Origin of the sequence: Micromonospora sp. DT15 (assembly GCF_049841475.1) — a bacterium.
GTDB lineage: Bacteria > Actinomycetota > Actinomycetes > Mycobacteriales > Micromonosporaceae > Micromonospora.
Genome location: NZ_JBNCKJ010000008.1, coordinates 243509 through 358268, shown reverse-complemented (window position 1 = coordinate 358268; position 114760 = coordinate 243509). Strand labels below are relative to the sequence as shown.

Sequence of the window (114760 nt, the reverse complement as noted above, 5' to 3'; positions counted from 1 at the left end):
GGATGGTCACCGGCTCGAAGTCGGTGAGGAACGTGGCGCAGCACAGGTCCCGACCGCAGGAGCCGATGCCGCCCTGCACCCGCGCTGAGTCGCGGGCGGAAAGCTGACGCAGCTCCACCCGACAGTGCAGGGTCGCGCCCAGGTCGCGGACGAGGGACCGGAAGTCCACCCGGTGCGGGGCGGTGAAGTAGACGGTGCTGCGCTCACCGCCGCTCTCGGCGGAGCCGAGCACATGGTCGACCGCCACCACCTTCATCGGCAGGCCGTGCGAGCGGATCAGCCGTTTCGCGGCCACCTTGGCCTCGGCCTTGCGGCGACGCAACGCCTCGTCCCGGCGGAGGTCGTCGTCGCCGGCCAACCCGACCAGGCGGGGGAAGCCGTCGGTTTCCTCGGTCACCCACTGCGCGGCCCACACGCACTCCGCCACCTCGGGCCCGTCATCGGTGGGCACCAGCACCCGGTCGCCCACCTGCGGACGCAACTCGCCCGGGTCGAGGTAGTAGAGCCGCCCGTACCGGTTGAAGCTGACCGCGCAGAGCATGCCCATCCCCCCACCCTACGACGGGTCACGGCGCAAGGCGCACCGGCCGGCTACGCCCCGCTGCCATTCATGACCGTCGACTCGACCTATTGCCTGGCGTCCCGTCGTGCCGTTGCTGCTCGCCCGGACGGTTGAATCCGGGGCCGGGCAGGAGACAAGACGTGCCTCGGCGGCGTTGAGTGGAGGCATACCTGCGGGGGGTGCAGGGGGAAGACCACGGCGTCGCCGTGGGCGACGGCTTCAGGTCAGGCGCCCGCGAGCGACGCCGTGGCCTGTCCGAGGCAGAACGGTCATGGCCGGAGGCCGAGAGGCGGGCGACGCGACCACGGCCGGAGGGCCGAACGGCGGGGCGACGCGACCACGGCCGGAGGGCCGGGCTCAGCTACCAGCCGACCCGGGTGGGCTGGTCGTAGTGGGGACGCCCGTCCGTTGGCGGACGCCACGCGGTCTCGGCCAGGCTCGGCCCCCACTGACGCAGCAGCGTCTCCGCACCGTCGTACGCGACGCAGAGCACCGCCAGCACCCGTGCGGCGATCTCGGCGGCGTCGGCCACACCGGGCCCGACGGGCCCGGGGCGGGTCGACGCACCGGCGGCGGTGGCGGCGACCACGGCGACCGCTTCGGCCGAGCGCAGCACGTCGGCCAATGTGCGGGCCAGCGCGAGTCGGCTGCCCTCCACCCAGTCGGCGAGGGCGTCGGCGTAACCGGCGGTGGATTCGAGTCGCCCGACCAGGCTGTCCGGCCCCTCGTCGAGGTGGCGCAGCAGCGCGGCCCGCTGTTGCCCGTACGCCGTGGCGGCCGGACCGGACCAGAGCACCGGGTCGGTGAGCGCGGCGGAGACGTCGTCGTACCCCCGGACGAGCCGGCGCACCGCGTGGCCGGCGCTGGCGAGCGGCACGGGGTGCAGGTCGAGGAAGCCGCGGACCGCGTCGCCCGGCAGCACCTGCATGCGGCGCAGCAGCGGCCAGACCCGGTGCCCCTCGGGGACACCGGCCGCGATCAGTCTGTCCACCCGGCGGAGCAGGTCGAGGCCGGGCTCGGCGAGCCGGTCCAGCGCGTCCATCACGGTTCCCCGGTGAGCCGGCGGCGGGCCGCCCGGTCGACCTCGGCGTAGCGGTCGGCGGCCTCCCGCACGGCAGCCGCGGCGGCGGCCAGTCGACCGGCCGCAGCGCGGGCCTCCCGGGCCCGGTCGTCGGTGGCGTTGGTCCACTGCCGGTGCAGCGCCCGACCGATCTCGCCCGGGCGGCCCGGTGCGTCGGCGCCGAACGCGGCCTGGGCCGGATCGCTGGCGGTGACGGTGTGCGAAACGACTGTGAGCGTGGCGCTCGCCTCGTCCAGTCGGGCGGAGAGCGCGCGCAGTGTGTCCATCTCAGGCCCCCGCGAGCGGTCGGTAGGCGGCGAACGTCTCGTTGTGCAGCTTTTCCCGGGCCCATTCGGCGGCGTCGGCCGCCGCGGTGACCGCAGCCTGCACGGAACCGGCAACGTCGCGCGGGCTGCGGCTGTGCAGCGGCCCGAGGAACCGGACGTCGGTGATGCGTCCACCGGCGGTGACCACCACCTCGACCAGGCCGTCCGGCGAGCGGACGGTCACTTCGACGGTCGACACCGCCTGGTCGAACTCGGCCTGGAGGGACTCGATCCGGCGGTAGCGTCGCACCGCTTCCTCGATCCAGGCCTCGTCGATCTCCCCCCGCGGCATCGGCCGACTCCTCCCGGGTGATTCATCACTCAGTGTGGTGCCACCGTCACCACGGCACAGGGACCGTACCGCACCGCAATCGGGCCTGTCGATGCCTGTGGACAACGGCCGGGAAGTGCGGGTCAGCCCTTCCAGAGGGCGAGCATCATCGCCTCGACCGCGATCCGCGGCTTGACGTTCGCCTCGATCGCGGCACGGCAGGCGAGCACGGCCTCCAGCCGGCGCAGCGCCCCGTCGGCGTCCCACTTCTGCGCGCCAGCACCGGCGAGCGCGGCCGTGTCGGTGTGCACCGGGGCGACGGGTGCGCGCAGCGCCATGGTGAGCGCGTCCCGGTAGAAGCCCGCGAGGTCGACCAGCGCCCGGTCCAGTGCGTCCCGCTGGGCCCGGGTGGCCCGGGACTTCTGCCGCTTCTCCAGCTCCTTGAGCTGCCCGGCAGCGCCTCGCAGGGCGCCGGCCGCGCCCCGGCCGGTGCCGCCCGCGCCGAGCGCGGTCTCCAGTGCCGCCCGCTCGGTCGTGTCGGCCTCGGTGACCGACGCCTCAGCCTCGGCCTCGGCGGCCTCGATGAGTGCGGACGCCGCGTCGAACGCCGCGCCGACACCGGTCAACCGGCGGGGCACCGCGAGCACCGCCTCGCGTCGTTTGCGGGCCTCCGGGTCGCGGGCCAGTCGGCGGGCCCGACCCACGTGACCCTGCGCGGCCGACGCCGCCCACTGCGCCACGTCGGGCGCGATGCCGTCCCGACGAACCAGCACCTCGGCCACCGCGGCGGCCGGCGGCTGCCGCAGGGGTACGACCCGGCAGCGCGACCGGATGGTCACCGAGATGTCGTCCGGGTGGGTGGACGGGGCGCAGAGCAGGAAGACCGTGCGCGGCGGTGGTTCCTCGATCGCCTTGAGCAGCGCGTTGCCGGCGGCCTCGGTGAGCCGGTCGGCGTCCTCGATGACCACCACCTGCCAGCGCCCGCCGGACGGGGTGCTGGCCGCGCGGAGCACCAGGGCGCGCATCTCGCCGACGCCGATGGAGAGCCCTTCCGGCACCACCATCCGCACGTCGGCGTTGGTGGCACCCATTGTGGTGTGGCAGCCGGGGCACTCACCGCAGCCGGTGCCGTGCACGCACTGGAGTGCGGCGGCGAACGCGCGTGCGGCGACCGAGCGGCCGGAACCGGGAGGCCCTGTGAAGATCCAGGCGTGCGTCATCCCGGCGGACGGGTCCACGGCGGTCCCCGCCTCGTCGGCTGCGGACTCGTCACCGCCGGTCGGGCCGGCGGTGACCAACGCGGCTGCGCCAGCACGCAGGACGGCGGCGGCCGCCGCTGCGGCGCGCCGCAGCTCGACCACCGCCTCGTCCTGGCCGACCAGGTCGGCGAAGACGTCCGGCATCAGGTCTTGTGCTCCATCGTCACCAGCTCCGCGTCGGATAACTCAGGTTGCACCGAGGTGTCCGGGCCCTGCGCCGGTCGCGGGTGCACGATGCCACCCGGCTTGCCGAGCATCTCCTCGACCCGCCGGACCACCAGCCCGGTGATCTCGTCGGCCGGCCGGGACGCGTCGAGCACCAGGTAGCGCTTCGGGTCGGCGGCGGCGAGGTCGAGGAACGCGTACCGGACGCGCTCGTGGAAGGCGACCGACTCGGCCTCCAGCCGGTCGGTGCCGGTGTTGCGCGAGGCCACCCGGGACAGACCGGTGCGCGGTTCGACGTCCAGCAGCACCACCAGGTCGGGCTTGAGCCCACCGGTGGCCCAGGAGGAGAGCCAGGAGACCTCGTCGACGGGCAGTGTCCGGCCGGCGCCCTGGTACGCCAGGGACGAGTCGACGTACCGGTCACTGATCACCACACCGCCCCGAACCAGCGCGGGCCGGACGACGGTGGCCACGTGGTGCGCCCGGTCGGCGGCGTAGAGCAGCGCCTCGGCCCGGGGGGAGGGCGCGTCGTCGCCGGAGGTGTCCAGCACCAGCGACCGGATTCGCCGGCCGACGCCGGTGGCCCCCGGCTCGCGGGTGAGCACCACCTCTCGACCGTGACCGCGCAGCCGCTCGGAGAGCGCGGTGAGCTGGGTGGACTTTCCCGCGCCCTCGCCGCCCTCGAAGACCACGAAGAGCCCGGCGGAGACGAACGGCTCGGCGGGCATCAGCGGACGGCCCCGGATGGAGCCCCACAGGTCGGCGAGGACCGGGACGCCCTTCTTGTCGTCCATCTGGCCGAACGCGCTGATCCCGGCGAAGATGCCGGCAGCACCGGCGGCGAGCAGCAGCAGTCGGGTGGAGGAGACGGAGATGCCGAGGTCGGCGATCTCCAGCTTGCGCGAGCCACCGACGCCGACCAACACGCTGCTCAGCCCGATGGCCAGGATCAGCACCAGTCGGGTGCCGATCTGCACCACCGCGAAGACCCGGCCGCGCACCTCGTCGGCCACTTCCCCGCCCAGCAGCGTGGTGCCGGCCAGGAAGGCCATCCCGGCACCGGCGCCGACCAGCACCGCGCCGACGATCGCCATGGACAGGTGAATGGCGAAGGCGAGGGTCATCACCGCGGCGCTGGCCAGCACGATGCTCATGCCGAACCAGCGACGCCGGGACATCTCCTTGACGACCATCGGGCCGAGCCCGATGCCGAGCGCCAGGCCGACGAAGATCGCGCCGAAGAGCAGCGAGAACGCGGCATCACCGGCGCCCAGTGAGTTGGCGAAGAACTTGGCGGTACCGACCACGATGCCGCCGCCGGCGAACGCGCCGAAGATGCCCAGCACCAGGCCGCGGACGAGCGGGGTCTGGCCGATGTACTTCCAGCCCTCGGAGAACTGCCGGAACATGCTCTGCTCGGCACGCTCCGCCTCGCCGCGCTGCGCCTCGCTGATCTCCTTGATCCCGAACGCCACCACCAGTGCGGTGGCGAGCCGGGAGAAGGCGTTGAACCAGAGTGCGAGCTGGGCCGGCTCGGCCCAGGAGGGCAGGTCGCCGCCGACGGCACCACGGACGCCACGGTCGAGCACGGCGAGGCCGATGGCGGCGGCGACCGGGGTGAGGCCGTAGGTGGTGATCAGGGTGAGCTGGTTGGCCGCTTCCAGCCGGGCCCGCGGGATCAGGTTCGGGACCGCGGCCTCCTTGGCCGGGATCCAGAGCAGGGTGAGCGACTCGATCAGGAAGGTGGCGATCAGCGCCCAGCCGACCACCAGGCCGCCCGCGGCCCCGCTGAGGGCGTAGAGCGGAATGGACGCGAAGAGCACGAAGCGCAGCAGGTCGCAGATCACCATCGTCCAGCGCCGGTCGAACCGGTCGGCGAAGACGCCGGCCACCGGGCCGAGCACCAGCGCGGGCAGCAGCCGGATCGCGGTGACCCCGCCGAACGCGGCACCCTGGGCGGTGCTGCCCTGCACCTGCGAGGCGGCGAAGAGGGCGGTGGCCAGCAGGCCGAGCCAGTCACCGAAGGAGGCCGCGCCGAGCACGATCCAGAGCCGGCGGAACGGCCGGATGCGCAGCACGGACCGGATCGCGGCATAACCGGACGGATCGACCTGACCGGAGCTGGACTGGTTGGCGGCGTTGCCCGACTGGTCACCCGAGCGCGACACGCCGGGCGACTCGCCGCTGTTCTGGCTTTCGATGGCCGTACCTCCACGTGCCGGCCCATCGCTGGGCACCTCCGGTGCAACACTCTAGACCCGGTGGGGGCCACCCCCCGGGCGACATTCTCCTGCTCGCTGAGCCTAGGCCGCCGGAGCTACCGACCGCAGCCCGGACGTACGCGAGGGTATTTCGCATTTTCCGTCAGACAGTTAGCGTGCACACGTGGCCATCGAAAGCGACAAACTTCGCGAGCGCCTGGATCGGGCGACTGCCCACCTCGACCCCCCGTACGCGGTGGTCGACCTCACCGCCTTCGACGCCAATTCGGCCGCCCTGGCCGACCGCGCAGCGGGAAAACCGGTCCGGCTCGCCAGCAAGTCGGTCCGCAGCCGGGAATTGATCAGTCGAGCCCTCGCCCGGCCCGACTGGCAGGGCGTGATGGCCTTCACACTGCCCGAGGCGATCTGGTTGGTCCGCGCCGGCGCCAGCGACGACGTGCTGGTCGCGTACCCGAGCGCCGACCGGGCCGCCCTCGCCGAGCTGGGCGCCGACCAGACACTCGCCGCGGCGATCACCCTGATGATCGACAGCGCCGGCCAACTCGACCTCATCGACGCCATCAAGGCCCCGGGGCAGCGCGCCCAGCTACGGCTCTGCCTGGATCTGGATGCCTCCTGGCGACCAGTACGCGGGGTGCACGTCGGCGTCCGCCGCTCACCGGTGCACAGCGCCCGGGCTGCCGGCGCGCTCGCCGCAGCCGTCGCCCATCGGCCCGGCTTCCGGCTGGTCGGGCTGATGTCGTACGAGGCGCAGATCGCCGGCCTGGGTGACGCGCCGCCGGGCAAAACGCTGCTAGCGGGCGCGATCAGGCTGGCCCAGCGCGGGTCGTACCGCGAGTTGCTGGCCCGCCGTGGCGCGGCGGTCGCCGCGGTACGCGAGCACGCCGACCTGGAATTCGTCAACGGCGGCGGCACCGGCAGCATGGCCGCGACCAGCGCCGATCCCGCGGTAACCGAGATCACCGCGGGATCGGGCCTGTACGGGCCGACGCTGTTCGACGCGTACCGCGCCTGGCGGCCCACCCCGGCGGCGTTCTTCGCCTGCGCTGTGGTCCGCCGACCGACGCCGGAGCTGGCGACGGTGCTCGGCGGCGGCTGGATCGCCTCCGGCCCGGCCGCCGACAGTCGACTGCCCCGGCCGTGGCTACCGGCAGGGCTGAAGCTGGTCGGCACCGAGGGCGCCGGCGAGGTGCAGACTCCGCTGTCCGGAGCGGCGGCAGCCGGGCTGCGCGTCGGCGACCGGGTGTGGTTCCGGCACGCCAAGGCGGGTGAGCTGTGTGAACGGGTCAACGAGCTGCACCTGATCGAGGGCGACACGGTCGTGGCGACCGTCCCCACCTACCGGGGTGAGGGGCAGGCCTTCCTTTGAGATCGGGCAACCGCCCCCACCGCCGGCCGGGGCCGGCGCCCCACGCCGACTCAGGCGGGTTGGGGCGCCTCGGCCTGCTTGCCGACTGCGGACCTGCCGTTGTCCGGGCCGTCGACCTGGCGGTGCAGGTACTCCCGGATCAACGCCTTCGCCTCCAGCAGCACCCGCTCGTCACCGTCGGACTTCCGACGGAACGCGAGCTTGATCAGCGCGTCCGCCGCCTCGACGGCGATCTCCAGCACGAAGCGCAGCTTGGGCACGTCGGTGAGCCCGAAACGCTCGGTGAGCACCCGGGCCAACTGGTCGGCGATCACGCCGTTGTTGTCCCGCTGCTCGTCGAGCAGGTGCAGGTCGACCACGTCGCCGAAGTGCAGGGTACGGAAGCCGGGGACGGTGCGGTGCATCGTGATGTACTCGTCGATGCCCGCGTCGACGCCGTCCCACCAGTGGGTCATCTCGTCGGAGGCGAACCGCTCGTCGAGGCGCTGGAGGTAGGACTCCATGGTCCGCAGGGTCAACGCCTGCACGATGGCTCGCTTGTCCGGAAAGAACTGGTAGACCGACCCGATCGCCACCTCGGCCCGCTCGGCGAGCAGGGTGGTGGTCAGCCCTTCGTACCCCACCTCGTCGACGAGTTCGGCGCAGGCATCCAACATGCGCTGTACCCGCGCGACACTTCGACCTTGCACCGGTACGCGGCGCAGCGGCCCGGTCGTGGCGGCTGGTGTGGACACTCTGCGCCACCCCCCTTCGACGGATGAACATATCTCCACGTCACGAGTCCGTGACTACCGGTACAACGAGCGGATCGCAATTGCGGTATTTACCAGCTAGAACGTTCCTGATATGAAGTCAGTTCATATTCATGAATGAGGAGCGCGCATGGTCCGCACCGCACCGCTCGGGGCTGGATGGTCCAACTGGGCCGGGAACCAGCGTGGCAGCGCCAGCGCGATCCTGCGCCCCGGCTCGCCGACCGACGTCGTAGAAGCCGTCAGATCTGCCGCCGACGACGGCGGTCGGATCCGGGTGGCGGGCAGCGGCCACTCGTTCACCGCCGTCGCGCTCGCCGACGACCGTCGGATGAACCTGTCCGACCTGGACACCACCGTCAGCGTGGACGTCGCACACCGACTGGTCACCGTGCCGGCGGGCATGACCCTGCACACGCTCAACGGCCTGCTCGCCCGCCACGGCCTCGCGCTGCCCAACCTCGGCGACATCGACGCGCAGACCGTCGCCGGGGCGATCTCCACCGGCACCCACGGCACCGGAGCCGGCTACGGGTGCCTCTCCACCTTCGTCGAGGCGATCACACTGGTCACCGGCACCGGCGAGGTTCTGCGCTGCTCCGCCGACGAGCATCCCGACGTCCTCGCTGCCGCCCGGGTGTCGCTCGGCGCGCTCGGCGTTCTCGTCGAGGTGACCCTGCGTTGCGTGGACGCCTTCGTCCTGCGCGCCCACGAACGACCGGCCGAACTGGCCGACGTGCTCGGCGAACTACCCGAGCTGATCGGCCGACACGACCACGTCGAGTTCTACTGGTTCCCGTACACGTCCCGGGTCCAGGTCAAGGCCAACGACCGGGTACCCGCCAACGACCGGCCGCTGTCCCGCTGGCGCGGCTGGTTGGACGACGAATTCCTGCCCAACCGGGTCTTCGCCGGCGCCTGCCGACTCGGCCGGGCCGTGCCCGCGCTGGCCCCGGGGATCAGCGCGGTGTCCGCCCGCGCCCTCACCGAACGGCAGTACACCGGACGCTCCGACCGGGTCTTCTGCACGTCGCGCCGGGTCCGCTTCGTGGAGATGGAGTACGGCCTGCCCCGGGAGGCGTTGCCCGAGGCGCTCGCCGCGCTCCAGCGGATCGTGGACGGCCTGCCGTTCAAGGTGCTCTTTCCGGTGGAGGTGCGATTCACCGCCGCCGACGACATCTGGCTGTCGCACGGCTACGGCCGGGACAACGCCTACATCGCCGTGCACCAGTACGTCGGCATGCCGTACGAGCCGTACTTCCGGGCCTTCGAGCAGGTGGCTGCCGGGCTGGGCGGTCGCCCGCACTGGGGCAAGTTGCACTACCGCGACGCCGCCTCGCTGGCCACCGCGTACCCCCGATTCGCGGACTTCCAGGCCGTCCGCGACCGGCTCGACCCCCACCGCGTCTTCACCAACCCCCACCTGACGCACGTCCTCGGGGTCTGACGGCTCGCGTCGGACCGACGCGTGACGATCAGGTGACCCGAGGCGTGGTCAGTCGGTGTTGGAGGCGGCCTTGCGCGGGGCGGCCTTCTTCGCCGGAGCCTTCTTCGCCGCCGTCGCCTTGGCAGTGGTGGTCTTCTTCGCGGCCGTGGACTTGCTGGCGGCGGCCGTCTTCTTGGTGGCCGTCGCCTTCTTCGCGGGCGCCTTCTTCGCCGCCGCCTTCTTCCGCGGCGCCGGACCCTTGGCCCGCTTCTCGGCCAGCATTTCGGACGCTTCCTCGATGGTCAGCGCCTCCGGCGTCTGCCCGCGCCGCAGCGACGCGTTGAACTCCCCGTCGGTCACGTACGGACCGAACCGGCCGTCCTTGATCACCATCGGCTTCTCGGTCGCCGGGTCCACGCCCATCTCGCGCAGCGGCGGCGCCGCGGCTCGCCGTCCACGGGCCTTCGGGGCGGCCAGCAGAGCCAGCGCCTCGTCCAGACCGACGGTGAACATCTGGTCCTCGGACTCCAGCGAACGGAACTCCTCGCCCCGCTTGACGTACGGGCCGTAGCGACCGTTGTTCGCGAAGATCTCGACGCCGTCCGGCGCGACACCGATCAGCCGGGGAAGGCTGAGCAGCTTGAGCGCCTCCTCCAGAGTCAGCGAGTCCGGGGTCTGCGTACGCAGCAGCGACGACTTGCGCTCGCCGCTGGACACGTACGGGCCGAACCGGCCGGACTTGAGCACGATCGGCTCGCCGGTGCCGGGGTCGTCGCCGAGCTTGCGCTCGCCGCTGCCGCCCAGGAACAGCTCGTGCACCTTCTCCGGGGTCAGCTCGTCCGGGGCCAGGCCCTCGGGGATCGGCGCCCGGTCACCCTGGGTGCCGCCCTCCTCGCCCTCACCGGAAGCCGCGGCCGGTGCCGGCTGCTCGCCGCCGGGCAGCTCCCGTTGCAGGTACGGCCCGTAGCGGCCGACCCGCACGACGACCTCGCGGCCGTCGTCGTCGGTGAAGAGCGGGATGGAGTTGACGCTGCGGGCGTCGATGTCGTTGAGGTTCTCGGTGACCAGCTTCTTGAGCCCGCCGGAACGAGCGATGTCCTGGTCGCCGGCACCGTTGGCGCTGCCGAAGTAGAACGCCGTGAGGAAGTCGACCGCCGCGTGGTCACCGCCGGCGATCTCGTCCAGCTCGTTCTCCATGGTGGCGGTGAAGTCGTAGTCGATCAGGCGGGGGTAGTGCCGCTCCATCAGCCCGATCACCGCGAAGGCCAGGAAGGTCGGGATCATCGCCTGGCCGCGCTTGGTGACGTACCCCCGGTCCTGGATCGTCTGCATGATCGACGCGTAGGTGGACGGGCGGCCGATGCCCAGCTCTTCCAGGGCCTTGACCAGCGACGCTTCGGTGTAGCGCGACGGCGGCTGGGTGTGGTGGCCCTGCGCGGCCAGCTCGTCGGCGGTCAGCCGCTGGTCCTTGACCAGGGTGGGCAGCCGACGCTCGGCGTCCTCGGCCTCGGCGTTCTCGTCGTCGCTCGACTCGACGTAGGCGCGCAGGAAGCCCGGGTCGGTGATGGTCTTGCCGGTCGCGCCGAAGTCGGCTTCCTCCTGCGAGGTGGAGACCGCCCGGATGCGCACCGACACGCTGGAGCCGACCGCGTCGGTCATCTGCGAGGCGATGGTGCGCCGCCAGATCAGCTCGTAGAGCTTGAACTCCTCGGCGGACAGCTCCTTGGCCACCTCGCCCGGGGTACGGAAGTTGTCCCCCGCCGGGCGGATCGCCTCGTGCGCCTCCTGCGCGTTCTTCACCTTGCCGGTGTAGCGGCGCGGCTCCGGCGGAACGCTGCGCTCGCCGTACAGCTCGACAATCTGTCGGCGGGCCGCCGAGATGGCGGTCTCCGACAGGTTGACCGAGTCGGTACGCATATAGGTGATGTAGCCGTTCTCGTACAGGCGCTGCGCGGTGCGCATCGTCTGCTGCGAGGACAGGCGCAGCTTGCGGGCCGCCTCCTGCTGGAGGGTCGAGGTGATGAACGGCGCGTACGGGCGACGGCGGTAGGGCTTCTCCTCCACCCGGGTGACGGTGAACGGCCGCCCCTCCAGTCGGGCCGCGAGACCCCGGGCGCCGCTCTCGTCGAGGTGCACGACGCCGGCGCCGGCCCGGACGCGACCGGTGGTCGGCTCGAAGTCCTTACCGGTGGCGATCCGGTCGCCGTTGAGAGCGATCAGGGTGGCGTTGAACGCACGCGGGCCCTCACCGGCGTTGGCCACCGCGAGGCTGGCCAGGATGTCCCAGTATTCGGCGGTGCGGAAGGCCATCCGCTGCCGTTCCCGCTCGACCACGATGCGGGTCGCCACGGACTGCACCCGGCCCGCCGAGAGCCGTGGCATGACCTTCTTCCACAGCACCGGGGAGACCTCGTAGCCGTACAGGCGGTCGAGGATCCGGCGCGCCTCCTGGGCGTCCACCAGATCGCGGTCGATCTCCCGGGGGTTGGCCACCGCCGCCTGGATTGCCGGCTTGGTGATCTCGTGGAAGACCATCCGCTTGACCGGGACCTTGGGCTTGAGCGTCTCGACCAGGTGCCAGGCGATGGCCTCGCCCTCACGGTCCTCATCCGTCGCCAGGAAGATCTCGTCGACTTCCTTTGCCAGCTTCACCAGCTTGCTGATCTGCTGCTTGCGGTCGGCGGAGACGACGTAGAGCGCCTGGAAGCCGTTGTCGACGTCCACCCCGAGACGGGCCCAGGGCTCCTTCTTGTGCTTGGCCGGCACATCGGCGGCGTTGCGCGGCAGGTCGCGGACGTGACCGAAGCTGGCCTCCACGACGTACCCCGGGCCGAGGTAGCCCGAGATCGTCTTGGCCTTCGCCGGTGACTCGACGATGACCAGACGGGTGGTTCCAGCGTTGCTCGGCACGTCTCTCCCCGACCTCACTCCTGCTCGTGGCCTGCTGGCGCCCGGACAGCGACCGCTTTCGACCCCGCCGTCGCACCGGCGGTCCGGATGTCCAACGTAACGCGCCGCCCGCGTTTCGGGTTTCGCGGGCCGCAAACCGCTTCGACGCGGCTGTCGACGCCACTCCGCCGCGCTCGGCACTGCCGGACGGCGCCACCGTACACCGTGGGTAGGGCTCGAAGCGGGTCACTGTGACGATGGCGGGCCCACGACCCGCCCGTTTTCCGCCTGGATCGACCCGCCGTCTGTCCGGCACCAGACACCCGGACACACCGTCTCAAGCCGCCGCCCAACCGCGTCGATCATGGACTTATGGTGGGCGTTTTGGCCCCGGACGAGCAATACGTCCCCCACCACAACTCCATGATCGACGCGATGAGGGGTGGATTAGGTTGGCCAGGCTTCGGGTGGTGTCGCGGGCGGCGGCCCGCCGACCAGCTCGGCGAGCCGCGCCAACCGGCGACGGCCGGTGATCCGGTACGCCGGGCCACCCTCACCCGGGCCGAGCAGCGCCCCGGCCAGCCCCGCCGAGGCGAGCGCCACGCCGATCGGCTCCCAACACTCCTGGTCGTCGACGCCCAGGCGCAACAGGAAGCAGTCCGGAGGCTCCGGCGTCCCGGCAGCGGCGAGCCACAGCCGCAACCGCCGACCGGTCAGGTGGAACGCGGCCGGCGGACGCTTCGTCGTACCGTGCAGCCAGGCGGCCGCCAGCGGCTTCAAGATCCGGGTGTACGACGTACGAACGGCGTGTCGCGCGCCCTCGGTCGGCTCCCAGCTCGCCGCCAGCCCACGCGACGCCAGCTCGGCGACGAGCACGTGCACCCGCCAGGCGGCGTCCACCTGCACCGAGAGCCGGGCGGTGCCGCCCATCCGGACCACCTCGGCCGGCCCGGCGAGCAGCCCGGCCAGGTCGGCGACTGTCGGTTCGGCCGCATCCGCGCCGAAGAAGACAAGTTGCCGGCCCGCGTCGTCCGTCTGGGGCGGGCCGTTCCGAACCGGGCCGTCCGGCGACGAGCGGTCCTGCGACGCGCCGCCACGGCGTCGCCCGGGAGTGGGCGTGTCGGACTCGGGCGCGGGGAACAGCGCCGGAGGCGGCTGTGCCTTCCCGGTGTCACCGAGCCCGCTCAGCGACACTCCGGCACCTCGTCGAATGCCTGTTTCAACTCCTCGGAGTTGAGCTTGCTGGTGTCCAGCGCGCCGGCGTCGTACTCCTTGTTGAGGGTCTCCACGGCGGCCCGCACGCCGTCGTAGAAGGCCGTCGGCTCGCCGGTGCCCAGGCCGTCGATGGTGTCCCGGGCACGGCCGTACGCGTCCCGCATCTTCCCCAGGGAGCTGCGGAAACCCGCGGAGATGGCCTCGCCGTTCTCCGCCTCCGGGATGCCCGCCTTCTCGACCTTGCTGCGCGCGGCCTCGCTGGCCTGCTCCGCCCCGTCGAAGAGCCGCACCAGGTTCTCCTTGGCCTGCGCCGGCGTGGTCTGCGCGGTCATCTGCTCGTCGGTGCTGCTGGTCAACTTGTTGATCTCGGAGCGCCACGGGGTGAGGGCGCCACAGACCGAGGCCGCCCAGGCCCGTGGGCTGGGGCCGCCGCCGCAGCCGGCCAGAACGACGATCGTGGCCAGGACCACCGTGAGCTTTCCGGCGGCAGACGCCCGGCACGTACGCATGCGTTGCAGCGTACGGCCTTTGGCCAGGTGTGGCATCGGGCCGGACGGCCGGGGTCCCCGGTCGACAAGCCACGTCGACCGGGGACCCCGGGCCGTTCCTGGATCAGGCGTTGACCGTCTCCGGGCGGTGGTCGGTGCTGCCCGCGCCGGTGTTGCCGTCGGCGTCCGAGTCGGACATCGCGATGCCCTTGCGCTTGCTGAACACCACCGACGCCACGATGATCAGCGTCGCGACCAGCGCGATGCCGACCCGCAGGCCGACGTTGCGGTCGTCGCCGACGCTCCAGGCCACCACGGCGGGCGCGATCAGCAGCGAGACCAGGTTCATCACCTTGATCAGCGGGTTGATCGCCGGGCCGGCGGTGTCCTTGAACGGGTCGCCGACGGTGTCGCCGATGACAGTGGCGGAGTGCGCCTCGGAGCCCTTGCCCCCGTACGCGCCGTCCTCGACCAGCTTCTTGGCGTTGTCCCAGGCCCCACCGGAGTTGGACAGGAACACCGCCATCAGGGTGCCGGCACCGATCGCACCGGCCAGGTACGCCGCGAGCGCGCCGGGCCCGAGGCCGAAGCCGACAGCGATCGGCGCCAGGATGGCGAGCAGGCCGGGGGTCATCAGCTCGCGCTGCGCGTCCCGGGTGCAGATGTCGACGACCTTGCCGTACTCCGGGCGCTGGGTGCCGTCCATGATGCCGGGCAGCTCACGGAACTGCCGGCGGACCTCCATCACCACGGCACCGGCGGAGCGGGACACCGCGTTGATGGCCAACCCGGAGAAGAGGAAGACCACCGCCGCGCCGATGATCAGGCCGACCAGGTTGCGCGGGTTCGCCACGTTCAGCGAGTTGAGGATCTCCGTACCGACGTCGCCCACGCCGGCGTCCTCGTACGCGCTGCGGAGCGAGTCGGTGTAGGAGCCGAACAGCGCGGTCGCCGCGAGGACCGCCGTGGCGATCGCGATGCCCTTGGTGATCGCCTTGGTGGTGTTGCCGACGGCGTCCAGTTCGGTGAGCGTGCGAGCGCCGTGCTCGTCGAGGTCACCGGACATCTCGGCGATGCCCTGGGCGTTGTCGGAGATCGGCCCGAAGGTGTCCATCGCGACGATGACGCCGACAGTGGTGAGCAGGCCGGTGCCGGCCAGCGCCACCGCGAACAGCGACAGCGTGATGGAGCTGCCGCCGAGGAGGAACGCCCCGAAGACGCCGGCGCCGATCAGGAGCGCCGAGTAGACCGCCGATTCCAGACCGATGCTGATGCCGGCCAGGATGACGGTTGCGGCACCGGTCTGCGAGCTCTTGCCGATGTCCTGCACCGGTCGCCGGTTGGTCTCGGTGAAGTAGCCGGTCAGCGCCTGGATCGCGGCGGCCAGCACGATGCCGATCACGACCGCGCCGATGGCGACCAGCCGGGGGTTGCCAGGCGCGTCGGTGAGCCCGCTGTCGAACTCGCCGAACGTCGCCGGCAGGTACGCGAAGGCGGCAACAGCCACCAGCACCGCGGAGAGCACAGCCGACAGGTAGAAGGCCCGGTTGATCGCGGTCAGGGCGTTGCGGTCGGTCGCACGCAGCCGGGTGATGAAGACGCCGACGATCGCGATCAGCACGCCGATGGTGGAGATGATCAGCGGGAAGACCAGGCCCTCCTCGCCGAACGCGGCGCGGCCGAGGATCAGCGCGGCGACCAGCGTGACCGCGTACGACTCGAACAGGTCGGCGGCCATGCCGGCGCAGTCACCGACGTTGTCGCCCACGTTGTCGGCGATGGTGGCGGCGTTGCGCGGGTCGTCCTCGGGGATGCCCTGCTCGACCTTGCCGACCAGGTCGGCGCCGACGTCGGCGGCCTTGGTGAAGATGCCGCCACCGACCCGCATGAACATCGCGAGCAGTGCGGCGCCGAAGCCGAAGCCCTCCAGCACTGTCGGCGCGTCACCCCGGTAGATCAGAACGACGAGCGCGGCACCGAAGAGGCCGAGGCCGACGGTGAAGAAGCCGACGACACCGCCGGTCCGGAACGCGATCTTCATGGCCGCCTCGCGGCCGCCTGCCCGCTCCCTCGCGGCGGCGGCCACCCGCAGGTTGGCTCTGGTGGCCAGCCACATGCCGGCACCGCCGATGAACGCGCTGAACAGGGCGCCCACCACGAAGAAGAGTGACCGGCCGAGCTTCACCGCGAGCTCGCTGCCGTCGGTGTCGTGCACCGGAAGCAGGAAGAGCAGCACGACGGCGATGACCACGAAGATCGCCAGGGTGCGGAACTGTCGGAGCAGGTAGGCCGAGGCGCCCTCCTGGACGGCCCCCGAGATCTCCTGCATTTTCTCGGTGCCCTTACCAGCGGCCAGCACCGTTTTCGTCAGGGCGGCAGCGAAACCAAGTGCCACCAGCGCGACAACCGCGGCGATGACGACGTAGGTGACATTGCTTCCGGTAAGGGAAAGCCCGCCGCCGTCGGCGGCCAAGGTCTCGGACATCTGTGTCCTCCTGTTACCGAACAATCGCGCCGGTGAGTGGAGACGCACTGACCGACGCCTGGATGCGGACTCGCAAGCGCGCGCCAACCCACCAGCGGACCAGCGATGAACACCCATACCCGCTGGCTGCGGGATAGGTCACTTGCTGACAACCCGGGTACTGTAGCCCTCCACAGTGTTGGAGGTCACACCCAGGTGGCACCGTGTCGCGATGATCTTCGTCGCTGTGTTATGAAACGAAATCTGATATAGGGCCCGATCCATGCAAAGAAGGCCGCATCCCCAGCAGGGGACGCGGCCTACGCAGCGGAACTGGTCAGCGGCCGACCGGCCACACCATCCGCACCTCGGTGCCGATGCCCTCGTCGACCGGGCGCACCTGGAGGTCCTCGACGAAACCGGCGAGCAGCGCGAAGCCGACGCCGGTGGTGAGCGCCTCATCGGTCAGCGACTCGTTGGCCAGCTCGTCCGGCGGCAGCGCGGTCAGACCGATACCCGCCTCGATCGGCGCCCGGTCCACCACCCGCACGGCGTACGAGCCACCGTCGGACATCTCGACCAGCACCGGGTCGGCCAGGCCGTACTGCCGGTGCAGGGCCACCGCGCGGGTGCACGCCTCACCGATGGCCAGGCGCACCTCGTCCAGCAGGTCCTCCCGCACCCCGGCCCGCCGGGCAACGGCGACGCCGACCAGGCGGGCGGTGCGCACGTGCACCGGAGCGGGCGAAAAGGAGAGCTTGACTGTCGCCATCACGCGTCGGCGCCCGCCGAGTCGGCGCTGACCGCCGCGTCGACCGTCGGATGCAGCGGAAACACCTGGTCCAGCGCGGTGATCCGGAAGATCTTGAGCAGCGGCTCCTTGTCGCAGACCAGCGCGAACGAACCGCTGGCCGAGCGGAGCCGCTTGAGCGCGCCGACCAGCACGCCCAGCCCGGTCGAGTCGAGGAAGTCCACCCGACCGAGGTCCACCACCACGTGACGGGCGCCACCGTCGATCAGTTCGAGGAGTCGCTCACGGAGCCGGGGCGCGGTGTAGACGTCCACCTCACCACCGACCTCGAGCACCGTGTGCTCGCCCACGGTGCGGGTCGCCAGTGACAGCTCCATCGGTCCTCCTCGCCAGAGCCGTAAACTCTCGTGGGCATCTAACCACTACCGCCGGGGCGGCCTGCGGACGCCAGCGGAGGCTTCCCCTTACCCCGGTGTCCGACTTTTCATCTCCGAACACCAGTGCGAGAGTGCAGGGCGTGACCTCCAACGACTTCAGCTCCGCGCGCGGCACGCCGCGCCACGACCTGGAGTCGTCGTCCGCGGCCACCGTATCCGCTGCTCCCGGCACCGGGCCAGCGCCCGCCGACCTGCTGCGCCGGCTACGCGCCCGAGGCGCCGCCGACCCGGTCACCCACGTCGAGCGGGTGCCGGCCCGCGCCGGGGTGCCCGCGCCGTGGCCGTCGTGGGCACCGGCGGAGTTGCGCGCGGCGTTCACCCGACGCGGCGTGGTCGCGCCGTGGCAGCACCAGGCCGAGGCTGCCAACCTGGCGTACGAAGGCCAGCACGTCGTCGTCGCCACCGGCACCGCGTCCGGCAAGTCACTGGCGTACCAACTGCCCGCCCTGGCCACCCTGCTCGCCGACCCCCGGGCCACGGTGCTCTACCTGGCACCGACCAAGGCCCTCGCCGCGGACCAGTTGCGCGCCGTCTCCGCGCTGGAGCTGGAAGGGGTACGCCCCGCCTGCTACGACGGGGACACTCCGCGCACCGAGCGGGAGTGGATCCGGCGGCACTCCCGGTTCGTGCTGACCAACCCGGACATGCTGCACCACGGCATCCTGCCCGGGCACGCCCAGTGGTCCGGCTTCCTGCGCCGACTCGCGTACGTGGTGATCGACGAGTGCCACACGTACCGGGGCGTGTTCGGCTCGCACGTCGCGCACGTGCTGCGTCGGCTGCGCCGGCAGTGCGCCCGGTTCGGGGCCACCCCGGTGTTCGTGCTCGCCTCGGCGACGTCCGGTGACCCGGCCACCGCGGCGGGGCGTCTGACCGGGCTGCCGGTGACGGCGGTCACCGAGGACGCCTCCCCCCGCGGCGGAGTCACCTTCGCGCTCTGGGAACCGCCGCTGCTGCCACCCGACTCGTCGGCCTCGACCCCGGTGCCGCCGCAGGCGACGGGCGAACACGACGAGCTCCACCAGGTCCGCCGGTCGGCGCTGCGCGAGACCGCGGACCTGCTCGCCGACACGGTCGCCGAGGGGGTGCGCACCCTCGCCTTCGTCCGCTCCCGCAAGGGCGCCGAGGTGGTGGCCACCAACGCGCGTCGAGCGCTGGACGACGCGGTTCCAGGGCTCGGCGACCGGGTGGCCGCCTACCGGGGCGGCTACCTGCGGGAGGAGCGGCGCGAGCTGGAACGGGCGCTGCTGCACGGCGACCTACTCGGCCTGGCCTCCACCAACGCGCTGGAGCTGGGCGTGGACCTGGTCGGGCTCGACGCGGTGCTGATCTGCGGCTACCCGGGCACCCGGGCGTCGCTGTGGCAGCAGGCGGGCCGCGCCGGGCGTTCCGGGCAGGAGGCCCTCGCGGTGCTGGTGGCCCGGGACGACCCTCTGGACACCTACCTGGTGCACCACCCGGAGGCGATCTTCGGCGCTCCGGTGGAGGCGACGGTGCTCGACCCGGCCAACCCGTACGTGCTGGCACCGCAGCTGGCCTGCGCCGCGGTGGAGGCGCCGCTCACACCCGCCGACCTGGCGCTCTTCGGCGAGGGGGCGAAGGAGGCGGTCGACGAGCTGGTCGCGGCGGGGGCGCTGCGGCAGCGGCCCACCGGTTGGTACTGGCGGCACCGCGAGCGGCCAGAGGTGGACCTGCGCGGCGAGGGCGGCGCCCCGGTCGCGGTGGTGGAGTCGTCGACCGGCCGGCTGCTCGGCACTGTCGACGGCGGCTCGTCGCACTTTCTGCTGCATTCCGGCGCGGTCTACCTGCACCAGGGCGTCTCGTACGTGGTCGACCATCTGGACCTGGCCGACGGTTGCGCGCTGGTACGCGCCGAGGAACCGGACTGGTCCACTCACGCCCGCGACGTCACCGACCTGTCGGTGGTGTCGGTGCGCTCCTACGTGGACGCCGGCCCGGTGGGCATGTTCCTCGGTGAGGTGGATGTGACCAGTCAGGTGGTGTCGTACCAGCGGCGGCGGATCGCCACCGGCGAGGTGATCGACACCCGGCCGCTGGACCTGCCCGCCCGGGAGCTTCGCACGGTGGCGGTCTGGTTCACCCTGTCACCGCAGTCGTTGGCCCTCGCCGGGGTCCAGCCGGCCGACGTGCCGGGTGCGCTGCACGCCGCCGAACACGCCGCGATCGGCCTGCTGCCGCTGATGGCCACCTGCGACCGGTGGGACATCGGCGGGCTCTCCACCGCCCTGCACCCCGACACCGAGGCGCCGACCGTCTTCGTCTACGACGGGCATCCGGGTGGCGCCGGGTTCGCCGAGCGGGCGTACGGGACGGCGGCGGCGTGGCTGCGGGCCACCCGGGACGCGATCGCGGAGTGCGGCTGTGAGGCCGGTTGCCCGTCCTGCGTGCAGTCACCGAAATGCGGCAACGGCAACAACCCCCTCTCCAAACCGGACGCGATCCGGGTGCTCGACGTGGTGTTGGCGAACCTGCCGGACTGAGCGGCTTGCATGAATCGGCCTGGCACGGGGCACAATGGTGTGGGAGCGCTTCCATCGATGCCCATGTTGCCGACCGCCCCCGTGCCCGAGGAGAAGCCGTGGCCGACACCATCGCCGAAACCGTCGACCTGCTCTACACCATCGACCAGGACAATCTCACCCTCGACCAGCAGATCGCGCTGGGGTCGGCACTGGCCGCCCTGGCCCAGGCGGAACGGCTGGAACAGATCAACGAGCGGCTGCGCGGCATCCACCAGGTGCTGAACACCGCGGCGCTGCGGGCCGCGAACTCCGTCGACAGTCGCTGACGTCCTTCGGAGTGGTCCTGCCCGGGCACCAGTGACCACTCCGTGCTGGGTAGTCGTCCGACGACCTCGACGGCTACCCAGCAGCAGCTGAACAAGGGCGGCAGGGACGCGACGGTTGTCGGGCTGTGCGAGACTCCGGCGCACCAACCCCGGAGGAGTACACATGCAGCTCGACAACTTGCAGGGCCAGCACCAGTTCCACATCCGCCAGCGACTGCGCATGATGGTCAACCAGTACGAGGTCCGGGCGGTCGCCCCCGACGGCACCGAAGGTGAGCTGCTGGCGTTCGCGCAGCAGAAGCGGCTCGCCTTCAAGGAGCAGGTGACCATCTACACGGATGACTCCAAGCAGCAGCCTCTGCTCGGCTTCAAGGCCCGCCAGCGCATCGACCTCGGCGCCACGTACGACGTCACCGACGCGGCCGGCAACCCGATCGGGCTGTTCCGCAAGGACTTCGCCCAGTCGCTGCTGCGCTCCACCTGGCACGTCGAGCAGGCCGGTCTGCCGCAGGTGACGGGCCAGGAGCGGAGCATGCCGGTGGCACTGCTGCGTCGATTCGTCGACTCGCTGTCCTGGCTGCCGTACCACTTCGACTTCACCGCAGGCGGTCAGCCGGTCTTCACTGTGGTCAAGAAGTGGGGCCTGCGCGACAAGTACGTCGTCGAGGTGCAGAACCCGCAGATCGACCGTCGCCTGGTCATCGCGATGGCCGTCGCCCTCGACGCGCTCCAGGCCCGCTGACACACCCGGCCCGGGCCACGGCAGCGCGGCGACCCTCCACGGTCGCCGTAGCGGCCACCCAATCCTCGGCGGCCGGCCGGGACCTGGACCTCAACCAGTCCCGGCCGGCGGGCCGCGGCACCTGACCCCCTGCCCCCGGATGTGGTCCGCTCCCCCTTTGGAGCTGATGTCGTAAACGCATCACGCCCGGCGTCGTAAACGATTCAGCTCCGTAGCGCTCACCAGTCCCGAGTGCCTTGGCAATCCGGCAAGCCACAGGCCAGCCCTCCTCGCGCTACGTCTGGCACTGCGGCGATGGTGAGCAGAGACGCCGCCGGTCAGGCGGGCAACCACCCGGCTCAACCACGTACCGGGCCGGCGCGGGCGCTCGCCGCAGCCACCCGGGTCAGGCCGGGTAGTGGCGTGAACGCCACCTCGACCGTCACCAGCACGTCCATCCCGTCGAGGCGACAGCCGACCAGCCGGCCGTCGTTGCGACCGGCGAGGTCGGATGCGGACGCGCACGCCGCGGCGTCGCCGTCGAGCACCCGCGCCGCCCCGGCCAGCGCGCCGAGGTCGGCAGCTACCGCCGCCCGCTGGCTCGCCATTCCGGCGGCGACGATGGCGGCGCCGAACGTCCCGAACACCACGAAGACGAGCCCCATCGCCAGCAGCAGGACCGTAGCGCCACCTCGCTGCCGGTCCGGCCGGCCGTCAACGTGCTCCCCGGAAGCCGGTGGGTGACCGGCGCGGGGTGACTGATCCCTTCGCACTACCAACTCCCCTCGTGAGCGCCCGGTTCGACGGCGGCGACTGCGGTGGCGACCACGGTGATCCGCGGTAGCCGGCCGCCCAACGTCCGGACGGGTGCCCGTACCGTCGCCCGCACCCGGTCGCCGTCGACGGACACGGAAACCGCCGCGCCCGGCGGCGCCGCGCTGTCACCCGCCGCGCCGCCGTCCGCGCCCCGGGCGGCGGCGAGCGCAGCCTCCCGGGCCGCGTGCAGGCAACCCGCCTGTGCGCTGACGGCGTTGACAGCGGTCAGGCCGGCCAGCAGGAGCAGGAGCAGCGCCGGCAGGCCGGCCGCCAGTTCGGCGGTGAAGGACCCCCGGTCCCCGCCAACGGTCCGCGAAAGGACGCGAAGTCTCCGCCCGCCGCGTGCCGCCGGCCCGGGAACGCTCGAACCTGGATCGCGGCCGGCCTGCCGGCGCTCGATCACTTCAGTGCCCGGTCGATGACGGCGGTCAGTGCCGACTGGACGTTGCCGGAGGTCAGCACCTTCAACAGGATCCCGGCGAAGGCGACCGCGGCGAGGGTGCCCACGGCGTACTCGGCCGTGTTCATTCCGGCATCGCCGCGCAGGCGGGCGATGAGTTTGCGCATGACTGTTTCCCTTCTCGATGGGTCAGAGCACGTCGCCGAGAACGGCGACGATCACCGGCACGAGTCCGGCGAGAATGAAGGCCGGCAGGAAGCAGAGCCCCAGCGGCAGGACGATGAGCACACCCGCCCGGCGGGCCGATGCCTCGGCAGCGGTGGCCCGGTCGGCGCGCAGGTCGTCGGCGAGCCGGGTCAGTGCGCCGGCCAGGGCGGCACCACTGTTTGCCGACCGCAACGCCGCTGCGGTCAGGCGCTCCGCGCCGGGCACTCCGTCCAGCGCGGACCATGCCTCTGCTGGGCCACCACCGAGCAGCAGCGTGCGGCCGACCCGGGCCAGCCGGCCGGCGAGCGGCCCGTCCAGTGCCTCGGCGACGGCCAGTACCGAGCGATCCACCGGGGCGCCCGCCCGCATCGCCGCGGCCAGCAGATCGGCGGCGAGCGGTAGGTCGGCGGCCTCCTGCTGCCGCCGCCGACGCACAGCGGGCGACTCGATCCGCCGCATCAGGACGTCGAGCAGGAACGCGGCAGGGATAGCGCCGAGCAACCCGAGCCAGCCCTCGACGACGATGGCCACGGCCAGCCCAGCCAGCACCGCCACGAGCCGGATCACGTCCGGTCGCCGCCTGGCTGGGCCTTGGGCGGTCATCCAGCCCGCCCCGGTGCCGCGCCCAGCCGTTCCGCCCAGAGGAGGCCCACTACCTGAAGGGCGACCGCGACAACCGCGCTGGCGCCGCCGACAGTGCTGTGCAGGAGCACCGCCATGGGGTCGACGCCGATGCCGTACCCCAGCCCGATCCCGCCAACCGGCAGGGCCGCCAGTAGCCAGGCAGTGGCCCGGGCACCGGCTGCCTGGGCCGCCGCTGCGGCCAGACCCCGGTCGGTCGCCCGTGCGTCCGCCTCGATCCGCTCCAGAAGCTCCGCCAGCGGCGCACCGGTCCCGTCGGCCAAGCGCACCGCCGCCGAGGCCAGCTGACGTAGGCGGCTCCCCCCGTCACTCCCGACGGCCGTGACGTCGAGCACGTGTGGGACGGGCAGGCCGGCCCGCAGGTCCGCCGCGAGGCCGCAGAGCTGGTCCAGCCCACGTCGTCTGTCCCGCTCGGCGCTCCGGTTCACTCGCCAACGCAGCGCGGCGCGCACGGCCAGCGTGCCGTACCCGGCCATCGCGACCGCAGCCACCGGACCGCCGACCACGGCACCCACCCCGCCGCCAAGCAGACCGACCACCGGCAGCACGCGGGTCGTCGATCGCGAGATGCGCACCGACGGAGGCGTACCCGGCCTTCTCCCGGTCGCGCCGACGCGCCCGTGGGCGCGGCAATCGACGATCGCGCACCCGTCGGACGCCGCCTCGGCGGACGCGCCGCCTCGACAGCCGGTGTCCAGGTCGCCGTGCCCGTCTGCGGTTGCCGGGCCGGAGACGTCGTTCCGACCGGCCGTGTCCACGCCGCTGACACCGATCGTGATCGTGGCCGCCGACGCGCCCGGCTGCCGTTCGGCGTCGAGCATCGCGGGGGCCACCCCCGGGCGGGCGGTGCCGGTCGGGCGCCGGAGATCCCGCCGGGCCGGTGGGCGCGTCGGCCCCTCCGGACGTGTGAACCCGTCTGCCGCTCCCGGCCACCTCGGGCTGCGGGTGACGTCCCGGTCGGGCCAGCCGAGTGCCGTCCGTCTTTCGTTGGCACCCACGGTGGCACCCGACTCGCCCGCGATGCCGACCGGATGACCCGTGGTCGGAGCAGCTCCGGTGCCGTCGACCGGCCCGTCCGGCGTACGACCGAGTTCCCTGATCCACTGCACCAGGGCGTCATCCGGATCAACACGGCCGGACATCCGCTCCGGTGCCAGCACGCGACGGCGACGGGACCGAATGCTCCGCACGGGCCACGCCACCAGGGCAGCGGAGACAAGGAGCAGCGCCGCAACCAGCATCGTCTCGGCGGTCATGCCGGACCCGCCGATCCGGGCCATGGTTCGCTGAGGATGGGTGGCACCGCCACCCCGCGCTCCCGCAGCAGCGCCCCGAGGGCACGGGCGGCGAGCCCGAGCCCGCTGCCGCGCACCCAGGCGGGCACCACCGTCACCATGCGTTCGGGCCCCTCGGGCAGCAGCAGGCAGACCGACTCCAGGACGCGACCCCGGTCGCCGCGTCGTACCTGGAACAGCACCTGCAACGCGGCGGCCACCTGGGCGTGCAGCGCGGCGCGAGGCAGCCCACCCAACATGCCGAGGGCCTCCAACCGGGCCGGCACGTCCGACGGTGTGTTGGCGTGCAGGGTGCCCGCGCCCCCGTCATGGCCGGTGTTGAGCGCGGCCAGCAGGTCGACCACCTCACCGCCCCGGCACTCCCCGACGACCAGCCGGTCCGGGCGCATCCGCAACGCCTGCCGGACCAGGTCCGCCAGGCTGACCACGCCCGTCCCCTCCACATTGGCGGTACGTGCCTGGAGCCCCACCACGTGCGGATGCCCCGGACGCAGCTCGGCGGCGTCCTCCACCAGCACGATCCGTTCGGTGGCCGGCACCATCCCCAGCAGGGTGTTGAGCAGGGTCGTCTTGCCCGACCCGGTGCCCCCGGTCACCAGGTACGCCAGTCGGGCCGCCACAACTGCGGCGAGCAGTGGTGCCAGCGGTCGCGGCACGGTCCCCTGGCGCACCAACTCGTCGAGGGTGAACGGCCGATGCCGGAAGGTCCGCAGCGAGAGGTAGGGACCTTCGGTCGCCACCGGCGGCAGCACGGCGTGCAGTCGGGTGCCGTCAGGTAGCCGCGCGTCCGCGTACGGGGAGCCGTCGTCGAGCCGCCGCCCCGCGCTGGCGATCAGCCGCTGCGCCAATCGACGGACGTCCTCCACCGAGCCCACCGGGACGGCGACCTGGTGCAACCCCGACCCGCGGTCGACCCAGACCCGGACGCCGTTGACGAGGACGTCGGTGACCTCCGGGTCGGCGAGCAGCGGCGCCAACGGCCCGGCGCCGACCAGGTCGTCGCGCACCCGGTCGGCGATCCGCAGCATGGCGGTGTCGCCGAGCACTGCGGCGGCGGGTTCGGCCCGTACCGCGGAGACGATGGCCGCCGCGGTGACCGGGGTGGCGGCGGCGGCGATCCGCTGCCGTACCCGGGCGGCGAGCGTGCCGTCCTCCGGCCCGGCGGTCACGCCGCACCCGCAGCCGGCGCGCCGGTGAGGTCGGTGACGATCCGTTGGCAGAGCACGGCGAGTGGGCCCTTGCCCCCGGCGGCCGGCGCCTCGCCCCGTTCCAGCCGACGGCAGAGCTCCGGCTCGGGGCGCAGCGTGCCGGCCAGGGGGAGGCCCAGCGCTCGTGCCACCTCGGACGCCCGCAACCGCCCGGGTGCGGGGCCGCGCACCACCACCGAGAGTGCAGCGCAGTGCGGGGCGGCCGCGGCCACCACCCGAGTGGCCGCCGCGGTGGCACGCAACTCGGCCGGCACGACGACGAACGCCTGGTCGGCGGCTTGCAGCGCCACCACAGCCGCATCGTCCAACTGTCGGGGCAGGTCGATCACCACGAAGTCGCGCCCACGCCGGGCCGCGTCGACTGTCGCCGCCATCGCCGTCACCGGCAGCGGCAGCATCTCGCCGCGGTCCCAGGAGAGCACCACGAGGTCACCCCGGCTGGGCAGGGCCTGCACCAGCGCCGGGGCGTCCACCCGACCGTCTGCGCTGGTGAGCGACGGCCAGCGCAGGCCTTCCAACTGCTCCCAGCCCAGCACGAGGTCGAGGCCACCACCGAGCGGGTCGGCGTCGACCAGGAGGGTGCGCAACCGGGCCCGGGCAGCGGTCACCGCCAGACCACCGGCGAACACACTCGCGCCCGCCCCACCCCGACCACCGAGGACCGCGACGACACGGGCGCCGACGCCGGCCGGACGATCCGGATGATGTTCGGCGAACCGATCCACCAACCACGGCTCTGCGGCCGGCAGCGTGGCGACATGCTCGGCCCCGATCAGCTCGGCGATCTGCCAGCCAGGGTCGAGCTGACCAGCCCGGCCGAGCAGCACCAGCCGAGGGCGCTGCGGCAACCGGGCGCGCAGGCAGGCCTGCGCCTGGTCGGCGCCGAGCAGCACCAGGGGCGCGGGAAGCCATCGGGTGCGGGCAGCCGCTGGGTCGCGGGCGAGTTCCACCTCCGTGCCGCCGACGGCGGCGAGCCGGAGCACATCGTCGAGCAGGTCGTCGTCGCCGGTGACGACCAGCGGGAGCCGGCGGATCGGCGGAACCGTGGTACGGGGTGGCATCGCGGCCTCCAGCGGTCGGGCTCTGGTATGCCGCCGACAGTGCTCGGAATCCACCCCACGAGCCGTCCCGATGTCGTCGCCTGTGGACAACCTGGTGGCCTGTGGAAAACCGCCGCCGAGACAGTTGATCTGCTACGGGCGCGGGCATCGCCGCAGCTACGGGCGCTACGGGGAAAACAGCGAGGCCGCTCCCGGAAAGAGCGGCCCCGCAGGTCGCGGTCAGCCGACCCGGTCGGTCCAGCCGGCATCGAGGATCACCTGGTACGAGCTGATCCGCACCGGCGACAGCGTCAACCGCTCATCGGCGAGCAGTTCGCCCGTCGTCGGATCGAAGACCAGAAGAGATTGCGCGTCGTGTTCGCGGTCGTCGAAGGTGACGGCGACCCCGGTCCGACCGGCACGGTCCGTGACCTGCCCCCGCCAGCGGAAGCCGGGCACGTCGGCGAGGACCCGCAGGACCGCCGCTCGGGTCGCACGCGGCACGACGTACCGGCCGTAGAGTGCGCTGACCTGCTTGCTCGCCGCCCCTGCGCCGTATTCGACCTTCAGCAGCTCCCGTAGCTCGGTCGGGACGGCCGACGGCGGCCTGAGTTCCTGCGGCGGCAGCGGGATCATGGTCGGAGCAGGGGTGCCCTCGACCGCCGGACGCGAATCGAAGGCTCGCTGCCAGTAGTCCCGGGACTCCTGGTCGGGGTACTGCGGCTCCAACTGGGTGTTGATCTGACTGCCGGTCCCGTCTGCGGCCTGCCAGACCTTGGAGGCCCCGGCGAAGGCGACATGGTGGCGACCGTCGGCGGAGGTCATCACCGGATCGCCCCACACCTTCGTGTGGTGATACATGTAGCGGCCGCGCTGGTGGTCGTACGCCGCATCTTTGATCTTGTCGGCCAGCATGCGCAGCTGCGGGCCGGCGGCCGGCGGATCCGCGTCGAACTGGTACGCGACCGGCACGAGCACCAACCCCGCCGCGTTTCCAGGCCCGCCCGGGGCCTCCGGTGCGCGCCTGCCGAGCGGCTGGAGCACCGCCACGGCACCGGCCGCGACCGCCAGCGTCCCGGCCGTCAGGACCAGCCGGCGGGTCGGGTGTACGCGACGACGCCCGGCGACCGTCTCGGTAGCGCTGGCGCGGTCGATGAGCTCGCGCGCCGAGACCGGCGGTGGCCCGACGGCGGCGTTGCGGGCCGGGTCGGCCGGGCCGAGAAGAGTACGGGTTCGCTCTGCTCCGAACATCACAGATCCTCTCGAAGGGTCGCCAACACCGGTCGACGCCCGGTCTGCGCAGGCCGGGCCGACATCGCTTCGGCAAGGCGACGGCGGGCGCGATGCAGGCGCACTGCGGCGGTCGCCCCCGTGCAACCGAGAACCTTGGCCGCCTCGGCCACCGTCAGCTCCTCCCAGCCGACCAGCCGGAGAATCTCCTGGTCGAGATCGTTGAGGTCGGCCAGCGCGGTCCAGATGTCGGCGACCCCGACGTTCGTGTCGGCACCCGACGATCCGGCCAGTCGCTCAAGGTCGACATCGGTGATCGGGAGGAGGTCAGGTGCGCCGCGTCGCGACCGCCACTGGTTCGCCAGAAGGCGTCGGGCCACCCCGTACAGCCAGGGCAGGCTGCGCTCCGGCACCTCGGCGCGACGACGCCAGGCGACGACGAAGACCTCCTGGGCAAGCTCCGCCGAGGCATCCCGGTCAGCGAGCCGACGCAGGCCGTACCGAACTATGTGCTCGTACTCGGCGGCGTAGAGACTGGTGAACCAGCCCTCGTCCCGCTTCTTCGGTGGACCCACCCGAACCCCCATTGCCTCGGCGACTCTCACAATGGCTTGTGTCGCTGAGGGCCCAGGGATTACCGCGCCGCCTGGGGCGAGTGCCGCCCACCGGTGACGAAGGACGCGGTCAGTCGTCGATCGCCTGGTAGGCGGTGGTCCAGAAGTCGTGCCACATCGGCAGCCGCTGGTCGCCCGCGTGTGCCCGCTGCATGAACACGATCGCCGTCAGGTCCTCGGCGGGGTCGTTGTACCAGGCCGTGCCGTAGAAGCCAGGCCATCCGTAGCTGCCGACCGAGGGCCCGAGGTGTGTGCGGCGGGTCCGGACCGACATTCCAAAACCCCAGCCGATGGCGTCGAAGTAGCCGGGCCAGAACCCGGAGACGGCCTTCTGGGTCGCGGTCAGGTGGTCGCTCGTCATCAGCGTCACCGCAGGCCGCGACAGCACCCGCTCGCCGCCGTGGACACCTCCGGCAAGCAGCGCCGAGGCGAAGGCGAGGTAGTCCCTGGCGGTCGAGACGAGCCCGCCGCCACCGGACTCGAACAGGCGCGGTCGACTGAACCGCCCGTCGGGACCGTCCTCGACAACCGGCTCGCCGGTGGCGGCGTTGTCCTGCTCGTACGCCGTAGCGAACCGGCCGATGCTCTCGCTACCCACGTTGAAGGCGGTGTCGACCATCCCCAGTGGCTTGCAGACCCGCGCACGGATCGCATCCCCGAAGGACATGCCGGTGGCCCGGGCGATGAGCACGCCGGTCACGTTGGCGGCGGTGTCGTACATCCAGCGCTCACCCGGCTGGTGGACGAGCGGAAGGTCACCGAGCTGGCGGATCCACGCGTCCGGCGACTGATATTCGAGTGCGTCCAACGCGTCGGCGATCGGCACCGTGCCCGGCTCGGCAGGGACCATGCCGGTGCCAAGGGTGCCGTCCAGGACGTCCCGCAGCGTTATCGGGCGTTCCGCCGGGACGGTGTCGTCCAGCGGACCGTGGGGATCGACGAGCACTGTCATGCCCGCCAACTCCGGGAGAAGATCGTCGACCGGGTCGTCGAGGCGGAGCGTGCAGTCCTCGACGAGGGTCATCGCACACGCGGCGACGATCGGCTTCGACATCGAGCCCAGGCGACAGATCGTGTCGGCCGCCATCGGCGTCTGCGACCCGGGACCCTCGAACGCGAGCTGACCCGTCGCTTCGATGTGCACCTCACCGTGCCGGGCGAGGACGACCACCATGCCCGGGACGAAGCGGGACTCGACGTGGTGCTCAAGAAACCCCCGCACCCGGGCCAGCCGTTTCGACGAGAAGCCACCAGCAGCCACGCGTTCCTCCTCAGCTCGTCCCGCTGGGAAATTACACGCCAGACGGCGGTCGCACGGCCCGTGACGACGCGGGGGTGGAGGCCCGACCGAGCAGCAGGCCCCGCTTCCAGGGCACGAGCGAGCCTCATGGTGCCGAGTGGTGTCGGGTGGAGCGCTTCCAGCAGAAAGGGACGACCCCCGTCGGGGGGAGACGGGGGTCGTCGGAGGTTCGGCTCCGGGGGGGTCGAGCCGAACCACTCAGCGGTCACGGGGGGTGCAACCGCTGAGGGTCTGCCTGTTTCGGGGATGTGAAAGCTCGTCGTACGGACAAGTCTGCCTGAGCGGGCCCGTCACGTCGAGTGGTGCTGCCTCCACTCACTGCGAAAATCTCCTCGCAGAGTGTGAGCGTGATCACGCGGAGCGGAGAGCCCGCAGGTCTGAGGGGTGGCATGACCCCGGGCACCCGCCGACGATAGACCATCCGGCTAGACTTTCGCGCCGTGGGCCGAAGTGCCGCTTTCTTCGATCTGGACAAGACCGTCATCGCCAAGTCGAGCGCCCTGGCGTTCGGTCGGCCGTTCTACCGGGATGGGCTGATCACCCGGCGGGACGTGGTCAAGTCGGCGTACGCGCAGCTGATGTTCCGGCTGGGCGGCACCGACGAGCAGACCATGGCCCGAACACGGGACTACCTGGCTGCGCTCTGCAAGGGCTGGCAGGTGGAGCAGGTCCGCCAGATCGTCGCGGAGACGCTGCACGAGCTGATCAACCCCTACGTGTACGCCGAGGCCGCCGCCCTGATCGTGGAGCACCAGGCGGCTGGGCGGGACGTGGTGCTGGTGTCGGCGTCCGGCGAGGAGATGGTCCGGCCGATCGGTGAGCTGCTCGGCGTCACCGACGTGATCGCGACCCGGATGACGGTGGAGGACGGCCGGTACAGCGGCGAGGTCGAGTTCTACGCGGCGGGGCCGAGCAAGGTCGAGGCGGTCACCGAGTTGGCCGCCGCCCGGGACTACGACCTGGCTGATTCGTACGCCTATTCCGACTCGTACAGCGATCGCCCGTTGTTGGAGTGCGTGGGCCACCCGAGTGTGGTCAACCCGGACCGGCAGCTGCGCAAGCTGGCCTCGGAGAACGCGTGGCCGGTGCTGGAGTTCCGCCATCCGATCCCGCTGGGCCGGCGGTGGCGGGAACGGCCCGCTGTCCCGGTGGCCGCGGCGGCTCTGGGGGTCGGGGTGGGTGTGGCCATCGGCATCGCCTGGTATGGCCGCCACCGCCGAACCCGAGCCGCCACCACCGCCTGACACCACCCGTCCAACTGCTCAGGCGGCGGCGAGGATCTCGTCTCCGATGGCGGTGAGCTGGTCGGCGGCGACCTCGACGGCGGCCATGTAGTGCCGTAGCCAGGAGCGCAGCCCGTCGGGGGTGCCGGTGGCGAAGGCACCAGCCGCGCCGACGTACTCGGGCTCCCGCTCGCGGTGCCCGACGTCGACGGCGAGCAGGCCACGCGGGTCGAGGCCACTGGCGAGCAGCACCAGTCGGGCCGCTCCCCGGGCCACCACGCCGGACGGCCCGGCGAACGGGCGCAGGTTCAACAACTCCCCGTGTACGACAGCGGCGAGCACCAACGGGGAGACCTTCGTGCCGCCGGCGACGAGGCCGGCCAGCCCGTCCAGTCGGGTGGCGACCACCGGGTCGGCGACCGGGCGGCCCAGCTCGGCCTCCGTCACCAGGTCCCGTGCGGCGAGCACGTGCAGTTTCGCGAGCGCCTGGCGGGGCGCCTTCGGCCACAGCTCGCTCAGGCCCGGCAGCGCTCCGGCGACCCGCAGCGCCCCCTGGAGCACCGGGTCGGTGACGGTGCCGGCCCGGACCGCCTCACGCTCGTGCCCGGCCCCCTCGAGGGCCGCGCTGGCGACAGCGGAGCGCAGGCTGACCTCGGCGGCGACCTGTCCGCCGTGCCGGCGCAGCGCCCGGTGCCCGAGCGCCTGGTCGAAACGCGCGCGGGCCTGATCGACGGCGGCGGCGATGTCGGCGAGCGCGAGCAACGGGGCGAGCGGGTCGGTGGTCACCCCGCCACGCTAACGACCCGGCCCGGCGCGGCGGGCCGCACCCGCCTCCAACGCGACAGGGACCACCCTCCCGGCGCGGCGCGTGGGGGCACCACGCGTTCCATGAATCCGGGGTGTCCGCCAGGCCCAGACAGCGCGTTTTCAAAGAACCCGTGTTGATCAAGGCGCTTCGCGCCGCGCCCACCCACGGCGCCCTTGCCGGGCCGCACGGCCGGGGACGGGCCGCCGGGCGCGCCCCGGGGGCCGCTCGGCGCGAGGCAGTGGGCAGCCGTGGCCGGTCGCAGGCCCCGCGACTACCCTCGTGCCATCGAGACCCAGGTCACCCCGAGGATGAGGAGTCACGGCATGAGCGAGGCATTGGCCAATCTGCTGAACGAGACGCGCCAGTTCCCCCCGCCGGCCGAACTCGCCGCGCACGCCAACGTCACCATCGACGCGTACGCCGAGGCTGAGGCCGACCGGCTGGCCTTCTGGGCGAAGCAGGCCGATCGGCTGGCCTGGTCGAAGAAGTGGGATGAGGTGCTCGACTGGTCGAACCCGCCGTTCGCCAAGTGGTTCGTGGGTGGGCAGCTCAACGTCGCGTACAACTGCCTGGACCGGCACGTCGAGGCGGGCCGGGGCGACAAGGTCGCGATCCACTGGGAGGGCGAGCCGGGAGACACCCGCACCATCACGTACGCGGACCTGCACGAGCTGACCTGCCGGGCGGCGAACGCGCTCACCGACCTGGGGGTGACAGCCGGCGACCGGGTGGCGATCTACCTGCCGATGATCCCGGAGGCGGCGGTGGCGATGTTGGCGTGCGCCCGGATCGGCGCCGCGCACAGTGTGGTCTTCGGTGGCTTCTCGGCCGACTCGTTGAGCAACCGGATCCAGGACGCCAGCGCCAAGGTGGTGATCACCGCGGACGGTGGTTACCGGCGGGGCAAGCCGTCGGCATTGAAGCCCACTGTGGACGAGGCAGTGGCGAACTCCCCGTCGGTGGAGCACGTGCTCGTGGTCCGCCGCACCGGCGAGGACGTGGCCTGGACCGAGAAGGACCACTGGTGGCACGAGACGGTGGAGACCGCGTCGGCCGAGCACACCGCGCAGCCGTTCGACGCCGAGCACCCGCTGTTCATCCTCTACACAAGTGGCACCACGGCCCGCCCGAAGGGCATCCTGCACACCACCGGCGGCTACCTCACCCAGGCGTCGTACACCACGCACGCGGTGTTCGACCTGAAGCCGGAGACGGACGTCTACTGGTGCACGGCCGACATCGGCTGGGTCACCGGGCACTCCTACATCGTGTACGGCCCGCTCTCCAACGGCGCCACCCAGGTGATGTACGAGGGGACCCCGGACACGCCGCACAAGGGCCGGTTCTGGGAGATCGTCGACAAGTACGGGGTGAGCATCCTCTACACCGCTCCCACCCTGATCCGGACGATGATGAAGTGGGGCGACGACCTCCCGGCGGGCTTCGACCTGTCGTCGCTGCGCCTGTTGGGCAGCGTCGGCGAGCCGATCAACCCGGAGGCGTGGATGTGGTACCGGGAGCACATCGGCCGGGGCGAGCTGCCGGTGGTGGACACCTGGTGGCAGACCGAGACGGGCGCCATCATGATCTCGCCGTTGCCGGGGGTGACCGCGGCCAAGCCGGGCTCGGCGATGACGCCGCTGCCGGGCATCGTGGCCGACGTGGTGGACGACCAGGGCCAGTCGGTGCCGAACGGTGGTGGCGGCTACCTGGTGCTGCGCGAGCCGTGGCCGTCGATGCTGCGCACCATCTGGGGTGACGACGACCGGTTCATCGACACGTACTGGTCGCGTTTCCAGGGCATGTACTTCGCCGGCGACGGTGCGAAGAAGGACGACGACGGGCACATCTGGCTGCTCGGCCGGGTGGACGACGTGATGTTGGTGTCCGGGCACAACATCTCGACGACCGAGGTGGAGTCGGCGTTGGTGTCGCACCCGTCGGTGGCCGAGGCGGCGGTCGTCGGCGCGACCGACCCGACCACCGGTCAGGCGATCGTCGCGTTCGCCATCCCGCGGGGCAGCACCGACATCGCCGGCGAGGCGGGTGAGCAGCTCATCGCCGACCTGCGCAACCACGTGTCGAAGACGCTCGGCCCGATCGCCAAGCCGCGGCAGATCATGCTGGTGCCGGAGCTGCCGAAGACCCGCTCCGGCAAGATCATGCGACGGTTGCTGCGGGACGTGGCGGAGAACCGCTCGCTGGGCGACGTGACGACGTTGCAGGACTCCTCGGTGATGGACCTGATCTCCTCGGGGATGAGCGGTACGAAGTCCGACGAGGACTGACGGTAGGCGTACTCATTGGAGGGTGGCGGTCCGTTCGGGCCGCCACCCTCTGCCATGTCTTACGGATGCGGTCCGCGCCGCCCTGCCGGTGTCACATCGGTCGGTCGGGGGAGTCGGGAAAAGCTGAACGGGCACAGGCGTCGGCCACCACTGTCCTTTCGGCCGGTTGTGCTTTAGGTTCACGCAGGTTGGCAGAGTTCGACAGACATCGCTTCGATGGTCGGCAACCCCAACGTCCTCCTCCCCATGCCCGAGAAACGGAGCGGCATGAACCACAAACCGCAGTCCAGGGCGCGGCGACGACTACTCGTCGCACTGCCCGTCATCGCCCTCGCGGCCACGTCACTGACCGTGAGTGGCAGTGCGGCAGCCCAGCCGTCGTCCGGCACCCCCCAGGCGGTGATCGGCGCGGACGAGCACTACATCAACTACGCCGAGCCCGAGGTGCAGCCGGACACCACCGGCCGTGAGGTGAAGGGCAAGGGTGGCATCTACACCCCTGCCGCGGAATCCGCGCGCGCGTTCGACCAGAAGCACGCCCGGGGCAACCCGGTGACCGCACGGCAGCTGGCCAAGGACGAGGCCAAGTCGCTGAAGACGGGTCAGAACCCCCGCAAGTTCAAGAAGGCCCCGACCACCCAGACGGCGAAGCTGCTGACGCTGCTGGTGGAGTTCAACGACAAGGCCAACGACGACTTCACGAACGTCATGGTCCCCAAGACGGTGTTCGAGGACCGCACCTGCGTCCCCGGCACGGTCCAGAACGGCCCGAAGCACAACAAGATCGCGGACCCGGCGCGCCTGCCCCACGAGGACAACAACTCGATGTGGGTGCCGGACTTCTCGCCGCAGCACTACAACAAGATGCTCTACAGCAAGAAGGGCATCACCGAGCGGGTCCGTACGGACCTGAAGGGCCCGGACGGCAAGAAGGGCATCGACCTGTCCGGTCGCACGATGCACAACATGTACCTGGAGATGTCCAAGAACGCGTACACGGTGGACGGGCAGGCCAGCCCGTGGATCACCGTGCCGCACTCGGAGGGCTGGTACGCGGCCAACCGCTGCTTCCAGGACGAGACCGGCGCGTGGGTTCCCGGCCGTGAGCAGTCGATGAACGGCCACCCGGACAACCCGGCCGGCGCGGGCCGCCTGGCGACCGACGCGATCGACGCGCTCGTCGCGAAGGACCCGAACTTCCCGTGGGCCGACTACGACATCGAGGACCAGGCCGACCGCGACGGTGACGGCAACGTCTTCGAGCCGGACGGCGTGATCGACCACCTCGTGCTGGTGCACGCCGGCCAGGGCAAGTCCCGTGGCGGCGGCGATCAGGGCGTGTACGCGGTGTGGGCGCACTCCTCCACTGTCGCCGGTGGCTACACCATCCCGGGCACCAACCTGAAGGCGTCGAACTACATCGTGCAGCCGGAAGACGCCGGCGTCGGTGTCTTCGCCCACGAGTTCGGCCACGACCTGGGTCTGCCGGACCTCTACGATACGTCCGGCAACGCCGACTCCGACGTGGACTTCTGGGACCTGATGGCCTCGGGCTCGCACTCCGGTGAGATCTTCCAGGCGCTGCCCACGCACATGGGCATCTGGGACAAGTGGGTGCTCGGTTGGGCCGACCCGCTGACCATCCGCCCCGGGTCGAACCCGCGCGAGGTCAAGCTCGGCCAGACGTCGCGCACCCCGATCGACTCCGAGGACGGCATCAAGGTCGACCTGCCGGACAAGGTGACGACGCTGGCGACCCCGCACAGCGGCACGAAGATGTGGCACAGCAACAACGACCAGGAGTGGGCCGACGTCAAGCTGAGCCGCTCGGTCGACGTTCCGGCAGCCGCCGACTCGAAGTTCTGGATGTGGAACAACTACATCATCGAGGAGGACTGGGACTACGGCTTCGTCGAGCTCTCCACCGACGGCGGTACGACCTGGACCGAGCAGAAGGTGTACGACGAGGGCGGCACGGTGGTCACCACGCCGGACGGCTACCCGGACCCGAACGGCCGGATGAACGACTTCGGCGGCAAGAAGTACGGCCTCACCGGCAGCACCGACGGCTGGCGGCACGACTACGTCGACCTGTCGGCGTACGCCGGGACGACGGTTCAGGTGCGGCTGCGTCTGGCCACCGACGAGGCGTTCGAGGAGCGCAACTGGTTCGTTGACGACTTCTCGGTCACCGGCGGCGGCGCCACCACCTGGAGTGACGACGTCGAGGGCGGCGCCAACGGCTGGACGGCCACCGGCGGCACCTTCGTCGACACCACCGGCGCGGGCTGGAAGGTCTCCAGCGGCACCGAGGTGCACGCCCAGTACTACCTGGCGGAGTGGCGTAACTTCGACGGCTTCGACAAGGGCCTGCAGTACGCCTACGACACCATCTACTCGCACGAGGCGTGGAAGGTCGACCGGATCTCCTACAACGCTCCGGGCATGCTGGTGTGGTACCGGGACACCGCGCTCGGCGACGTCAACCACGTCACCGGGCAGATGACCGCGCTGCCCAGCTACGGCGCGAAGGGCGGCCTGCTCATCGTCGACTCGCACTTCGACCCGCTGCGCCGTACCGGCGAGGCGGCGGTGAAGGACCCGTCGGTGACCGACAACCTGCCCAGCCGCCCGCAGTCGTCGAACGCTGCGTTCACGCTGAACCGGACGTACCCGTTCACCGAGTGCCTGGAGGCGGCCGACGAGCCGTACAGCGCGTACTGCACGAAGTTCAAGGGGCTGCCGCCGGTGAAGGCGTTCACCGACGCCAAGGGCTGGTACCCGGGCATCGAGATGCGCGACGGTGCTGCCTACGCCCGCGACAACGACGCGTCGGTGGTCCTGCCGTCGCGTAACAACGCGCCTTACACCACCCGGGTCACCAACCCGGACGGCAGCCCTGCGCCGGAGTTCTACGGCGTGACCCTGGGCGGTGGCGCGATCGTGCTGGGTACCGGCAACCCGGGCGACGCCGGCGTGAACTACGGCGTCTCGCTGACGATCAAGAAGGCTGCCGGGGACAACTCGTCGGCCCAGATCTACGTGACCCCGGCAAAGAAGTAACTGTTTCACTGCTCGACAACTGACTGTGGGGCCGGTGGCGGAGACGCTGCCGGCCCCACTGTCTTGCGTGTGGTCAGATCGATCGAGAAATGTCGTTGTATACGGTCGCGGCCGCACCAGCGCTGCTCAGCGCGGCTGATGAACCGGCGGGGTGTGACGGTGAAAAGCATTCCCAACAAAATCTTGCAACAAATCGACGCGTTCGTCTTCCCACCTGTCCCGCCAGTAACTATGTTCACCAATGGTCCCACTAGTGGGATCGATCTCCCACCGGCCCCGTACCCCCGTTGGGCCGGTTCCCTCACACCGGAGGTACCACGTGCGCAAAGTCGCAGTGGGTCTGCTCGGGCTCTCACTGACGGCGACAGGCCTGGCTTTCGGCCCGTCCGCCTCGGCGGCGCCTCAGCCCAAACTGCCGGCAGCAGCACCGGCCGCTGCCGAACCGCAGGCACTGCAGGATGAGCTCCCCGACAAGCTCGAGGAGAAGCGCCGCGCGCTGCGTCAGCAGGGTCTCAGCGACGTGCTGAGCGGTCGCAGCAAGCCGATCGAGCGCAACGGAAGCACGGTTGTCAAGGTCGGCGAGGTCGGCAAGGCGGGCGGAGCGGGTGCCAACGCCCGCGCGCGTGCCGGCGCCGGCACGCAGTCCAGGGATCAGTACGTCGAGCTCAAGCGTGAGCGGACCGACAAGATCTTCGTGATCCTGGCCGAGTTCGGTGACGAGCGGCACCCGTCCTACCCGGACAAGGACATGAACCCGGATGTCGCCGGTCCGGCGACGTTCGATGGGCCGCTGCACAACAAGATTCCCGAGCCCAACCGGGCCGTGGACAACTCCACCATCTGGCAGCCGGACTTCAGCCCGGACCACTTCCGCCAGCTCTACTTCGGCACCAACCCGGGCGACGAGTCGCTCAAGCAGTACTACGAGGCGCAGTCCTCGGGTCGCTACACCGTCGAGGGTGAGGTGACCGACTGGGTCAAGGTCCGGTACAACGAGGCCCGTTACGGCCGCTCCGACGACCCGAAGGCCGACGACGACCCGACCGGCGACCCCGCCGTCTGCGCCGACAACGTCTGCCCGAACACCTGGAACCTGATCCGCGACGCCGCCACCCAGTGGGTCGCCGACCAGAAGGCCAAGGGCCGGACGGACGCGCAGATCGCCACCGAGATGAAGTCCTTCGACCAGTGGGACCGCTTCGACTACGACGGTGACGGCGACTTCAACGAGTCGGACGGCTACATCGACCACTTCCAGATCGTCCACTCCGGCGGCGACCAGGCCGACGGTGACCCGCAGCAGGGTGAGGACGCGATCTGGAGCCACCGTTGGTCGGCGTTCAACAGCTCGCCCGTGGGCCCGCCGAACTTCCCGATCGGCGGCACCCAGATCGGCAACACCGGCGTCTGGATCCGCGACTACACGATCCAGCCGGAAAACGGCGGTCGTAGCGTCTTCTACCACGAGTACGGCCACGACCTGGGCCTGCCGGACGACTACGGCCCGGCGGACAACAGCAACGAGCACTGGACCCTGATGGCCCAGAGCAGGCTCGGCGCCAAGAACGACGTCGGCATCGGCGACCGGGGCGGCGACCTCGGCGCATGGAACAAGTTCCAGCTCGGTTGGCTCGACTACGAGGTGGTCGTGGCGGGGCAGAAGCGCACGATGGAGCTTGGCCCGCAGGAATACAACTCGAAGAAGGCACAGGCCGTCGTTGTCGTGCTTCCGAAGCGGGAGTACACCTTCAACTACGGCGCGCCGTTCGAGGGCTCGAAGCAGTACTTCTCCGGTAACAAGGACAACCTCGACGGCACCATGACGAGGACGTTCGACCTCACCGGTAAGTCCGCGGCGGCGCTGTCGCTCAAGGGCAAGTACAGCATCGAGGAGACCTACGACTACCTCTACTTCGAGGCGTCGACGGACGGCGGTCAGACCTGGGCCGACCTGGACGGCACGGTCAACGGCCAGCCAATCGGCGTCGACGGAGCCGGCCGCCCGGCTCTCGACGGCAGCAGCAACGGCGCGTGGGCCGACATCAACATCCCGCTGAACTCGCTGGCCGGCAAGGTGGCGCAGGTCCGCCTGCACTACGTCACCGACGGTGGGGTCTCCGAGGGCGGCTTCTTCGGTGACGCGATCACCGTGACCGCCGACGGTCAGACCGTGCTCAGCGACGGTGCCGAGACCGACGCCGGTTGGGCGCTCGACGAGTGGGAGGTCGTCGGTGCCACCTACACCGACGAGTTCGACAACTTCTACATCGCCGGCAACCGGTCGTACGTCTCGTACGACAAGTACCTGAAGACCGGCCCGTACTTCTTCGGCTACGCGAACACCCGCCCGGACTGGGTGGACCACTACGCGTACCAGGAGGGCCTGCTCATCTCGTACTGGAACACCCGCTGGGACGACAACAACACCGCCCCGGCGTCGCCGACCAACCCGGGTGGTCACCCGGGTGAGGGTCGCAACCTGTACATCGACGCGCACCCGCGCCCGATCTACAACCTGACGGGGGCTCCGTGGCGGGCCCGCGTCCAGATGTACGACGCACCGTTCAGCCTGAACAAGGCGGACTCGTTCACCCTGCACCTCAACAGCCAGCCGCAGTACATCCGTGGCCAGGCCGCTGAGCCGCTGTTCGACGACACCAAGAAGTACTTCTACGAGGAGCTGCCGAACCACGGCGTCAAGCTCCCCGCTACCGGTGTCAAGATCAAGGTTCTGGAGCAGGACGGCACCTCGATGAAGATCCGGGTCAGCTGACCACTGATCCCGCACCAACAGCGACGCCCGGGCAGGTCATCTGCCCGGGCGTCGCGCTTTGTGCGCCACCCTCCCGGATGACCCGGACCCTGTTTCCGGGGACGGCCGAGCCAACTCCCCCGGGCCCGATCCGGGGCAACCCGGGGCTTTCCCCTGTTCAACGTGACCGCCAGGGTCGCCTGCGGCAACCGGGTCCTAGGCTGTCTGCCATGACCGACCAGCGCGGCGGGGCCGTCGACGAGTCCTGTGTCCTCACCGAGGGGCCGTGGACGCACCGTTTCGTCGGCGCCAACGGCAGCCGGTTCCACGTGGTCGAGGGCGGCACCGGGCCGATGGTGCTCTTCCTGCACGGCTTCCCGGAGCACTGGTGGGCCTGGCACCAGATGCTGCCGGCGATCGCCGACGCCGGCTTCCGGGCGGTCGCCGTCGACCTGCGCGGCTACGGGGCGAGCGACAAACCACCCCGGGGGTACGACGGCTACACCCTCGCCGCCGACATCGCCGGACTGATCCGCGCGCTCGGTGAACGGTCCGCGACGATCGTCGGCAGCGGCCTCGGTGGCATGGTGGCCTGGACGGTGGCCTCGTTCCACCCGTCCCTGGTCCGCCGGCTCGTCGTGCTGGGGGCACCGCACCCGCTGCGACTGCGCGCCGCCATCTTCGCCGACCCGCGCGGGCAGTTCACCGCTTCCACTCCGGCGTTGAAGTTCCAGCTACCCCGCTACGAGCACGTCCTGACCCGCGACGGCGCCGCGGCCGTCGGCGAGATCATGCGCCGCTGGGGCGGCCCACAGTGGGTCGCCGGGCCGGACTTCGAGGCGTACGCCGAGCGGTGCCGGGAGGCGATGTGCATCCCGCAGGCCGCGTTCTGCGCGCTGGAGGGTTACCGCTGGGCATTCCGCTCGCTGCTGCGACTGCACGGCTACCGGTTCGTCCGCCTGATGCAGAAGCCGCTGTCCACCCCGACCCTGCAACTGCACGGCGCCCTGGACACCGCTTCCCTGCCCCGCACCGCGCTGGGTTCCGGCCGATACGTCGTGGCCCCCTACGAGTGGCGGTTGCTCGACGGTGTGGGGCACTTCCCGCACCTGGAGGCGCCGGAGCTGGTGCTCGGTGAAATTCTGCGATGGGCGAAGACCTGACCGGTCAGACCCGCTGCTCCCGCAGGTCGGTGACCTCGGCGGCCGGCGCCCAACCCTGGTAGACGCCGAAGTCGAAGACCTCCAGCCGCATCGCCTCGGCCACCGGCCAGCGACCACCCGTGTACTCCACCCGCAGCCAGGCGTCGTGCTCGCCGAGCACTATGAACGGCTGCCCCTGCCAGGTGCAGGTGGTCCGCACGTACGCCAGATCCTCGATCTCGCTCGCCGGCAGCACCCGGACGTAGCGGCCCGCGCGGACCTCCTCGAAGCCCTCACCCGGCTCGGGCTGGTAGAGGCGGATGTCGTCGCCGTCCGGGCTGGCCTGGTATTCCCGGCCCTGCCAACGGGCCACGTAGCCGTCGCGCATCACGCCTCCCCGACCCGTCGCCAGGTGACCGAGTCGGTGTCCAGCTCGGCGACCACCCGCTCGCTGCCGTCCGCGCCGATGCGCCAGAGTTGGGCGCCGTGCGGCAGCCGTGCGCTGTCCACCTTGAACTCCGCCACCACGTCGCTGCTCTCACCCGGGGCGAAGCCGTTGCCCCGGAACGGCGGACGTTCGATGACCCAGCCCTCCATGGCCCGCATCGCCGGCTCGTTCTGACCGCCGTACGGGATGCGGTAGAGGCTCGGTCGGTGCGCCGGCCAGCGCAGCACGTAGATCTCCTCGGCGTCCTGGGCGAACGGCGAGCCGGGGTAGCTCAGGCCCAGCGCCTCGTGCAACTGAGCCGGTGTGGTCAGGTGGGACAGCTCGCCGGCCCGGTGCACGAACCCGGACACCCGGTCGTACCCGCGATCCAGGTAGTACGCGAGTTGGCTGGGGGCGATCGCCTTCTGCATGACCGTCGGCCGGGTCGGGTCGACCGCTGCGGGGGCGTACCGGGGACGGGCGGCGGGTTCGGCCACGGCCGGCGCTTCCACCTGGTCCACTTCCAGGTCGTCCCCGAGCCCCACCTCGGCGGCCCAGTTGGCCAACGCGACGATCTGCTCGCCGGGCAACTTGGCACCCACCGGCGTGCCCGGGTTGACGGCGAACGACCAGTCCTCGTCGGGCCAGCGCCGGATCAGTTGGGCGAACTTCACCCGGACCGTGTCGATGTCTCCCTCGACATGGTCGGCGAGGCGCTCCGACGACGTGTAGACCACCACGTACGTCTCGCCGTCGAGCTGCCCGGTACGCCAGACGAAGCCGGGATCCCCGGGGCGGCTTCCCCGCGCCGAGTCCGGTGCCGCCGGCAGCAGCACCCGAGCCAGCAGCAGGGTGGACAGGAACGTGTCGGTGCTGCCCGAGCCGGCGGCATTGAGCAGGTCTTCCTCGACCGTGTTCGCCGGCTCGAACTCGACCGGCGGCGGCTCGTCGGCAGGCGGGTAGGGGCCGTCAGCCGCGGTCATGCTCTCGCCGCCGGCCGGGCTTCCCGACGAGCCCCCGCTGTCGGAGCGATCGTCACTGAGCGGGGCGTCGGCCCCCAGGTTGCCCAGGCCATCGCCGACAGCGCCGGACTCCGCCGGAATCACGGGCTGCGGGACGGACGGGCTCGGAGCGGGCTGGTCGGGGCTGAAGGACGGGGGTGCGAACGGACCGGGGCTGGCGAACGGCGGCGGGGCGGCCTCAGCGGGGCTGGGGGACGCCGTGAACAGGCCCGGACCGGAAGACGCCGGGCCGAACGGCGGTGGCGCGGCGGCCTCGGTGGGGCTGGGCGACGACGGACCGAACAGGCCCGGACCGGGGGGCGTCGAGCCGAACGGCGGCGGGGCGGCCTCGGCAGGGCTGGGCCGCCGGGGCGCGTCGACCGGCGAGATGCTCTCGACCGGGTCGGTGAGGTCGCGGGACTCGATGATGGTGCCCTCGATGACGATGGGCGTGAAGCCTCGGCGCGGCGCAGGCGGGGCGGAGACCGGTTCCGCGACGGACACCGGCAGATCCTCGGCCGGCTCGAACCTGCCCGGCCGGTCCTGGGGAATCGCCTGCGTCTCCTCCGCCGATGGCCGACCGAGCCCACCGGTCGGGCGAGGCTCGCCGGTCACCCGGAACGCGCGGGTGGGCTCCTCGGCCAGCGGGTTGTGCCGGCGCGGCGGCAGCGGTTGGGTGATTTCCTCGCCGGACGGCGGCGCGTCCATCCCGCGAGGCGCGCCGAGGCCGCCCTCCGGCCGTCGTACCGGCTGAGTGGCGGCCGGGTCCGCCGCCATCGGAAAGGCCCGCGTCGCTGTCTCGTCGGCCGGCGCATCGGCTGGGCGGCGGCGAGGGAAGGGCTGACTGCCTCGACCGAACCGGGTCGGCGGGGCCGCCCGGTCACCGGGGCGTCCCCCGCTCGCGGCCGGGTCGCGGGCCGGAGTGGGGTCGAAGAAGGAGCGCCGAGGCGCGGCCTGGGGGCCACCGTTGCCGTTGGCCGGGGCGGGGCCGTCGACGTCGCCCGGCCGGGTCGCTGCCGGCCAGCCCGCACCCGGCCCAGCCTGGTCGGTGGTGGGGCCGGCGGTAGCCAACGGGGTGAACCGGGACGGCCGGCCGGTGCGGGGCAGTGCTCCGACGCCTGGGGCGGGCCGAGGCGGTTCGGTCGGGTGCCGCTGACCGGCGGCGGGCAGGTCCTCCTCGCCAGGTCGGCGCGGCGGCTCAGCAGAGGCGGGTGGCCGGGGCGCCGGACCCGGCACCGGCGGGGCACCCACTCGAGGGCCCGGGCTCCGCGCGGGCCTTCGGGGTGCGAGCGGAGCGCTCTCGGGCGCGGACGGGGCCACCCCCGTCACGGGAGGTGATCCAGCGGCTGTGGCGGTGTCCCGCGGTGGCGCGCCGGGCCGGGTGCGGGCCAGGGTCTCGGCCCGCTCCAGGCGAGCGCGGGCACCCATGGCACGGCCGGGCAGCCGCACGTCACCTCGGGACAACTGCGACACGAACCAGGCCGGCAGGTAACCCTCGACCGGCAGACCCGGATTGACGGCGAGCCACCACTCGTGGTTGGGCCAGCTGGCCGCGAGGTCGGCGAAGGGGATGCGTCGGTTGCTGCCGGCGTGATCGCCGAGGCAGGCTCGCAGTGCGGCGGCGGAGGTGAAGGCCAGGACGTGGGTCCGGCCGCCGGTGGTCCAGGTGCCCCACCCGGCAGGTGGCTGGCCGGGCTGCGTCGGCGCGGAGACCGGCAGCAGCACATCAGTGCGGGACAGGAGCCGGAAGTAGAGCTCCTGGTCGTTCGCGCGCAGAGCGTCGCGCATCGCCACCTCGGCCTCCGTGGCCGGTTCCCATGCGGTCACGGCCACCTCCCCTTCCGAGAACAGGCCACAGGTATCGCGTACAACCTACAAGGTGGTACCAAGATCACAATGGCTGGCCGGCGGCGGCCTGCCAGGGCCCGAGGGAGGCGATAACATCCCGTTTCGGAGCCGACACGATACGGAGGGTGTCGATGTCCCAATCGATCACGCGCCCGGTCCTCGCAGGTCTGGCCGCCAGCCTGTTGACCGTACCGGCCCTTCCGACCGTCGCCGCCACCGCCGGGCTCGGAGCGTCGGCACCGGCCTGCGCGACCCCACTCGCCCCCGTCCGGCCGGTCGCCGCCAGGCCCTGGCCACAGCAACGGTACGACCCGGCGCGGCTCGCGCCGCTGGCCACCGGCGACGGGGTGACGGTCGCGGTGGTCGACTCCGGGGTGGACCGGGTGCACCCGCAATTGGCTGGGAGGGTGCTGGCCGGCACCGACCTGCTCGACCCCGGCGGGGACGGCGGTCGGGACTGCGCCGGGCACGGCACCGGTGTGGCGAGCATCATCGCCGCGGCACCCCGCCCCGACGTCGCCTTCCGCGGCCTGGCACCGGGTGCCCGAATCCTGCCGGTGCGGGTGAGCGAACAGCAGGTCGTGCAGGGGCGGGAGTCGGGGCGTACGGTCAGCGCCGACGAGTTCGCCAGGGCCATCCGGTGGGCCGTCGACCATGACGCCGACGTGGTGAACCTGTCCGTCGTGCTGTACGCGGACGACCCGGAGGTCCGGTCGGCGGTGCGGTACGCGGTCGAGCGGGACGTGGTGCTGGTGGCCGCCGCCGGCAACCTGCACGACGGTGGGGACCCCCGACCGTTCCCCGCCGGCTACGACGGGGTGCTCGGCGTGGGCGCGATCGGGGCGGACGGCGGGCGGGCGGCGTTCTCGCAGACCGGCTCGTACGTCGATCTCGTCGCTCCGGGCAGCGAGGTCCTGACCGCCGCACCCGGTGTCGGCCACCATCGCGTCGAGGGGACCAGTTACGCGGCGCCCTTCGTGGCCGCCACCGCCGCGTTGCTGCGGGAGTACCGGCCGGAGCTGACCGCCGCCCAGGTGGCGGAGCGGATCATCGCCACCGCCGACCCAGCTCCGGGCGCGGGCCGGGGCGGCGGGTACGGCGCCGGAGTGTTGAACCCCTACCGGGCGGTCACCGAGACCAGCGGCGGCCGTGCGGCCGGCGCGCCGCCGGTCGCCGCGCTCGCCGACGACCGGGCCGACCCGGCGCAGCTCGCCCATCAGGCCCGTCGGGTCGCCGCACGGGACCGAGCCCTGCTGGTCGGGGCGGTGGCCGGCATCACGGCGGTCACCGTGGCGCTGCTCGCCCTGGTGGTGCCCCGGGGCACCCGTCGGCGCTGGCGACCGGCCGGCCCGGCCTGAGGCCGCCCGCACAGGGCCCTCGCCGCCGACCGGCTGCGGGCGGGGCGCTGACCCGGACACGGTCAGCGCTCCCGGCCCACATCGCTCACTGGAACAGCCCGGTGTTCTTCTTCTCGGTGTCCAGGTAGTCGGTGGCGGAGTCGTTCACCGCCAACCTGATGTCACGCAGCATCCCCTGCAGGTCCTGCGAGGCCGAACGCCACCGCGCCTGCCGCTGTTCGTAGGCCTGCTGCGCGTCGCCCGTCCAGCTCGCCACCAGCGGGGCGGCGTCGCGTTCGAGTTGACCGAGCTGCGCGTCGAGGGTGTTCAACGCCTTCTGAATGTCAGCGCCGGCCTGCTGCAGCGCGGCGAAGTTGACGACCAGCACACCATGGTCCATCGGATTCCCTCCCCAGTGGGATCAGAGCGGCAGCTGGATGCCGCCGCGGTTGGTGCCGGCCACCCGGCTGGCCACCTCGTCGTCGGACGCGTGGTACTGCCGACCGGCGGTGCGGATCGCACCGGCGGTCTCGCGCAGCGCGCGGTGCAGCGCCGCCTGGTCCTGTGACCACTGCTGCTTGACCTGCTCGAACGACCGGCCACCAGCGCCACGCCAGGCCTGCTGCAACACTTCCAGCTCGGCCAGCAGGCCGGTCAGCATGGACTGCAACGACTGGTCCACCTGCTCGAACTTCGCGGCAGTCTGCTGCATCACCGCTGCTTCTGCCTTGGTTTGGGACATCCGGACGTCACCTCGTCTCTCGGATCGCACCTGGCCGTCGACGCGCCCATCCCGGGGCGACGCGTCGTCGCTTGGCCCGGTCTTTCGAGCACTGAGACACGGGTCAGCGAAGGACTTCGTGGCTGACGGTAGCGACCTCGTAGCGGTTCTGCTACCCCCACCGGCTTCCCCTGTGGACAACCGAGGCGGCCATCGGTCGCTTACGATGTGCCGCAGCCACGTCGCGGCGCGTGACGGGCCGCCGGAGGGCGGCCGGCCGCCCGACCCCGGTCCCCACTGGTCGAGGAGGCACGGTGCCGGCGATCACCACCGGAGGGCCTCACCCGCCGACCCCGGTCGGGTCCGAGGCAGGCGCCTCCCCACGGGTGGGCGGGCCGGGCCGATCCACCGACAGCGGTCCGCTGCCGGTCGAGCAGCGCACCTCCCGTCGCCGGTCGCCGGCGGCCCACTGGGTCGCACTCGGCCGTCGTGCGGCTGCCGGAGCGCGAGCCGGCCAACTGGTCACCGCACAGGTCGCGGCGGCCCTGGTGCTCGTCACCCTCGGCCGACCCGCGCCGGTCGTCGCGGCAGCCGTACTGGTGGCCGTGCTGCTGGTGGCCGCCGCCTGGGTGCCGGTGCGGGGCCGGTGGCTGTTCGAGTGGCTCGGCACCGCCGTCGGGCACCTCACCCACCGGCGGGCGTTGACCGGGCCGGCCGACGCGGCCGAACTGCTCGACCTGGTAGCCCCGGGCACAGTGGTCCGCTCGACCGAGTTGACCGGCGGGCCGGCGGCCCTCCTGGAGGACACCACCGGCATGGTCGCGCTCCTGGAGCTCGGCGACCCCGGCGACCTGCTGGGTGACGTGTCCCAGGCGATCCCCGCCCCGGCCGCGTTGCTTCCCCCGACCGGGCCGGACCAGCCCCCGCTGCTGGTCCAACTGCTGCTCGCCGGTGCGCCGGCGCCGGTGCCGAGCGCCGGTGGCACGGTCGGCACGTCGTACCGGCAGCTCACCGACGGACGGCTCGCCGGGCGCGAGCGGGCGGTGGTGGCGGTCCGGGTGCTGCGGGTGAATGGTTGGTCCGAGGAGGACCTGCGCCGGGTACTCGCCGGCACGGTCCGCCGGATCGTCCGCCGGCTCGGGCCGTTGGCCGCGCGACCGCTCGGGGTGCCGGCGGCGCTGCGCGTACTGGGCGAGCTGGCCCACCACGACGGCGACCCGGTCCGGGAGTCGTGGCCGGCGATCCGGTCCGGCAGTCTCGTCCAGGCCACCTTCCGTCTGCTCCACTGGCCCGACACGGGCGCTGCGGCTGGACGCCGGCTGGTACCCCGCCTGCTGGCGCTGCCGGCGACGGCCACGACAGTGTCGATCTGCTCAGGCCCGTCGCCGACGATGCCGCCGTCGCCGGCTCCGCCTACTGCCGGCGGAGTGCCGACCGAGCTGACCGTACGCCTGGCCGCCGGGACGGCGGCCGAGTTGGCGGCGGCCGGCGAGGCGCTGGTCCGCCTGGTGAGCGACCTGGGCGGAAAGCTGCGACGACTCGACGGCGCGCATCTGAGCGGGCTGGCCGCCACGCTGCCGTTGGCGCTGACGGCACCCGGCGCGCAGCCCCGCCCATTGGGGCCCGGGCAGCGACCCGGCCCGACCGTAGAGGACTGGGAGCTGTCCCTGGGCGACGCGGGAATGATGGTCGGCACCAACCGGCACGGTCGCGCCGTCACAGTGCGACTGTTCCGGCCGGAGAGCACCCGCGTGCTGCTGGTCGGCGGGGTACGGGCAGCCCAGCTGGTGGCCCTGCGCGCCCTGGCACTCGGCGCCCTGGTGGTGGTGCAGACCGCCCGGCCACGGGCCTGGGAGCCGTTCGTCCGTGGGGTTGGCGCACCGGGCGGGACGATCCCGTTGCTCCCTCCCGGTCGGGCGGTCGCCGACGGGGTGGGCACCGCGCTGCGTCCGTTGCTGCTGATCGTCGACGCCGGGCCGGTGGCGGCCGAGGCCGTGCCGGGTCCGCCGTGGCGGGCCACCCTGGTGGTACGCGACGAGCTGACCCCAGCCGATGTGGACGCGTTGAGCCGCGCCGACCTGGCGTTGCTCCAGCCACTGACCTCCGCCGAGGCCACCCTGGCCGGAGCCGCGCTGGGGCTGGGCGGGTCGGCCGAGTGGCTGACCCGGATCCGGGAGGACATGGTGGCGGTGGTCAACCGTCGGGCGCTGCGCTGGGCACTGCTCTCCCCCACACCGATCGAGGCGCAACTGATCGGCCCGCCGACGCGCGGCTGAACTGATCGGCCCGCCGACGCGCGGCTGATGCCACCGGACCCGCCAGCCGGCGGGTTACGTCCGTGCGGTGTCCGTGGCACGATCCCCGCCATGGGTTTTCTGAAAGGTCTGCTGATTCGGCTGGCCAGCACAGCTCTGGCTTTCTGGCTGGCCACGCTCCTCATCCCGGGCATCTCCCTGGATTCGAACTCGGCCACCGAGACGGTGACCACGCTGCTCCTGGTGGCGGTGATCTTCGGTGTGGTCAACGCTGTTCTCCAGCCGATCATCAAGACCGTCGGTTGTGGCTTCTACCTGCTGACCCTGGGTCTCATCGCCCTGGTGGTGAACGGGCTGCTCTTCCTGCTCACCAGCTGGATCGCCGACCAGGCCGGGTTGCCGTTCTCGGTGGACGGTTTCTGGCCGGCGGCAGTGCTCGGCGCCCTCTTCGTGAGCATCGTGACCTGGATCCTCGGCGCCGTCCTCGACCGGGACTGACCGCCGACCAGCAAGCACCGACCCGGTCCGTCCGGGGCTCCGACCTCGGCCGGGGCCCCGGCGGGCCGATGACCAGAGTTCGGGAATGTTGCGGCCTTACCGCCCACCTCGGTGGTTAGCGTCGCGGCATGTTCTCGCTGACCTATTCCGACGGCCACCTGCTCAGCACCGATCCGGAGCGGATCGACCTCGATCTGGTGCACCACTGGTTGTCCACCGACGCGTACTGGGCGCTCGGACGGGACCGGGCGACCACCGAGCGGTCGTTCGCCGGCTCGCTGCCGTTCGGCATCTACCGGCCGGAGGACGGCCGCCAGGTCGCCGTGGCCCGGGTCGTCACCGACGGTGCCACCTTCGCCTGGCTCTGCGACGTGTACGTCGACCGCGCCGCCCGGGGTCGCGGGCTGGGCGGACGGCTGGCCGGCGCGGTCCGGGACCACCTGGATGAGCTGGGCGTACGCCGGATCCTGCTCTGCACGAACGACGCCCACCAGGTGTACGCGGGGGTGGGCTTCACCCCGCTGGACGCGCCGCAACGGTGGATGCAGCTGGACCGGCGAGCCCCGGTGACCCCGCTCACCGGAAAGGAACAAAGCAGCACTATGCCCCTTACGGTGGAGACGTGACGCCACTTCGCCTGGGATACCTCTACGGCCTCGGCGCGTACCTGCTCTGGGGTTTCTTTCCGCTCTACCTGAAGCTGCTGCGACCCGCCGGCCCGCTGGAGATCCTGGCCCACCGGATCGTCTGGTCGGTGGTCTTCGTGGCTCTGCTGCTGGGCGCGCTGCGCAACATCGGCTTCCTGCGGGCGTTGCTGCGCCGCCGGTGGGCGGTGGCGGGGATCGTCGCCGCCGCCGCGCTGATAGCTGTCAACTGGGGCACCTACATCTACGGGGTGAACTCGGACCGGGTGGTGGAGACCGCGCTCGGCTACTTCATCAACCCGCTGGTCGTGGTGCTGCTCGGGGTGACGGTGCTGCGGGAGCGGCTACGCCCGGCGCAGTGGGTGGCGCTGGGCATCGGCGCGTCGGCGGTCGCGGTGCTCACCGTGGACTACGGACGGCTGCCCTGGCTGGCGTTGACCCTGGCGTTCAGCTTCGCCGGCTACGGCCTGGTGAAGAAGCGGCTCGGGCTGCCGGCGGCGGAGGGGCTGTTCGTCGAGTCGGCGGTGCTGGCGTTGCCGGCGCTGGGCTACCTGGGCTGGCTGACGGCGAAGGCCGACCTGACCTTCGGGCATGTCTCGGCCGGGCACACCGCGTTGCTGGTGCTGGCCGGCGCGGCCACGGCGATTCCGCTGCTGCTGTTCGCCGGGGCGGCCAACCGACTGCCTTTGAGCAGCCTGGGCATGGTCCAGTACCTGGCGCCGATCCTTCAGCTCGGCTGCGGGGTGCTGATCTTCCACGAGCCGATGCCGCCGGCCCGGCTGGCGGGCTTCGCGCTGGTCTGGCTGGCCCTGATCGTCTTCACTGCCGACGCCGTCCGAGCCTCCCGCCATACCCGCCGGCCCACCCCTCTCCCAACGCCCGTCCCAACCCCCTGACCACCCCGCGATCTTGCAGTTTCTGTCACCGATATGCCCTCCATGCCCCTTGTGGAAGGACAGAAAGTGCAAGATCGCGAAAGGGACGGGGTGGGGTGGGTTACGGGACGGCGTAGGTCAACAGGGGCGTGCCGTCGGCTTTCTGGAGCTCCACGCTGACCAGCTCGGCATCGGTGAACCTCGTCGTGCCGGTGAAGCTCAGATCGTCGCCGGGGGCCGCCAACCACGAGCCGATCTGCTCGGTGGCACCGTTCGGGCCCCGCGCCACCAGCCGGAACGGATACGCCTTGCCGTAGCTCGTCCGCGCGTCGTACCCGCAACGCATTCTCACCTCGGTGCCCCACTTCGTGCCGGTCAACCCGAGGTCGGCGTGCACCGGCCCGGCGGAAGCCACCGGTCGCATGGCCACCATCGACACCTGCGGGGCGGGCTTGCCCTGCACGCTGGGCGGGTCGACCGGTCGAGGCAGCGCCACTGCGGTGCCCACACCGACCAGCAACGCCAGCCCGGCGGCGGCCAGTGTGGTCAGTGCGTACCGTCGCCGGTCCGCGGCGCGTTCCCGACGACGACGCTGGCGGGCCTCGTCGAGCAACGCGGGCACCCGGGGCGGGGCCGGCGGCGGCAGGATCTGCTCCAACCCCGCCGGGTCGAGGCGCCCGAGCAACCCGGGCAGGACGGCGATCTCGGCGACCGCCTCCCGGCACGAGCCGCAGCCGCCCAGGTGCCGCTCGTAGGCCGCCCGTTCGGCGGGGGCCAGGGCGCCCAGCACGTACGCGCCGTCGTCGTACGCGAACTCGCACCGGGTCATCCCGTCACCCCCATCTCGGCCAGGACCAACCGTAGAGACCGCAGCGCGTAGTGGGTGCGGGATTTCACGGTCCCTGGTGGTACGCCCAGGCGGGACGCCGCCTCGGCCACCGATCGCCCCTGGTAGAAGCACTCGACGAGCACCTCCCGGTGGGTCGGGCTGAGCCGGTTCAGCGCCTCGGCGACGGTCCACGCCTCCACCGCCCGTTCGGCCTCGTCGATCACCTCGGGCGGTTCGGGCAGATCGTCGGTGAACACCTCGCCGACCCGGGTGGATCGCCGCCGCCAGGCGTCGATGGCCAGGTTACGGGCGGTGGTGAACAGCCAGGACCGCACCGATCCGCGCCTCGGGTCGAGTGACTCCGGATGTCGCCAGGCCCGCAGCAGCGTCTCCTGCACCAGGTCCTCGGCCCGCTGCCGGTCCCCGTTGACCAGCCGCAGGGCATGGGCGTACAGCGCCTCCGCGTGCTCGTCGTGCAGCGCGCGGAGCAGTTGGGCGTCGTGGTCGCTGATGGCGGTCTCCTCGCTTCCGGCGCGCGTCCGGCGGTGCGTCCGCTCGGGAATACGTGCGGTCACGCCGATCGGTTCAGCCCGAGGTCAGACGGGTGCCGCCCGCATAGGTGTTCATGCCCGGTTCACATCGCGGCTGACGAGCGCTCACCACGTCCTCCTAGCGTCCGGCTGGTACGCCGCCTGTCGTGCCACCGACTTCTCTGGAGGCCTCCCCCATGAGCGACCGTCCCCGGCTGCTCCCCCTGTTGAACGGCACCCGCCATGGCACCCGTGATGCCATGACCTGTCTGTACCGGTGCGGAAACGCGTGTGACCACCCGGTCCCGAACACCTCCGACAACGCGTACTTCGGTGACGTGGTGAACGCCGAGGTCTCGCGGCGTGGCGTGGTCCGGGCCGGCGCGGTCGGCGCGCTGGTGCTCGGCTTCGGCGGCACGGCGGCTGGCGCGCTCGCCGGGGCGGCTCCGGCCATGGCGGCCCCGACCGCCCCGGACGTTCCGGAGAACTTCGGGTTCGGCCGTCCGAGCACCGGGATCGGCAGCGGCGCGCTGACCTTCAAGCCGATCCCTCCGAACAAGCTGGACACCCTGGTCGTGCCGAACGGCTACGACCACGCCGTGGTGATCAAGTGGGGTGACCCGGTGCTGCCGGGCGCGCCGGCGTTCGACCTGCACCACCAGACCGCCGCCGCGCAGTCCAGGCAGTTCGGCTACAACAACGACTTCGTGGGCGTGCTGCCGCTGGACAAGCAGGGCAAGCGGGCGCTGCTCGTGGTCAACCACGAGTACACCAACGAGGACCTGATGTTCCCGGGCTTCCCCGGCCTGGACGGGCTCTCCGTGGAGCAGGTGCGCACCGCCATGGCCGCGCACGGCATGTCGGTGGTGGAGCTTGAGCGGGTCGCGGGCACCGGGCAGTGGAAGCCGGTCGGCAAGGGCCCGCGGCCGTACAACCGGCGGGTCACCGCCCTGAGCACCAAGTTCGACCTGACCGGCCCGGCGGCCGGCTCGGCCTGGCTGAAGACCGCCGCCGACCCCAGGGGCCGTACGGTCGTCGGCACGCTGAACAACTGCGCCGGTGGCGTGACCCCGTGGGGCACAGTGCTCTCCGGCGAGGAGAACTTCAACCAATACTTCGTGGGAGCCGACGCCGCCCCGGCCGAGCTGAAGCCGAAGCTGGACCGTTACGGCATCAGCACCGCCAGCCGCTACCCCAGCGGCAGCCGCAAGTGGGAGCGCGCGGACGAGCGCTTCGACCTGGCGAAGCACCCCAACGAGGCACACCGGTTCGGCTGGGTCGTCGAGATCGACCCGTTCGACCCGGAGAGCCGCCCGCGCAAGCACACCGCGATGGGCCGGTTCAAGCACGAGGGCGCCAACGTGATCGTCGCGAAGGACGGCCACGTGGTCGCGTACATGGGCGACGACGAGCGGTTCGACTACCTCTACAAGTTCGTCTCGGACAAGAAGTTCATGAAGGGCAACTCCTGGGCTGCCCGCAAGCACAACCTGACCCTGCTGGAGTCCGGCACGCTCTACGTGGCGAAGCTCGACCAGACCAGCGCCGCCGAGATCGACGGTACGGGCAAGCTCCCCACCGACGGCGCGTTCAACGGTCGGGGCCGCTGGATCAGGCTGGTCAGCGGCAACCGGTCGTTCGTCGACGGGATGACCGCGGCGGACGTGCTCACCTTCACCCGGCTCGCCGGTGACAAGGTCGGCGCGACCAAGATGGACCGCCCCGAGGACGTCGAGCCGAGCCTGCTCACCGGCAAGGTGTACGTGGCGCTGACCAACAACACCAACCGGGGCGTCGGCAGCAACCCGAAGCCGGACGAGGCCAACCCGCGCAACGCCAACAAGCACGGGCAGATCCTGGAACTGGTCGAGGATCGCAACGACAACACCTCGGAGACCTTCGCCTGGTCGTTGCCGATCGTGTGCGGCGACCCGACCGACCCGTCGACCTTCTTCGCCGGGTATGACAAGACGAAGGTCTCCCCGATCTCCTGCCCGGACAACGTCGCCTTCGACGCCACCGGCAACCTCTGGATCTCCACCGACGGCAACGCGCTGGGCAGCAACGACGGTCTGTTCGCGACCGCCGTGGAGGGTCCGGAGCGGGGTCACCTCAAGCAGTTCCTGACGGTGCCGCTCGGCGCGGAGACCTGCGGCCCGTTCATCACCGGCGACAACCGCTCGGTCTTCGTCGCCGTGCAGCACCCGGGCGAGATCACCGGGGCCTCGGTGGAGAACCCGGCCTCGAACTGGCCGGACGGTGACTACGCCAAGCCGGGCGTGGTGGTCACCTGGCGCCTCGACGGCGGCCCGGTGGGCAGCTGACGGCACGACCGCCGCTGACGTTGCTCCGGCGGTCCCGCGTGGACCGCCCCGAGAGGCCCTCTCCCAGCCCGGGAGAGGGCCTCTCGGCGGTCAGTTGTCGCTGGCGATGCCGTCGGCCACGCTGCGGGCCACTGTGAGCAGCTTGGCGCGTACCACCCGGGCGGAGGTCATCATCTCGCTGGCCGGCAACGCGCAGGCCAGCACGACCCGGCGTTCCATGTCCTTGTCCGGCGCGACGAGCACCGCGGCGCAGGCCACCCCCTGGCGGAACTGCCCCATCTCCAGTTGCATGCCGCGCCGGTCGCCGGCGGCCAGGTCCGCCTCGAAACTCTCGGTGGTGGTGAGCGTGGCGGTGGTGAACGGGCGCATGCCGTACTCGCGCAGATAGCGGTAGCGCTGGTCGGTCGTGAGGGTGGCGAGCAGCGACTTGCCGAGCGCTGTCGCGTGCGCACCCTCGTCGAAGCCGGGGACCAGATCCTCAAGGTAGGGCGAGCGGTGGCCCTCGGCGACGGCGGTGAGTGCGACCTGGCCGCCGACGAACCGACCAAGGTAGTGGCTGTAGCCGGTGTCCAGGGCGGCCCGGCGCAGTGTCTCACCGACCGCCGGCGGGCCCCGGAACGCCGTCACCAGCTCCCGGTACCGGTCGGCCACCTCCAACCCCACGATGTACGTGCCGTCCTCGCGACGGATCACGTAGCCCTCGTAGGCGAGGGTGCGAACCAGGTGGTAGGTGGTGGCCACGGTCAGCTCGCAGCGTCTGGCGATCTGCTTGACGGTCAGGCCCTTCGGGGCACGACCGACCGACTCCAGCACCCGTAGCGCTCGGGACACGCTGCGAATCAGGTCCGAAGGTTCTGCCAAGGGGTCGCGCACAACCACCTCCGCCGCCGTGGACTTACACCATATGAAAAACAGGCCCGGTGCGAAATGCCTGTTCGGGTCGAGGATGCCAGATCACCATCCACAGGTTGTTGCCCGCCGGTCACCGGGAGTGCGGTGAGCGGGGCTCGCGTAGGTTTGCCGAACGATGACCGACACCTCGAACACCCCCGATCCGGCCGTTGCCCAACCCCATCCGGTCCGGGCCAGCGCCGGCGCAGTCGTCACCACGGTGGCCTGCGTACTCCCCGTCTTCCTGCTCGGCGGTCTCGCCGTGCAGATGGGCACGGACCTCGGCTTCTCACCGGCCGGCCTGGGCCTTGCCGTCTCCGTCTACTTCGGGGTCAGCGCGCTGGCCTCGGTGCCCTCTGGGCGGTTGGTCGAGCGGTACGGACCGGCGGTGGTCGCCCGCTGCGGCATCGTGCTGGCCGCCGGGTCAATGCTGGCCGTGGCCGCCTTCGCCAGGTCGTACCCGGTGCTGGTCGGTCTGCTGGCGCTCAGCGCCGCCGCGAACGCGCTCGGCCAGTTGGCCAGCAACGCGGCACTGGCCCAGCACGTGCCGGCCCGGCGGCAGGGGCTGTCGTTCGGTGTCAAGCAGGCCGCCATCCCGGTCTCCACACTGCTGGCCGGCGCGGCGGTGCCCACCATCGCGCTCACCGCCGGCTGGCGCTGGGCGTTCGTGGCCGCCGCCGTGGCGGCGCTGACGACGCTGGCCGCCGTACCCCGACAGTTGCCTGGCCTGGCCCGTCGGGCCGGCGCCGCGCGCGCGGGGCGGGCGACGGCGGCGCTGGTGGTGATCGGCGCGGCGGCGACGTTGGCGTCGGGCGCGGCCAACGCGCTCGGCACCTTCCTGGTGGACTCCTCGGCGGCCCGAGGTCTGTCGCCGGGCCTCGCCGGCCTCACCCTGACCCTGGGTAGCGCTGTCTGCGTGGCGGCCCGGGTGGGCGCGGGCTGGTTGGCCGACCGCCGCGAGACCGGTCACGTCGCCGTCATCGCCGCGATGCTGCTCGTCGGCGCGGTCGGGCTGGGCCTGCTCGCGTTGACCGGCTCGGTGCCGTTGGTGGTCGGTGTGGTGCTCGGCTTCGGCCTGGGCTGGGCCTGGCCTGGTCTGATGAACTTCGCGGTGGTCCGGCTCCACCCGCAGTCACCGGCCGCCGCCACCTCAATCACACAGACCGGCGTGTACGCGGGCGGCTGCCTCGGCCCGCTGAGCCTGGGCCCGCTCGCCGCCCACCTCGGTTACCCGGCGATGTGGACCGTTGCGGCCGTGGCGATGCTGCTCGCCGCCGCCCTCATGCTCGTCGGCAGCCGCTTGTTGACCCGCGCCGGCGCTGCAAAGGGCCGTGGCGTGGATCAGCTGGTGCGGTCGGCGATGTAGTCGCAGAGCGACTCCAACGCGCTGCGGGACGGGCCGTGCGGCAGCGGGGCGAGCTGCGCGCGGGCGTCCTCGGCGTAGCTGCGGACGGTCTCCCGGGCCCGCTTGAGCGCCGGGCTCTCCCGGAGCAGCCCCAACGCCTCGGCGTGCAGCGCGTCGTCGGTCAACGGGCCGGTCGCCAGGATCTCCCGCAGCCGCACCGACGACGCGTCGGAGTCGTCCGCCTCGCGGGCGTAGAGCACCGGCAGCGTCGGAACACCCTCGCGCAGGTCCGTGCCGGGGGTCTTGCCCGACTGCACCGACTCGGAGGCGATGTCCAGCAGGTCGTCGGAGAGCTGGAAGGCGACGCCGATCGTCTCGCCGTACCCGGCGAGGGCCTCCACGTGCTCGGGGGCGGCCCCACCGAACATGCCGCCGAACCGGGCGGACGTGGCGATCAACGAGCCGGTCTTCTCAGCGATCACGTGCAGGTAGTGGGCCACCGGGTCGTCGTCGGCGCGCGGCCCGACCGTCTCCGCGATCTGGCCGTGCACCAGCCGGGCGAAGGTGCGCGCCTGCAACCGGACCGCCTCGGGGCCCAGGTCGGCGGCGATGTCCGCCGCGCGGGCGAAGAGGTAGTCGCCGACCAGGATGGCGACCGAGTTGGTCCACCGGGAGTTCGCGCTCGGCGCGCCCCGACGGACGGCTGCCTCGTCCATCACGTCGTCGTGGTAGAGGGTGGCGAGGTGAGTGAGCTCCATCACCACGGCGGCCGGGACCACCTGCGCACCGGTCGGATCGCCGAACTGGGCGCCGAGCGCCACCAGCAACGGCCGGAACCGCTTCCCGCCGGCCTCGACGAGGTGCCGGGCGGCCTCGGTGACGAACGGGTCGGCACTGGCCACGCTGGCCCGCAACTCGACCTCGACCGTGTCCAGCAGACCCAGCACGGACGCCTCGACACGGGGATCGGCGAGGCTCAGGCCAAGCGCGCCGAACTGACTCGTGCTCGCCCGACCCCGTCGACCGCCGGAGCCGGAGGCACCTGAACGCTCGCCCGCCGGATTCACCACGCTATCAACCATGCCACACCCGTTCGACCTGCTCCGGCCCGGGGATACGCACCGGGGGCCGGCACGTGAACACGCGCCGACCCCCGGTGATCGATCCTTCGGTCATCTAACGAATTCGGCGGCTCCGGTAGCCAGATCGAGCAGCGGCGCCGGGGCGACACCCAACACCAGGGTCGCCACCACACCGATCATCAGCGCGGCGGCGGTGAGCCCACCGGGCACCGTGACGGTCGGGGTCGACTCGCCCGGCTCGGAGAGCCACATCATCACCACGACCCGCAGGTACGGGAACGCCAGAATCATGCTGGTCAGCACACCGGCGATCACCAGCCAGGCCTGGCCACCCTCCAGCGCCGGCCCGAAGATGGCGAACTTGCTGGTGAAGCCGCTGGTCAGCGGAATACCGGCGAAGGCCAGCAGGATGAACGTGAACAGCGCGGCGAAGAACGGCGACCGGCGACCCAGCCCGGCCCAGCGGGACAGGTGGGTGGCCTCGCCGTCGTCGTCGCGTACCAGCGTCACCACGGCGAACGCGGCCAGCACCGAGAAGCCGTACGCGACCAGGTAGAACATCGTGCCGGCCAGCCCGTCGCGGCTCGGCGCCAACACACCGACCAGCAGGTAGCCGGCGTTGGCGATCGAGGAGTACGCGAGCAGCCGCTTGATGTCGGTCTGGGTGACCGCGAGCACCGCGCCGATGAGCATGGTCAGCACCGCCACCGCGCCGAGGACCGGGGTGAAGTCCCAGTTGGCGTCGGCGAACGCGACCTGGAAGACGCGCAGCAGGGCACCGAACGCGGCGACCTTGGTGCAGGCCGCCATGAAACCGGTGACCGGGGTCGGAGCGCCCTGGTAGACGTCCGGGGTCCAGACGTGGAACGGGGCCGCCGCGGCCTTGAAGAGCAGACCGATGGCGAGCAGCGCCATACCGGCGAAGAGCAGCACCGGGCTGGCCGGCGACTCGCCCACCGCCGCGTGGATGGTGGCGAAGTCGACGCCGGCCGTGCGGCCCGGGATTCCGGCGGTGAAGCCGTAGATCAGGGCCACACCGAACAGGAAGAACGCCGAGGCGTACGCGCCGAGCAGGAAGTACTTCATCGCCGCCTCCTGGCTCAGCAGACGCCGGCGACGGGCCAGCGCGCAGAGCAGGTAGAGCGGCAGGGAGAAGACCTCGAGGGCGATGAACATGGTCAGCAGGTCGTTCGCCGCCACGAAGATCAGCATGCCGCCGATCGCGAACGTGGTCAGCGGGTAGACCTCGGTGAGACCGTTGCGACCCTCGGCCTGCCGCCGGTCGTCGGCCGACTCCGCGGTCACCGCGGCCTGAGCGACGAACGCCCCGCCCCGCTCGACCGAGCGGTCACCGATCAGCAGCAGCGCCATGGCGGCCAGCACCAGGATCGCGCCCTGGAGGAAGAGCGTCGGCCCGTCGATCGCGAGCGCCTGACCCGCCGTGATGATCCGCTCGTCGGCGCTGAGGACCACCATGGTCAGTGCCGCGAGCACGGCGAGCAGCGCCAGCGTCAACTGCACCACGTGCCGCCAGCGACGAGGCACCAGGGCCTCGACCAGCACGCCGAGCAACGCGGTGCCCAGCATGATCAGGATCGGAGAGATCGCCGCGTAGTCGATCGACGGCAGCTTCAACTCGGTCACTTTGCCGCCTCCTGGACGGTGCCGCCCACGGACGGCGCCGGGTCGGTTCTGCCGATGTCGTCCATTGTCGCCTGGACGGCGGGGTTGATCACGTCAGTGACCGGCTTGGGGAAGAAGCCGAGCAGCACGATCAGCGCGATCAGCGGGGCGACCACGACCTTCTCGCGCAGGTTGAGGTCCTTGCGCATCCCGTCGACCTCGGTGAGAGCCGGGTTGAGGGTGCCCTGGGTGGTGCGCTGCACCATCCACAGCACGTACGCGGCGGCCAGGATGATGCCGAGCGTGGCGATCACCGCGACCGGCTTGTTCACTGTGAACGTGCCGATCAGCACCAGGAACTCGGAGATGAACGGCGCCGTGCCGGGCAGCGCGAGCGAGGCGAGACCGGCGAAGAAGAGCACACCGGCGAGCACCGGGACGAGCTTGCCGGCGCCACCGAAGTCGCTGATCAGCGACGAACCACGCCGGGAGATCAGCATGCCCACCACCAGGAAGAGCAGGCCGGTGGCCAGCCCGTGGTTGAGCATGTAGAGCACCGCGCCGGTGCCGGCCTGGGTGGTGAAGGCGAAGATGCCCACGCCGATGAAGCCGAAGTGCGCGATCGAGGTGTACGACACCAGCCGCTTGAGGTCGTTCTGGCCGACCGCCAGCAGCGCGGCGTAGACGATGCCGATCACGCCCAGGGCCAGCGCCCACGGCGCGAACCACTTCGACGCCTCCGGGAACAGCGGCAGGCAGTAGCGCAGGATGCCGAAGGTGCCGACCTTGTCCAGCACGCCGACGAGCAGCGCCGCCGCCCCCGCCGGGGCGGCGCCACCGGCATCGGGCAACCAGGTGTGGAACGGGAAGAACGGCGCCTTGATGGCGAACGCGAGGAAGAAGCCGAGGAACAGCCATCGCTCGGTGCCGGTGCTGATGTCGACCTGCGAGAGCGCCTGCCAGTCGAAGGTCTTCCCGCCGACCACCCATAGGCCGATCACCGCTGCCAGCATGAACAGACCGCCGACGAGCGAGTAGAGGAAGAACTTCACCGCCGCGTACTGCCGCTGGTGGCCGCCGTAGCTGCCGATGAGGAAGTACATCGGCACCAGCATGACCTCGAAGAACACGTAGAACAGGAAGACGTCGGCGGCTGCGAAGACGCCGATCATCGTGCACTCGAGGACCAGCAGCAGCGCGAAGTAGACAGGCACCGACCGCTTCGACGACTCCGCGTCGTGCCAGGACGCCAGGATCACCAGCGGCACCAGCACCGCGATCAGCATCAGCATCACCAGCGCGATGCCGTCGGCGGCGAAGGTGAAGCTGACCCCCCAGTTCGGGATCCAGGAGTACGACTCGCGGAACTGGAACCGGTCACCGCCGGCGTTGAAGCTGACCCACATCACCACCGAGAGCACCAGCACGAGCAGCGACCAGGCGAACGCCACCTGCTTGGCCAGCTCCGGGCGGTGGCGCGGCAGGAAGGCCACCACCAGGGCACCCACCAGCGGCGCCACGGTGAGCACCGAGAGGAACGGGAAGTTGGACATTATGCGGCCTTACCTCCGTCGTCACTGCGTGGTCCGCCGGCGGGGGCGGCCGGAAAGAGGTCGATCACGCCAACCACCCCGCCTGCACCGCCAGGAACGCCGCCATCACCAGCAGCGCACCGGCCAGGATCGAGGTGGCGTACGAGCGGACAAAGCCGGTCTGCATCCGACGGAGGCGACCCGAGCCACCGCCGACCGCGGCGGCGAGCCCGTTGACGAGCCCGTCGATGCCCCGGTTGTCGAGGTACACCAGCGCCCGGGTGAGGAAGATGCCCGGCTTCTCGAAGACCGCCTCGTTGACCGTGTCGGTGTAGAGGTTGCGCCGGGCGGCGGTGACCAGCACCCCGGCCGGCTGCGGCGCGGTGGCGGTGCCGGCGCGGAACAGGAACCAGGCGAGCCCGGCACCGAGCACTGTCACCAGCAGCGACAGGATGGTGATCACGGTGTGCGAGAGGACCGCTTCGTGCTCTGCATGCTCGCCGCCCAGTCCGGCGGTCTCCGTCAGCCAGTCCGGGACGGACGTGGCGAGCAGGAAGCCGGCGCCGACCGACCCGACCGCCAGCAGGATCAGCGGGATGGTCATCAGCTTCGGCGACTCGTGCGGGTGCTCGATGTCCTCGGTCCACCGCTGCGGCCCGTGGAACGTAAGGACGAACAGCCGCGTCATGTAGAACGCGGTGAGCCCGGCGCCGAGCAGTGCCGCACCGCCGAAGAGCCAGGCGGTCCAGTCCTCCCGCTCGAAGGCGGCCACGATGATCGGCTCCTTGGAGAAGAAGCCCGAGAAGGGGAACATGCCGATGATGGCCAGCCAACCCATCATGAAGGTCAACCAGGTGATCTTCATGTACTTGGACAGCCCACCGAAGCGGCGGATGTCGACCTGGTCCTTCATCCCGTGCATGACCGAGCCCGCGCCCAGGAACATGTTGGCCTTGAAGAAGCCGTGCGCCAGCAGGTGCACGATGGCCAGCGCGTACGCCGCGCCGCCGAGGCCGACACCGAGGAACATGTAGCCGATCTGGCTCACCGTCGACCAGGCGAGCACCCGCTTGATGTCGTCCTTGGCAGCACCGATGATGCAGCCGATCAGCAGGGTGAGCGCGCCGACGCTGACCACCACGAGTTGCAGCGTCGAGTTGGCCGAGAAGATCGGGTTGGACCGGGCGATCAGGTAGACGCCCGCGGTGACCATGGTGGCGGCGTGGATGAGCGCCGACACGGGGGTCGGGCCCTCCATCGCGTCCGGCAACCAGGCCTGGAGCGGGAACTGACCGGACTTGCCGGCCGCCCCGAGCAGCAGCAACAGGCCGAGGACCAGCACCGTGGTGCCGGTCAGCGCGCCGACACCGTTGAACACCTCGTCGTACTGGGTGGTGCCCAGGGTGGCGAACATGATGAAGATGCCGATGGCCAGGCCGGCGTCGCCGACCCGGTTCATCAGGAACGCCTTCTTGCCGGCGGTGGCCGCGCTCGGCCGCTCGGTCCAGAAGGAGATCAGCAGGTACGACGCCAGACCGACGCCCTCCCAGCCGAAGTACAGCATCACGTAGTTGTTGCCGAGGACCAGCAGCAGCATCGCCGCGACGAACAGGTTGAAGTACGCGAAGAACCGACGACGGCCCGCGTCGTGCGACATGTACTCCACCGCGTACAGGTGGATCAGGAAACCCACCCCGGTGATCAGCAGTACGAAGACCGCGGCCAGCGGGTCGAACAGCAGGCCGAAGTCGACGCGCAGATCACCGACGGCGATGAAGTCCCAGAGGCTCAGCTCGACGGACTTGTTCTCCAGGCCACGCAGCTGGAAGAAGAAGCTCAGGCCGAGCACGAACGCCGCGCCGATGGCGGCAACGCCCAACCAGTGCCCCCAGCGGTCGGCCCGGCGGCCGAGCAGCAGCAGGATTGCCGCGCTGAGCAGCGGGATCGCCACCAGCAGCCAGACGCCCCCAAGCAGCCCCGTGGCCTGGGCGTATTCCACAGTCTCTTCCACCGGTGGACCCCTCTAGTACTTGAGCAGGTTGGCGTCGTCGACACTCGCCGAGCGTCGCGTCCGGAAGATGGACATGATGATCGCGAGCCCGACCACGACCTCGGCCGCCGCCACCACCATCACGAAGAACGCCATGATCTGGCCGTTGAGGTCACCGTTGATCCGGCTGAAGGTGACCAGCGTCAGGTTGGCCGCGTTGAGCATCAGCTCCACGCACATGAACAGCACGAGCGCGTTGCGCCGGACCAGCACCCCGGCGGCGCCGATGGTGAACAGCACCGCGGCGAGCACGAGGTAGTAGGTCGGCTCGACCGAGAAGAACGATCCCATTACTTGTCCGTCCCCTTCAGCGAGGTCTCCTCGGCGGTCAGCTCGCGCTGCGGAAGGATCGCCGGGGTGCTGCGGTCGGTCAGGCGGCCGTCGGGCAGCCGGGCCGGGGTGGCCACCGAGGAGGAGGTCGCGAAGACGCCGGGGCCCGGCTTCGGGCCGGGGTAGTTGCCCGGGGCGAAGCGTGCCTTCATGGTGGACACCTGGTCGACCTTGTCCTGCTTCCGCCGCTCGACGTGAGCCAGCACCATGGCACCGACCGCCGCGGTGATCAGCAGCGCCGAGGTCAGCTCGAACGCGAAGACGTACTTGGTGAACAGCAGCCGGGCGATGCCCTGCACGTTGCCCTCGGCGTTGACCTGCTCCAGACCGACCGTGTTGGTCCGGTCCAGCGCCTGGTAGAGGCCGGTGCCGACCAGACCGGCGAAGCCCAGGCCGAGCACGATCGCGGCGACGCGCTGGCCGCGCAGCGTCTCGATCAGCGAGTCCGTGGAGTCCCTGCCGACCAGCATCAGCACGAAGAGGAAGAGCATCATGATCGCGCCGGTGTAGACGATGATCTGCACCATGCCGATGAACGGGCCGGCCTGGAGCACGTAGAACACGCCCAGGCAGAGCATTGTCAGCACCAGCCACAGCGCCGAGTGCACGGCGTTGCGCGCGGCCACCATCCCGATCCCGCCGATCAGCGCGAGCGGGGCGAGGATCCAGAAGGTGACCGCCTCACCGGTGGAGACCGAACCCGCCGCGGCGAGCACCGTAGACGTGGTCATGCTCCCTCTCCCTTGCCGGCCGCCACGCGCTGGGCGGCCTGCTCGGCGCCCGGGAACGTCACGCCGGGGTGCTCCTCGACCTGGTAACGGCCGGGGCCCATCGGGGACGTCTCCGCACCGGCGGAGGTGCCCGGGTTGTCCAGCGCGCCGACGTAGTAGTCCTTCTCGCTGTCACCCAGCCGCATCGGGTGCGGAGGCTGCTCCATGCCCTCCAGCAACGGCGCGAGCAACTGCTCCTTGGTGAAGATCAGGTCCTGCCGGTTGTCCCGCGCCAACTCGTACTCGTTGCTCATGGTGAGCGACCGGGTCGGGCAGGCCTCGATGCACAGCCCGCAGAAGATGCAGCGGGCGTAGTTGATCTGGTAGATGCTGGCGTACCGCTCACCCGGCGAGAAGCGCTCCTCGTCGGTGTTGTCGCCACCCTCGACGTAGATCGCGTCCGCCGGGCAGGCCCAGGCGCACAGCTCGCAGCCGATGCACTTCTCCAGGCCGTCCGGGTGCCGGTTGAGGATGTGCCGCCCGTGGTAGCGCGGCGCCGACACCGGCGGCTTGAACGGGTAGTCGGTCGTGACGACCTTCCTGAACATGTGCGAGAAGGTGACACCGAATCCCTTGAACGTTCCGGTGATCGCGCCCACGTCACACCTCCCTGGAGTCCGAGCCGGCAACGATGTTGGCCGGCTCCCGCTCGGCGACCACGCGCGTGATGCGCGGGCTCGGTGGTACCTGAAGATCCATCGGTGGCAGCGGGAAGCTCCCGTGCGGCCGGTTGTCGACCTGTTCCTGCGTCGTCGGCTTCGGCGTCGGGCGCCGGCTGGGCCAGAAGATCGTGGCGATCAGCAGGATGCCGGCCGGGATGCCAACGGCGATCACCTTGCCGCGGGTGTCCCAGTCCTCGATGGAGCGCAGGCCCGACAGGACCAGGATCCAGGCCAGGTTGATCGGCAGCAGCACCTTCCAGCCGAGCCGCATGAACTGGTCGTACCGCAGCCGGGGCAGCGTGCCACGCAACCACACGAAGACGAAGACCAGGGCGATCACCTTGCCGAAGAACCAGAGCATCGGCCACCAACCGGAGTTGGCGCCCTCCCAGATGGTGATCGGCCAGGGTGCACGCCAACCGCCCAGGAACAGCGTGGTGGTGACAGCGGACATGGTCACCATCGCGACGTACTCGCTGAGCATGAAGAGCGCGAACTTCAGCGAGCTGTATTCCGTCATGAAGCCGGCGACCAGCTCGGACTCGGCCTCGGGCAGGTCGAACGGCGCCCGGTTGGTCTCACCCACTGTGGCGATGAAGAAGATGATGAAGCTCGGCAGCAGCAGGATCGCGTACCAGCCCGGCGCCGGGATGGTCTGGCCGAAGACGGTCAGCTCGGTGCCGTCGCCCTGAGCGGCGACGATCCCGCTGGTGCTCATCGTGCCGGCGGTCATGAAGACCGCCACGATGCTGAGCCCCATCGCGACCTCGTACGAGATCATCTGGGCGCTCGACCGGAGACCACCCAGCAGCGGGTACGTCGAGCCCGAGGCCCAGCCGCCCAGCACGATGCCGTAGACGCCCATCGAGGAGCAGGCCAGCAGCAGCAGCACCGCCACCGGCACATCGGTGACCTGCAACGGCGTGTGGTGACCGAAGATGCTCACCATCGGGCCGAACGGCACCACCGACAGGGCGGTGACAGCGCAGATCACCGAGATGGTCGGGGCGAAGAAGTAGACGACCTTGTCGGCCGCCTTCGGCAGGATGTCCTCCTTGAAGGCCATCTTCAGGCCGTCGGCGAGGGTCTGCAGCAGGCCGAACGGGCCGACCTGGTTGGGGCCGGGCCGCACCTGCATGTAACCGACCACGCGCCGTTCGAACCAGACACCGAGCAGGGTGGCCAGCAGACCGAAGGCGAACGCGAAGACAATCTTGCCGAGGACCAGCCACCACGGATCCCGGCCGAAGTCGGCCAGCGTCGGATCCTGGGCCAGGTAGATCGGACTCACTGGTTACCCCCGGAGTTGAGGAGCGGACCCGGGAGACCGGTCTCGTCGGCCGCCACGCGTCCGGCCGGGATGGCCGTACTCGGTGCGGGGACGGAGATCCGGACGACCGCGCCGGACGTCGCCCCGAGGCTGCGCCGCACGGTCGAGCCGGGTGAGTTGGTCGGCAGCCAGACCACGCCGTCCGGCATCTCGGTGAGTTCCGCCGGCAGGGTCAGTGCCCCCCGGTCGGTGCCGACAGTGACCGCGTCACCGTCGACCACACCGAGTGCCTCGGCGGTGCCCTTACCCAGCCGGACCACCGGCGGGCGGGCGGTCCCGGCGAGGTTCTCGTCGCCCTCGGTCAGGGTGCCGAGGTCCACCAGCTGGTGCCAGGTGGCCAGCACGGCCTCCCCGGCGTTCGGCTGCGGCACGCGGCCCGGTGCGACCGACGGCGCGGCCGGCCGGGACATCCGCGTCGCCGGCAGCGTGCCCAGCTCACGACGCACGCTCAGCACGTCGGCCGTGCCGAGGCGTACGTCGAGCAGCGCGGCCAGCGCGTCGAGCACCCGGCTGTCGGTCATCGCGGAGGTGTTCAGCACCGCCTCGAACGGGCGCAGCCGGCCTTCCCAGTCCAGGAAGCTTCCGGCCTTCTCGGCCACCGGGGCGACCGGTAGCACCACGTTCGCCCGCCGGGTCACCGCGCTGGCCCGCAGCTCGAGGCTGACCAGGAACGGCACCGCGTCCAGGGCGGACTCGGCCAGTCGCGGGTCGGCCAGGTCGGCCGGGTCGACACCGCCGACGACAAGCGCGCCGAGCTGCCCGTTGGCGGCCGCGGCAAGGATGCCGTCGGTGTCCCGACCGGCCTGGCTCGGGATCACCCCGGCCGGGATGTCCCACGCCTCACCCAGCTCGGCCCGGGCGGCCGGCTCGGTGACCAGGCGTCCACCGGGGAGCAGGTTGGGCAGGCAGCCCGCGTCGACAGCGCCGCGGTCACCAGCGCGCCGCGGCACCCAGGCCAGCTTCGCGCCGGTACGCCGGGCCACATCGGCGGCGGCGGACAGTCCACCCGGCACGCTGGCCAGCCGCTCGCCGACGATCAGGATCGCGCCCGGTGCGCTGAGCGCCTCGCTGACCGTCGCGTGCTCGGCGAGCACGCTGGCCTCCTCGCCCGGCACCACCCGGGCCAGCTTGGCACCGAGCTTCTCCAGGCCGCGGGTGGCGAAGGGCGCCAGCGCGTACACGGTCAGGGTCTTCTTCAGGTACGCCTTGCGCAGCCGCAGGAAGAGGATCGGGCACTCCTCCTCGGGCTCCAGGCCCACCAGCACCACCGCCGGCGCGTTCTCCACGTCGGTGTAGGTGACGTCGGTGACCCCGGCGACCGAGCTGGCCAGGAAGTCGGCCTCCTCGCGGGAGACCGGGCGGGCCCGGAAGTCGATGTCGTTGGTGTTCAGCGCGACCCGGGCGAACTTGGCGTAGGCGTACGCGTCCTCGACGGTCAGCCGGCCGCCGGTGAGCACCGCGGTGCCCTGCCCGCTCTCCCGAGCGATGTGCAGCCCTTCGGCGGCGACGGTGAGCGCCTCACTCCAGGACGCCTCCCGCAGCTCACCGGTGCGCTCGTCCCGGACCAGCGGAGTGGTCAGCCGGTCGGCGGCCCGGGTGTACTGGAAGCCCCAGCGGCCCTTGTCGCAGTTCCACTCCTCGTTCACCGCCGGCTCGTCGCCGGCCAGCCGGCGCAGCACCTTGCCACGCCGCCAGTCGGTGCGCTGCCCGCAGCCGGCCGAGCAGTGCTCGCAGACGCTCGGGCTGGAGACCAGGTCGAACGGGCGGGCGCGGAAACGGTACTGGGCACCGGTCAGGGCACCCACCGGGCAGATCTGCACCGTGTTGCCGGAGAAGTAGGAGTTGAACGGGACGTCCCCGGCGTCGCCCTCTTCGCCGTACGCGTCGTCCCGGTAGATGTTGATCTCCTCGGCGGACGACCGGCCCATCAGGTCGATGAACTTGTCGCCGGCGATCTCCTCGGAGAACCGGGTGCACCGCTGGCAGAGCACGCAACGCTCGCGGTCCAGCAGCACCTGGCTGCTGATCGCCATCGGCTTCTCGTACTCCCGCTTGTGCTCGTGGAAGCGCGAGTCGGTGCGGCCGGTGGACATCGCCTGGTTCTGGAGCGGGCACTCGCCGCCCTTGTCACACATCGGGCAGTCCAGCGGGTGGTTGAGCAGCAGCAGCTCCATCACCCCCTCCTGCGCCTTCTTGGCGACCGGGGAGGTGATCTGGGTACGCACCACCATGCCGTCGGCGACGGTCTGGGTGCAGGAGGCGACCGGCTTGCGCTGGCCCTCCACCTCGACCAGACACTGCCGGCACGCGCCGGCCGGGGCCAGCAGCGGGTGGTCGCAGAACCGGGGGATCTCGGTGCCCATCTGCTCGGCGACCCGGATCAGCAGCGTCCCCTTGGGGGCGGTGACCTCGACGCCGTCGATGGTGAGGGTGACGGTCTCGGTCTGCTTGGCTACGTCGGTCATCAGTGCGCCCCTACCAGGGTCTTCTCCGACAGCTTGGGTGCGGTCCGACCCTCGATGTAGTCGAGGTAGTCCTGCTTGAAGTACTGCAGCGAGGAGGTCACCGAGCTGGTCGCGCCGTCACCCAGACCGCAGAACGAGCGGCCGAGGATGTTGTCGCAGGTGTCCAGCAGGGTGTCCAGGTCTTCGTGGGTGCCCTGACCGGCGAGGATCCGCCGGTAGACCCGGACCATCCAGTAGTTGCCCTCACGGCACGGGGTGCACTTGCCGCACGACTCATGGTGGTAGAACTCCAGCCACCGGTACGTCGCGTAGACCGGGCAGTCCTGGTCGGAGAAGATCTGGGTGGCCGTGGTGCCGAGGATCGAGCCGGCCGCCGCCACCCCCTCGAAGTCCAGTGGCACGTCCAGGTGCTCGGCGGCGAGCAGCGGGGTGGACGAGCCGCCCGGGGTCCAGAACCGCAGGTTGTGGCCGGGCTGCATGCCACCGGCCAACTCCAGCAGCTCGCGCAGCGTGACACCCATCGAGCACTCGTACTGGCCCGGGTTGGCGACCCGGCCGGAGAGCGAGTAGATCATCGGCCCGGAGGACTTCTCGGTGCCCATGCTCTTCCACCAGTCGGCCCCACCGAGCACGATCGGCGGCACGCTGGCGATGGTGCCGACGTTGTTCACCACAGTCGGGCTCGCGTACAGGCCGTGGGTGGCCGGGAACGGCGGGCGCAGCCGGGGCTGACCCCGGAACCCCTCCAGCGAGTCCAGCAGCGCCGTCTCCTCGCCGCAGATGTACGCCCCGGCGCCGGAGTGCACCACCAGCTCCAGGTCGTAGCCACTGCGCAGGATGTTCCGGCCCAGGTAACCCTTGTCGTACGCCTCCTGGACCGCGTTGCGCAGCCGGCGCGCGGCGTGCACCGCCTCGCCCCGGATGTAGATGTAGGCGCGGGCGGCCCGGATCGCGTACGAGGCGATGATGACGCCTTCGACCAGCGCGTGCGGGTCGTGGGTCATCAGCGGCAGGTCCTTGCAGGTGCCCGGCTCGCCCTCGTCGGCGTTGACCACCAGGTAGTGCGGCTTGCCGTCGCCCTGCGGGATGAAGCCCCACTTGAGGCCGGTCGGGAAGCCTGCGCCGCCCCGGCCCCGCAGCCCGGCGTCCTTGATCAGCTGGATCAGGTCGTCCGGGTGGGCCTTGAGCGCCTTGCGCAGCGCGGCGTAGCCATCCAACTGCTCGTACGTGCCGATGCGCCAGGCGTCCGGCGACAGCCAGCGCTTGGTCAGCACCGGCGTCAGCTTGGCCAGCGTCTCCGGGCGGGGAGTGGTCACTTCTGGGCCCCCGTTTCGTTCGCGTCCGCCGGTCCGGCGCCGTCGGCGTCCGTCCCAGCCTTCGCTTCGGTGAGGTTGCGCTCCTGCGCCCCGGCCTCGTCGCCGGCGGGCTTGCCGTCGCTGGCCGGCGCGTTGGCCGCCACGCCAGCGGCCTCGGCCGACCGCGCGTCGCCAGCCTCGGGCGCGGTGCCGGTGCCGTCCGTCGGGACCTTCGTGCCGGGGCTGTCACTGGCCTCTGCCGGCCCGGTGACTCCGGCCCCCGTCGGGGCGGACGCCCCGTCGCCGCCCTTGACCGGCGCAGCGCTGGCCTCGACGGGCGCCGGCTTGGCGGCCTCCGCCTTCGCCTTCGCCTCGGCGGCGGCCTTGTCGGCCTCGGCCTTGCTGCGGATCGGGGTGTTCGGGTCGAAGCCCGGCACCGAGACGCCGTGCTGCTGGGCCAGCCGCAGCCCGCGCAGGGTGGGCTCGCCCGGCCCGCCGTCGGCGACCGCACCGTCGCGCTCGTCGGCGAAACCGGCGAGCTGCACCGCCATCTCCTTGAGGGTGCAGAGCCGGGCGCCCCGGGTCGGCATCGGCCGACCGCCGGCCCGCAACTCGTCCACCACACCGACAGCGGTGGAGGCGTCCACGCCGTCGAAGAAGTCGTAGTTGACGGTCATCACCGGGCCGTAGTCACACGCCGCCAGGCACTCGGCGTGCTCCAGCGTGATCGTGCCGTCCGCCGTGGTCTCGTCGTGCCCGACGCCCAGGTGCTCGGCGAGGGTGTCGTAGACCTCCTGGCCACCGAGCACGTTGCACATCGTGTTGGTGCAGACGCTGACCAGGAAGTCACCGGTCGGCTTGCGCTTGTACATCGTGTAGAAGGTGGCCACCGCGCCGACCTGGGCCTTGTTCAGCCCCAGCACCTCGGCGCAGAACGCGACCCCGGCCGGGGAGACGTACCCCTCTTCGGCCTGGACCAGGTGCAGCAGCGGCAGCAACGCCGAGCGGGACCGGTCCGCCGGGTAACGGGCGATGATGTCGCGCGCCCGCTCCCGGGTCTCGTCAGTGAAAGTCGTCGTCATCGGTCACACCCACCCATCACCGGGTCCAACGAGGCGCCGCCGGCGATCACGTCGGCGATCAGACCGCCCTCGGCCATCGCCGGGAGGGCCTGGAGGTTGACGAAGCTGGGCTCCCGGTAGTGCACCCGGTAGGGCCGGGTGCCGCCGTCGGAGACCGCGTGGACGCCCAGCTCGCCGCGGGGCGCCTCGATGGCGACGTACACCTGGCCGGGCGGGACCCGGAAGCCCTCGGTCACCAGCTTGAAGTGGTGGATCAGCGACTCCATCGACTGACCCATGATCTTCGCGACGTGCTCCAGCGAGTTGCCCATGCCGTCCACGCCGATGGCGAGCTGCGCCGGCCAGGCGATCTTGCGGTCGGCGACCATCACCGGGCCGGGACGGAGCCGGTCCAGCGCCTGCTCGACCAGCTTCATCGACTCCCGGATCTCGGCGAGCCGGACCTGGTAGCGACCCCACACGTCACCGTCGGGGTGGGTCGGCACGTCGAACTCGTACGTCTCGTAGCCGCAGTACGGCATGGTCTTGCGCAGATCCCAGGCGAGGCCGGCGGAGCGCAGCACCGGGCCGGTGATGCCGAGCGCCACGCAGCCGGTGACGTCCAGCACCGCGACGCCCTTCGTCCGCTCGGTCCAGATCGGCTGGCCGGAGAGGAGGTCCTCGTACTCCTTGAGCTTCTTCGGCATCATCTTGAGGAACTCGCGGATCTTGACGATCGCCTCGTCCGGCACGTCCTGCGCCACACCGCCCGGCCGCACGTACGCGTGGTTCATGCGCAGGCCGGTGATGGTCTCGAAGATGTCGAGGATGTACTCCCGCTCGCGGAAGCCGTACAACATGATCGAGATCGCGCCCAGTTCCATGCCGGTGGTGGCCAGCCAGACCAGGTGCGACGAGATCCGGTTGAGCTCCATCATCAGCACGCGGATCGTGGTGGCCCGCTCGGTGATGTCGTCGGTGATGCCGAGCAGCTTCTCGACCGCGAGGGCGTACGCCGTCTCGTTGAAGATCGGGGCGAGGTAGTCCATCCGGGTCACGAACGTCGAACCCTGGACCCAGTTGCGGTATTCGAGGTTCTTCTCGATGCCGGTGTGCAGGTAGCCGATGACCGAGCGGGCCTCGCGGACCGTCTCGCCCTCCAACTCCAGGATCAGCCGCAGCACGCCGTGCGTGGACGGGTGCTGCGGACCCATGTTGACGACGATCCGCTCGTCGTTGATCGGGTCGGTGCCCGAGACGATGGTGTCCCAGTCCCCACCGGTGACGGTGAAGACCCGACCCTCGTCGGTCTCGCGCTCGCTGGCGTAGTTCGACGTCGTCACTGGTACGACCTCCGCTCGCTCGGCGGCTGGATCTCCGCGCCCTTGTACTCGACGGGCACGCCGCCGAGTGGGTAGTCCTTACGCTGCGGGTGGCCCTCCCAGTCGTCCGGCATGAGGATCCGGGTCAGGTTGGGGTGGCCGTCGAAGACGATGCCGAACATGTCGTACGCCTCGCGCTCCTGCCAGTCCGCCGTCGGGTAGACGGCGGTCACGCTGGGCAGGTGCGGGGCTTCGACGGAGACCGCGGCCTCCAGCCGGACCTGCCGCCGGTACGTCATCGAGGTGAGCAGGTACACCACGTGCAGCCGACGCTCGTCGGCGCCGAGGTAGTCCACACCGGACACCGAGGAGCACAGCTCGAAGCGCAGCGCCAGGTCGTCCCGCATCACCTGGCACACCTCGGCGATCCGCTCCGGGCGTACGTGCAGGGTCAGCTCACCCCGGTCGACCACCACCTTCTCGATGGCGTCGTTGAAGGCCGGGTACGCCTCCTCCAGCGCGTCGCGGACCTCGTCGAAGTAGCCCCCGTACGGCCGGGAGGCCTCTTCGATGGGCTGGCGCTGGCGGACCAGGCCGCCGTAGCCGGACACGTCGCCGGTGCCCTGGTTGCCGAACATGCCGCGCCCCGCCGGGCTGGCCGGCGGGTACTCCGCCGGGGCGGTGCTGCTGGCGCCGACCGGAGTGACCGGTACCGGCACCCCGCCGTCGTTTGGCTTGTCGGTGGGTGACGTCATTTCGGGCCTGCCTGCGGGTGGAGGTGGTTCTGAGCGTTCATCCAGTTCTCGATGCGCAGCTGCTCCTCGCGGCCCTCGCGGACCGCCCGGGTCCACTCGGCGCGCCGGGCCTTGTCGCTGCGGTACGAGGAGGGCATCGAGCCGTAGGGGACGATCGGAACGTCGCCGCGCTCCTGGCGGGCCGCCAGCATCTTGCGGCCGTTCGGGCCCAGCGGCTCATACATGATCTTCTCGCGGAGCTTGAGGATCGCGTCGATGAGCATCTCCGGCCGGGGCGGGCAGCCGGGCAGGTACATGTCGACCGGCACCACGTGGTCGACGCCCTGCACGATCGCGTAGTTGTTGAACATGCCGCCGCTGCTGGCGCAGACGCCCATCGAGAGCACCCAGCGCGGCTCGGCCATCTGGTCGTAGATCTGGCGCAGCACCGGGGCCATCTTCTGACTCACCCGGCCGGCCACGATCATCAGGTCGGCCTGCCGGGGCGACGCCCGGAAGACCTCCATGCCCCAGCGGCCCATGTCGTAGTGCGGACCACCGGCGGCCATCATCTCGATGGCGCAGCAGGCCAGGCCGAAGGTGGCGCCCCACACGGACGACTTCCGAGACCAGTTGACCAGCTTCTCCACCGAGGTGAGCAGGACGCCGGCGGGAAGCTTCTCCTCGATGCCCATCTGACGTTCCTTCCTCAGTCCCAGTCCAGGCCGCCGCGCCGCCACACGTAGGCGTACGCAACGAAGACCGCGACGATGAACAGGACCATCTCCACGAAGCCGAAGATCGGCAGAGCGTCGAACGAGACCGCCCAGGGGTAGAGGAAGATGATCTCGATGTCGAAGACGATGAAGAGCATCGCCGTCAGGTAGAACTTGATCGGGAACCGCCCGCCGCCGACCGGCTGCGGGCTGGGCTCGATGCCGCACTCGTAAGCCTCGAGTTTGGCCTTGTTGTAGCGACGGGGACCGGCGAAGCGGGCGGCGCCGACGGAAAACAGCGAGAACGCCGCGGCGAGGGCGAACAGCCCGATGATCGGTGCGTAAGGCGAGAGCGACATCGTTTTCTCCTGCTCGTCCTTCCCTGCCCTCGGTGCTTGACGAAAATCACACTATTCACGTCCCTCGCAGTGGCAGTCGGCGGGGGTCGATCTTTGTCGGCATCGGGGCCTTGACCAGCACCGATGCCGTCCTACTTATACGGCTGGGGCGGCCTTCGTCATCGCGTTGATGACCCGATCCATCGCGTCCCCGCCGCGCGGGTCGGTCAGGTTGGCCAACAGCTTGAGCACGAAACGCATCAGCGTCGGGTGTGGCATGCCGTGTTTGGTGGCGATCCGCATGATCTCGGGGCGGCCGATCAGTTTCACGAAGATGCCGCCCAGCCGGTAGTAGCCACCGAGCCGGGCCTTCAACTCGTTCGGGTACGCCAGCAGCGCGCGCTCGCGTTCCGGACCGGCCGGCCGGGCGAGGGCCTGGACCACGACCTCCGCGGCCAGTTCGCCGGACTCCATCGCGTACGCGATGCCCTCGCCGTTGAACGGGTTCACCATGCCGCCCGAGTCGCCGACCAGCAGCACTCCCCGGGTGTAGTGGGGCACCCGGTTGAAGCCCATCGGCAGCGCGGCACCGAGGATCGGGCCGTCGGCGTTGGTCTCGTCGGTCATCCCCCAGTCCTCGGGGGTGTTGGCGAGCCAGTCGGTCAGCAGCCGGCGGTAGTTGGTCTTGCCGAACGCCGAGGACGAGTTGAGCACGCCGAGCCCGACGTTGACCCGCCCGTCACCGAGGCCGAAGATCCAGCCGTACCCGGGCAGCAGGTTGTCACCGCTGTCCTTGCTGCGCAGCTCCAGCCAGGACTCCAGGTAGTTGTCCTCGTGCTTGGCCGGCGAGCGGTAGTAGCGGCGGACGGCGACACCGATCGGCCGGTCCTCCCGCTTGGCCAGCCCGAGCGCCAGCGGGAACCGGCCGGAGACGCCGTCCGCCGCGACGACCAGCGGGGCGTGGAAGGTGGTGGGCTCCTTGCCCGGCCCGACCTCCGCCTCGACGCCGGTGACGCGGCCATCGCCGTCGAGCACCGGGCCCAGCACGTTGACGCTGGTCCGAAGCTTCGCGCCGGCAGCCACCGCCCGCTGGGCGAGCAGGTCGTCGAAGTCCAGGCGCGTGCGCACCAGACCGTAGTTGGGGAAGCTGGCCAGCTCCGGCCAGTCCAGTTCGAGGCGCACCCCACCGCCGATGACCCGCAGGCCGCGGTTGTGCAGCCAGCCCGCCTCGGGCGAGGTGTCCACACCCATGCGGATGAGCTGGCGCACCGCGCGCGGGGTCAACCCGTCGCCGCAGACCTTCTCCCGGGGGAACTCGGTCTTCTCCAACAACAGCACCCGTACGCCGTGCCGGGCCAGGTGGTACGCAGTCGCTGATCCACCGGGACCGGCGCCCACGACAATGACGTCGGCGTCATGTTCCACCGCGGTCATCCGCGCCTCCTCCCGCACGCTCGTGAAATGCTTCACAAGCCAGACGGGACGAGTGTATGACCGGCGTCATACCAGCGCAGGATCAGGGGTACCTAACTCGCCGATGTGACACCTCACCGCCGTCCACAGCGGTCGAGTGTCAGGCCGGGCTGGAGGCGTCCAAGCCCGCATCGACCCGAATTGTCTCCGGTAGATGCTCGCGGAGCGCCCCACCCGCCGCCCGGTCCAGTGCCGCCAGAACCTCGGCGACCACCTGCCGGACCTCCACCGGGTCGGCCCCGGCCAACTGGCGCAACTGGGAGATGAGCTCGGCCGCGTCGTCGTCGGTCGCGGCCACCGGGTCCGCCGGGTCTGCTCCGGTCATGCGATCGAGCGTACCGGGCAAAGTGGACCAAGTCCGATATTTACGGAACCTGAATAATGTCCGTGCCGGTTGGTGCGGTCCGCCCGCTACTCGCGGATCCCCCGGTGCAGGGCCACCACGCCACCGGTCAGGTTGCGCCACGCCACGCGCCCCCACCCGGCCGCGGCCACCCGGCCGGCCAGCGCGGACTGCGCCGGCCAGGCGCGGACCGACTCGGCGAGATAGACGTACGCCTCGGGGTTGCTCGACACCGTGCGGGCCACCGCCGGCAGCGACCGCATCAGGTACGACAGGTAGACCGTCCGAAAGACCGGGTTGACCGGGGTGCTGAACTCGCAGACCACCAGCCGGCCGCCCGGCCGGGTCACCCGGGCCAGCTCACGCAGCGCCGCGTCGGTGTCGTTGACGTTGCGCAGCGCGAAGGAGATGGTCACCGCGTCGAAGCTCGCGTCGGCGAACGGCAGCCGCAGCGCGTCGCCCGCCAGCAGCGGCACCTCGGGCCGGGCCCGTTTGCCGGTATGCAACATGCCCAGGGACAGGTCGACCCCGACCGCGTACGCCCCGGACTGGGCCAGCTCGCGCGTCGAGACGCCGGTGCCCGCGCCCACGTCCAGCACCCGCTCGCCCGGCCGCAGCCCGAGCGCCGCCCGGGTGGCCCGCCGCCAGGAGCGATCCTGGCCCAGCGAGATCACCGTGTTGGTCAGGTCGTAACGCTCGGCCACGCCGTCGAACATCGCGGCGACCTCGTGCGGCTGCTTGTCCAGACTGGCGCGCTGGCCCTGCGGGGTACGGCTCACCCCCTCACTCTGCCAGCCGCCCGCCAACCGACGTTCGCTGGGTGGGCGGCCCGCCCCGTACGCGAAAGGGCGGGGTGGTCGCCCACCCCGCCCTCGCGTCGTACCCGCGTCCGTGACACCTCGGTCAGAACGCCTGCCGCCATCGCACCCGTCGCGGTCGCGCCGCTCGTGCGCGCCGCTGGTCAGGACACTGGTGTCAGTCGGTCGACTTCTCGTCCGTCGGCGAGACCAGGACCACCTTGCGGCGACGCGTGAGCACCAGCAGCGCCCCACCCACCAGCAGGATGATCACGCCGATGCCGCCGATCAGGCCAACCTGCACACCGGTCACCGGCAGGCCGCCACCGCCCGAGCCACCACCGGTGGAACCATCACCGGCACCCGGCGAGACGGTCGTGCCCGGCGTCGTCGTACCGCTGGGGATCGGCGTCGGAGTGGCAGTCGCGGTCGGGGTGACCGTCGGCGTCTGCGTTGCGGTCGGGGTCGGCCTAACCGTGGGCGTCTCGGTCGGGGTGACCGTCGGCGTCGGCGTCGCCGTGGGGGTGACCGTCGGCGTCGGGGTCGGCGGCGCCGTCGGCGTCTCGGTCGGGGTGACCGTCGGCGTCGGCGTCGGCGTCTCCGTCGGCGTCGGCGACTCGGTCGGAGTGACCGTCGGCGTCGGCGTCGCCGTCGGGGTGACCGTCGGCGTCGGCGTCGGCGACTCGGTCGGAGTGACCGTCGGCGTCGGGGTCGGCGACTCGGTCGGAGTGGCCGTCGGCGTGGGCGTCGGCGTCGGGTCGACGGTCTGGTCGACGAAGACGTCGAAGATCGCCTGGTTGTCGCCCTCGTCGACCTCGGTGAAGGCCTTCCGCTGGGCGGTGCTGGCCCGTCGTGGCTGCTCCTCGGGCTTGCCCGCTGCCGCGTCCAGGCCGTGCGCCACCAGCTCGCCGACCCGCAGCACGGGCTCGGTGACGTCCTTGCCGACTGTCACCTTGATGTCCGCGGTGTAGTAGTCACCGGGGCGGATCACCGCGCCGTCGTCCTGGCAGAGCGCCTGAACGACGCCGAACGTCTGCGTGGTGCACGTGTCGGGCAGGGTGTCGAAGGTGACGCCCGCCGGCAGGGTCAGCACGTAGGCGAGACCGGTGGCCTTGCGGCTGCCGTCGTTGTAGACGGCCCAGTCGACCGGCACCGTCTCGCCCGGCCGCACCGGCCGAAGGTCGGGGTCATCGCCGTTGACGCCGTTCAGCACGACGTTGGCGTTGACGTCCTGCACCCAACTGGTCAGGTCGTACCCGGGCTCGGTCACGGTGATGTCGTGCTCGACCTTGTTGTCTTCCTTGTTGGGGTCCTCGGTGGCCGAGCGGATGGTGACCACCAGGGTGCCCGCGGCGCCCTTGCCACCGGTGGAGAAGATCGGGATACCGAAGTCCTCGCTGGTGCCGGCGGCCAGGTCGCCGAGGCGGCAGGTGAACTTCTTGCCGTTCACCCGACAGCCGTCGGGCACCACGACCCGGACCTTGTTCGTCTTCAGCTTGCTGGTGTCCACCGTGTAACTGACACCCTTGGCGTCTTCCTCGCTCCGGCTGTTGTCGACGGAGAACTTGAACGGCTTGCTCTTGGCCTCCGTGACACCCTTGGCCAGGTTGTAGCTGAGCGGCACCAGAGCCAGATCGGCCTGCTCGGCCGCCAGCACTGGGGCGGCCACGGCGGCGATGCCGCCGGCCGCGAGCAGCGCCACGACGCTGGCGCGCACCAGCGTCGAGCGGTGGAACGCTGTCATCAGTCCCCCGGGGGGGTAGGGAAGGAAGAATGGTTGCGGAACGAGCGGACGCTATCGGAGGCCGATCTTCCACGCCAGCGGGCGGAGCCGTTTTCGTCCGTCCGGCCCAAGCTGCGCAGACAGTACGGGCGGGATGGTCACCCATCCCGCCCGTACTGCCGTGCGTTATATGAACGACCCGCAGCGGGCCGATGGAGGACAGCCTCTTCCGTCGACGGTGGCGACGAATATGAGCCGGGACGCTAGCCGCCGACGATCATCTCCACCAGCCCCAGACCGGAGAGGCTGACGCTGCGGCGGCGGGGACCACCCGTACCGCCGGGGTGACCCGGCGGGAGCATGAGCGTCGATCAGCCGAACGGCCGGGTGTCGACCGTCAGCTGACGTCCACCAGCGGCAGGGATCGGCCCGCGCCTCCGCCGGGCAGCGCGATCGAGGAGAAGTGCGAGACCACCCGCTCGTCGGTCGGGTCGTCGGCCGGCGTGTGGTGCACGGCGAGCCGGTTGTAGAGGGTGTCGCGCTGCGCGGGGATCCGGTCCGCCGAGCGGATCATGCCGATCAGCTCGTGCAGGTTGGAGCGGTGCCGGGCACCGGCGGAGGAGATGACGTTCTCCTCCAGCATGATCGACCCGAGGTCGTCCACGCCCATGTGCAGCGAAAGCTGCCCGACGTCCTTGCCGGTGGTCAACCAGGACGCCTGCAGGTGCGGCACGGTCTCGAAGAAGAGCCGGGCCACCGCGACCAGCCGCAGGTATTCCAGGGTGGTCGCCTGGGTGCGGCCCTTCAGGTGGTTGTTCTCCGGCTGGTACGTCCACGGAATGAACGACCGGAAACCGCCGGTGCGGTCCTGCACGTCACGGATCATGCGCAGGTGCTCGATCCGCTCGGCGTGCGTCTCGCCGGTGCCCATCATCATGGTGGCGGTCGACTCGATGCCCTGCCGGTGGGCCAGCTCCATGACCTCCAGCCAGCGCTCGCCCGACTCCTTGAGGGGGGCGATCGCCTTGCGGGGCCGCTCGGGCAGCATCTCCGCGCCGGCGCCGGCGATCGAGTCCAGGCCGGCGGTCTTGATCCGGGCGATGGCCTCGTCCAGGCTCACCCCGGAGACCTTGGCCATGTGCAGGATCTCGCTTGGGCCGATCGAGTGGATGACCAGCTGCGGGTACGCCTGCTTGACCGAGGAGAACAACTCCTCGTAGTACTCCACGCCGTAGTCCGGGTGGTGCCCGCCCTGGAGCATCACCTGGGTGGCGCCCAGCTCGACCGCCTCGCCGCAGCGGCGCAGGATCTCCTCGGTCGGGTGGGTCCACCCTTCCTTGTGCTTGGGCGCCCGGTAGAACGCGCAGAACTTGCACGCCGTCACGCAGACGTTCGTGTAGTTGATGTTGCGGTCGATCAGGTAGGTGACGACGTTGTCCGGGTAGCGCCGCCGGCGCACCGCGTCCGCCGCCTCGCCCAACGCGTGGAAGGGGGCCTCGGTGTAGAGCAGCAGCGCCTCCTCGGGCGTGATCCGCCCGCCGTCCGCACCGCGCTGCAGGATGTCGTCGATCTCCCGGCTCACCGTCACACCCCGAGCCTACGTCGCCCCCTCGCCTACCTCTCGACCCGGTGACATGGATGTGACCCAAGCCGGGTCTCTATTATATTTCAAGATCACATATAACTTGCTGATGCAGCCTTGACAAGATGTTCTGTCGAACGCGAACATTCTCTCCACGGCATCGACGTGCGGGAGAGGTGCGACATGAGCGAGATGGATACCGCTCCGGGCATTGCCGCCCGATGCCGGGCCGACGGCGGGCTAACGGAAGCAACCCTCGGCGAGTTACGGGGAGAGTTGGGCTACCGCAAGCTGGGCCGCTGGGTCCTGGTGGAGATCGCCGACAGGCTCAGGGCGACCGGCCTGGGCTTCTTCCCTCCGGAACGTCTCGACGCCGAACTCAACACTGAGCCACGCCAGTCGCAGACGGTGTGGATCTACGTTCGAGACGGGGGATCCCGGGCACGTGTGATCGACGCTGTGCTTCAGCCTGACAGCTGCGACGTTCGGGCAGAACTCGACGCCATCGACACCAAGCACCTCGAAGCGCTGACTCCCCAACAGAGGCTTGACCGGATCCGGGACATCGTCAACGCCTGACCCGAGCCCTTTGGCCGCCAGAGGAAGGGACCGCGCGCGATGAACGCGCATGTCTTCGTGGACGAAACCAAGGAGCGAGGGCTTCTCGTCGCGGCTGCGGTCGTACTGCCGGCTGACCTGGCTGCTGCCCGGCGGACCATCCGCGACCTGATTCTCCCGGGTCAGCGCCGAATCCACTTTCACAAGGAGAGAGACGATCGACGCCGGCAGATAGTTGCTGCTGTCGTCACGCTGTCTGCTTACGCGGTGATCTTCGATGCGAAGAGACACCGTGACCCGAGGGCGGCACGCGAGGCCTGCCTCATCGAGCTCGTGGAGCACGCAGCGAAGATAGGCGCTGGACGCCTTGTTCTGGAACGTGATGATTCGACGTTGCAAGCCGACCAGCGTCTGCTCTTCGAGCAGGTGAGAAAGTCGGGAATCTCGAGGACCCTTCGTTACGACCACCTGCGAGCGCACGAGGAGTGCCTGCTGGCCATTCCCGACGCACTAGCCTGGTGCTGGGCCAAGGGTGGCCGATGGAAGACATCCGTGCAACGGATCGTCAGTGAGTCTCGGCAGGTCTGACAACGCCCAACACGCGAGACCCGGCCCACCCACCGTCCGGAAGGCTGCCGGGTCCACTTCCAAGAAGCTAATGCTCCTGGCAGTTGCAGGCTACCTCTGCCCGTCTCCGACGGGCAAGGAATTGGGCCGTTCCGTGGAACACCCAACGGCGAGTCTCACAAGAGAGGCTGTCCACCCGCTCAGGCAGCTCTCTCTGAAGAACTCTCAGGCGTCGTAGTCGACAGTGAGCTTGTCGGTGGTCGGGCTGGACTGGCAGGTCAGCACGTAGCCGGCGGCCAATTCGTCGGGCTCCAGCGCGTAGTTGCGGGCCATCGTGACCGCGCCGTCCACGACCTTCGCCTTGCAGGTCGAGCAGACGCCACCCTTGCAGGCGTACGGCAGCTCACCCCGCACCTTCAGCGCGGCGTCCAGCACCCGTTCCTCGCGACCCATGGTGAAGCTCGACGACCGGCCGTCCAGCACGATGGTCACCTCGGCCCCGGCACCCGCCTGGTCGACGGGTCGGCGCACCGGCTCCGGTGGCGTGTCGACATGGAACAGCTCGGTGTGCACCGCCGACTCGGGCAGCCCACGTGCGGTCAGCACGTCCCGGACGTCGACCACCATGCCGTACGGGCCGCAGAGGAACCACTCCTCGATCAGGTCGCCCGGCACGATGGTGCCCAGCAACCGGCCCAGCCGCTCGGCGTCGATCCGACCGGAGAGCAGCGGCGACTCCCCCTGTTCCCGGGAGAGGACGTGCACCAGGTGCAGCCGGGTGGGGTAACGGTCCTTCAGGTCGGCCAGTTCCTCGGCGAACATCACGGTGTTCGCCGTGCGGTTGCCGTACACCAGGGTGAAGGTGCTGGCCGGCTCGACGGCCAGGGCGGTCGCGACCAGCCCGAGCACCGGGGTGATGCCGGAGCCGGCGACGACCGCGCCGTAGTGCCGCGCCCGGCCCGGCGCGAACGCCGTGGTGAAGGTGCCCAGCGGCGGCAGCACCTCCACGGTGTCGCCACCGCGTAGCGCCCCGCACGCGAACGCCGAGAAGGCGCCGCCGGGGATCTCCCGCACCCCGATCCGCAACCGGCCGTGCCGGGCGAGGTCGTCGGGGGTGGAGCAGATCGAGTACGACCGGCGCACGTCCGTGCCGTCCTCCGCGGCTCGCCGCACGGTGAGGTGCTGGCCGGCGCGGAACGCGAAGGTTTCCCGCAGTTCCTCGGGTACGGCGAAGGTCACCGCCACGGAGTCGTCGGTGAGCCGGTCGACGGCGGCGACGGACAACGGGTGGAAGACCGGCCGGCGGCGAACCGGGCGGGTGATGGTGACAGTCACAGCGCCTTCAGGTGGTCGAAGGGTTCGGAACAGGAACGGCACCGCCACAACGCCTTGCACGCTGTGGAACCGAACCGGCTGACCTGCTCGGTCTCGGGTGAACCGCACTGCGGGCAGCGGACCGCGAGCGTCAGGGACACGACGCCGGCGGCGGGCACCGGGGCCGGCGGGGCGATCCCGGCGGCGGCGAGCTTGGCCCGCCCACCCTCGGAGATCCAGTCGGTGCTCCACGGTGGGCTGTAGACGGTCTGGACCTGCGCGTCCGGGTGGCCGGCGGCGGCGAGCGCGCGGCGGATGTCGGCCCGGATCACGTCCATCGCCGGGCAGCCGGTGTAGGTCGGGGTGATGGTGACGGTCACCCGGCCACTGGCCGGATCCTCCTCGACCGCCCGCAGGATGCCCAGCTCGTCGATGGTGATGACCCGGATCTCCGGGTCCACGACGCTGGCGGCGGCCTCCCGTGCGCTCGCCCTGCCGGCGCGGTCAGCGATTGCCGGGCTCGCGCTCGGCGCGCTCACCACTTCGCTCCGGGGTGGGCGCGGTGCAGCACCTGCATCTCGGCGAGCAGGTAGGCCAGGTGCTCGGTGTGCACACCGGCCCGCCCACCGGCCGGGGCCCAGGAACCGCCCGGCTGGGTGAGCGTCGCCTCGGCCAGCACCGGGCCGACGACCTCATCGAACGAGGACCGCAGGGTGGCCGGATCGACCGGAGCCGCCGGGTCTGCGGCGAACAGCTCGTGGGTGTACGGCCACACCTGGTCGACGGCAGCCTGCATCCGACGATGCGACTCCTCGGTGCCGTCACCGAGCCGCTTCACCCACAGCGCGCCGTGGTCCAGGTGGTACGCCGACTCCTTGCGCGCCTTCGCGCCGATCGCGGCCAACCGCTCGTCCGCGCAGCCGGCCAGCGCCGTGTACAACGGCAGTTGGTACGCCGCCAGGAAGAACAGCTTCGCCATCGTCACCGCGAAGTCGTCGTTGGGCAGCTCGACCAGTAGCGCGTTGCGGAACTCGCGGTCGTCGCGCAGGTACGCCAGCGCGTCCTCGTCGCGGCCGGCGCCCTCCAACTCGCCGGCGTACGACAGCAGCAGCCGCGCCGCCCCGAGCTGGTCGAGGGCGATGTTCGCGAGCGCGATGTCCTCTTCCATCTCCGGCGCGCGGGTGGTCCACTCGGCCAGCCGCTGGGCTGCGATCAACGCGTCGTCGGCGAGCGAGAGGGTGAAGTCGAAGGGCCCGTTCACGCCGTCACCTCGCTGCGCTCGGCGACGACGCGAAGCGCCACGTTGCTGTGCTGGCTGGTTCGCTCGCTCCGCTCGCTCACAGGTGGGCCACCCCGTCCGGCACCTCGTAGAAGGTGGGATGGCGGTAGACCTTGTCGGCGGCCGGGTCGAAGAAGGCGTCCTTCTCGTCCGGGCTGGACGCGGTGATCGCACCGGCCGGCACCACCCAGATCGACACGCCCTCCTGGCGGCGGGTGTAGAGGTCCCGGGCGTTGCGCAGGGCAAGCTCGGCGTCGGGCGCGTGCAGGCTGCCGACGTGCGTGTGCGACAGCCCACGCCGGGCCCGCACGAAGACCTCCCACAAAGGCGAATGACTCGTCATGCCGGGTTGTCCGGCTTGCTCGCTACGCTCGCTCACGCGGCCACCGTCTCCTTCTGTCCCGCCCGCTTCGCGGCGTACGCCGCGGCGGCCTCGCGTACCCAGGAGCCGTCGGCGTGCGCGGCCCGGCGGTGGGCCATCCGCTCCCGGTTGCACGGCCCGTCGCCCGAGATCACCTGCTTCAGCTCGTCATAGTCCGGCTGGGTGTAGTCGTACGCCTGCCGCTCGTCGTTCCAGCGCAGGTCAGCATCGGGGATGCGCAGCCCGAGGATCTCGGCCTGCTGGACGCACATGTCGACGAAGCGTTGGCGCAGATCGTCGTTCGAGAAGCGCTTGATCTTCCAGGCCATCGACTGGGCGGAGTGCGTGGAGTCGCCGTCCGGCGGGCCGAACATGGCCAGCGACGGGTACCACCAACGGTCCACCGCGTCCTGGGCCATCGCCTGCTGCGCGGGGGTGCCGTGCGCCAGGGTGTGCAGGATCTCGTAGCCCTGCCGCTGGTGGAACGACTCCTCCTTGCAGACCCGGATCATCGCGCGGGCGTACGGGCCGTAGGAGCAGCGGCAGAGCGGGACCTGGTTGACGATCGCCGCGCCGTCCACCAACCACCCGATGGCACCCACGTCGGCCCAGCTCAGAGTGGGGTAGTTGAAGATCGAGCTGTACTTCTGGCGGCCGTCGAGCAGCAGCTGGACCAGCTCGTCGCGGCTGATGCCGAGGGTCTCGGCGGCAGCGTAGAGGTAGAGGCCGTGACCCGCCTCGTCCTGCACCTTGGCCAGCAGGATCGCCTTGCGCTTGAGCGACGGCGCCCGACTGATCCAGTTGCCCTCCGGCTGCATGCCGATGATCTCGGAGTGGGCGTGCTGGGCGATCTGCCGGATCAGCGTCCGCCGGTACGCGTCGGGCATCCAGTCGCGGGGCTCGACCTTCTGCTCGGCGTCGACGACCTCCGCGAAGTACGCCGCCAGGTCCTCGTCCGGCGCGGGTCCGCCACGCCGCCCGCGCGCCGCCGCTGCGCGCAGCTCGGCCTCGGCGGCCTCGACCTCGCCCAGCAGGCCGCCGGGCGCCTCGTCGGTGGCGCCGTCCGGGGCAAAGAAGTCGTTGCCATACATGAGGCTAAGTGTTACAGCTTGCGCCTCGTTGCACCAGGGGGTGTAACAGGAATCCGGGCATCCCATCTGTGAGCGGATGAGCGCTTTGCGCTACCTGGTGACCGCTGCGTCGCCGTGACCTAGGCCACGAAACAAAGATGAATCACTGCAAAAACCTCATACCGGCCCCATATCCCGCCTTTATCCCAGGTTGCCTAGTGTCGAACCCTGGCGGTCCGTCGGTCCGGACGTAGACTTCTGCCGGACAACCGATCGGCTGCCGACGTCGACATCTCCACAGAGGCCACCTCCCCCGGCCTCGGCGATCGCACCCGACTCGTCCCGACGACAAGCCGGTCCCCCCGGCCCTGACACCTGGAGTTCACCCACTCATGCGATCTCGCGTGACCCTGGTGCTCGCCATCACGGCGGTCGTGCTCGGCGGCGTCCTACTGGTCCCCACCGCGTACGCCCGGCTCGCCAGCGACAACAGCGGCGGAGGCGGTGGAGGCGGCACGTCGAGCGTGGCCGCGCCCGCGCCCACTCCACCACCGCCGCCCACCCTGGCCGCCGGCCCGGTGTCGGTGAGCTTCAAGGGTGAGTTCTTCTCGTGGGCCCTGCTGGACCGGAAGACGGGCAAGATCTCCGGGTCGCCGAACATGACCGCGACCAGCTCCACCGAGTCGATGATCAAGGCGTGGATCGTCTCCGACTACCTGCGACAGCTCGGCGACAGGGAGCCGCCCGCAGCGTTGAAGGAGGCGGCTCGACTCGCCATCATCGACAGCAACGACGGAGCGGCCAACAAGGTCCACGCCGCTGCGGGTGGCTCCTACAAGCCCTCGTCCAGCAGCGTCCCCGACGCGGTGATCCAGCGGGCGATCAAGATCTGTGGGCTGACCGACACCAAGCGCGGCAACGTCAAGCCGTACACCGGCTTCTGGAGTTTCACCCGGATGTCCCCCCGCGACGCGGCTCGCGTCGGCGACTGCATCGCCGACGGTAAGGCTGCCGGCCCGAAGTGGACCAAGTGGGTGTTGGACCAGATGAGCAAGGTGAGGGGCACCACCGCGGCCAAGGACCAGAAACCCTCGTCCGGTGGTGGCCGCTGGGGGATCATCGACGGTCTACCCAAGTCGATCACCTCCCAGGGCCCGGTCAGCATCAAGAACGGCTGGACCCCCATCTACGGCGACGGCGACTGGCACGTCAACTGCCTCGCCGTCACCAGCAAGTGGAGCCTCGCGGTGATGCTGCGCTACCCGATCAGGACCGGTCTGGACTACGGCGCGAAGGTCTGCGCCAGTGTGGCCACCCAACTGGTCACCCCGCAGCCGGGCGCCGCGCTCAAGGTGCCGCAGCAGCCGGTCGGAAAGCTCTGATGGCCGGCAACCGCCGAGTCGACCGCCGCAACGGCGGCGAGGCCTCCCCGGTTCGGCTGATCGCCGTCGCGGTCATCCTCATCGGGCTGGTCCTGGTGTCGCTGCGACTGCTGCCCGGGTCGCCGTTCGAGTCGTCCGCCGCGGCCCAGTGGGGCGACGCGGGCTCCGGCACCAGCGACCGCCCCACCGGCTCCGGCACCGACCGCAGCGCCCGCCAGCCGTCCTCGCCGTCGCCGAAGCCCAGCCCGTCGCTGGAGCCGCTGCCGTTCGTTGCCAAGGACCTCGACCTGAACATCGAGGGCTGGTATTCCTGGAGCGTCCTCGACCGCCGAACCGGAAAGATCATCGGTTCGAAGAACATGGGCGAGACCAGCACGACCGCCTCGATGATCAAGGCCTGGATCGTCGCCGACTACCTGCGTCGCGCGGCCGACGCCGGCCAGACCCCGAGCGACGCGAAGCTCGCCGACGCGACGCGGATCATCCGGGACAGCGACAACACCCGGGCCGAACAGTTCTACAACCAGGTCGACCGGGAAGCGTCGATCAAGCGGCTCATCTCCATGTGCAAACTGACCGACAGCAGCGTCGCCCCCGACAAGGGTTGGAGCCGGACGGCGCTCTCCCCCCGGGACACTGCCCGAATGGGCAACTGCATCGTCACCGGCACCGCCGCCGGGCCGAAGTGGACCAAGTGGCTGCTCAACGAGATGAAACTGGTTCGCGGAGCCGGCGACTTCGGTATCCGCAAGGCCTTCCCGGCCTCCGAGCAGAAGAAGATCGCCATCAAGAACGGGTGGATCGACCGGACCAAGGAGCAGGAGATGCACATCAACTGCCTGGCCATCGGTGACACCTGGACGATGGGCGTGATGGTCAAATACCCGATCAACATGGGCTACGACTACGGCATGAAGAACTGCGAGAAGATCACCGAGGCGCTGCTCCGCCCCGGCACCTGAGCTGCCTGGCAGCTCGCCGCTTTGCGCGGCCCGGCTGGCAGCTCGGCGCTCTGCCGGGCCCGGCTTGGCGGCGGTCAGCCGGCGAAGAACTCCGGGCCGCCGTCCGGCAGCGCCGGGGCCTCGCCGATGGCGGCGGCCTGACGGGCCCACTCGCGCAGCCCGGTGACCTGCCGCTCGCCGAGGGAAAAGTCGAGAGTCCGGAAGTACGTGGCCAGCGTCTCCGCGTCGAAGGCCTCCCAGCGGGCAGCCGCCTCGGCGACCTGGTCCAACTCGGCCAGGCAGAGATCCCGCGAGCGCAGGAAGGCCTCGTGCACCTCCTTCACCAGGCCCGGGTGGGCGGCGGCGAAGTCGCGGCGGACCGCCCAGACGGCGAAGACCATCGGCAGCCCGGTCCATTCCCGCCACGCCTGCCCGAGGTCGGTGACAGTGAGGCCCTTCTGCGGTGCCTCGTAGTACGCCCGCAGCGCCACGTCCCCGATCAGCACGGCCGCGTCGGCCTCCAGCAGCATCTGGGTCAGGTCCGGCGGGCAGCGGAAGTACTCGGGTCGCACGTTGTACTGCTCGGCGAGTAGCAGCTGGGCCGTCATCACCCCGGTCCGCGATGTCGAGCCGAGCGCCACCCGGGCGCCGTCCAGCTCGGCGAGCGGCCGGGTGGAGACCATGTTGACCGAGAGCACCGGCCCGTCACTGCCCACCGCCAGGTCCGGCAGGAGCAGCAACTCGTCGGCGTGCTTCAGATACTCCAACAGCGTGATCGGGCCGATGTCGAGGTCTCCGGCGACCAGCGCCGCGCTCAACCGGTCCGGCGAGTCCTTGTGCAGGTCGACGTCGAGCAGGGCACCGGAGCGCATCAGACCCCAGTAGATCGGCAGGCAGTTCAGGAACTGGATGTGCCCGACCCGCGGGCGTGCGATGCGCTCAGCCATGGCCCGACCGTATCCCCGGCCGCCGGCTCCGGCTCGGCGGGCCGGCCCGGAGTGGCCAAGCCCGCACTTGACGACCGTCGTGCCGCCCGGGCCAAGACCGGCACGAAGGCCAGCACCACCAGCAGCCCGACCACACCGGCACCGGCGATCAGCGGCCGAGGCGGAACGACCGCGAGCAACGCCCCGCCGATCAGAAAGCCCGCCATCGAGCCACCCTGCACCGCCGCGCCGTAGCTGGCGTACGCCCGCGCGCGCATCGCCTCCGGTACCCGCCGAGCGGTGAGCAGGTTGGCGAAGACGTTCTCGCCACCGTTGGCCGCACCACCCACCAGCCAGAGCGGCACCAGCACACCTGCCGCCGGCACCGTCGCCGCCAGCAACACCATCAGGCTGCACACGGCCAGAGTGGCCAGCACCCCCCGTACCAACGCGCCGTCGTCGTCGAGCCGCCTGGCAAGTCGTACGGCGAGCCAGGTCCCCGGCAGCATGCCGGCCATCCATGCGGCGCTGACCAGGCCGTACGTGGTCGCCGAGCCTCCCAGGGTCTCCCGGGCCACCGCGCGTCGGCCGCGCCGTCCCTGCCGTCTCTGACGCAGCAAGCCGCGTGTCCCCGTGATCGACTCGGCTTCCTGGAAACCGGGGCGTTGCACCAGCCCAGAGACCGCGACTTCCTGAAAGCCGAGTCGATCACCGGCGTGGCGGCGGTCAACGCATGAGAAGCGCGGGGCGGGGCGTGATCGCCCAGCGACAGCCGACCGGGCGACACGCCGTCTCGGACGGGTGGTCGCGTCGGTAATTCGATGGCTGTGGCGGGTTGGGAAGCGTAGGGTTGCAGGCCGCTTGACGGCCGAGGTGAGCTGCACCGGAACGGACGTCTTCGCGCCGGGCGGCCGGCCATCCGCCCCCGGACACGCGAGCGCGCAGCAGATGTGAACGATGGGACGTCAGCATGCCCGCACTTGACACCGACACCGATACCGGCCTCGACGCGGACCTGGCCGCCGAACGCGCACACCTCAGCACCTCGCGGGCGGCACTGGGTCGGATGCGGGAGCGGGCCGAGTCTCTCTTCGCCACCGGTGACCAGGTGGCCGGCGACGCGTACGCGGCCGAGACGCTCGGCCGCACCCTGGCCCGCCGGGTCGCCGAGCTGGCCGACGACCCGACCACCCCGCTCTTCTTCGGCCGCCTCGACTTCGCCGGCGCCCCCGACAACAGCACCACCGACACCAGGACCACAGCCGGCAGGCCCGCCAGCGAGCCGACCTCGCCTGACGTCAGCGGCGATCATCACGGTCGGCGGTATCACGTGGGGCGGCGGCATGTCACCGATGATCGTGGTGAGCCGTTGGTGCTGGACTGGCGGGCACCGGTCTCCCGGTCGTTCTACCGGGCCAGTGTGCGGGATCCGCAGGGGGTGGCGGTTCGGCGACGGTTCGGGTTCAGCAATGGTGTGCTGACGAGCTTCGAGGATGAGCGGCTGGATCGGGGCGAAGAGCTCGGTACGACCAGTCGGATCCTCACCGCCGAGATCGAGCGTCCACGCGTCGGGCCGATGCGGGACATCGTCGCCACCATTCAGCCGGAGCAGGACGAACTGGTCCGGGCTGATCTCGCCGACTCGATCTGTGTGCAGGGCGCGCCGGGTACGGGGAAGACGGCTGTCGGTCTGCACCGGGCCGCGTACCTGCTCTACCTGCATCGGGAGCGGTTGCGGCGGGCGGGTGTGTTGATCGTCGGGCCGAACCGGGCGTTCCTGTCGTATATCGCGGCGGTGCTGCCGGCGCTCGGTGAGGTCGAGGTCGAGCAGGCCACCGTGGAGGAGTTGATTTCCCGGGTGGCGGTTCGGGCGGTCGAGGCGCCGGGGGTGGCCGCGCTCAAACACGACGTGCGGATGGCGAGCGTGCTGCGACGCGCCGTGCAGGCGCAGATCGGCACTCCGACCGAGTCGATCACCGTGTCGGACGGCTCGTTCCGCTGGCGCATCGGGGTGGAGCCGTTGCACCGGATCGTCGAGGAGACCCGCCGGGAGGGGCTGCCGTACGGCACGGGTCGGGAACGTGTCCAGGCGCGGGTGGTGAGTCTGCTGCAACGGCAGGCCGAGGCGCGGCGTGCGGAGTCGCCCAGCGATGCCTGGCTGCGCCGGATGAGCCGCTGCCGGCCGGTGCTCGACTTCCTGGACGCGGTCTGGCCGTCACTCACCCCGGAAGGGCTGGTGCACGGCCTGTTCTCCGATCCGGACCGGCTCGCCGCCGCAGCGGACGGGCTGCTCAGCGACGCTGAGCAGGCGCAGTTGACGTGGGTGAAGCCGGCCCGCACGCCGAAGGCGACCCGTTGGACCGCTGCCGACGCGGTGCTGATCGACGAGGCGACCGGGCTGCTGGAACGGCTCTCCGGGTTCGGGCACGTGGTGGTGGACGAGGCGCAGGACCTCTCCCCGATGCAGTGTCGGGCCATCGCTCGGCGCAGTGAGCACGGCTCGGTCACGCTCCTCGGTGACCTCGCCCAGGGCACCGCGCCGTGGGCGGCGACGGACTGGAGGGAATCTCTCGCCCATCTAGGCAAGCCGGACGCGGTGGTGGTCCCGTTGACCATCGGGTTCCGGGTGCCCGCCGTAGTCGTCGCATTCGCGAACCTGCTGCTCCCGGCGCTCGCGGTGGACGTACCGCCGGCTGAGTCGCTGCGCCACGACGGCGGCCTGGACGTGCGTACGGTGACCGACCTGACCTCGGCGACGGTGGCCGAGGTGCGTGCGGCGCTCGCGCACGACGGATCGGTCGGGGTGATCGCCGCGGACGACGCGGTCGACAGCCTGCGCGCGGCGCTGGCCGAGGCCGGTGTCGAGACCGCGACCGCCGACGACGTGGCGGCCGCGGAGCGGGTCACGGTGGTGCCGGCGACGCTGGTCAAGGGCCTGGAGTACGACCATGTGGTGGTGGTCGAGCCCGCCGCGATCGTCGCGGCCGAGCCGCGCGGGCTGCACCGGTTGTACGTGGTGCTCACCCGGGCGGTGTCCCGGCTGGCGGTGCTGCACGTTGCGCCGCTGCCCGCCCCGCTCGACGGTGGCTCAGCCAGCTGACAGGGCTGCCGCGACCTCCCGCAGCGGACGGCTGGAGTCGGCCAGCGGCACGTGGAACGACAGCCACGACCCGTCGGCGAAGTCGATCCGCAGCCGTTTCCAGTTCAACCGGTACCTGCCGACCCGGGCGGCGACGGTCGTGCGCGGGACGGACCCGAGCAGTTCGATGTCGGCCTGCGCCTGTTCGTCAGCCGTCGAGCTGGAGAGCAGGCCGACGGGTGCTGTCGCGCCGAGCAGCAGCCGCTGGTCGGTGACCCCCAGCACGAGGGTCCGGAGGCCGGGGCCCTTCGCCGCCGCGGTCAGAGCGTGGTGCAGCACGGATGCCTGGGAATCCGGGTCGCCTCGACCTCCGATACCGAAGAAGAGCCAGTCGACCGCGTTGTCTGCCCGGCCGAAGGTGATGTTCGGGGACAGCACGTTGAGCAGGACACCCAGGAAGCCCGGCCCACCCGTGGCGGGTGGGGCCGACGGCTGCGAAGGAGGCGCCGGCGTCAGCCCGCCGCCCGCCCGCACCTGGGCCACCGCGCGCACCTGCTCCCCGGCCGCCAGCAGTCGGGTGATCCCCTCGACGTACCGTGCCTGGCTCCCCTCGGTGGTCATCAGTGTCCCTCGTAGTCGGTGGACCGGCGCGGGCCGGCGCCTGCGTCGCCGATGACCTCCCCGACCAACTCCCGGACGCGGGCCGCGGCGGCTTCCTGCGCCCGGTTGGCGGCTGCGGTGAACTCCTCGGCCAGGCTGTAGGAGTCCAGTCGCATCGCCCGCGCGTTCAGCTCCGAAGAAAGGATCTTGCCGTCGGCCGCGGCGGTGACTCGCACCAGACCAGAGTCGCTCACACCCTCGGCGCTGGTCTGCTCCAGCTCCGCCATCCGATCGGCGAGTTGCCGTTGCCATCCGTCGAGGTTGCGAGCCAGCGCCTCAATGCGGTCCAGGGCGGGGAAGGTCATGGCTGCCTCTCAGTTCACGATGGAGTCGAAGACATTCTGCACACCCGCGGTATACGGGCCCAGGTCCTCGCTGTACGTGCCGTCCACCAGGTAGTTGCGGTCCTTCTGCCCGTCGGAGATGTCGTGCAGGCCCACGCCGGTGTCCAGCAGAGCGCCGCCGAACCCGGGGATGTTGACCGGCGAGACCTGGTTGATGACGAACTTGCCCGGGAAGAGGGTCTTGAACTTCTCGACCTGGAAGGCACGCCCCTCGGGCGTCCAGCCGCCCTTGCTGAGCAGCTTGTACTGCTTCTTTCGCTTCTTGATCTCCATGACGGTCTCCGCGTACTTGCGGAGCTGCCCGGCGACCTTGCCCAGCCGGGCGGCGAGGCGGGTGAGCACCTCGGCGAACCGAGCGACGATCTTGACCATCCGACCCACCGTGGTGGCCAGCCGGGCCAGCACCCGGACCACCGTGGCGGCCAACGAGACGCCGGCGCTCAGCGCCGCGGCCACCGCCGCGATGATCACCTCGGTGAGGAACCAGAGCAGGAACTCAAGGATCAGCTCGACCAGCAGATTGAACGCGTCCACCGCCGCGTTCGCCGCCTCGACCAGCACGTCCTTGGTGCCGTCGAGCCCCTGGGCCAGCTCCTCGATCGCCGCCTCGACCGACTCCATGGAGGCGTGGAAGCCCTCGGCCGCGTCGCCCGACCAGGCGCCACGCAGGCGGGCCCGGTCGGCGATCTGGTCACCGGCGATCTCCCGTACCGCCGCGCCAGTGTCCAGGCAGAGCTGCGCGGCCCGCATCAGGTCGTCCGGTTCGCCGGCGACCAGCTCCAACAGCTGCTCGAACGGCCAGAGCACCGCGTTGGAGAGCGGCTTGAAGGGCTCGGGCGTGCCCGAGACGATCTGCTCGAAGTAGGTCTTGTTGCGCTGCAACGCCTCGGTGCTCACGCCGGCACCGAACCGGTCGGAGCGCCGTTGCCACCCGACCAGGGGCCGGGTGCGATGAGGTCGGGAGCGGGCGGGCGGCCGGGCACGAAGAGGTCGGTGTTGGCCACGTCGGTGCCGGTGTAGGCAGCGGCGGTGTCGGTGAGCCCCTCGGCGATGTCCGCCATCATCTCGGCGCCGTCGGCCAGCCCTTGAAGGCACGCCTCGAACTGCTCGGCGTACGTCGCCGCGAGGTTGAAGGACGCCGGCATCACCCCGAAGGCGTGCCGTGGCACGTGCCCGTCGCCGAAGGCGCGGTGCAGTTCGCGGAAACGGGCCGCCCGATCCTTGGACCCGGCGGCGAACGCCGTCAGAGCCTCCGGCTGGACCTCCAGCTCATTGCTCGGGCTTGACACGAACCCTCCCCTGTGGCCTGTGCGACGGATCAGTCGTCACGACTGAACCACCATAGGCAATGCTCGCCGGCATCGGGGGGTCCCGTCGGTGATGACGGGGTCACCCCGCTCGACTTTGTGTCGTAAAGTAGTTTGCGTGGACCTCGACGATGATTCACCACCCTCTGACGCCGCGGCGGCGCTCCGGCTGATCCAGGACCAGCGGTCAGCGACGGCACGCCAGCTCGACCCCGACGCCCGCCTGCTCTACTGGCCGTGGGGTGTCGCCTGGCTTGTCGGTTTCGGGCTGTTCTTCCTGCGATTCCCCCCGGATGAGCGGGCGCTGGTCGCACTGCCGAGCTGGCTGCCGCTGACCGTCCTCTTCGTACTGCTCGCGGCCGCCGGAGCGACCCAGGCGGTGGTCAGCATGCGGGCCTACGGCCAGGTGACCGGCGACTCCGCCCGGCGCGGCAAGTGGTACGGGTACGCCTGGGCGCTCGGAACGGTCAGCGTCTACGCGGGGCTGGGCCGGATCTCCGAACACCTGCCGCACGACCTGGCGGCGCTGCTCTGGTCGGCGACCGCCGTCGGGCTGACCGGTGCGCTGCACATGGCCGGCGGGGCGGTCTGGCTGGACCAGGACCTGTTCCGGCTGGGCGTCTGGATCAGCGTGATCAACCTGGTCGGGGCGTTCGCCGGGCCGGGCTGGCACCCGCTCATCGTGGCGTTGGCCGGCGGCGGCGGAATGCTGGTGGCCGGCGCGATCGCCCGGCGGCGGCAGCGACAGCGACAGCAGCCGTGACCGAGCTGGATCCGGTCATCCACGCGCAGGCCCGGCTGCGGGTCGTCGCCAGCCTCTCCGCTCTCAACGTCAACGACAAGATCGCGTTCCCCCGCCTGCAGGAGCTGCTCGCGATGACCGCCGGCAACCTCTCGGTGCACCTGCGCAAACTCGAGGACGCCGGCTACGTGGAGATCAGCAAGACCCATCGTGGACGCACTCCGATGACCCTGGTCGGGCTCAGCCGGCGAGGTCGGCTGGCGTTCGAGGAGTACACCGAAGCAATCCGCGCCCTGCTCGATCCCACCCCGTCGAAGGAGCAGCCATGACCCTCGCCCGCGCCGACCAGGCCAGCCGCCGGTACGGCGACGTCCTCGCGCTCGACCGTGTCGACCTGGAAGTCCAAGCCGGTGAGCTGGTCGGCCTGCTCGGGCCGAACGGCGCCGGCAAGAGCACCCTGATGAAACTGCTGACGGGCCTGCGCCGCCCCAGCTCGGGGCGCGTCGAGCTGTTCGGGGGCGACCCCCGCGACCCGGCGAGCCGGCGACAGATCGGGGTCACGATGCAGGAGACCGGCCCGCCCAGCACACTGCGCGTCGGCGAGGTCGTCGACTTCGTCTCGGCGCACTACCCCGACCCGGTGCCCCGGGCGGAGTTGCTCGACCGCTTCGGCCTCGCCGACCTGACCCGACGGCAGACCGGTGGGCTCTCCGGCGGGCAACGCCGCAGGTTGGCGGTGGCGTTGGCGTTCGTCGGCCGACCCCGGTTGGTGCTGCTCGACGAACCGACCACGGGCCTGGACGTTGCCGCCCGGCGCACCCTCTGGGACGCGATCCGGGCATTCCACGACGACGGCGGGACCGTGTTGCTCAGCAGCCACTACCTGGAGGAGGTGGAGGCACTCGCCCACCGGGTGGTGGTCATCGGGCAGGGCCGGGTGCTCGCCGACGACACAGTGGACGCGGTGCGCGGCATCGTGGGCGTACGCCGGGTCAGCCTGGTCGCCGACGACCTGCCCGACCTGCCGGGGGTGGTGCGCACCGAACGGGTCGACGGTCGGCTGCACCTGCTCACCACCGACGCCGACGAACTGGTCCGAGCGCTTGTCACGGCCCGGACCCCGTTCACCGACCTGGAGGTACGACCCACCTCGCTGGAGGAGGCGTTCCTCGCCATCACCAGCGGCGACGCGCCCACCGGGGACGCGCCCACCGGCGCCGGGCGACCCACCGCCGCTGCCGGCGGCCTACCCACCACCGTCTGAGGAGGCGACAGTGCAGCTCGCCCTGGTCCACGCCCGCTACCAACTCCTGGAGATCATCCGGATTCCGGTGGCCGTCTTCGGCAGCGCCTTCTTCCCGGCCGCCTCCATGATCTTCTTCGTGGTGCCGTTCGCCGGTGACGATCCGGTCGTCGCCACCTACGCCACCGCGTCGATGATCACCTTCTCGGTGATGAGCGCCAACATCTTCCAGTACGGCGTCGGTGTCGCCGAGGACCGCGACCAGCCCTGGAACCCGTACACCCGGACCCTGCCGACCGGGCCGGCCCCGCGGTTCGCCGGCCGGGTGCTGGCCGGCCTGGCGCTGACCTACCTCTCGCTCATCCCGGTCGTGGTGATCGGCGCGACGCTGACCGCGGCCCGGGTCACGTCGGCGGCGTTCCTGCTGGCTCTCGGCACCGTGGCCGTCATCTCGGTGCCGTTCACGCTGATGGGGCTCGCCATCGGCTACCTGCTGCCGAGCAAGGCGGCGATCGTGGTGGCACAGCTGATCTTCCTGCCACTGGCGTTCGGCGGCGGACTGCTCTCCGCGCCGGGCGACGCGCCCGGGTTCATCGAGACGATCGCGCCGTACCTGCCGACCCGGGGCGCTGCCGAACTGATGTGGGCGTCGGTGGCCGACTACGACGTGGAACCGCTGGCACTGATCATGCTCGGTGTCTGGGTGGTGCTGCTCGCCGCGCTCGCCGCCTGGGCGTACCGACGGGACGAGGGTCGCCGGTTCAGCTGACGATTCGTCCGTTTCCGCCCCGGGCCGCGGCGGGACGGTGCCAGGATTCCGGCAGGGGGCCGCCGTGGCCGCCGGGCCGAAAGGGGTCTTGACGTGAGCACCGTCCCGCCGGGTACGCCCTGCTGGGCCGACCTGGCCACCCCGGACCTGACCGACGCGCGGCGTTTCTACCCGGAGCTGTTCGGTTGGACCGGCCGGGTCACCCCGGAACCCGAGGCGGGCGGCTACACGGTCTTCCTACTCGACGGCAAGCCGGTGGCCGGCGCCGGCCCGCCCGCGATCCCGGACCAGATCCCGATCTGGTCGACCTACCTCGCCACCGACGACGCCGAGCTGGTCGCCGGGCGGGTCGAACGGGCCGGCGGGCAGGTCGTCGTCCCACCGTTCGAGGTCTTCGACAGGGGCTGGATGGCGGTCTTCGCCGACCCGGCCGGTGCCACGTTCAGCGTCTGGCAGCCGTTGACCATGGCCGGTGCCGAGGTGTTCAACGTGCCCGGCGCGATGAGCTGGAACGAGCTGGTCACCCCCGACCCCGAGGGCGCGAAGGTCTTCTACGAGCTGGTGTTCGGCTGGCAGCCCGACGACCAGGCGGTGGGCGCGATGACGTACACCGGGTGGCGGCTCGGGACGCAGATCGTCGCCGGGATGATGCCGCCGCTGGCCGACGACTTCCCGGCCGACCTGCCCGCGTACTGGACTGTGTACTTCGCGGTTGCCGACGCGGACGCCGCCGCGGCCCGCGCCGCCGAGCTGGGCGGAACGATCCTGGTCCCGCCCCGCGACATCCCCGCGGGCCGCTTCGCCGCCCTCCGCGACCCCCAGGGCGCCCTCTTCTCCGTCATCGACCTGGGCCCCTGACCCAGCGCCCGCGTGCTCAGGGCCGGGTGGCGCGTGCTCAGGGGCGGGTGGGGCGGACGGGGACCACCAGGGGGCCGTGGGAGCCGGGGACCACCCGGACGCTGGCCCGGTAGTGGGTGGCGAGCAGCTCCTCGGTCAGCACCTCGGGCGGGGTCCCGGCGGCCACCACCCGACCACCGGCGAGCATCACCATCCGGTCGGCGTACTCCCCGGCCAGGGAGAGGTCGTGCATCGTGGCCAGGACGGTCAGGCCGTGCTCGCGGCGCAGCTGGTCGACGAGTTCGAGGACGTCCTGCTGGTGCCCGATGTCGAGCGCGCTGGTCGGCTCGTCGAGCAGCAGCAGCGTCGCGCCCTGGGCGAGCGCCCGGGCGAGGAAGACCCGCTGCCGTTCGCCGCCGGAGAGGGTGGCCAGTTCGCGACGGTGGAAGCCGGCGAGGTCCAACCGCCCCAGCACCTCGTGCACGGCGTCGACGTCGGCTGTCGACTCCCGGCCCAGGGTCGGGATGTACGGGGTGCGGCCGAGCAGCACGTAGTCCAGCACCGACATGCCGGGCGGCACCACCGGGGACTGCGCCACAGTGGCCACTATCCGGGCGCGGTCCCGGCGGCGCAGCGCGGCACTCGGCGTACCGAAGAGAGTGATCGCCTTCGGCGCGGGCAGCAGGCCGCCGACGGCGCGCAACAGGGTGGATTTGCCGGCGCCGTTCGGGCCGATCACGGTGACCCACTCGCCGACGGCGACGGTGAGGTCGACGCCGGTCAGGATCGGCGTGCCACCGAGGTCGACGTGCAGCCCGCGCACCTCGACGGCCGGCGTGCCGGCGGCGGGTTCGTGGCTCACGTGAGCGCTCGCCGGGCGGTTCGCAGCACGAGGACGAAGAACGGGCCGCCCAGCAGGGCGGTCACCACTCCGATGGGCAGCTCGGACGGAGCGGCGGCGGTGCGGGCCACCACATCGGTCAGTGCCAGGAACGCGCCGCCGAACAGCAGTGACATCGGCAGGATCACCCGGTAGCTGGACCCGGCGAGCAGCCGGACGGTGTGCGGCACGATGATGCCGACGAAGCCGATCAGGCCGGTCGCGGAGACCGCCGCGGCGGTGCCCAGCGAGGCGGCGGCGATCAACAGGTATCGGGTGCGCTGCGGGTGCAGGCCCAGACTTCTCGCCTCGTCGTCGCCGACCGCGAGGACGTCCAGCTCGCGGCGGTGCAGCAGCACCACAACGGTGGTCAGCGCGGCGTACGGCAGCACCAGCAGCACGTCGTGCCAACCGGCGGTGGCGAGCCGGCCGAGCAACCAGGAGTACACCGGCTGGATGGTGTCGGCGTTGCGTTGCAGGAGGTACGTCTGCCCGGCGGAGAGGAACGCGGAGACCGCCACCCCGGCCAGGATCAGCATGGCCGGTGACCCGCGTCGCCCACCGGCCGCGCCGAGCACGTAGGTCATCGTGACGGCGAGCAGCGAACCGGCGAACGCGGCCAGCGGAATGGTCATCGGCAACCCGGAGAGCGTGCCCTGCCGGCCGGCGCCGCCGAGGGCGATCGCCGCGGTGACCGCGAGGCCGGCGCCGGCGGCCACACCGAGCAGGTACGGGTCGGCCAGCGGGTTGCGGAACACGCCCTGGTAGCAACCACCGGCGAGGGCGAGCAGACCGCCGACGAGCAGGCCCAGCACCACCCGGGGCAGGCGCAGCTCGGTGACGATCGCGATCTCACGTTCGGTCAGCCCGCTGTCGAGGTGCACCCCGGGAAGCAGGTTGAGCAGCTCGGCGGCGACGCTGCCCGGGGGCAGGCTCACCGGGCCGAGCGATACCCCGACGACGAGCGCGACGAGCACCGCTACCAGGCCCGCGACCAGCCACCGCATGCGCAGCCCCGCGGGCCGGGCCCCGGACGGCAGCCCGGCGGGCCGGGCCGTGGACCGCAGCCCTGCGGGCCGGGCCGGAGAACGTGGCTCGGCCCGCAGGGCTGACGGCGGCGGCTCGGTCGGCTGACCGGTTGGTGCCGGATCGGACACCTGTCGCGGCCCGGTCACCGACGGACGACGGTCACGCGGGCACCTTGGCGACCGCGTCGACGATGACCCGGAGCAGGTCCACGACCCGTGGGCCCCAGCGGGAGGCGATGTCGTCGTCGAGGGCGACGACCTGGTTGTTCTTCACCGCGGTGAGGCCGGCCCAGCCACTGCGCGCCTTGACCGTGTCGGCGCTCTGCTGGCAGCACTTGGCATCGGCCAGGAAGACGAAGTCCGGGTCGGCCTTGACGATGATCTCCTGGGACAGCTGCGGGTAGCCGAAGTTCTTACCGTCCGCGTCGGCCGGGTCGGCGATGTTGGTCAGGCCGGCCTGGCTGTAGAGCGAGCCGATGAAGGTCTTGCTGGTGGCGCTGTAGAGCTCCGGGCCCAGCTCGTGGAAGTAGGTGAGCTTCTCGGCGCGCTGCGGCAGGTCCTTGACCAGCTTGGCGATGTCGTCCTTCATCCGGGTGGCGACGTCGGTGGCCTGGTCGGCGTGACCGGTCAGCGTGCCCAGCTCGGTGATCTGCCGGTACGAGTCGTCGAGCGTGACCGCCGCCGGGGTCTGGTACACCGGAATCTTCAGCTTGCCGAGCTGCTCAACGATCTTGTTGCGGTCGTCGGAGAGAACCACCAGGTCAGGGTTCTTGCCGGCGATCGCCTCGGCGTTCGGCTGGAAGGCGGAGAGGTCGGTCTTGGGCGCGTCGGCCGGATAGTTCGACTGGTCGTCAACGGCGGTCACCTGCGGGCCGGCACCGATCGCGAAGAGCATCTCGGTGGCGGTGGGCGACAGCACGACGATCTTCTCGGGGCGCTTGTCGAGGGTGAGCGCGCCGACGGTGACCGGGTACGCGGCGGCAGCGGTGCCGGCGCTCGGCTTGTCATCTGCCTTCTCGGCGCAGGCACCGAGGGCGAGCGCGGCAACCGCGAGGGTCGCCGCGAAGATCCGAGGGGTACGTCTGTTCATAGGGGCCTCCTGTCGGTCGAGGAGTGTGGTGCTTCGCCGACAGGGACTTTCGTACGCCCGCCCACGAGGCGCCCTTCCTCGAGAGCGCGTTTCGCGACCGATCCGTAGGCGACCTGGCTCGTCCCCACCGACCGGTGGGGCATCACAGTTGCGGGACAGCGCCGGGATGAGCACCGGCTTCGCTGCGGACTGGTCGCTAAGACGGTAGCGCACCGCCGGGACGTGCCGGATCGATCAAGGGCCGATCAGCGTGGGTCGATCGCAGAGCCCTGGCGCACGAGGGGTTTGTCCCGGATCTGGAGGCTCAGGAGCGGGTGGTGGGGCCCCGCCGGGGCGGGACGGGGCCCCACCCGATCAGGAGGAAGTAATGGTGACGTTGTCCACAGCCGCCTCCACCAGGCTGGCTCCGGACGCGTCCGCCGCCTCGACGAGCACGCGGACCGACTGGCCGGCGTACGGGGTGAGGTTGAGGTTGGCTACCGCCCAGGTTCCGTTACGGTTGCTGGCCGCGCCGGCCTGGGTGAGCAGCGCTGTGGTGCCGCCGTTGTGCACCACGCTCACCCGCAGGTAGTCCGCCGACGAGGCGTTCGAGCCGTGCGCCAGGTACCAGGCGAGTGAGAGGGTCAGCGTGCCGGACGACGGCAGCGTCACCGCCGGTGACCGGGCGCTGGTCACTCCGCCGTCCACGTCGTAGTCACCGGCCGCCGAGCCGGCGAGCCGGCCGGTGACCAGGTCGTTGGACCCGGCGTACGGGGTGAGTTGCTTGGCTCCGGAGGACGTGGTCGCCTGGGCGGCGCCCCGCTCGAACGCGCCGAGGGTGGCGGTGTCGGTGCCGGACGGGTTGATGGTCCAGCCGGTGGCGGTCTCGAAGGTGTCCGACCAGACAGTGGTGCCGCCACCGCCGCCGCAGTACTGCGCCTGCTTGCCGATGGCCCGGTACGGGCAGTCGGCGTACTCGCTGAGGAGCAGCACCGCCTCCCGGTTGCGCGAGGTCTGCGCCGGGATCACCTCGTCGGGCGGGTAGAAGCCGCCGCCGCCGGACGAGCCCGGGTACATCTCGAAGGTGTACGCCCAGATGTTGTGGGTCGCCCACATCCAGTCGAGGCTGTCTCCGTCGGTGATGTAGAGGTCGCTCGACTGTTCCGGGGTGTAGCCGTTGGTGGCCGCCATCTGCTGACCGATGGTGGCGAAGGTGTTGTACTGGTCCGCGTTCATCCCGGTCGCGGTGTTCGCCGTGGTGTAGCCGTACGGCCAGAGCACCAGCTGCGAGTACGTGTGGAAGTCGATGTTGGCCTTGATCTGCTGCACACCGCCGACGACCCGGCCGTTGACGAAGTTGCGCAGCGCCTGCGTCTCGGGCGCGGAGAACGCCGACGGCCCCCGGTAGGTCTCCGACGAGGTGGTGCCGGACGAGCCGCCGCAGCATCCCCAGTTGTAGGACCAGTTGCGGTTCAGGTCGGTGCCGACGTTGGACGAGCCGCTGTTGGGTTGCCGGTTCTTGCGCCAGGACCGGTACGACCCGGTGGCGATGTCGTACTCGCTGCCGTCCGGGTTGACCGTCGGCACGATCCAGAGCTCCCGACCGTTGACGATGTTGGTGATCCGGGAGTCGCTGCCGTAGCTGTCAGTGAAGAGGTTGAGCAGGTAGATCGCCATTTCGACGGTCAGGTGCTCACGAGCGTGCTGCTGGGAGTTGAACAGGATCTCCGGCTCGCTCTCGTCGGTGCCGACGTTGTCGGAGATCTTCACGGCCATCAGGTCGCGGCCCTCGTACGACGAACCGATGCTGATCTTGCGGGCGATCGCCGGGTGGTCGGCGACGACCTGGTTCACGACGGCGGTCAGTTCCGCGTAGTCGTGGTAGTTCGAGTCGGCCGGCGGGAAGGCCAGCGCGCCGAAGTCGCCAGCGCCGCGCTCGGCGTTGGGTGGCGGGGCGAGCGGTTCCAACCGGAAGCCTAGCTTGCCGATCGCGGCGGCCTCGGCCGCGGTGGCCGAGATGTGCAGCACGCCGTGTTCGGAGTAGTCGATGGCGGCTCCGGTGCGGGCCACCGCGTTGCGGTCGGCGAGGGTCCGGGGCCCGAGCACCCGGTAGCCGGTGGCGGCCTGCTCAGCGGTGCGGTCCGGTGCCGGTCGGGCGGCGACCGGTCCGGCGGCGACGGTGACGATGCCCAGCCCGGTGACGACAGCGAGCACCAGGACACGGCGGAGGGAGATGGGCGTGCGGAGGGCCATGGACTACCTCCTCGATGGGCGGGAGATCCCGCTCGGTGAAGGACACTTCACCACCTGTCACATGGTCATATCAACATTGATCATTGTGTTGGCCATCCCAGGCGGATCATCATGGCGGCAATGATTTTCCACCTATCAACATCTGGCGAAACTTCCCTCCAAGCGGAAAACTGACCAGCGACGATGCCCCCTCGACACCGCGGAGCACCCATGGCCAGACCCCGCCTGCGCGCGGCCGCCCTCGCCGGCGTCACCACGCTCACCCTGCTCACCAGCGCCACACCCGCGCTGGCGGCGCACCCGCCCGCCCCCGCCCACGACGAGCAGATCACCTACCAGGACTGGTCCGGGCCCGCCGACTGGCACCGGGGCAGCCAGGCCGGCACCCGCGTCGTGCCCGGCGCCCGATCGGGCGTCACCCTGGCCCGCCCGGCCGGCACCACCGAGTACGCGGACCCGCACACCGGCACCACCCGCACCTGGGAGTACGGCACCTGGACCTCGCCGGTGACCCGGGTCGGGTTCGACGCCACCGAACTGATCGCATCCTGGAACGCGGAGACACCCGCCGGCACCTGGATCCAGGTGGAGATGCAGGGCAGCTACACGAGCGGCGACCAGACCCCGTGGTACGTCCTGGGTCGATGGGCGTCCGGCGACACCGACATCAAGCGGACCAGCGTCAACCGGCAGGGCGACCCCTGGTCGACGATCTGGACCGACACCTTCAGCATCGACGACGCCACCGCCGGGGTGCTGCTGCGGTCGTACCAGCTCAAGCTGACCCTCTACCGCGCACCCGGGCAGAGCGCCGCCCCGGTGGTCCGGATGCTCGGCGCGATGAGTTCCACGGTGCCGGACCGCTTCACGGTGCCGCCGAGCGCCGGACACATCGCCTGGGGCCGGGAACTGCCGGTGCCGCGCTACTCGCAGAACGTGCACTCCGGGCACTACCCCGAGTACGACGGCGGCGGTGAGGCGTGGTGCTCACCCACCTCGACGGAGATGGTCGTCGAGTACTGGGGTCGTGGACCGTCGGCGGCCGACACCTCCTGGGTGGACCCCACCTACCCCGACCCGACCGTCAACCACGCCGCCCGGATGACCTACGACTACGCGTACGACGGCGCGGGCAACTGGCCGTTCAACACCGCCTACGCGGCCAGCTTCCCCGGGCTGGAGGGCCGGGTGACCCGGCTGCACTCGCTGGACGAGCTGGAGCGTTTCATCGCCGCCGGCATCCCCGTCGTGACCAGCCAGTCATTCCTCGCCAGCGAGCTGGACGGGGCGAACTACGGCACCTCCGGGCACCTCTTCGTGGTGGTCGGCTTCACCGCCGACGGCGACGTGATCGTCAACGACCCGGCCTCGTCCAGCAACGACGTGGTGCGCAACGTCTACAAGCGTGCGCAGTTCGAGCAGATCTGGCTGCGCACCAAGCGCACCAACGCCAGCGGCGGCGTCTCCGGCGGCTCGGGCGGCATCGCGTACCTGATCAAGCCGATCTCAAAGCCCTGGCCCAAGCGCTCCGGCTCCACCAACTGGTAACCCTCTGCCCCGCGCCCGGGATCAGCTCCGGCCGGCGGGTCACCTGCGGTTGATCATGAAGTTATTGCCCGGCCGATCGGCGTGTCGTGGCAATAACTTCATGATCAACGCTGGGAGTCGGGGGTTTGGGTGGGGGGGTCCGGGGTGGGGGTTGCGGTCTGGTCTTCGCCGGCCAGGGCGGAGCGGAGGCGTTCCTTCTCGGTGCGGCGGCGCTCGGCTGCTTCGGCGATCTCCCCGGCCATCTCGTCCCGCCAACCACGCAGCAGGAAGAAGGAGAGCGCGGCGGAGAACACCAGCGCCAGCATCAGCTTCAGGAACACGTTCATGTCGACCAGCCAGAGGCCCGCCAGCACTGCGACGAACAGCCCGATCCGGCCCAGCGTGTACTTGAGCGCGGCACTCACCCGCACCACTCCGTTCTCTCCGTCGCCCGCCACTGCCGGCGGAAGGGTCGAGCCGCCCGACGGGCGGTCGCGGTCAGCCGGTCCGGCGGGCCAGCCAGCGGACACCCGGGAACCACAGGGCCGCGTACGCCACAGTGAACGCCGCCGCCGCCAACGCCCCGGAGAGCAGCGGCGGCAACCCCGAACCCAGACCGGCGATCAGCAAACCGGCGAACACCCCGACGGCAGCGGCGACCACCGCCGCCACCACCCGGGCCGCGCCGAACTCCCAGGCCCGGAAGTCGTCCCAGAACAGCCAGGCCGGCAGGATCACCGCCAGCCAACCGTTCGTGTGCCCGAAGTCGCCGGCGCCGATCGAGGCGAACGCCCAGTCGAACAACACCAACGCGAGCACGCCGATGACCAGGCCGGCCAGGCACACCCCGAGCAGATCGCCCAGGGTACGGATGCGGCCCTCGGCGTCCCGGCGGGGAAACCCGCTCTGCGGCTCAGGTCCTCGTTGCTCGGTCATCGACTGCGAGGGTACGTGGTGGCTCAGGCCCAGACCTGCTGCGGCTCGGCGCGCCGCTCGGCCAGCGACGGGGCCTTGTCGTACTCCCGGACCACGTTGTAGCGGGTGTCCCGCTCGACGGGCTGGAAGCCGGCGTCCCAGATCAGGTGCAGCAGGTCGTCCCGGTGCATGGTGTTCGGGGTGCCGTACGAGTCGGCGTCGTGGGTGATCTTGTATTCGACGACGGAGCCGTCCAGGTCGTCCACGCCGAAGTTCAGCGAGAGCTGGGCGACCGACAGCCCGTGCATCACCCAGAAGTTCTTCAGGTGCGGCACGTTGTCGAAGAGCAGCCGGGAGACGGCGAACGTCTTCAGCGACTCGGCCGGCGAGGCCATCGTGGTGCGCGCCTGGATCCGATTGCGGATCTTGCCGTCCGCCGAGTCGACGAAGTCGTGCTGGTAGCGCAGCGGGATGAAGACCGCGAAGCCGCCGGTCTCGTCCTGCAACTCGCGCAGCCGCAGCACGTGGTCGACGCGGTGCCGGGGCTCCTCGATGTGGCCGTACAGCATCGTCGCCGGGGTCTTCATGCCCTTGCTGTGCGCCAGGGCGTGGATGCGCGACCAGTCTTCCCAGTGGCAGGCGTGGTCGACGATGTGCTGTCGGACCTCCCAGTCGAAGATCTCCGCGCCGCCACCGGTCAGCGACTCCAGACCGGCGTCCATCAGCTCGTCGAGGATCTCGTCGGCGCTCAGGCCGCTGATCTTCTCGAACCACTGCACCTCGGTCGCCGTGAAGCACTTGAGCTTGACGTTCGGCAGCGCCGCCTTCAGCTCGCGCAGCACCTTCGGGTAGTAACGCCACGGCAGGGTGGGGTGCAGGCCGTTGACGATGTGCAACTCGGTGAGCTGCTCGTCCTCCATCTCCTTGGCCTTGCGGACCGCCTCGTCGATGCGCATCGTGTACGCGTCCTTCTCGCCCGGCTTGCGCTGGAACGAGCAGTACGCACAGGACGCCGAGCAGACGTTCGTCAGGTTGAGGTGCCGGTTGACGTTGAACATCACCCGCTCGCCGTTCAGCTCGGTGCGCTTGTGGTGCGCCAGCCGCCCCAGCCAGGTCAGGTCGTCGCTCTCGTAGAGGGCGACCCCGTCCTCCCGGGTCAGCCGTTCACCGGCGTACACCTTCGCTTCGAGCTCACGCTTGAGTCCGGCGTCCATGGCACGTCCCTTCCACCTGCGGTCCGGATCGAGCGTACGTCGCGACACCGACGGGCCCGGCGGCACGGTCGCTGGCAGCGACCCACCTCACCAGACTCTCAGCCTCCCGTAACCCGACAACACATCGACATGAGTGGCGCGGTGCGGTAGTAACAACGTGGGGCGGAACACACACTGGTACCGTCCCGGCGGTCGCGCCCACCGAGCGCGGCGACGAGTGGTTGGACGGGGAGCGGCATGATCTACAGCGGGCGCGGGCGACGGCAGCGACGACGGAGCCCGGTGATCTCGCCGGTCCTGCGTCCGAAGCTCTGGGCCGCCCTGCTCGGCGCGATCGCCGCAGCCGTGCTGGCCACCCCCGCGTACGCGGAGCCCGGCGTGCCGACCACAGTGCCGGACACGGGTTCGCGCCCGGCGGTCACCGGCTCGCTCCAACTGCCCGGCGGCGCGCCGGTCGCCGGCGTGCCCGCCCCTCCGGTGGTCAACATCGGCAACGGTCCGCTGGCCACCGCGATCTCCGCCGGTGAGGTCCAGGTCGGCGCGCTCGGCGAGGATTTGCTGGTGAGGCGGCAGAAACGCGTCGACGCCCAGGCGCAGCTCGACGCGGCCGGCAAGGCGCTGGCGACCGCGCAGGACGCCCTGCTCCGGGCCCAGCAGACGGCCGACACCGCCGCCGCCGAGGCCGTCAAGGCCGCCGCCGCGTTGCCGCCGGGCGACTTTGCCCAGGACATCCGCGGGCTCAGCCGCCTCCAGGCGATCACCCGTGGCGAGAAGGTCGACGGCGGCACCACCGGCGTGGCCGGGGAGCTGTTCCGGGCCCGCGCGGGCGAGCAGGCCGCGTACCAGAAGCACAGCCAGGCCAAGGATCTGCTCGTCGCCGCCGAGGCGGAGTTCACCGCCGGTGAGACGGCGCTGCGCACCGCCGAGGCGAGCCTGCTCAAGCTGCGCCGGGACAACGCCGCCGCGCTGATCGAGATCGAACGTCAGCAGGAAGCCGCCGAGCAGCAGATCGGTGCCGGCTACGTCTCCAACCAGAGCATCAGCGGCATGGCCGCGCACCCCCGGGCACTGGCCGCGGTCCGGTACGCGCTCGCCCAGCTCGGCGACCCGTACAAATGGTCCGAGGAGGGGCCGAACCAGTTCGACTGCTCCGGCCTGATGTGGGCGGCGTACCGGTCCCCCGGCGCCGACTACTTCGACCTGCCACGGGTCTCCCGCGACCAGTACGCCGCCACCCGGGGCCGCACCGTCCCGCAGAGCGCGCTGCTCCCCGGCGACCTGCTGTTCTTCGCCTCGGGCAGCAGCTGGACGACGATCCACCACGTCGGCATGTACATCGGCAACGGCAAGATGGTGCAGGCGCCCACCACTGGCGACGTCGTCAAGATCTCGGTCGTCCGCTGGTCCCGGCTGTACGCCGCCACCCGGGTGATCGGCGCGGTGCCGGCACCGGTCGTGACCAACCCGACCCCGCCCGTCTCGACCCCGAAGCCCACCCCGTCGCCGACGAAGACCACCAAGCCGACGCCGACACCGTCGCCGACGAAGACCACCACCCCGAAGCCCACCGAGAGCGCGACGCCGACGCCGACGCTGACGACCACCCCGACGCCCACTCCGACAGGCAGCACCACGCCGAAGCCGTCGAGCACTGCGAGCAACCCTCCGACGACCCAGCCTCCGGCAACGACCAGCGCGCCGGCCAGCACGCCTCCGACGACCAGCGCGCCAGCGACGACCACGCCGAAGGCCAGCACGAGCGCGTCGAGCAGTAGCAGCGCGACGGGCAGCCCCAGCGCCACGGGCTGATCCGCCACGACCGGCTCCGGCTGTCCGCTCGGGAAGATCTGTGGCACCGTGACAACCAGGCACATCCGACCCGACGTCACGGGTCCGGGTGCGAGCACGGCGCGGAGGGCGGAAATGGCCGAGCAGAGAGATCCGGCGGAGACTGTCGACCCCGTGGTCGACCAGGCCGGCCCACCAGGGCCGGACACCGTCGACCAGCCCGGCCCACCGGGGCCGGACACCGCCGAGCCGGTGGCTGCCAGCGACGCCAACCCGGCTGCCACCAGCTCGACAGGCAGCGACACCAGCTCGACGGACGCCGGCTCCGCCGCCAGCGACGCCGCCCCGGCGGTCAGCGGCACAACGGTCAGCGGCACAACGGTCAGCGGCACAGCGGTCAGCGGTCAGGTCGGCGGTGGCACGGCAGCGGTCATCGCTGACGACTCCGCCGACGCCGATGACGACGCGGCGGCCGGCGACGAGCGCCAGAGCCCGGCGGCGGCACCGGTACGCGCACGTGCCAGCGTCGTGACCGCCGGCGCTCGCCGCAGTGACCTGCCGGCCAGCGCTCCGGTCACCGCGACCACCTACCGTGCGACCGGCTCGGCCAGCCCAGCCGACGTGTCGTTGCCGGGCCAGCGAAGCGACTCCTCCGCGCCGGCCCGGGCCAGCGCCACGGTTCCGAGCAGCAGCCGGGGCACTGCCAGCGCCCTGGGCACCCCGGACCGTCGCGAGAGCGCGCCCGCCGTCTATCGAGCCGCGCCGGTGGGTGCCGAGCCGGCCCAACCTCCGACGCCGTCGACTCCGGAGCCGGAGCCGGACCCCACGCCACCCGGCCCCGGGCCGACCCAGCCGTCGCCACCGGAACCGGAACCCGCGCCGGCCCCGGGTCCGTACCCGCCCGGTCCGGCGCCGACGCCGGGTCCTCGACCGACGCCGCCGCCCGGTCCGGTTCCACCCGTTCCGGGCCCGCCGTCCCCGCCGCCCTCGCCGATGCCGCCCATCCCCGGTCCGCCGACGCCGCCCGTCCCGAGCCCGCCGCTGCCGCCACCCGGTCCGCCGGTGCCGGCACCGCCGGCCCCGCCCGGCCCGATGCCGGCACCGCCGTTTCCGCCGCCGCCCGCGATGATCGACACGCCCGGCGTACGGGGCAGCGCCTCGGTCTCCGCACCACCGGCCGGGTGGTCGTCCCCCGCTGGGGCGACCCGCCCGACGTCCGGTGCCGGCTGGGCCGGTGCAGCCGTCTCCGCGCCGCCGGTGGTGCCCGCACCAGCACTGCCGAGCTGGCCACCGTCCACCGCCGGGACACCTTCGTCGACCGCGAACGCCGGAAACTCGCGTGTGACCGCGCCGCCGAGCGGCCCGCCGGCTGGCTCCGCCGGACGGGACGCTGCCGCCGCCCGTGGTGGACGGCGCGACAACCGCACCGACCTGGCTGGCACCGTCTACGGCAACGGCGAGGGCGCCGGCTTCACCACTGTCGCGATACCCGCCAACGCGGTGGAGACCTCCGGCTCGCTGACCGGGCACATCCTGGCCCAGGGGTGGTCCGACACGCCGGCCGAACGGTCCAGTAACGCCCGGGTGATGATCGTCCTGGCCGCCGCTCTGGGGCTGCTGGTCGCCATCAGTGTCATGGTCGTCCTGCTGGCCGGCGACGCCCTGGACGGTCTGGTGGGCAGCGTGCTCAACGGGTGAGCCAGCGAGCGCCGGCGATGGTGAGTCCGCCCACTACGGTCGGTCAACCGACTGGCGGCTTCGCCAGACCGCCGTACACTGGTTGAGATCACTGACCCGGCGCGCGTGGTGTGCGCCCCTGGGCGATCTTGCGGGCGATCCGGCGGCACAGCCGCGGCAGGCCATCGCGAAGATGCGCCCCGCTCGAAAGGTTTTTGTTGACCACCTCTGCTGACCACAGCACCGTTACGTCCGTTTTCAACTCAGTCCCGGCGGCCGACGCCTCCCGGGAGCAGCTCGACGTCGCCCCGAGCGAGGCCGGCACCCCTGCGGTAGCGACCGCTCAGAGCGAGACCGCCGAGCCGATGAGCTTCGCCGCTCTCGGCCTTCCGGAGCAGTTGGTCCGCGCGCTGGCCCAGCAGGGCATCTCCAGCCCGTTCGAGATCCAGCGGGCCACCGTTCCGGACGCGCTCGCCGGCCGCGACGTGCTGGGCCGCGGGCAGACCGGGTCGGGCAAGACGCTCGCCTTCGGTCTGCCGATGATCGCCCGGCTGGCCGACCGCAACCGGGCCCGGCCGATGCGTCCGCGCGCCCTGGTCCTGGTGCCCACCCGCGAGCTGGCCATGCAGGTCAACGACGCCCTGGTGCCGTTGGGCAAGTCCGTGGGCATCTTCCTCAAGACCGCCGTCGGCGGCGTTCCGTACGACCGTCAGATCGACGCGCTGCGCCGCGGTGTGGAGATCATCGTGGCCACCCCGGGCCGACTCGGCGACCTCATCGAGCGGGGCATCTGCCAGCTCGACGACGTCGAGGTGACGGTGCTCGACGAGGCCGACCAGATGGCCGACATGGGCTTCCTGCCCGAGGTGACCGATCTGCTGGCGAAGACGCCCGCGGGCGGTCAGCGGCTGCTCTTCTCGGCCACCTTGGACGGTGACGTCGACGCGTTGGTCAAGCGGTTCATGACCGACCCGGTCACCCACTCCACGGCGCCCTCCACCGCCTCGGTGTCCACCATGGACCACCACATGCTGTTGATCCCGCCGCACGAGAAGTTCCCGGTGGCGGCCTCGATCGCCGCCCGGGACGGCCGGACCATGGTCTTCGCCCGCACCCAGCTCGGTGTGGACCGGCTGGTCGAGCAGCTCGCGGCCGTCGGCGTACGCGCCGGTGGGCTGCACGGCGGCAAGACCCAGCGGATGCGCACCAAGACGCTCGCCGAGTTCCGTGAGGGCCGGATGAACGTGCTGGTCGCCACGGACGTGGCGGCGCGAGGCATCCACGTCGACGGGGTCACCCTGGTGCTGCACGTCGACCCGCCGAAGGACCCCAAGGACTACCTGCACCGCGCGGGGCGTACCGCCCGGGCCGGCGAGTCGGGCGCGGTCGCCACGCTGGTGCTGCCCAAGCAGCGCCGTACCACCCTGGCGATGATGGAGAAGGCCGGCGTCGCGCCGGCCGAGACCCGGGTCCGGGTCGGGGACGCGGCGTTGGCCGAGCTGGTCGGTGCCCGCGAGCCCAGTGGCGTCCCGGTCCGCGTCGAGGCGGAGCCCCGGGGCTACGGCGACCGCTCGGGCGGACCGCGTCGGTTCGGCGACCGCACGGGAGGCGAGCGGCGCTACGGCGACCGCCCGCAGGGCGAGCGGCGCTACGGCGACCGGCCCACCGGCGAGCGCCGCTTCGGTGACCGCCCGCAGGGTGACCGGGGCTACGGCGGCCGCCCGCAGGGTGACCGGAGCTACAGCGACCGACCGCAGGGCGAGCGCCGCTTCGGCGACCGGCAGCACAGCGACCGACCGCAGGGTGACCGGGGCTACAGCGACCGGCCCACCGGCGAGCGCCGCTTCGGCGACCGGCAGCACAGCGACCGACCGCAGGGTGACCGGGGCTACGGTGACCGCCCGCAGGGCGAGCGGCGTTACGCCGATCGGGACACCCGGGGGTACGGCGACCGGCCGCAGGGCGAGCGCCGGTTCGGCGACCGGCAGCAGTTCGGTGACCGCGACGGTCGGGGCGACCGACCGACCGGCGAGCGGCGCTTCGGCGATCGGCCGCAGGGTGAACGGCGCTTCGGCGACCGGGACGCTCGGGGTGGGTTCCGCCCGGAGAGCCGGGTCCGGGACGACCGGCCCCGCGACGACCGGCCCCGCGAGGACCGCCCGCGTGACGACCGGCGCGGTTTCGGCGGGCGACCGGCAGCTCGTACCTACTGATTGATCCACCGAACGCCGTCGTGAAGCCCAGGCTTCGCGGCGGCGTTCGCGCATGCCCTGCCGATACCGAGCAGGTCGCGTAACGTCCGGCTCATGCCGACCATGCCGAAGTCGATCTTCTGGTCCCGGACGGACACCGCCGGCAGCGAGCAGGTACTGCTCGACGACGGCCACGGGTTGACGGCCCGCGGCACTCTGCTCGCCGTGGACCCGATCCCGTGGACCGCCCGCTATCAGCTGACCACCACGCCGGACTGGGCCACCACCCGCGTCGAGGTCGAGGCAGAGGGTCTCGGCTGGCTGCGCCGGGTGACCCTGGATCGGGCCGCCGGCCGCTGGCGGGTGACCACCGCCGAGCAGGGCGACCTGGACGCCGCCCTGGTCGCGGCCGGTCATCCCCGGGCCGGCCTGCCGGGTACGGACGACCCGGACCGGCTGGCCGACGCGCTCGACGTCGACCTGAGCGGTTCGCCGCTGTTCAACACCCTGCCGGTCCACCGGCTTCGGATGGCGGCGGAGCCGGCCGATGTGGCGCACCGGATCACAGTCGCCTGGGTGCTTCTGCCCGGCCTGGAGGTGGTGCCGGCCGAGCAGATCTACACCGGGCGCGGGCCCGGTCGGGTGCGCTTCGCCAGCGGCACCTTCACAGCCGACATCGATCTGGACGACAGCGGCTACGTGGTGCGCTACCCCGGGCTGGCCGAACGGATCGATCCGCGCTGATCAGCCTCGTGACGGCCAGGGGCTCGGCCGATCGGCCCTGAGTGGGTCGGGCCCCGCTGACGGCCCGGGCGGGCCGGACTCCGCTGACCGCTTCAGGCGGGCCAGGTCCCGCTGGCCAGGAAGCGTTCGATGGTGGCCAGGTGCGGAGTTAGGTCGAGGCCCTGGGCGGCCACCCAGTCGTCGGCGTAGTACGTGTCGGCGTACCGGTCGCCCGGGTCGCAGATCAGGGTGACCACCGAGCCGGTCCGACGCTCGGCGAGCATCGCGGCGATGAGTCCGAACGCGCCCCACAGGTTGGTGCCGGTGGACCCGCCCACCCGGCGGCCGAGCAGCGCCGAGCCGGCGCGCATGGCGGCCAGGGACGCCGCGTCCGGCACCTGGACCATCCGGTCCACCACCGAGGGCAGGAACGACGCCTCCACGGTGGGCCGGCCGATCCCCTCGATGCGGGAGCCCTTCCCAGTGCGTACCGACCAGTCGGCGGCCAGCCAGGCCGGGTAGAACGCCGAGTTCTCCGGGTCGACGACGCAGAGCTTGGTGGCGAGCCGGCGGTACCGGGCGTAGCGGCCGATGGTCGCGCTGGTGCCCCCGGTGCCGGCGCCCACCACGACCCAGGCGGGGATCGGGTGCCGCTCCAGCTCCAACTGCGCGTAGATCGACTCGGCGATGTTGTTGTTGCCCCGCCAGTCGGTCGCCCGCTCGGCGTAGGTGAACTGGTCCATGAAGTGCCCGCCGGAGTCCTCGGCGAGCCACCGGGCCTCGACCACCACGCTCGCCGGGTCGTCGACCAGGTGGCACCGGCCGCCCTGGAACTCGATCTGGGTGATCTTCTCGGGCGAGGTGGAGGCGGGCATCACCGCGATGAACGGCAGGCCCAGCATCCGGGCGAAGTACGCCTCGGAGACCGCCGTGGAACCCGACGACGCCTCGACGATCGTGGTGCGCGGCCCGATCCAGCCGTTGCAGAGCCCGTAAAGGAACAGTGAACGGGCCAGCCGGTGCTTCAGCGAGCCGGTGGGGTGTGACGACTCGTCCTTGAGGTAGAGGTCTATCCCCCATTCCCTGGGCAGCGGGAACGGCAGCAGGTGGGTGTCGGCGGACCGGTTGGCGTCTGCCTCGACGGCGGCGATCGCCTCGGTCACCCAGGTTCGGCTGGATTCGTCGCACCGGTCGAGATGAGTCACGCTCGGAAACCTAGCAAGCGGGCCAGCGGTGGTCAGCGCGGGTCCGGCGGCGTTGACCTGCGGCGTTGGCGGCGCTGACCGGCGCGGCCGGCGGCCCGGACGATCGGGGTGAGTGCGACGGCCAGCCTGGGCAGTGCGTCCAACAGGCGCACCTGCGCTCCCCGCCAGCGGGGCAGGCTGACCACCGGACGTGGCCGGCGGGCCAGCCGGACGGCCCGCGCCGCCACCTGCTGCGCGGTCAACATCGATCCGGTGAACGAGGCCACCGCCCCCGGGTCGTCCAGCCGGTCGTGCAGCATCGGGGTCCAGATGCCGTCCGGGCAGAGGCAGGAGACGTGCACCCGCCGGTACCCGGCCATCCGCAGGTCGGACAGGGTGCCGAGGCTGAAGGCCAGCAGGGCGTGCTTGCTGGCCGCGTACACCGTCTCGCCGGGCGCGGCGATCAGCCCGGCCAGCGAGACGACGTTGAGCACGTGGCCGTGGCCCTGGGCGCGCATGACGGTCAGCGCGGCGAGGGTGCCGTTCATGGCCCCGTGGGTGTTCACGTCGAGCAGCCGACGGCGGGTCGCGGCGTCGTGCTCCCACGACGCACCGGTGACCAGGATGCCGGCGTTGTTGACCCAGAGGGCGAGGTCACCCCGGCCTGCCGCGGTCGCGGCGACGGCGGCGCAGGCGGCCTCGTCCCGGACGTCAAGGGCGGCCGACCAGCCGCCGAGCGGCGCGGCGGCGCTCTGCACCGCCACCGGGTCAAGGTCGGTGAGCAGCACCGACCAACCGTCGGTGTGCAGCGCGGTGGCGATGGCACGGCCCAGGCCGCCGGCAGCGCCGGTCACCACGGCCACGGGGCGCGCAGGCTGGGTCATCGGCGCACGCTACCGCTGGCCGCCCGGGCGACACCAGGGGTACGCGGCGGTCAGGCCGCGGGCGGCCCGACCGGCTGGGG

The 114760-nt window shown here is 71.2% G+C and carries 103 protein-coding genes and 1 pseudogene (2 of these 104 cut by a window edge); 32 read left to right on the top strand and 72 right to left on the bottom strand.

Annotated elements, in window-relative coordinates:
• The 6 genes from ACLQ3F_RS20145 to tmk all read right to left on the bottom strand — a co-directional run.
• On the bottom strand, positions 1–547 hold the 5' portion of the coding sequence (locus ACLQ3F_RS20145; protein WP_357198373.1) for a PSP1 domain-containing protein. Its footprint begins 293 nt before the window's first position; the window shows 547 of its 840 coding nt (coding positions 1–547); the start codon lies at positions 545–547; the stop codon falls past the left edge of the window.
• A 376-nt stretch (positions 548–923) separates the two neighbouring features.
• Positions 924–1604 carry a hypothetical protein gene (locus tag ACLQ3F_RS20140; RefSeq protein ID WP_357198376.1) on the bottom strand — a complete coding sequence of 227 codons (681 nt, stop codon included), beginning with the start codon at positions 1602–1604 and terminating at the stop codon, positions 924–926.
• Positions 1604–1909 carry a type VII secretion target gene (locus ACLQ3F_RS20135; protein WP_357198378.1) on the bottom strand — a complete coding sequence of 102 codons (306 nt, stop codon included), beginning with the start codon at positions 1907–1909 and terminating at the stop codon, positions 1604–1606. Before ACLQ3F_RS20135 ends, ACLQ3F_RS20140 begins: the two co-directional genes overlap by 1 nt.
• A gap of 1 nt (position 1910) precedes the next feature.
• Positions 1911–2240 (bottom strand): YbaB/EbfC family nucleoid-associated protein, encoded by a 330-nt coding sequence (locus ACLQ3F_RS20130; RefSeq protein ID WP_053659404.1) that lies wholly within the window; start codon positions 2238–2240, stop codon positions 1911–1913.
• Between the two features lie 122 nt (positions 2241–2362).
• Positions 2363–3622, bottom strand: a complete 1260-nt coding sequence (locus ACLQ3F_RS20125) for a DNA polymerase III subunit delta' (protein WP_425850721.1) — start codon at positions 3620–3622, stop codon at positions 2363–2365.
• The gene (tmk, locus tag ACLQ3F_RS20120) at positions 3622–5721 is read right to left on the bottom strand and encodes a dTMP kinase (RefSeq protein WP_357198405.1); all 2100 of its coding nucleotides are present in this window, start codon (positions 5719–5721) and stop codon (positions 3622–3624) included. Before tmk ends, ACLQ3F_RS20125 begins: the two co-directional genes overlap by 1 nt.
• A 307-nt stretch (positions 5722–6028) precedes the next feature.
• On the opposite strand from tmk, the gene ACLQ3F_RS20115 reads away from it, so the two are divergent.
• Positions 6029–7234 (top strand): amino acid deaminase/aldolase, encoded by a 1206-nt coding sequence (locus ACLQ3F_RS20115; protein ID WP_425850719.1) that lies wholly within the window; start codon positions 6029–6031, stop codon positions 7232–7234.
• 50 nt (positions 7235–7284) lie between these two features.
• Here the strand turns inward: ACLQ3F_RS20115 and ACLQ3F_RS20110 are convergent, their stop codons facing one another.
• Positions 7285–7890 (bottom strand): TetR family transcriptional regulator, encoded by a 606-nt coding sequence (locus ACLQ3F_RS20110; protein WP_355004910.1) that lies wholly within the window; start codon positions 7888–7890, stop codon positions 7285–7287.
• Positions 7891–8116: 226 nt separating this feature from the next.
• Between ACLQ3F_RS20110 and ACLQ3F_RS20105 the strand changes: the two genes are divergently transcribed.
• Positions 8117–9433, top strand: coding sequence for a D-arabinono-1,4-lactone oxidase (locus ACLQ3F_RS20105; protein WP_425850715.1), 1317 nt, complete (start codon positions 8117–8119; stop codon positions 9431–9433).
• A gap of 48 nt (positions 9434–9481) precedes the next feature.
• Here ACLQ3F_RS20105 and topA read toward each other — a convergent pair whose 3' ends face one another.
• From topA to ACLQ3F_RS20075, 6 genes are all read right to left on the bottom strand, one after another.
• Positions 9482–12322 (bottom strand): type I DNA topoisomerase, encoded by a 2841-nt coding sequence (gene topA, locus ACLQ3F_RS20100; protein ID WP_425850713.1) that lies wholly within the window; start codon positions 12320–12322, stop codon positions 9482–9484.
• Between the two features lie 426 nt (positions 12323–12748).
• A complete protein-coding gene (locus ACLQ3F_RS20095) occupies positions 12749–13495 on the bottom strand; it encodes a hypothetical protein (protein ID WP_425850710.1) in 747 nt (248 codons plus the stop codon).
• Positions 13486–14025, bottom strand: a complete 540-nt coding sequence (locus tag ACLQ3F_RS20090; protein ID WP_357198393.1) for a hypothetical protein — start codon at positions 14023–14025, stop codon at positions 13486–13488. The genes ACLQ3F_RS20095 and ACLQ3F_RS20090 overlap by 10 nt, the downstream gene beginning before the upstream one ends.
• 103 nt (positions 14026–14128) lie before the next feature.
• Positions 14129–16489 (bottom strand): sodium-translocating pyrophosphatase, encoded by a 2361-nt coding sequence (locus tag ACLQ3F_RS20085; RefSeq protein WP_357198396.1) that lies wholly within the window; start codon positions 16487–16489, stop codon positions 14129–14131.
• A gap of 316 nt (positions 16490–16805) precedes the next feature.
• Positions 16806–17243, bottom strand: a complete 438-nt coding sequence (locus tag ACLQ3F_RS20080; RefSeq protein WP_030334228.1) for an ATP-binding protein — start codon at positions 17241–17243, stop codon at positions 16806–16808.
• Positions 17240–17596, bottom strand: coding sequence for an STAS domain-containing protein (locus ACLQ3F_RS20075; protein WP_355004901.1), 357 nt, complete (start codon positions 17594–17596; stop codon positions 17240–17242). The genes ACLQ3F_RS20080 and ACLQ3F_RS20075 overlap by 4 nt, the downstream gene beginning before the upstream one ends.
• 131 nt (positions 17597–17727) lie before the next feature.
• On the opposite strand from ACLQ3F_RS20075, the gene ACLQ3F_RS20070 reads away from it, so the two are divergent.
• From ACLQ3F_RS20070 to ACLQ3F_RS20060, 3 genes are all read left to right on the top strand, one after another.
• Positions 17728–20157: a DEAD/DEAH box helicase gene (locus ACLQ3F_RS20070; RefSeq protein WP_425850706.1), complete on the top strand. Its 2430-nt coding sequence runs from the start codon at positions 17728–17730 to the stop codon at positions 20155–20157.
• Positions 20158–20255: 98 nt separating this feature from the next.
• Positions 20256–20465, top strand: a complete 210-nt coding sequence (locus ACLQ3F_RS20065) for a hypothetical protein (protein WP_357198402.1) — start codon at positions 20256–20258, stop codon at positions 20463–20465.
• A gap of 163 nt (positions 20466–20628) precedes the next feature.
• Entirely contained in the window at positions 20629–21207 is a 579-nt protein-coding gene (locus ACLQ3F_RS20060; RefSeq protein ID WP_238668797.1) for a hypothetical protein, read from the top strand.
• Positions 21208–21545: 338 nt separating this feature from the next.
• Here the strand turns inward: ACLQ3F_RS20060 and ACLQ3F_RS20055 are convergent, their stop codons facing one another.
• The 10 genes from ACLQ3F_RS20055 to ACLQ3F_RS20010 all read right to left on the bottom strand — a co-directional run bounded on the left by ACLQ3F_RS20055 (position 21546) and on the right by ACLQ3F_RS20010 (position 29899).
• Complete coding sequence (locus ACLQ3F_RS20055) at positions 21546–21959, bottom strand: Rv3654c family TadE-like protein (RefSeq protein WP_425850703.1); 414 nt, start codon at positions 21957–21959, stop codon at positions 21546–21548.
• Positions 21959–22276, bottom strand: a complete 318-nt coding sequence (locus ACLQ3F_RS20050; RefSeq protein ID WP_425850755.1) for a TadE family type IV pilus minor pilin — start codon at positions 22274–22276, stop codon at positions 21959–21961. Before ACLQ3F_RS20050 ends, ACLQ3F_RS20055 begins: the two co-directional genes overlap by 1 nt.
• A 125-nt stretch (positions 22277–22401) precedes the next feature.
• Positions 22402–22569, bottom strand: coding sequence for a DUF4244 domain-containing protein (locus ACLQ3F_RS20045; protein ID WP_081883916.1), 168 nt, complete (start codon positions 22567–22569; stop codon positions 22402–22404).
• Between the two features lie 22 nt (positions 22570–22591).
• Entirely contained in the window at positions 22592–23212 is a 621-nt protein-coding gene (locus ACLQ3F_RS20040; protein ID WP_425850700.1) for a type II secretion system F family protein, read from the bottom strand.
• A complete protein-coding gene (locus tag ACLQ3F_RS20035) occupies positions 23209–24507 on the bottom strand; it encodes a hypothetical protein (protein ID WP_425850698.1) in 1299 nt (432 codons plus the stop codon). Before ACLQ3F_RS20035 ends, ACLQ3F_RS20040 begins: the two co-directional genes overlap by 4 nt.
• The gene (locus ACLQ3F_RS20030) at positions 24504–25715 is read right to left on the bottom strand and encodes a TadA family conjugal transfer-associated ATPase (RefSeq protein WP_425850695.1); all 1212 of its coding nucleotides are present in this window, start codon (positions 25713–25715) and stop codon (positions 24504–24506) included. The genes ACLQ3F_RS20035 and ACLQ3F_RS20030 overlap by 4 nt, the downstream gene beginning before the upstream one ends.
• A complete protein-coding gene (ssd, locus tag ACLQ3F_RS20025) occupies positions 25712–26815 on the bottom strand; it encodes a septum site-determining protein Ssd (RefSeq protein ID WP_357223739.1) in 1104 nt (367 codons plus the stop codon). Before ssd ends, ACLQ3F_RS20030 begins: the two co-directional genes overlap by 4 nt.
• A gap of 219 nt (positions 26816–27034) precedes the next feature.
• Positions 27035–28045 carry a CU044_5270 family protein gene (locus ACLQ3F_RS20020; RefSeq protein ID WP_425850692.1) on the bottom strand — a complete coding sequence of 337 codons (1011 nt, stop codon included), beginning with the start codon at positions 28043–28045 and terminating at the stop codon, positions 27035–27037.
• Positions 28045–28599 (bottom strand): RNA polymerase sigma factor, encoded by a 555-nt coding sequence (locus ACLQ3F_RS20015; RefSeq protein WP_425850689.1) that lies wholly within the window; start codon positions 28597–28599, stop codon positions 28045–28047. The genes ACLQ3F_RS20020 and ACLQ3F_RS20015 overlap by 1 nt, the downstream gene beginning before the upstream one ends.
• Before the next feature lie 109 nt (positions 28600–28708).
• Entirely contained in the window at positions 28709–29899 is a 1191-nt protein-coding gene (locus ACLQ3F_RS20010; protein WP_425850687.1) for a serine hydrolase domain-containing protein, read from the bottom strand.
• A gap of 479 nt (positions 29900–30378) precedes the next feature.
• Here ACLQ3F_RS20010 and ACLQ3F_RS20005 point away from each other — a divergent pair, with 479 nt between their 5' ends.
• Complete coding sequence (locus ACLQ3F_RS20005; protein WP_357201880.1) at positions 30379–31182, top strand: HAD family hydrolase; 804 nt, start codon at positions 30379–30381, stop codon at positions 31180–31182.
• An 18-nt stretch (positions 31183–31200) separates the two neighbouring features.
• Here ACLQ3F_RS20005 and ACLQ3F_RS20000 read toward each other — a convergent pair whose 3' ends face one another.
• Complete coding sequence (locus ACLQ3F_RS20000; protein WP_425850685.1) at positions 31201–31947, bottom strand: oxidoreductase; 747 nt, start codon at positions 31945–31947, stop codon at positions 31201–31203.
• Between the two features lie 345 nt (positions 31948–32292).
• On the opposite strand from ACLQ3F_RS20000, the gene acs reads away from it, so the two are divergent.
• The 4 genes from acs to ACLQ3F_RS19980 all read left to right on the top strand — a co-directional run bounded on the left by acs (position 32293) and on the right by ACLQ3F_RS19980 (position 41235).
• Entirely contained in the window at positions 32293–34257 is a 1965-nt protein-coding gene (gene acs, locus ACLQ3F_RS19995) for an acetate--CoA ligase (RefSeq protein WP_393218148.1), read from the top strand.
• A gap of 267 nt (positions 34258–34524) precedes the next feature.
• The gene (locus ACLQ3F_RS19990) at positions 34525–37320 is read left to right on the top strand and encodes an immune inhibitor A domain-containing protein (RefSeq protein WP_357257673.1); all 2796 of its coding nucleotides are present in this window, start codon (positions 34525–34527) and stop codon (positions 37318–37320) included.
• A 334-nt stretch (positions 37321–37654) separates the two neighbouring features.
• Positions 37655–40093: an immune inhibitor A domain-containing protein gene (locus tag ACLQ3F_RS19985; protein WP_425850753.1), complete on the top strand. Its 2439-nt coding sequence runs from the start codon at positions 37655–37657 to the stop codon at positions 40091–40093.
• A gap of 209 nt (positions 40094–40302) precedes the next feature.
• On the top strand, positions 40303–41235 hold the full coding sequence (locus ACLQ3F_RS19980; RefSeq protein WP_112638703.1) for an alpha/beta fold hydrolase: 933 nt from the start codon (positions 40303–40305) through the stop codon (positions 41233–41235).
• Positions 41236–41239: 4 nt separating this feature from the next.
• Here the strand turns inward: ACLQ3F_RS19980 and ACLQ3F_RS19975 are convergent, their stop codons facing one another.
• Together ACLQ3F_RS19975 and ACLQ3F_RS19970 are read right to left on the bottom strand one after the other, a co-directional pair.
• Positions 41240–41605, bottom strand: coding sequence for a hypothetical protein (locus tag ACLQ3F_RS19975; protein WP_030486287.1), 366 nt, complete (start codon positions 41603–41605; stop codon positions 41240–41242).
• Positions 41602–44469 (bottom strand): SseB family protein, encoded by a 2868-nt coding sequence (locus ACLQ3F_RS19970; protein WP_425850681.1) that lies wholly within the window; start codon positions 44467–44469, stop codon positions 41602–41604. The genes ACLQ3F_RS19975 and ACLQ3F_RS19970 overlap by 4 nt, the downstream gene beginning before the upstream one ends.
• 152 nt (positions 44470–44621) lie before the next feature.
• Here ACLQ3F_RS19970 and mycP point away from each other — a divergent pair, with 152 nt between their 5' ends.
• Positions 44622–45848 (top strand): type VII secretion-associated serine protease mycosin, encoded by a 1227-nt coding sequence (gene mycP, locus ACLQ3F_RS19965; protein ID WP_425850679.1) that lies wholly within the window; start codon positions 44622–44624, stop codon positions 45846–45848.
• 85 nt (positions 45849–45933) lie between these two features.
• Here mycP and ACLQ3F_RS19960 read toward each other — a convergent pair whose 3' ends face one another.
• Together ACLQ3F_RS19960 and ACLQ3F_RS19955 are read right to left on the bottom strand one after the other, a co-directional pair.
• On the bottom strand, positions 45934–46227 hold the full coding sequence (locus ACLQ3F_RS19960) for a WXG100 family type VII secretion target (RefSeq protein ID WP_355004864.1): 294 nt from the start codon (positions 46225–46227) through the stop codon (positions 45934–45936).
• A 21-nt stretch (positions 46228–46248) separates the two neighbouring features.
• Entirely contained in the window at positions 46249–46569 is a 321-nt protein-coding gene (locus tag ACLQ3F_RS19955; protein ID WP_091395516.1) for a WXG100 family type VII secretion target, read from the bottom strand.
• 293 nt (positions 46570–46862) lie between these two features.
• Here ACLQ3F_RS19955 and eccE point away from each other — a divergent pair, with 293 nt between their 5' ends.
• The 4 genes from eccE (at position 46863) to rarD (ending at position 50841) form a co-directional block, all read left to right on the top strand.
• Complete coding sequence (gene eccE, locus ACLQ3F_RS19950) at positions 46863–48824, top strand: type VII secretion protein EccE (RefSeq protein ID WP_425850677.1); 1962 nt, start codon at positions 46863–46865, stop codon at positions 48822–48824.
• Between the two features lie 90 nt (positions 48825–48914).
• The gene (locus ACLQ3F_RS19945; protein ID WP_091395522.1) at positions 48915–49301 is read left to right on the top strand and encodes a phage holin family protein; all 387 of its coding nucleotides are present in this window, start codon (positions 48915–48917) and stop codon (positions 49299–49301) included.
• A 128-nt stretch (positions 49302–49429) separates the two neighbouring features.
• A complete protein-coding gene (locus ACLQ3F_RS19940; protein ID WP_357257663.1) occupies positions 49430–49927 on the top strand; it encodes a GNAT family N-acetyltransferase in 498 nt (165 codons plus the stop codon).
• Positions 49924–50841, top strand: a complete 918-nt coding sequence (gene rarD, locus ACLQ3F_RS19935) for an EamA family transporter RarD (protein WP_425850674.1) — start codon at positions 49924–49926, stop codon at positions 50839–50841. The genes ACLQ3F_RS19940 and rarD overlap by 4 nt, the downstream gene beginning before the upstream one ends.
• Positions 50842–50941: 100 nt before the next feature.
• On the opposite strand, the gene ACLQ3F_RS19930 is transcribed toward rarD, so the two are convergent.
• Together ACLQ3F_RS19930 and ACLQ3F_RS19925 are read right to left on the bottom strand one after the other, a co-directional pair.
• On the bottom strand, positions 50942–51649 hold the full coding sequence (locus ACLQ3F_RS19930) for an anti-sigma factor family protein (protein ID WP_425850672.1): 708 nt from the start codon (positions 51647–51649) through the stop codon (positions 50942–50944).
• Positions 51646–52161 carry a sigma-70 family RNA polymerase sigma factor gene (locus ACLQ3F_RS19925; protein WP_051708644.1) on the bottom strand — a complete coding sequence of 172 codons (516 nt, stop codon included), beginning with the start codon at positions 52159–52161 and terminating at the stop codon, positions 51646–51648. Before ACLQ3F_RS19925 ends, ACLQ3F_RS19930 begins: the two co-directional genes overlap by 4 nt.
• A 215-nt stretch (positions 52162–52376) precedes the next feature.
• Here ACLQ3F_RS19925 and ACLQ3F_RS19920 point away from each other — a divergent pair, with 215 nt between their 5' ends.
• Entirely contained in the window at positions 52377–54503 is a 2127-nt protein-coding gene (locus ACLQ3F_RS19920) for a PhoX family protein (RefSeq protein ID WP_425850671.1), read from the top strand.
• 90 nt (positions 54504–54593) lie between these two features.
• Here the strand turns inward: ACLQ3F_RS19920 and ACLQ3F_RS19915 are convergent, their stop codons facing one another.
• A complete protein-coding gene (locus ACLQ3F_RS19915; protein ID WP_124821331.1) occupies positions 54594–55376 on the bottom strand; it encodes an IclR family transcriptional regulator in 783 nt (260 codons plus the stop codon).
• Between the two features lie 154 nt (positions 55377–55530).
• Here ACLQ3F_RS19915 and ACLQ3F_RS19910 point away from each other — a divergent pair, with 154 nt between their 5' ends.
• Positions 55531–56760 carry an MFS transporter gene (locus tag ACLQ3F_RS19910; protein ID WP_357257661.1) on the top strand — a complete coding sequence of 410 codons (1230 nt, stop codon included), beginning with the start codon at positions 55531–55533 and terminating at the stop codon, positions 56758–56760.
• Here the strand turns inward: ACLQ3F_RS19910 and ACLQ3F_RS19905 are convergent.
• From ACLQ3F_RS19905 to mqnC, 20 genes and pseudogenes are all read right to left on the bottom strand, one after another.
• A complete protein-coding gene (locus ACLQ3F_RS19905) occupies positions 56736–57821 on the bottom strand; it encodes a polyprenyl synthetase family protein (protein ID WP_355004857.1) in 1086 nt (361 codons plus the stop codon). The two genes, ACLQ3F_RS19910 and ACLQ3F_RS19905, sit on opposite strands and share 25 nt — an antisense overlap.
• 90 nt (positions 57822–57911) lie before the next feature.
• Positions 57912–59465, bottom strand: a complete 1554-nt coding sequence (gene nuoN / locus ACLQ3F_RS19900) for an NADH-quinone oxidoreductase subunit NuoN (RefSeq protein WP_357196547.1) — start codon at positions 59463–59465, stop codon at positions 57912–57914.
• On the bottom strand, positions 59462–60997 hold the full coding sequence (locus tag ACLQ3F_RS19895; protein WP_355004855.1) for an NADH-quinone oxidoreductase subunit M: 1536 nt from the start codon (positions 60995–60997) through the stop codon (positions 59462–59464). Before ACLQ3F_RS19895 ends, nuoN begins: the two co-directional genes overlap by 4 nt.
• A gap of 64 nt (positions 60998–61061) precedes the next feature.
• The gene (gene nuoL / locus ACLQ3F_RS19890; protein ID WP_355004854.1) at positions 61062–62987 is read right to left on the bottom strand and encodes an NADH-quinone oxidoreductase subunit L; all 1926 of its coding nucleotides are present in this window, start codon (positions 62985–62987) and stop codon (positions 61062–61064) included.
• Positions 62988–62999: 12 nt separating this feature from the next.
• The gene (nuoK, locus tag ACLQ3F_RS19885) at positions 63000–63317 is read right to left on the bottom strand and encodes an NADH-quinone oxidoreductase subunit NuoK (RefSeq protein ID WP_355004853.1); all 318 of its coding nucleotides are present in this window, start codon (positions 63315–63317) and stop codon (positions 63000–63002) included.
• Positions 63317–64087, bottom strand: a complete 771-nt coding sequence (locus ACLQ3F_RS19880) for an NADH-quinone oxidoreductase subunit J (protein ID WP_355004852.1) — start codon at positions 64085–64087, stop codon at positions 63317–63319. Before ACLQ3F_RS19880 ends, nuoK begins: the two co-directional genes overlap by 1 nt.
• Positions 64084–64725, bottom strand: coding sequence for an NADH-quinone oxidoreductase subunit NuoI (nuoI, locus tag ACLQ3F_RS19875; protein WP_355004851.1), 642 nt, complete (start codon positions 64723–64725; stop codon positions 64084–64086). The genes ACLQ3F_RS19880 and nuoI overlap by 4 nt, the downstream gene beginning before the upstream one ends.
• A gap of 1 nt (position 64726) precedes the next feature.
• Positions 64727–66079 (bottom strand): NADH-quinone oxidoreductase subunit NuoH, encoded by a 1353-nt coding sequence (gene nuoH, locus ACLQ3F_RS19870; RefSeq protein WP_357222494.1) that lies wholly within the window; start codon positions 66077–66079, stop codon positions 64727–64729.
• On the bottom strand, positions 66076–68583 hold the full coding sequence (locus tag ACLQ3F_RS19865) for an NADH-quinone oxidoreductase subunit G (protein ID WP_425850666.1): 2508 nt from the start codon (positions 68581–68583) through the stop codon (positions 66076–66078). Before ACLQ3F_RS19865 ends, nuoH begins: the two co-directional genes overlap by 4 nt.
• Entirely contained in the window at positions 68583–69899 is a 1317-nt protein-coding gene (gene nuoF / locus ACLQ3F_RS19860) for an NADH-quinone oxidoreductase subunit NuoF (protein WP_425850664.1), read from the bottom strand. The genes ACLQ3F_RS19865 and nuoF overlap by 1 nt, the downstream gene beginning before the upstream one ends.
• Positions 69896–70960, bottom strand: coding sequence for an NADH-quinone oxidoreductase subunit NuoE (gene nuoE / locus ACLQ3F_RS19855; RefSeq protein WP_357222490.1), 1065 nt, complete (start codon positions 70958–70960; stop codon positions 69896–69898). Before nuoE ends, nuoF begins: the two co-directional genes overlap by 4 nt.
• On the bottom strand, positions 70957–72282 hold the full coding sequence (locus ACLQ3F_RS19850; RefSeq protein WP_357196569.1) for an NADH-quinone oxidoreductase subunit D: 1326 nt from the start codon (positions 72280–72282) through the stop codon (positions 70957–70959). The genes nuoE and ACLQ3F_RS19850 overlap by 4 nt, the downstream gene beginning before the upstream one ends.
• On the bottom strand, positions 72279–73016 hold the full coding sequence (locus ACLQ3F_RS19845) for an NADH-quinone oxidoreductase subunit C (RefSeq protein ID WP_425850660.1): 738 nt from the start codon (positions 73014–73016) through the stop codon (positions 72279–72281). The genes ACLQ3F_RS19850 and ACLQ3F_RS19845 overlap by 4 nt, the downstream gene beginning before the upstream one ends.
• Positions 73013–73690 (bottom strand): NuoB/complex I 20 kDa subunit family protein, encoded by a 678-nt coding sequence (locus ACLQ3F_RS19840; protein ID WP_124821345.1) that lies wholly within the window; start codon positions 73688–73690, stop codon positions 73013–73015. Before ACLQ3F_RS19840 ends, ACLQ3F_RS19845 begins: the two co-directional genes overlap by 4 nt.
• A 14-nt stretch (positions 73691–73704) precedes the next feature.
• Positions 73705–74070, bottom strand: a complete 366-nt coding sequence (locus ACLQ3F_RS19835; protein ID WP_007454588.1) for an NADH-quinone oxidoreductase subunit A — start codon at positions 74068–74070, stop codon at positions 73705–73707.
• 135 nt (positions 74071–74205) lie between these two features.
• Positions 74206–75483: a geranylgeranyl reductase family protein gene (locus tag ACLQ3F_RS19830; RefSeq protein ID WP_357196575.1), complete on the bottom strand. Its 1278-nt coding sequence runs from the start codon at positions 75481–75483 to the stop codon at positions 74206–74208.
• 139 nt (positions 75484–75622) lie between these two features.
• On the bottom strand, positions 75623–75847 hold the full coding sequence (locus ACLQ3F_RS19825) for a hypothetical protein (RefSeq protein WP_357196577.1): 225 nt from the start codon (positions 75845–75847) through the stop codon (positions 75623–75625).
• Positions 75848–75933: 86 nt separating this feature from the next.
• Complete coding sequence (locus tag ACLQ3F_RS19820) at positions 75934–76644, bottom strand: demethylmenaquinone methyltransferase (RefSeq protein ID WP_196920656.1); 711 nt, start codon at positions 76642–76644, stop codon at positions 75934–75936.
• Between the two features lie 706 nt (positions 76645–77350).
• Positions 77351–78406 (bottom strand): annotated as a pseudogene (locus ACLQ3F_RS19815) (cell wall anchor protein); the annotation flags it as partial.
• Between the two features lie 376 nt (positions 78407–78782).
• Positions 78783–79973, bottom strand: a complete 1191-nt coding sequence (mqnC, locus tag ACLQ3F_RS19810) for a cyclic dehypoxanthinyl futalosine synthase (protein WP_355004843.1) — start codon at positions 79971–79973, stop codon at positions 78783–78785.
• A gap of 177 nt (positions 79974–80150) precedes the next feature.
• Here mqnC and ACLQ3F_RS19805 point away from each other — a divergent pair, with 177 nt between their 5' ends.
• Together ACLQ3F_RS19805 and ACLQ3F_RS19800 are read left to right on the top strand one after the other, a co-directional pair.
• Positions 80151–80546 (top strand): hypothetical protein, encoded by a 396-nt coding sequence (locus ACLQ3F_RS19805; protein ID WP_357196581.1) that lies wholly within the window; start codon positions 80151–80153, stop codon positions 80544–80546.
• Positions 80547–80585: 39 nt separating this feature from the next.
• Positions 80586–81113, top strand: coding sequence for a hypothetical protein (locus ACLQ3F_RS19800; RefSeq protein WP_425850655.1), 528 nt, complete (start codon positions 80586–80588; stop codon positions 81111–81113).
• Positions 81114–81317: 204 nt separating this feature from the next.
• Here the strand turns inward: ACLQ3F_RS19800 and paaE are convergent, their stop codons facing one another.
• The 5 genes from paaE to paaA all read right to left on the bottom strand — a co-directional run bounded on the left by paaE (position 81318) and on the right by paaA (position 85137).
• Entirely contained in the window at positions 81318–82427 is a 1110-nt protein-coding gene (gene paaE, locus ACLQ3F_RS19795; protein ID WP_425850652.1) for a 1,2-phenylacetyl-CoA epoxidase subunit PaaE, read from the bottom strand.
• Positions 82424–82918, bottom strand: coding sequence for a 1,2-phenylacetyl-CoA epoxidase subunit PaaD (gene paaD, locus ACLQ3F_RS19790; RefSeq protein WP_355005184.1), 495 nt, complete (start codon positions 82916–82918; stop codon positions 82424–82426). Before paaD ends, paaE begins: the two co-directional genes overlap by 4 nt.
• Before the next feature lie 23 nt (positions 82919–82941).
• Positions 82942–83667 carry a 1,2-phenylacetyl-CoA epoxidase subunit PaaC gene (gene paaC, locus ACLQ3F_RS19785; protein ID WP_357231662.1) on the bottom strand — a complete coding sequence of 242 codons (726 nt, stop codon included), beginning with the start codon at positions 83665–83667 and terminating at the stop codon, positions 82942–82944.
• A 76-nt stretch (positions 83668–83743) separates the two neighbouring features.
• Entirely contained in the window at positions 83744–84064 is a 321-nt protein-coding gene (gene paaB / locus ACLQ3F_RS19780) for a 1,2-phenylacetyl-CoA epoxidase subunit PaaB (protein WP_396792118.1), read from the bottom strand.
• Complete coding sequence (gene paaA, locus ACLQ3F_RS19775) at positions 84061–85137, bottom strand: 1,2-phenylacetyl-CoA epoxidase subunit PaaA (RefSeq protein ID WP_425850648.1); 1077 nt, start codon at positions 85135–85137, stop codon at positions 84061–84063. The genes paaB and paaA overlap by 4 nt, the downstream gene beginning before the upstream one ends.
• Before the next feature lie 371 nt (positions 85138–85508).
• Between paaA and ACLQ3F_RS19770 the strand changes: the two genes are divergently transcribed.
• Complete coding sequence (locus ACLQ3F_RS19770; RefSeq protein ID WP_357257654.1) at positions 85509–86498, top strand: hypothetical protein; 990 nt, start codon at positions 85509–85511, stop codon at positions 86496–86498.
• Positions 86498–87460, top strand: a complete 963-nt coding sequence (locus tag ACLQ3F_RS19765) for a hypothetical protein (RefSeq protein WP_357196594.1) — start codon at positions 86498–86500, stop codon at positions 87458–87460. The genes ACLQ3F_RS19770 and ACLQ3F_RS19765 overlap by 1 nt, the downstream gene beginning before the upstream one ends.
• 74 nt (positions 87461–87534) lie before the next feature.
• Here the strand turns inward: ACLQ3F_RS19765 and ACLQ3F_RS19760 are convergent, their stop codons facing one another.
• Both ACLQ3F_RS19760 and ACLQ3F_RS19755 read right to left on the bottom strand, forming a co-directional pair.
• Positions 87535–88386, bottom strand: coding sequence for a menaquinone biosynthetic enzyme MqnA/MqnD family protein (locus tag ACLQ3F_RS19760; protein ID WP_425850645.1), 852 nt, complete (start codon positions 88384–88386; stop codon positions 87535–87537).
• Entirely contained in the window at positions 88338–88985 is a 648-nt protein-coding gene (locus tag ACLQ3F_RS19755) for an MFS transporter (RefSeq protein WP_425850643.1), read from the bottom strand. The genes ACLQ3F_RS19760 and ACLQ3F_RS19755 overlap by 49 nt, the downstream gene beginning before the upstream one ends.
• Before the next feature lie 350 nt (positions 88986–89335).
• Between ACLQ3F_RS19755 and ACLQ3F_RS19750 the strand changes: the two genes are divergently transcribed.
• Entirely contained in the window at positions 89336–91465 is a 2130-nt protein-coding gene (locus ACLQ3F_RS19750) for a HelD family protein (protein ID WP_425850641.1), read from the top strand.
• Here the strand turns inward: ACLQ3F_RS19750 and ACLQ3F_RS19745 are convergent.
• From ACLQ3F_RS19745 to ACLQ3F_RS19730, 4 genes are read right to left on the bottom strand one after another with little or no spacing between them, the layout of a single operon-like run.
• Positions 91454–92065 carry a hypothetical protein gene (locus ACLQ3F_RS19745; RefSeq protein ID WP_425850639.1) on the bottom strand — a complete coding sequence of 204 codons (612 nt, stop codon included), beginning with the start codon at positions 92063–92065 and terminating at the stop codon, positions 91454–91456. The two genes, ACLQ3F_RS19750 and ACLQ3F_RS19745, sit on opposite strands and share 12 nt — an antisense overlap.
• Complete coding sequence (locus ACLQ3F_RS19740; RefSeq protein WP_425850636.1) at positions 92065–92409, bottom strand: YbaB/EbfC family nucleoid-associated protein; 345 nt, start codon at positions 92407–92409, stop codon at positions 92065–92067. The genes ACLQ3F_RS19745 and ACLQ3F_RS19740 overlap by 1 nt, the downstream gene beginning before the upstream one ends.
• Before the next feature lie 9 nt (positions 92410–92418).
• The gene (locus ACLQ3F_RS19735) at positions 92419–93345 is read right to left on the bottom strand and encodes a WXG100 family type VII secretion target (RefSeq protein WP_357196611.1); all 927 of its coding nucleotides are present in this window, start codon (positions 93343–93345) and stop codon (positions 92419–92421) included.
• Positions 93342–93737, bottom strand: a complete 396-nt coding sequence (locus tag ACLQ3F_RS19730; protein ID WP_357196614.1) for a type VII secretion target — start codon at positions 93735–93737, stop codon at positions 93342–93344. The genes ACLQ3F_RS19735 and ACLQ3F_RS19730 overlap by 4 nt, the downstream gene beginning before the upstream one ends.
• A gap of 136 nt (positions 93738–93873) precedes the next feature.
• On the opposite strand from ACLQ3F_RS19730, the gene ACLQ3F_RS19725 reads away from it, so the two are divergent.
• From ACLQ3F_RS19725 to ACLQ3F_RS19705, 5 genes are all read left to right on the top strand, one after another.
• Positions 93874–94518 carry a transporter gene (locus ACLQ3F_RS19725; protein WP_425850634.1) on the top strand — a complete coding sequence of 215 codons (645 nt, stop codon included), beginning with the start codon at positions 93874–93876 and terminating at the stop codon, positions 94516–94518.
• On the top strand, positions 94515–94826 hold the full coding sequence (locus ACLQ3F_RS19720) for a winged helix-turn-helix domain-containing protein (protein WP_425850632.1): 312 nt from the start codon (positions 94515–94517) through the stop codon (positions 94824–94826). Before ACLQ3F_RS19725 ends, ACLQ3F_RS19720 begins: the two co-directional genes overlap by 4 nt.
• Positions 94823–95761: an ABC transporter ATP-binding protein gene (locus ACLQ3F_RS19715; RefSeq protein ID WP_425850629.1), complete on the top strand. Its 939-nt coding sequence runs from the start codon at positions 94823–94825 to the stop codon at positions 95759–95761. The genes ACLQ3F_RS19720 and ACLQ3F_RS19715 overlap by 4 nt, the downstream gene beginning before the upstream one ends.
• A gap of 10 nt (positions 95762–95771) precedes the next feature.
• A complete protein-coding gene (locus tag ACLQ3F_RS19710) occupies positions 95772–96509 on the top strand; it encodes an ABC transporter permease (protein ID WP_425850627.1) in 738 nt (245 codons plus the stop codon).
• Between the two features lie 93 nt (positions 96510–96602).
• Positions 96603–97367 carry a VOC family protein gene (locus ACLQ3F_RS19705; protein ID WP_357196629.1) on the top strand — a complete coding sequence of 255 codons (765 nt, stop codon included), beginning with the start codon at positions 96603–96605 and terminating at the stop codon, positions 97365–97367.
• A 37-nt stretch (positions 97368–97404) separates the two neighbouring features.
• On the opposite strand, the gene ACLQ3F_RS19700 is transcribed toward ACLQ3F_RS19705, so the two are convergent.
• The 4 genes from ACLQ3F_RS19700 to ACLQ3F_RS19685 form a co-directional block, all read right to left on the bottom strand.
• Positions 97405–98208 carry an ABC transporter ATP-binding protein gene (locus ACLQ3F_RS19700; protein WP_425850624.1) on the bottom strand — a complete coding sequence of 268 codons (804 nt, stop codon included), beginning with the start codon at positions 98206–98208 and terminating at the stop codon, positions 97405–97407.
• Entirely contained in the window at positions 98205–99233 is a 1029-nt protein-coding gene (locus ACLQ3F_RS19695) for a FecCD family ABC transporter permease (RefSeq protein WP_357196635.1), read from the bottom strand. Before ACLQ3F_RS19695 ends, ACLQ3F_RS19700 begins: the two co-directional genes overlap by 4 nt.
• A gap of 181 nt (positions 99234–99414) precedes the next feature.
• The gene (locus ACLQ3F_RS19690) at positions 99415–100344 is read right to left on the bottom strand and encodes an ABC transporter substrate-binding protein (RefSeq protein WP_357257640.1); all 930 of its coding nucleotides are present in this window, start codon (positions 100342–100344) and stop codon (positions 99415–99417) included.
• 354 nt (positions 100345–100698) lie between these two features.
• The gene (locus ACLQ3F_RS19685) at positions 100699–102576 is read right to left on the bottom strand and encodes a M14 family metallopeptidase (RefSeq protein ID WP_425850622.1); all 1878 of its coding nucleotides are present in this window, start codon (positions 102574–102576) and stop codon (positions 100699–100701) included.
• A 210-nt stretch (positions 102577–102786) separates the two neighbouring features.
• On the opposite strand from ACLQ3F_RS19685, the gene ACLQ3F_RS19680 reads away from it, so the two are divergent.
• Positions 102787–104124 (top strand): C39 family peptidase, encoded by a 1338-nt coding sequence (locus ACLQ3F_RS19680; protein WP_425850619.1) that lies wholly within the window; start codon positions 102787–102789, stop codon positions 104122–104124.
• Positions 104125–104228: 104 nt separating this feature from the next.
• Here the strand turns inward: ACLQ3F_RS19680 and ACLQ3F_RS19675 are convergent, their stop codons facing one another.
• From ACLQ3F_RS19675 to mqnE, 3 genes are all read right to left on the bottom strand, one after another.
• Positions 104229–104528, bottom strand: a complete 300-nt coding sequence (locus ACLQ3F_RS19675; RefSeq protein ID WP_357257636.1) for a DUF4229 domain-containing protein — start codon at positions 104526–104528, stop codon at positions 104229–104231.
• A 73-nt stretch (positions 104529–104601) separates the two neighbouring features.
• On the bottom strand, positions 104602–105039 hold the full coding sequence (locus ACLQ3F_RS19670) for a hypothetical protein (RefSeq protein WP_357197930.1): 438 nt from the start codon (positions 105037–105039) through the stop codon (positions 104602–104604).
• Positions 105040–105062: 23 nt separating this feature from the next.
• Entirely contained in the window at positions 105063–106232 is a 1170-nt protein-coding gene (gene mqnE, locus ACLQ3F_RS19665) for an aminofutalosine synthase MqnE (RefSeq protein WP_091395685.1), read from the bottom strand.
• A gap of 237 nt (positions 106233–106469) precedes the next feature.
• Between mqnE and ACLQ3F_RS19660 the strand changes: the two genes are divergently transcribed.
• The 4 genes from ACLQ3F_RS19660 to ACLQ3F_RS19645 all read left to right on the top strand — a co-directional run bounded on the left by ACLQ3F_RS19660 (position 106470) and on the right by ACLQ3F_RS19645 (position 112633).
• The gene (locus ACLQ3F_RS19660) at positions 106470–108041 is read left to right on the top strand and encodes a C40 family peptidase (protein ID WP_425850617.1); all 1572 of its coding nucleotides are present in this window, start codon (positions 106470–106472) and stop codon (positions 108039–108041) included.
• 114 nt (positions 108042–108155) lie between these two features.
• Positions 108156–109718: a hypothetical protein gene (locus tag ACLQ3F_RS19655; protein WP_425850616.1), complete on the top strand. Its 1563-nt coding sequence runs from the start codon at positions 108156–108158 to the stop codon at positions 109716–109718.
• Positions 109719–110062: 344 nt separating this feature from the next.
• Entirely contained in the window at positions 110063–111910 is a 1848-nt protein-coding gene (locus ACLQ3F_RS19650; RefSeq protein WP_425850749.1) for a DEAD/DEAH box helicase, read from the top strand.
• Positions 111911–112012: 102 nt separating this feature from the next.
• Positions 112013–112633, top strand: a complete 621-nt coding sequence (locus tag ACLQ3F_RS19645) for a putative glycolipid-binding domain-containing protein (protein WP_425850747.1) — start codon at positions 112013–112015, stop codon at positions 112631–112633.
• A 92-nt stretch (positions 112634–112725) separates the two neighbouring features.
• Here ACLQ3F_RS19645 and ACLQ3F_RS19640 read toward each other — a convergent pair whose 3' ends face one another.
• The 3 genes in view from ACLQ3F_RS19640 to ACLQ3F_RS19630 are tightly spaced (at most 50 nt apart) and all read right to left on the bottom strand, a layout consistent with a single transcriptional unit that may run on beyond the window.
• Positions 112726–113817, bottom strand: a complete 1092-nt coding sequence (locus ACLQ3F_RS19640) for a PLP-dependent cysteine synthase family protein (RefSeq protein WP_425850614.1) — start codon at positions 113815–113817, stop codon at positions 112726–112728.
• Positions 113818–113849: 32 nt separating this feature from the next.
• The gene (locus ACLQ3F_RS19635; RefSeq protein ID WP_357197918.1) at positions 113850–114680 is read right to left on the bottom strand and encodes an SDR family NAD(P)-dependent oxidoreductase; all 831 of its coding nucleotides are present in this window, start codon (positions 114678–114680) and stop codon (positions 113850–113852) included.
• A gap of 50 nt (positions 114681–114730) precedes the next feature.
• On the bottom strand, positions 114731–114760 hold the end of the coding sequence (locus tag ACLQ3F_RS19630) for an Lrp/AsnC family transcriptional regulator (RefSeq protein ID WP_091395696.1). Its footprint extends 429 nt past the window's final position; 30 of the gene's 459 nt are visible here — the last part of the coding sequence; its start codon lies off the right edge, out of view; it ends in the stop codon at positions 114731–114733.

Bases quoted from the DNA above. Each gene is read 5' to 3' on its own strand.
- ACLQ3F_RS19695 (WP_357196635.1), bottom strand. From the start codon at position 99,233: ATGCGGTGGCTGGTCGCGGGCCTGGTAGCGGTGCTCGTCGCGCTCGTC.
- ACLQ3F_RS19635 (WP_357197918.1), bottom strand. From the start codon at position 114,680: ATGACCCAGCCTGCGCGCCCCGTGGCCGTGGTGACCGGCGCTGCCGGC.
- ACLQ3F_RS20020 (WP_425850692.1), bottom strand. From the start codon at position 28,045: ATGTTCGGAGCAGAGCGAACCCGTACTCTTCTCGGCCCGGCCGACCCG.
- ACLQ3F_RS19840 (WP_124821345.1), bottom strand. From the start codon at position 73,690: ATGGGCATCGAGGAGAAGCTTCCCGCCGGCGTCCTGCTCACCTCGGTG.
- ACLQ3F_RS19670 (WP_357197930.1), bottom strand. From the start codon at position 105,039: ATGACCGAGCAACGAGGACCTGAGCCGCAGAGCGGGTTTCCCCGCCGG.
- ACLQ3F_RS19920 (WP_425850671.1), top strand. From the start codon at position 52,377: ATGAGCGACCGTCCCCGGCTGCTCCCCCTGTTGAACGGCACCCGCCAT.
- ACLQ3F_RS19770 (WP_357257654.1), top strand. From the start codon at position 85,509: ATGCGATCTCGCGTGACCCTGGTGCTCGCCATCACGGCGGTCGTGCTC.
- ACLQ3F_RS19660 (WP_425850617.1), top strand. From the start codon at position 106,470: ATGATCTACAGCGGGCGCGGGCGACGGCAGCGACGACGGAGCCCGGTG.
- ACLQ3F_RS19830 (WP_357196575.1), bottom strand. From the start codon at position 75,483: ATGACCGCGGTGGAACATGACGCCGACGTCATTGTCGTGGGCGCCGGT.
- ACLQ3F_RS19680 (WP_425850619.1), top strand. From the start codon at position 102,787: ATGGCCAGACCCCGCCTGCGCGCGGCCGCCCTCGCCGGCGTCACCACG.
- ACLQ3F_RS20060 (WP_238668797.1), top strand. From the start codon at position 20,629: ATGCAGCTCGACAACTTGCAGGGCCAGCACCAGTTCCACATCCGCCAG.
- ACLQ3F_RS19715 (WP_425850629.1), top strand. From the start codon at position 94,823: ATGACCCTCGCCCGCGCCGACCAGGCCAGCCGCCGGTACGGCGACGTC.
- ACLQ3F_RS19980 (WP_112638703.1), top strand. From the start codon at position 40,303: ATGACCGACCAGCGCGGCGGGGCCGTCGACGAGTCCTGTGTCCTCACC.
- ACLQ3F_RS19650 (WP_425850749.1), top strand. From the start codon at position 110,063: ATGAGCTTCGCCGCTCTCGGCCTTCCGGAGCAGTTGGTCCGCGCGCTG.
- ACLQ3F_RS20090 (WP_357198393.1), bottom strand. From the start codon at position 14,025: ATGCGTACGTGCCGGGCGTCTGCCGCCGGAAAGCTCACGGTGGTCCTG.
- ACLQ3F_RS19805 (WP_357196581.1), top strand. From the start codon at position 80,151: ATGAGCGAGATGGATACCGCTCCGGGCATTGCCGCCCGATGCCGGGCC.
- ACLQ3F_RS19825 (WP_357196577.1), bottom strand. From the start codon at position 75,847: ATGACCGGAGCAGACCCGGCGGACCCGGTGGCCGCGACCGACGACGAC.
- ACLQ3F_RS19960 (WP_355004864.1), bottom strand. From the start codon at position 46,227: ATGGACCATGGTGTGCTGGTCGTCAACTTCGCCGCGCTGCAGCAGGCC.
- ACLQ3F_RS19690 (WP_357257640.1), bottom strand. From the start codon at position 100,344: ATGAACAGACGTACCCCTCGGATCTTCGCGGCGACCCTCGCGGTTGCC.
- ACLQ3F_RS20140 (WP_357198376.1), bottom strand. From the start codon at position 1,604: ATGGACGCGCTGGACCGGCTCGCCGAGCCCGGCCTCGACCTGCTCCGC.
- ACLQ3F_RS19880 (WP_355004852.1), bottom strand. From the start codon at position 64,087: ATGACCACGTCTACGGTGCTCGCCGCGGCGGGTTCGGTCTCCACCGGT.
- acs (WP_393218148.1), top strand. From the start codon at position 32,293: ATGAGCGAGGCATTGGCCAATCTGCTGAACGAGACGCGCCAGTTCCCC.
- ssd (WP_357223739.1), bottom strand. From the start codon at position 26,815: ATGCCACCCCGTACCACGGTTCCGCCGATCCGCCGGCTCCCGCTGGTC.
- ACLQ3F_RS20110 (WP_355004910.1), bottom strand. From the start codon at position 7,890: ATGTTGGATGCCTGCGCCGAACTCGTCGACGAGGTGGGGTACGAAGGG.
- ACLQ3F_RS19645 (WP_425850747.1), top strand. From the start codon at position 112,013: ATGCCGAAGTCGATCTTCTGGTCCCGGACGGACACCGCCGGCAGCGAG.
- ACLQ3F_RS19910 (WP_357257661.1), top strand. From the start codon at position 55,531: ATGACCGACACCTCGAACACCCCCGATCCGGCCGTTGCCCAACCCCAT.
- ACLQ3F_RS19745 (WP_425850639.1), bottom strand. From the start codon at position 92,065: ATGACCACCGAGGGGAGCCAGGCACGGTACGTCGAGGGGATCACCCGA.
- ACLQ3F_RS19905 (WP_355004857.1), bottom strand. From the start codon at position 57,821: ATGGTTGATAGCGTGGTGAATCCGGCGGGCGAGCGTTCAGGTGCCTCC.
- ACLQ3F_RS20125 (WP_425850721.1), bottom strand. From the start codon at position 3,622: ATGCCGGACGTCTTCGCCGACCTGGTCGGCCAGGACGAGGCGGTGGTC.
- ACLQ3F_RS19955 (WP_091395516.1), bottom strand. From the start codon at position 46,569: ATGTCCCAAACCAAGGCAGAAGCAGCGGTGATGCAGCAGACTGCCGCG.
- ACLQ3F_RS20135 (WP_357198378.1), bottom strand. From the start codon at position 1,909: ATGGACACACTGCGCGCGCTCTCCGCCCGACTGGACGAGGCGAGCGCC.
- ACLQ3F_RS19895 (WP_355004855.1), bottom strand. From the start codon at position 60,997: ATGTCCAACTTCCCGTTCCTCTCGGTGCTCACCGTGGCGCCGCTGGTG.
- ACLQ3F_RS19835 (WP_007454588.1), bottom strand. From the start codon at position 74,070: ATGTCGCTCTCGCCTTACGCACCGATCATCGGGCTGTTCGCCCTCGCC.
- ACLQ3F_RS20040 (WP_425850700.1), bottom strand. From the start codon at position 23,212: ATGACCGCCCAAGGCCCAGCCAGGCGGCGACCGGACGTGATCCGGCTC.
- ACLQ3F_RS20075 (WP_355004901.1), bottom strand. From the start codon at position 17,596: ATGGAGCTGTCACTGGCGACCCGCACCGTGGGCGAGCACACGGTGCTC.
- mycP (WP_425850679.1), top strand. From the start codon at position 44,622: ATGTCCCAATCGATCACGCGCCCGGTCCTCGCAGGTCTGGCCGCCAGC.
- ACLQ3F_RS19800 (WP_425850655.1), top strand. From the start codon at position 80,586: ATGAACGCGCATGTCTTCGTGGACGAAACCAAGGAGCGAGGGCTTCTC.
- ACLQ3F_RS19845 (WP_425850660.1), bottom strand. From the start codon at position 73,016: ATGACGTCACCCACCGACAAGCCAAACGACGGCGGGGTGCCGGTACCG.
- ACLQ3F_RS19945 (WP_091395522.1), top strand. From the start codon at position 48,915: ATGGGTTTTCTGAAAGGTCTGCTGATTCGGCTGGCCAGCACAGCTCTG.
- nuoE (WP_357222490.1), bottom strand. From the start codon at position 70,960: ATGACGACGACTTTCACTGACGAGACCCGGGAGCGGGCGCGCGACATC.
- ACLQ3F_RS20085 (WP_357198396.1), bottom strand. From the start codon at position 16,489: ATGTCCGAGACCTTGGCCGCCGACGGCGGCGGGCTTTCCCTTACCGGA.
- ACLQ3F_RS19685 (WP_425850622.1), bottom strand. From the start codon at position 102,576: ATGGCCCTCCGCACGCCCATCTCCCTCCGCCGTGTCCTGGTGCTCGCT.
- ACLQ3F_RS19765 (WP_357196594.1), top strand. From the start codon at position 86,498: ATGGCCGGCAACCGCCGAGTCGACCGCCGCAACGGCGGCGAGGCCTCC.
- ACLQ3F_RS19740 (WP_425850636.1), bottom strand. From the start codon at position 92,409: ATGACCTTCCCCGCCCTGGACCGCATTGAGGCGCTGGCTCGCAACCTC.
- ACLQ3F_RS20105 (WP_425850715.1), top strand. From the start codon at position 8,117: ATGGTCCGCACCGCACCGCTCGGGGCTGGATGGTCCAACTGGGCCGGG.
- ACLQ3F_RS19760 (WP_425850645.1), bottom strand. From the start codon at position 88,386: ATGGCTGAGCGCATCGCACGCCCGCGGGTCGGGCACATCCAGTTCCTG.
- ACLQ3F_RS19940 (WP_357257663.1), top strand. From the start codon at position 49,430: ATGTTCTCGCTGACCTATTCCGACGGCCACCTGCTCAGCACCGATCCG.
- mqnE (WP_091395685.1), bottom strand. From the start codon at position 106,232: ATGGACGCCGGACTCAAGCGTGAGCTCGAAGCGAAGGTGTACGCCGGT.
- nuoK (WP_355004853.1), bottom strand. From the start codon at position 63,317: ATGGGATCGTTCTTCTCGGTCGAGCCGACCTACTACCTCGTGCTCGCC.
- ACLQ3F_RS19990 (WP_357257673.1), top strand. From the start codon at position 34,525: ATGAACCACAAACCGCAGTCCAGGGCGCGGCGACGACTACTCGTCGCA.
- ACLQ3F_RS19750 (WP_425850641.1), top strand. From the start codon at position 89,336: ATGCCCGCACTTGACACCGACACCGATACCGGCCTCGACGCGGACCTG.
- ACLQ3F_RS20035 (WP_425850698.1), bottom strand. From the start codon at position 24,507: ATGACCGCCGAGACGATGCTGGTTGCGGCGCTGCTCCTTGTCTCCGCT.
- ACLQ3F_RS20130 (WP_053659404.1), bottom strand. From the start codon at position 2,240: ATGCCGCGGGGGGAGATCGACGAGGCCTGGATCGAGGAAGCGGTGCGA.
- paaA (WP_425850648.1), bottom strand. From the start codon at position 85,137: ATGTATGGCAACGACTTCTTTGCCCCGGACGGCGCCACCGACGAGGCG.
- ACLQ3F_RS20045 (WP_081883916.1), bottom strand. From the start codon at position 22,569: ATGCGCAAACTCATCGCCCGCCTGCGCGGCGATGCCGGAATGAACACG.
- ACLQ3F_RS19930 (WP_425850672.1), bottom strand. From the start codon at position 51,649: ATGACCCGGTGCGAGTTCGCGTACGACGACGGCGCGTACGTGCTGGGC.
- ACLQ3F_RS19865 (WP_425850666.1), bottom strand. From the start codon at position 68,583: ATGACCGACGTAGCCAAGCAGACCGAGACCGTCACCCTCACCATCGAC.
- ACLQ3F_RS19655 (WP_425850616.1), top strand. From the start codon at position 108,156: ATGGCCGAGCAGAGAGATCCGGCGGAGACTGTCGACCCCGTGGTCGAC.